Below are 90,601 nucleotides of genomic sequence, written 5' to 3'. Positions count from 1 at the left end.
GAAGTGGTCGGCATCCGCGACACGCAGAAGACCACCGTGACCGGCGTGGAAATGTTCCGCAAGCTGCTGGACCAGGGTCAGGCGGGCGACAACGCCGGTCTGCTGCTGCGCGGCCTGAAGCGTGACGACGTCGAGCGCGGCCAGGTGCTGGCCAAGCCGGGCACGATCACGCCGCACACCGANTTCGAGGCCGAGGTCTATGTGCTGAGCAAGGACGAGGGTGGCCGTCATACGCCGTTCTTCAAGGGCTACCGTCCGCAGTTCTACTTCCGCACGACCGACGTGACCGGCGCGGTGACGCTGCCGGAAGGCGTGGAAATGGTGATGCCGGGCGACAACGTGAAGATGGTGGTGAGCCTGATCCACCCGATCGCGATGGACGAAGGCCTGCGTTTCGCCATCCGCGAAGGCGGCCGCACCGTCGGCGCCGGCGTGGTGGCCAAGGTCATCAAGTAATAGCTCTTGTGAGAAGTCCGGCATGGATGCCGGGTTGATCTTTGCCATCAGGGAGGATGGCTGAAGTAAAGGTCACGGGGCGAACGGAACCGCACGCTGCCGGGATAACTCCCGCTGTTGAACCGGACGTGGCTGCGCCGCGCCGGTTGACGCCGGCCAAGTCAAGGTTGATGTTGTTTCGCACCCCTTCACTAATGCCAGATTTGCCGGTATACTTGGCAGCTCACTTGTCGGACAGACGTGTTTCTGGACGACCAACCGCGAAATGAGGCGCAGGACGTGCTTCGAGTTCGCTGGCCGCGGATCGGCCTTCGCAAGTCGACGTGATCGCGGGGTGTGCCCTGTTGACACGTCGTTTTGTGCGAGATTCGGATGGTGCCAGGCGAGCGAACCGATGCTCGCCTGGTGTTTTTCAAAGGGGCCGACGAATCATTGAAGGCCTCGGGTTTGTGGCAATAGGCAGTGCGGGGCGGTGAGAAGCCGCTTCGTTTCACAGAACGTTCTTTCGACAACAGGACACGGTTATGGCGAACCAGAAGATTCGGATTCGGCTGAAAGCGTACGATCATCGCCTGATCGACCGCTCGGCCAGCGAGATCGTCGAGACGGCAAAGCGCACGGGTGCCACGGTACTCGGCCCGATCCCGCTCCCGACCAAGATCGAGCGTTACACCATTCTGACGTCGCCGCACGTCGACAAGGATGCACGCGACCAGTACGAGACCCGTACCCACAAGCGTGTGCTCGACATCGTCGACCCGAACGACAAGACCGTGGACGCGCTCATGAAGCTTGATCTCGCCGCAGGCGTCGATGTTCAGATCAAGCTCGGTTGAGCGACAGACAGGATACGAAGATGAGTATCGGATTGGTTGGCCGCAAATGCGGCATGAGCCGACTCTTCACTGAAGATGGTCGTTCGATTCCGGTGACGCTGATTGAAGCGACGCCGAACCGGGTGACCCAGCTGAAGACGGATGACAACGATGGCTACAGCGCCGTCCAGGTTTCTGCGGGCAGCAAGCGCGCGAACCTGCTGACGCAGCCGCTGAAGGGTCATTACGCGAAGGCCAAGGTTGAGCCGGGTCGTGGTCTGTGGGAGTTCCGCGTGGCGGCCGAGGACCTCGGCAAGTATGCCGTGGGTACCGAGATCAAGGCGGATGAGGTGTTTTCCGTCGGCCAGATCGTCGACGTTGCCGGCGTGTCGAAGGGCAAGGGCTTCCAGGGCACGATCAAGCGCTGGAACTTCAAGATGGGCGACGCCACCCACGGCAACTCGCTCTCGCATCGCGCGCCGGGCTCCATCGGCCAGCGCCAGACGCCGGGTCGCGTGTTCCCCGGCAAGAAGATGGCCGGTCACATGGGTGCCGTGCGCCGCTCGGCGCAGGGGCTGGAAGTGGTCAAGGTCGACGCCGAGCGCCACCTGATTGCGGTGAAGGGCGCGGTACCGGGTGCAACCGGTGGCGACGTCATCATTCGCCCGACGACCAAGGGTTGAGGAGAGTCGCCATGGAATTGAATGTCATTGGCGCCAAGCCGCTCAGCGTGTCGGACGAAGTGTTCGGCGGCGAGTACAAGAAAGCCCTGGTTCACCAGGTGGTGGTTGCCTACCAGGCGGCTGGTCGCGCCGGTACCAAGGCGCAGCTGTCGCGCGGCGAGATGTCCGGCACCACCAAGAAATTCAAGAAGCAGAAGGGCGGTGGTGCCCGTCACGGTGACTACCGTGCGCCGATCTTCATCGGCGGTGGCGTCACGTTTGCCGCCAAGCCGCGCAGCTACGAGCAGAAAGTCAATCGCAAGGCCTACCGTGTCGCGATCCGCTCGATTTTCTCCGAGCTGGCCCGCCAAGGTCGCCTGAAGGTCGTCGAGAGCTTCGGTGTCGAGACGCCGAAGACCTCCGCGATGGTGGCCAAGCTGGCTGAGCTGGAGGTTTCCGGTCGCGTGCTGCTGGTGTCGGAGGATGCCTCCGAGGCGTTGTTCCTGGCCGCGCGCAATATCCCGTATATCCATGTGCTGGACGTGATGGCGCTGAACCCGGTCACCCTGGTCGGTTCCGACCATGTGGTGATGACGGTCGACGCCGTGAAGAAGGTCGAGGAGTGGCTGGCATGAACAACGAACGCATTCTCGATACGCTGCGCGCGCCGCACATTTCCGAGAAGTCGGCGCGCCTGGCCGAGCATAATCAGTACGTATTCGTGGTCGCCCCGACCGCAACCAAGGCTGATGTCCGCGTTGCCGTGGAGAAGATGTTCGACGTCAAGGTCGAGCAGGTGAACCTCGTCAACACCAAGGGCAAGGTCAAGTCCTTCCGTTTCCGCGCTGGCAGCCGCCAGGGCAAGCGCAAGGCCTATGTGCGTCTTGCCGATGGCCAGACCATCGACGTGTCCGCCAAGGCCTGAGCCAGGAGTTCTGTGAGATGGCACTAATCAACCACAAGCCGACCTCGCCGGGCCGCCGTGACGCGGTGAGCGTCCGCACGGAAGGCCTGTACAAGGGCGCGCCGTACGCGGCGTTGACCGAGTCGCAGTCCAAGACCGGCGGTCGCAACCACCACGGTCGCATCACCACGCGTCATCGTGGCGGCGGCCACAAGCAGCATTACCGCCTCATCGATTTCAAGCGCGACAAGGAGGGCATTGCTGCCCGCGTCGAGCGCATCGAGTACGATCCGAACCGCACCGCGCACATCGCGTTGCTGTGCTATGCCGACGGCGAGCGTCGTTACATCATTGCGCCGAAGGGCGTGCAGGTGGACGACCGCCTGGTGTCTGGCCGCGATGCGCCGATCAAGGCCGGCAACTGCCTGCAGCTGCGCAATATCCCGATGGGCAGCACCATCCATTGCATCGAGCTGCGTCCCGGCAAGGGCGCGCAGATCGCCCGCAGCGCAGGCGCTTCGGTGCAGCTGGTCGCTCGCGAGTCCGGGTACGCCACGTTGCGACTGCGCTCCGGCGAGATGCGTCGCGTCTCGGTCGACTGCCGCGCCACCATCGGCGAAGTGGGCAACGGCGAGCACAGCCTGAAGAAGCTGGGCAAGGCCGGCGCCAAGCGCTGGGTGGGTATTCGCCCGACCGTCCGCGGCGTGGTGATGAACCCGGTCGACCACCCGCACGGAGGTGGTGAAGGCAAGACTTCTGGCGGTCGTCATCCGGTCAGCCCGTGGGGCACGCCGGCCAAGGGTTACAAGACCCGCAACAACAAGCGCACGCAGCAGTTCATCGTGCGTCGTCGTACCAAGTAACAGGAAGCCGACATGCCGCGTTCTCTGAAGAAAGGTCCGTTCGTCGACCTTCACCTCGCGAAGAAGGTGGAAGCTGCGGTTTCCGCCCACAACAAGCGCCCGATCAAGACCTGGTCGCGCCGCTCGATGATCCTGCCGGAAATGGTCGGCTTGACCATCGCCATCCACAACGGCCGTCAGCACGTGCCTGTCCTGATCAACGAGAACATGGTCGGGCACAAGCTCGGCGAGTTCGCGGTGACCCGTACGTTCAAAGGCCATGTCGGCGACAAGAAGGGCAAGTGATGAGCACTGAAGCCAAAGCGATCCTGCGCGGCGCCCGCATCTCGGCGCAAAAGGCACGCCTGGTGGCTGATCTGGTCCGCGGTCTTCCCGTGGGCCGGGCCAGCGACGTGCTCACCTACACCAACAAGAAGGCCGCGCACCTGGTTCGCAAGGTGCTGCTGTCGGCCGTCGCCAACGCCGAGAACAATCTCGGCGCGGATGTCGACGAGCTGAAGGTGGCCAGCATCTTCGTCGACGAAGGTCCGGCGATGAAGCGCATGTATGCCCGCGCCAAAGGCCGCGGTTCGCGCATTCTCAAGCGCACCAGCCACATTACTGTGGTTGTTGGTAACTGACCGGGGACATAGACGATGGGTCACAAAGTTCATCCCACCGGTATCCGCCTCGGCATTGCCAAGGACTGGAACTCGAAGTGGTTCGCCAACAAGGGCGATTATGCCAAGTATCTCGTGGCCGACATCAAGGTCCGCGACATGCTGAAGAAGAAGCTGGCTGCCGCCGGTATCTCGAAGATCCAGATCGAGCGCCCGGCCAAGACGGCGCGCGTGACGATCCACACCGCCCGCCCGGGCGTGGTGATCGGCAAGAAGGGCGAGGATATCGAGAAGCTGCGCAAGGAAGTCAGCGACATGATGGGCGTCCCGACGCACATCAACGTCAACGAAGTGCGCAAGCCCGAGCTTGACGCGCAGCTGGTGGCCGAGTCGATCGCGCAGCAGCTGGAGCGTCGCATCATGTTTCGCCGCGCGATGAAGCGTTCGGTCGGCAATGCGATGCGCCTGGGCGCGCTGGGCATCAAGATCAACGTGTCCGGCCGCCTGAACGGTGCCGAGATCGCCCGTTCCGAGTGGGCCCGTGAAGGCCGCGTGCCGCTGCACACGCTGCGTGCCGACATCGATTACGGCTTCGCCGAGGCGAGCACCACCTACGGCATCATCGGCATCAAGGTGTGGGTCAACAAGGGCGAGATCTTCGACCTGACCCAGATCGGCCAGGAGTCGAAGGACGAGTCGCCCGCGCAGCCGCGCCGCGAAGGTGGCGAAGGTCGTCGTAACGATTCGCGTCGCGAGGCCGGTGACGGCCGCCGCGAGCGGTCTGCGAAGTAAGGAGAGTTGCCATGTTGCAACCCAAGCGAACCAAATACCGCAAACAGTTCAAGGGCCGTAACAACGGTCTGGCGCAGTGCTCCAACCTCGTCAGCTTTGGCGAGTACGGCCTGAAGGCTACGACCCACGGCGCGCTCACTGCACGTCAGATCGAAGCCGCCCGTCGTTGCATCACCCGCTTCGTCAAGCGTGGCGGCAAGCTGTGGATCCGCGTGTTCCCGGACAAGCCGATCACCAAGAAGCCGATCGAAGTCCGCATGGGCTCGGGCAAGGGCAGTGTCGAGTTCTGGGTCGCGCCGATCCAGCCCGGTCGCATGCTCTATGAAATCGAGGGTGTCGACGAGTTGACGGCGCGCGAGGCGTTCCGCCTGGCCGCCGCCAAGCTGTCGGTGCAGACCCAGTTTGTGACCCGGGCGGTGATGTGATGGCCAGCAAAGATATCAACAACCAGTCGGCCGAAGAGCTGCAGCAGCATCTGCTGGACCTGCGCAAGGAGCAGTTCAACCTGCGCATGCAGAAGGGTTCCGGCCAGCTCACTCAGCCGCACCAGCTCCGCCGCGTTCGGCGTGACATCGCCCGCACGAAATTCGTGCTCGGCGGCAAGAAGTAAGGGACGGCCGACATGAGCGACAACAACAAGCAGACGCGCACCCTTGAGGGCCGCGTCACCAGCAACAAGATGGACAAGACGGTCACCGTCCTGGTCGAGCGCCAGGAGCAGCACTGGCTGCTCGGCAAGATCATCCGCCGGTCGACCAAACTGCATGCGCAGGACGACCTGGGTGCGAACGAGGGCGACCTCGTGCGCATCGCGGAGTGCCGTCCGCTGTCCAAGACCAAACATCACCGCGTGGTCGAAATCATCACGCGCGCCAACGTCTAAGGGAGGGTGCAGACATGATCCAGATGCAAAGCACGCTTTCCGCAGCAGACAACAGCGGCGCGAAAGAACTGATGTGCATCAAGGTACTCGGCGGCTCCAAGCGCCGTTACGCCGCGATCGGTGACGTGATCAAGGTCACCGTGAAGGATGCGATCCCTCGCGGCAAGGTGAAGAAGGGCGAGGTTTACAACGCCGTGGTGGTGCGTACTGCCAAGGGTGTGCGTCGTCCCGATGGCTCGCTGATCCGTTTCGACGGCAATGCAGCGGTCCTCCTCAACAACAAGCTCGAGCCGATCGGTACCCGTATTTTCGGGCCGGTTACCCGCGAGCTGCGCAGCGAGAAGTTCATGAAGATCGTCTCGCTTGCGCCCGAAGTGCTCTGAGCGGAGTCAAGACAATGAACCGTATCCGCAAGGGTGATCAGGTCCTGGTGATCACCGGCAAGAACAAGGGTCAGCGCGGCGATGTGCTGCGTGTTGCAGGCGATCGCGTGTTCGTCTCCAACGTGAATCTGGTCAAGCGCCACACCAAGCCGAACCCCCAGGCCAACCAGGCTGGCGGCATCGTCGAGCGTGAAGCCTCGATCCATCTCTCCAATGTGCAGCTGTTCAACCCCGCCACGAACAAGGGTGAACGCGTCGGTACCAAAACGCTCGCTGATGGGCGCAAGGTTCGCGTGTTCCGCTCGTCTGGCGAGGTGGTGGACGCGTAAGGAATCACGATCATGACCCGCCTTGAAAATTTCTACAAAGAGCAGGTAGTGCCGAAGCTCACCGAGCAGTTCGGCTACCAGAACGTGATGCAGGTTCCCCGCATCACCAAGATCACGCTGAACATGGGCGTGGGCGAAGCCGCGGGCAACAAGAAGGTGCTCGAGAATGCCGTGGCCGACATGGCCAAAATCTCCGGCCAGAAGCCGATCACGACCAAGGCGCGCGTGTCCGTGGCCTCGTTCAAGATCCGCGACGGCTGGCCGATCGGCTGCAAGGTCACCCTGCGCCGCGCCCAGATGTTCGAGTTCCTCGATCGCCTGATCAACATTTCGCTGCCGCGTGTGCGCGACTTCCGCGGTGTTTCGGGCAAGGCCTTCGACGGCCGCGGCAATTACAACTTCGGCATCAAGGAACAGATCATCTTTCCTGAGATCGACTTCGACCAGGTCGATGCGCTGCGTGGCATGGATATCTCCATCACCACCACCGCCAAGACCGACGAAGAAGCGAAGGCCTTGCTGGCAGCGTTCAGCTTCCCGTTCCGCAACTGATAGACGCGAGAGATACCCATGGCAAAGACCTCGATGGTCAACCGCGACATCAAGCGGACCAAGCTCGTCCAGAAATTCGCCACCAAGCGTGCCGAGCTGAAGGCGATCGTGCTGAGCCCCAGCGCTTCCTACGACGAGAAGATGGCGGCCCAGTCCAAGCTGCAGAAGCTGCCGCGCGATGCCAGCCCGGTGCGCCAGCGCACCCGTTGCGCGTTGACCGGTCGTCCGCGTGCCGTCTACGCCAAGTTCGGCCTGGGCCGCAACAAGCTGCGCGAAGCGACCATGCGTGGCGACGTGCCCGGCCTGCGCAAGGCCAGCTGGTAACCACCTTTCCGGGCCGGTCGACGGGATATTCCGTCGCCGGCTCACCCGGCGGGCTCAGCGTGCCGCCGGTAGATGCGACTACCGCATCGCTATTCGCTAAAACCTGAAAATGCTGTTATAGTCGGCGGTCTGCGCAAGGCAGGCCGGCGTCCGTGCCGGCTCACAATCTGATTGATTTCCGGTTTTATCGGATATCGGTGCACTCTGAAGGATGTTTTCATGAGCATGACTGATCCCATCGCCGATCTGTTCACGCGTGTCCGCAATGCCCAGGCCATGGGCAAGCCGACCGTGCGTATGCCGTCGTCGAAACTGAAGGTGGCGATCGCCGACCTTCTCAAGAACGAGGGCTACATCCTCGACGCCAAGACTTCCACCGAGGAAGGCAAGCCGGTGCTCGAGCTCAAGCTCAAGTATTTCGAGGGCCAGCCGGCCATCGAGCGCATTTCCCGTGTCAGCCGCTCCGGCCTGCGCGTCTATCGCGGCAAGGACGAGTTGCCGAAGGTCCTGGGTGGCCTGGGCATCTCGATCATCTCGACTTCCGCCGGTCTGCTGACCGATGCGCAGGCCCGCGCCAAGGGTCTGGGCGGCGAAGTCATCGGCCAAGTGGCATAAGGAGTCCATCAATGTCACGTGTTGCCAAACAACCAATTTCCCTGCCCAAGGGCGTCGAGATGACGGTCGGTAACGACGGAATCTCCGTGAAGGGCCCCAAGGGTACGCTGTCCGTGCATCACCTGCCGGGCGTCAGCATCGCCGTGGACAACGGCGTGGCGAACATCAGCCTGGTGGAAGGCGCCGACGACAAGTTCGGCGGCACCGCGCGCGCACTGCTGTCCAACATGGTCACCGGTGTCTCCACCGGCTACGAGCGCAAGCTTGAGCTGGTCGGCGTCGGCTACCGTGTTTCCATGCAGGGCAAGTCGCTGAACCTGAGCCTGGGCTTTTCCCACCCGGTGGTGTTCGATGCGCCGGAAGGCATCAGCATCGAAACCCCGACGCAGACCGAAGTCCTGATCAAGGGCGCGGACAAGCAGGCGGTGGGCCAGGTGGCGGCCAAGATTCGCGGCTTCCGTCCGCCGGAGCCCTACAAGGGCAAGGGCGTGCGTTATGCCGGCGAGAAGATCACCTTGAAGGAAGCAAAGAAGGCTTGATGCGGGTCCCTCCGCGAAGACCGGCCATCCATGGCCGGACTCTTCGAAAGAGCCGCTCATACTAGCCAATCCGCTTTCTGGAGACATGACGATGAACAAGAACGAAAACCGCCTGCGCCGTGCCAAGTCCACGCGGGCCCATATCCGCAAGCTGGCGGTCGCCCGCCTGTCGGTGCACCGTACGGGCCAGCACATCTATGCGCAGGTGTTCGACGCCTCCGGCAAGAACGTGGTGGCGGCTGCCTCCACCGTACAGAAGTCGGTGGCCGAGGGCCTGAAGGGGACCAAGAACCTGGCTGCCGCCGCTGCGGTGGGCAAGGCCGTCGCCGAGCGTGCGAAGGCCGCGGGTATCGAAGCGGTGGCGTTCGATCGCTCCGGTTTCCGCTATCACGGCCGCATCAAGGCACTGGCCGACGCGGCCCGCGAGGCCGGTCTGCAGTTCTGAGCGACACCCGGGTCAGGGCACGTCCCTGATTTCCATTGCATCACCTACAACTCCAAGCGGCCCAGCCGCAAACGAAGTCCCGGTCCGCCGGGCACATGGAAAAGAACATGTCTTCTACCGATCGCGAAAATTCCGACGGCCTGCTGGAAAAGCTGATTGCCGTCAACCGTGTGGCCAAAACCGTCAAGGGTGGCCGCCAGATGAGCTTCACCGCGCTGACCGTGGTCGGCGACGGCGAGGGCAAGGTCGGCTTCGGCTATGGCAAGGCGCGTGAAGTGCCGGTGGCCATTTCCAAGGCGATGGAGCGCGCCCGCCGCCAGATGGTGAACATCGAGCTGAACAACGGCACCCTGTGGTATGCCGTGAAGGCGAACCATGGCGCGGCCCGCGTCTACATGCAGCCGGCCTCCGAGGGTACCGGCGTGATCGCCGGCGGCGCCATGCGTGCCGTGCTGGAAGTGGTCGGCGTGAAGAACGTGCTGGCCAAGGCAGTCGGTTCGCGCAACCCGATCAACCTGGTGCGCGCCACCATCAAGGGCCTGCAGGCAGTCGCCTCGCCCAAGAAGATCGCCGCCAAGCGTGGCAAGAGCCTGGAAGAGGTGCTCGGCAATGGCTAAGAAGAACGAAACCGCCGCCACCGTGCGCGTGCGCCTGGTCAAGGGTCTGCGCGGCGTGCAGGCCCGGCACCGCCTGAGCGTCAAGGCGCTGGGCCTGGGCAAGATCGATGACGTCCGTGAATTGAAGGACAGTCCGCAGGTCCGTGGCCTGATCAATACGGTCTACTACCTGGTTCGGGTCGAGGAGTAAGCATCATGCGTCTGAATGACATCAAGCCGGCCGCCGGTTCCCACAAGACGCGCCTGCGCGTCGGCCGCGGCATCGGTTCGGGCCTGGGCAAGACCGCCGGTCGCGGCCACAAGGGTCAGCACGCTCGCGCAGGCGGCACCCACAAGTATGGCTTCGAGGGCGGCCAGATGCCGCTGAATCGCCGGATGCCGAAGATCGGCTTCCGTTCGAAGAAGCAGGCCGAGAGCCAGGAAGTGTTCCTGTACCAGCTGGCCAGCCTCAAGGGTGACGTGATCGACGTCGTCGCGCTGCATCAGGCTGGCCTGATCAACAGCCGCGCGAAGAAGGTCAAGGTGGTCCTCAAGGGCGAGATCGGTCGCGCGGTGAAGTTGTCCGGTCTGCTGGCTACCGCCGGCGCCAAGGCAGCCATCGAGGCTGCCGGCGGCAGCGTGGAGTAATCAGGTGGCAGCAGCCAAGGGCAATGCACTCGGCAAGCTCGGCAAGCTGACGGAGCTTCGCCAGCGTATCTTCTTCGTGATCGGTGCGCTGGTGGTGTTCCGGCTCGGTTCGTTCATTCCGGTTCCGGGCGTCAACCCGGAGGCGATGACCAACCTGGTCAACGGCAATGGCCTGATGGACATGTTCAACATGTTCTCGGGTGGCGCGCTGGAGCGCTTCTCGGTATTCGCGCTGGGCGTGATTCCGTACATCTCGGCGTCGATCGTGTTCCAGATGATGGGCGCGGTGGTACCGAGCCTGCAGAGCCTGCGCAAGGAAGGCGAGGCCGGTAAGCGCAAGATGACGATGTACACGCGCTATGCCACGGTGGCCCTGGCGGCGTTCCAGTCGTTCGGTATCGCAGTGGCGTTGCAGGGACAGGTTGCCGCGGGTGGCGCGCCGGTGGTCTATACCCCGGGCTTCGGCTTCATCTTCTCGTCCGTGGTCGGGCTTACCGCCGGCACCATGTTCCTGATGTGGCTGGGCGAGCAGATGACCGAGCGCGGCATCGGCAACGGCATTTCCCTGCTGATCTTCGCCGGCATCGTGGCCGGCCTGCCGGGGGCGGTGGTGCACACCCTGGGCATGGCCAGCAACGGCGAGCTGTCGCTGATCAAGTTGTTGATGGTGTTCGCCCTGGCGCTGGGCGTGACGGCGTTCGTGGTGTTCATGGAGCGCGCCCAGCGGCGCATCACGGTGAACTACGCGCGGCGTTCCGGCGGGCAGAAGGCCTACATGAACCAGAGCTCGAACCTGCCGCTGAAGATCAACATGTCGGGCGTGATTCCGCCGATCTTCGCCTCGAGCCTGCTGATGTTCCCGGCGACCGCGGTGAGCTGGTTCAGCACGGGGCAGCAATCGCGCTGGCTGCAGGACCTGACCCAGGCGCTGAGCCCGGGCAATCCGCTGTACGAGACCGTCTTTTCGGTACTGGTGATCGGTTTTGCGTTCTTCTACACGGCGATCGTGTTCAACGCCGACGAGACTGCCGACAACCTCAAGCGTTCCGGAGCGTTGATCCCGGGTATCCGTCCGGGCAAGGCCACGGCCGGCTACATCGATGCGGTGATGACGCGCCTGACCGGTGTCGGCGCGCTGTATCTGGTGCTGGTCTGCCTGGTGCCGTCGTTCATGCAGAGCGCCTGGCACGTACCGTTCTATTTCGGTGGCACGTCGCTGCTGATCGTGGTGGTGGTGGTGATGGATTTCACGGCACAGGTGCAGGCGCACCTGGTCAGTCACCAGTACGAAAGTCTGCTCAAGAAGGCCAATCTCCGTCGCAGCTAGTGGCTGCTGGGGCGAACGGGTCTGGTCGAAGTCGGAGGCTGGCGGCGCCTTGGTGCCGCAGGGCTTTCCAGTCAGGGTAATTCAGGTTAGAATTGCGCGTTTACCGCGCAAGAAACGCATCGGAGAAAGTACATCATGGCGCGCATCGCGGGTGTCAATTTGCCGGTCCAGAAGCATGTCTGGGTCGGTCTGCAGAGCATTTACGGTATCGGCCGCAGCCGGGCCAGGAAAGTCTGCGTGGATGCTGGCGTGGTTCCCACCACCCAGATCAAGTCCCTCAGTGAAGGCGAGGTGGAGAAGATCCGCCACGAGATCGCCAAGTACACCGTCGAGGGCGATCTTCGCCGCGAGGTGGGCATGGCCATCAAGCGCCTGATGGACCTGGGTTGCTACCGCGGCCTGCGTCATCGTCGCGGCCTGCCGGTGCGCGGCCAGCGCACGCGTACCAACGCACGCACCCGCAAGGGCCCGCGTCGCGCCATCAAGAAGTAAGTAACGGATTCCGAACATGGCCAAGCCTGTCAAGACCAAGAAGAAGATCAAGCGCGTTGTCACGGATGCCGTGGCCCACGTGCAGGCCTCCTTCAACAACACCATCGTCACCATTACCGATCGCCAGGGCAATGCCCTGTCGTGGGCGACCGCCGGCGGCGCGGGTTTCCGCGGTTCGCGCAAGTCGACCCCGTTCGCCGCCCAGGTGGCCGCCGAGAAGGCCGGTCGTGCCGCCGGCGACTACGGCGTGAAGACGGTGGAAGTGCGCATCAAGGGTCCGGGCCCGGGCCGCGAGTCGGCGGTGCGCTCGCTGAACGCGTTGGGCTACAAGGTGCTCAACATCATCGATGTCACGCCGATTCCGCACAACGGCTGCCGTCCCCCCAAGAAGCGTCGAGTCTAAGAGGTTGTTTTTTGCGATCATCCCTGATCGCGAAAATCAAAAACCGGCCTTCCTTGGCCGGACTATCGAAAGAGAAAAAACATGGCCCGTTATCGTGGAGCTACCTGCAAACTCGCCCGTCGTGAGGGTGCAGATCTCAGCCTGAAGAGCCCGGCGCGCGCGCTGGATTCCAAGTGCAAGCTGGAAAACAAGCCCGGTCAGCATGGCGCGAACAAGCGCATGCGCATGTCCGACTATGCCGTGCAGTTGCGCGAGAAGCAGAAGGTCAAGCGCATCTATGGCGTGCTTGAGCGCCAGTTCAGCAACTACTACACCAAGGCATCGACCCTCAAGGGCAACACCGGCGAGAACCTGCTGCGCCTGCTCGAGAGCCGCCTGGACAACGTCGTCTACCGCATGGGCTTCGCGGTCACCCGCGCCCAGGCCCGCCAGCTGGTCGCGCACAAGGCCATCCTGGTGAACGGCAAGAAGGTGAACATTCCTTCGTACCAGGTGCGCCCGGGCGATGCGATCGCGCTGACCGAGCGCGCCCGCAGCCAGCTACGCGTGCAGGAGGCGGCGACTGTGTTCGACACCATGGACTTGCGTCCGGGTTGGGTCGAAGTCGACAGCAAGAAGTTTGAAGGTATGTTCAAGTCGGTGCCGGATCGCGGCGATCTGCCGACCGACATCAATGAAGCCCTGATCGTCGAGCTTTACTCGAAGTAATTTTACCGGAGCTCTGCATGGCAGTTTCGTCAACTAGCGTGCTGCGGCCGCGTGGTCTCAGCGTCGAACAGCTCGGGGCCAACCGCGCCAAGGTGGTGGTCGAGCCGCTCGAGCGTGGCTTTGGCCACACCCTGGGCAACGCGCTGCGTCGCGTGCTGCTCTCCTCGATCCCCGGCAGCGCCATCGTCGAGGTGGAAATCGATGGCGTGCTGCACGAATACACCACCCTGGAAGGCCTGCAGGAGGATGTGATCGAAGTCCTGCTGAACCTCAAGGACGTGGCGATCCGTCAGCACAGCGGCGACGAGGTCACCCTGACCCTGTCCAAGAAGGGCAAGGGCGTGGTCACGGCCGGCGACATCGTCGTCGACCACTCGGTGGAGATCATCAACCCCGAGCACGTGATCTGCCACCTGACCAAGGACATCGCGCTCAACATGCGCCTGAAGGTGCGTCGCGGCGTCGGCTACCAGCCGGCCAGCGCGCGGCAGCATCCGGATGACGAGGCGCGTCCGATCGGCCGCCTGCAACTGGACGCGTCGTTCGCGCCGGTGCTGCGCGTGGCCTACGAAGTGGACGCGGCTCGTGTCGAGCAGCGTACCAACCTCGACAAGCTGGTGCTGGACATCGAGACCAACGGCACCATCGGCGCCGAGGATGCGGTGCGCAAGGCGGCCGAGATCATCAACGACCAGCTGTCGGTGTTCGGCGATTTCTCGCGTCGCGAGAGCGCCACCGACAAGGCGGAGAAGAGCGGTTTCGATCCGCTGCTGCTGCGCCCGATCGACGATCTGGAGCTCACCGTGCGTTCGGCGAACTGCCTGAAGGCCGAGAGCATCTATTACATCGGCGACCTGGTGCAGAAGACCGAGGTCGAGCTGCTGAAGACGCCGAACCTGGGCAAGAAGTCGCTGACCGAGATCAAGGACGTGCTGGGCGGTCGTGGCCTCGCGCTGGGCATGAAGCTCGAGAACTGGCCGCCGCCGGGCTTGTCGCACGGCATGCAGCTGGGTTGATGGAAAGCCGGGATCCCGTATCCCGAAAAACATAAGCGGATAGCCGCGGAAGGCCGGACGCAGGTGCCGGTCTTTCATAACAACAGACCAAAGAGAGTTCCGTCATGCGCCACATGAAATCCGGACGCAAGTTCAACCGGACCAGCAGCCATCGCGAAGCCATGTTCAAGAACATGGCTTCGTCGCTGTTCAAGCACGAGCTGATCCGTACCACCCTGCCGAAGGCGAAGGAACTTCGCCGCGTGGCCGAGCCGCTGATCACCCTGGCCAAGGCCGACGGCGTGGCCAATCGTCGCCTCGCCTTCTCGCGCCTGCGTGACAAGGAAGCGGTCGGCAAGCTGTTCGTCGAGCTGGGCCCGCGCTACAAGGAGCGCCCCGGCGGCTACCTGCGCATCCTGAAGTGCGGCTTCCGCGATGGCGACAACGCGCCGATGGCGTACGTCGAGCTGGTCGGCCGCCCGCAGGTCGAGGCCGTCGACGCCGAATAAGGCGGTCGATCGGGCGGGCCCACCGCACCTTCAGACAAGAGACCCGGCCGGGTGACCTGCCGGGTTTTCGCGTATGGGGGCTTCGCCGGGCCGGGTATTTCTGTCCGATGCCGCTTGCCTGCTGACAGCGTCCAGGCGAACGGGTAATGTCATTGGTTCCGCAACGCAGCAATCCACCATGAATCCATTCCGCTGGTCGTACCGTGTCAGTTTCCTCGTCGGCTTCCTGGTCTGCGTGGGCCTGCTCGGCTTTGCGCTGTACGCCGAATACGGACTGGGCATGACGCCGTGCCCGCTGTGCGTCTTCCAGCGCATCGCGTTCCTGTTCATGGCGCTGTTCTTCCTGGTGGGCGGCCTGCATGCGCCGCGTGGCAACGGCCGCTGGGCCTATGCAGGGCTGGTACTGGTCGGTGCGGTGGGTGGCATCGTCACCGCCGGCCGCCATCTCTGGCTGCAGACCCTGCCGGCCGACCAGGTGCCTTCCTGCGGTCCCGGCCTCGGCTACATGCTGGATGCGTTCCCGTTCTCCCGCATGCTGAAGCTGGTCTTCACCGGTTCGGGCGAGTGCGCCAAGGTCGAGCCGATCCTCGGCCTGCCGATGCCGGCCTGGACCCTGCTGTGGTACGTCGCGCTGGCCGTGCTGGCGATCGCGGCGGCGCGGCGCCGGTCTGCCGTGAAGTGAGCGTTCCCGTTGCCATCCAGGGTCGTGTGATGAATCCCGCCGTGTCCAACTTCCGTCTCCCCGCCGACTGGGCGCCCGACTCGTGGCAGCAGCGCGTGGCGCTGCAGCAGCCGCATTACGACGATGCGGGGGAACTGGCCGCCGCCGGCGCCCAGCTCGCCCGGTTGCCGCCGCTGGTGACCTCGTGGGAAGTGCTGGCGCTGAAGCAGGCGCTGGCCGAGGCGCAGGAGGGCGGGCGCTTCCTGCTGCAGGGCGGCGATTGCGCGGAGAGCTTCGCCGACTGCACCAGCCCGGTGATCTCGAACCGGCTGAAGGTGCTGCTGCAGATGAGCCTGGTGCTGGTGCACGGGCTGAAGAAGCCGGTGCTGCGGGTGGGCCGTTTCGCCGGGCAGTACGCGAAACCGCGTTCGACCGATAGCGAGACCCGCGACGGCGTGAGCCTGCCGAGCTTTCGCGGCGACCTCGTCAACGGCCCGGAGTTCACCGCCGCCGCGCGCCGGCCCGATCCGCAGCGGCTGATCCAGGCGCATGCGCATTCCGCCCTGACCATGAACTTCGTGCGCGCGCTGATCGACGGCGGCTTCGCCGACCTGCATCACCCGGAGTACTGGGATCTGGCCTGGGTCGAGCACTCGCCGCTGGCTGCCGAGTACCGCCAGATGGTCGCGGCCATCGGCGACTCGTTGCGCTTCATGGAGACCCTGGCCGGTCCGATCGCCGGTTTCTCCAAGGTGGACTTCTTCACCTCGCACGAGGCGCTGCTGCTGCACTACGAGCAGGCACTGACCCGCCAGGTGCCGCGCCATCCCGGCTGGTTCAACCTGTCCACCCACTTCCCGTGGATCGGCATGCGCACCGCCGCGCTGGATGGCGCGCACGTGGAATATTTCCGCGGCATCCGCAACCCGGTGGCGGTGAAGGTGGGGCCGTCGGTGACTGCCGCGCAATTGCTGCCGCTGATCGACGCGCTGAGCCCGGACGACGAGCCGGGCCGGCTGACCCTGATCCACCGCATGGGCAACGCGAAGATCGCCGCGGCGCTGCCGCCGCTGCTGGACGCGGTGAAGCGGTCCGGCCGCCGCGTGCTGTGGGTCGCCGACCCGATGCACGGCAACACCGAGAGTACCTCGAACGGTTACAAGACCCGCCGTTTCGACAACATCCGCGGCGAGCTCGACCAGGCGTTCGACATCCATGCCGCCGCCGGCACCCGGCTGGGCGGCGTGCATCTGGAGCTGACCGGCGAGGACGTCACCGAATGCATGGGCGGCGCCCGCGACCTGTCGGAGAGTGACCTCGACCGCGCCTACAAGTCGATGGTCGATCCGCGCCTGAACTACGAGCAGTCGCTGGAGCTGGCGATGCTGATCGTGCGCAAGTCGGCCGGGGCAATGCCGGCGCCCGAGTGATCGGCCATGACAGATGTCATGGCCGCGGACTGGCACTGTGCACTGGAGTGCGTGTGCCGGAAGCGTGACCATGGGTTCCTCTGACGGGGAGCACCGAACGGTGACCGATAAGAATCCGGCGTCGCCGCGCGTCGACCTCTGGACGCTGCTGGGGCTGGTGCTGCTGCTGTTGCCTTTGCTGACCATGGCGCATGAGCTGATGGGACACGCGCTTGCCTGCGTCGCCAGTGGCCATCGGCCCAGCGAGCTGGGCGCGTATTACGTCGAGTGCCCCGGGACGGGTAGCTGGAGCAGACGCATCGTGGCGATGGCCGGTACGGGCGTGGACGCGATACTGGCAACGTTGGCCTGTCTCGCCTGGAGCCGGGTGAAACGGCCGCTGCCGCGGCTGGTGCTGTGGATCGTGTTCGCCGTGAAGGGCATGGTCGCCGCGGGTTACTGGATGTTTTCCGGGGCGACCAACCTCGGCGACTGGGGGCCGGACACGGGTGGCGGCATCGGCCCGCTGCCGTGGCCGTGGCTGTGGCGCGGTGTGATGTTCGCCGTAGGCCTGTACGTCTACATCGCGGTGGTCCGTCGGGCCATACGCATGATGTGGGCAATGCTGGGCGGCGGCGGGCAGGCCCGGCATGAGCAGCGGAAGATTGCCATGACCGTGTACGCGATCGGCGGCATGGTCGCCGCGCTCGTCAGCCTGCTGAATCCGCTGGGTATCGCGATCACCCTGACGTCGGCAGTCGCTTCAACGTTCGGCGGCACGGCAGGGTTGTTCAACGTGGCCTATGCCCGTGCCTGCAACGAACCGCCGCGCGATTTCGCGATCGGCCGCCATGGCGCCATCGTGGTCGCCGGCGTGCTGGTGACGCTGGTGTTCGCGGTGGTGCTGGGGCCGACGGTCTACCTGCGCTAGCGACGCGCTACGGCCGTTTTCCAGTTGCCACGGACTTGCCGCCCACCGTCTCCAGGAACTGCGGCGGCTGCCACGCGCCGGCATGTTGCTCGAAGCCGTAGGCGATCGAGATCAGCGTGGGCTCGCTCCATTTCGCGCCGAACAGCACGATGCCGACCGGCAGGCCGTGGGCGAAGCCGGCGGGTACGGTGATCGAGGGGTAGCCGGCCACGGCCGCCGGCTGCGAGGCGCCGCCCACGGTGGGGTCGCCGCTGACGATGTGGTCGCCGAGCACCGGGTCGGTCATGAAGGCCGGACCCCACGACGGCGCCAGCAGGGCGTCCAGGTGCTGCGCCTGCAAGGCGGCGTCGATGCCCTCCGGTCCGGACAGCCGCTTCGCCTTGGCCAGCGCATCCGTGTACGCCTTGTCGCTGAGCGGTCCCTTCTTCTCCGCCTGTTCGAACAGCTCCTGGCCGAACCAGGGCATCTCCTCGCCGGCGTGTGCCTGGTTGAATGCGATCAGGTCGGCCAGCGTCCTTGCCTTGAGGTCGCGGCGGTTGGCGAGGTAGGCGTTGATGTCGTGCTTGAAGTCGTACAGCAGCACGGTCATCTCCGGCTCGCCCAGCTCGGCCAGGTGCGGCAGCGTGACCGGGTCGACGATGATCGCGCCCTGCGCCTTCATCAGCGCGATGGACGCGTCGAGCACGTGGTCGGCATTCGGCTCGGCGCCGGCGAGCTGGCGCACCACGCCGATGCGCTTGCCGCGCAGGCCGTTCGGGTCGAGGAACTTGGTGTAGTCGGTGGCGTGCCGGTCCGCTTCGGCGGTGGCCGGATCGCGCGGGTCGCTGCCGGCGATCACCGTGAGCAGGGCGGCGGCGTCGGCCACGCTGCGCGCCATCGGGCCGGCGGTGTCCTGGCTGTGGCTGATCGGCACGATGCCGCTGCGGCTGACCAGGCCCAGGGTGGGCTTGATGCCGACGATGCCGTTCATCGCCGCCGGGCAGATGATCGAGCCGTCGGTCTCGCTGCCGATCGCCAGCGTAGCCAGCCCGGCCGCCACTGCGGCGGCCGAGCCGGCACTGGAGCCGCAGGGGTTGCGGTCGAGCACGTAGGGGTTCTTGGTCTGCCCGCCGCGTCCGCTCCAGCCGCTGCTGGCGTGGTTGGAGCGGAAGTTGGCCCACTCGCTCAGGTTGGTCTTGCCCAGCACCAGCGCGCCGGCCTTGCGCAGCCGTTCGACCAGGCCGGCGTCGCGCGGCGCCGGCGCGTCGATGAGCGCCAGTGAGCCGGCGGTGGTGAGCATGCGGTCGCCGGTGTCGATGTTGTCCTTCAGCAGCACCGGAATGCCGTACAGCGGGCCGTGAGCCTTCGTGCGATTCGTGTCGAGTGCGCCGGCCAGCGCCAGCGCCTCGGGGTTCGTCTCGATCACCGCGCGCAGGGTCGGGCCGGAGCGATCGATGCGCTGGATGCGGTCGAGCAACGCCTGGGTCAGCTGGCGGCTGTCCAGCGTGCCGGCGTCCATACGCTGCTGCAGCTGCGCGATCGATGCGTAGGCGGTCTCCGGCGTAGCGGCCTCGGCGGCCAGTGCGGAGCCGGCAAGCAAGGTGGCGACGAAGGCGGCGAGATGGACCGCTGAATGCTTCACGATGACCCCCGATATGACGAGCGCGGCACGCAGCCGTGTCGGCCAAGCTTAGCGCCAGCGTGACCGGCGTGCGGTGGTGGCCGCAGTACAATCCCCGGATGATGACGAACGCCCGCGCCTGTCCAGTCCGTTTCCGCTCAGTCCGTTCCTTCGGTGTCGCGATCCTGCTGGTGACCACGCTGTTGTCTGGCGCTCCTGCCCGTGCCGCCGATACGGACGCTACGCCGCCGGTTCCCGACACCCTGCAGCAGCGTATCGCCGCCTGCACCGCCTGCCATGGCGTGCATGGCGAAGGCACGCCCGGCAGCGGCTACTTCCCGCGCCTTGCCGGCAAGCCGGCGGTGTATCTCGCGCGCCAGCTGCAGGATTTCCAGAACGGCCTGCGCAAGTACGCGCCGATGGAATACACCGTGCGCCAGCTGCCGCCCGCGTACATGCGCGAGATCGCCGAGTACTTCGCGGCGCAGCAGGTGCCGTACGGCCGTTCGCCGCTGCCGCCGGTATCCGCCGCGACGCTTGCGCGCGGCGAGGAACTGATCGGCAAGGGCGATCCGGCCCGCAGGATTCCTGCCTGCAGCAGCTGCCACGGCAGCCAGCTGACCGGGGTGGAGCCGTCCACGCCGGGGCTGGTCGGCCTGCCGTACGACTACATCAGTGCGCAGCTGGGCTCATGGCGCACGCACACCCGCGCCACGGTGGCGCCGGACTGCATGGCCGAGGTGGCGAGCCGGCTCGGCGCGTCGGACATCACTGCGGTGGCCGCCGCGCTGGCCAGCCGCGAGCTGCCGGCCGACACGCACCCGCAGCCGGCCGGTTCGGTGAAACCGCCGCTGGCCTGCGGCGTGCTGGGCGCGCCGGGAGACCCGTCGTGAAGTGGCTGCGCTGGCTGTTGCCGTCGGTGGCGCTGCTGGTCGTGCTGGCGCTGGGCTGGGTGCTGTTCGGCGGCCGCAGCCAGCCGACGCCGCCGGCCGCGAGCAAGGTCGCGGCGGCCAGCCTGCGCGATCCGGCGCTGCTCGCGAAGGGCGAGTATCTGGCTACGGTCGGCGACTGCGCCGGCTGCCATACCGCGCAGGGCGGCGCGCGCTACGCCGGCGGGCGGGCGCTGGCCACGCCGTTCGGCAACATTCCGGTGCCGAACATCACGCCCGACCGCGAAACCGGCCTGGGCGACTGGAGCTTCGAGGATTTCTGGCAGGCGCTGCACAGCGGCAAGGGCCGCCACGGCGAGCTGCTGTATCCGGCGTTCTCCTATACTTCGTACACCAAGGTCAGCCACGACGATGCGCTGGCGATCTTCGCCTGGCTGCAGTCGTTGGCGCCGGTGCGGCAGAAGAACATGACGCCGGCGCTGGCGTTCCCGTACAGCGTGCGCAACAGTCTGAAGGCCTGGCGCGTGCTGTACTTCCGCGAAGGCGAGTTCAAGCCCGACCCGGCGCAGTCGGCCGAGTGGAACCGCGGCGCCTACCTGGTGCAGGGACTGGGCCACTGCAACGAATGCCATGCGGCGCGCGACACGCTTGGCGGCACGCCGCAGGACGTGCACCTCAGCGGCGGCCAGATCCCGATGCAGAACTGGTACGCGCCTGACCTCAGCACTGGCAGGAACGGCGGCCTGGAAGGCTGGAGCGCGCAGGACATCGTCGACCTGCTGAAGACTGGCCAGTCGGCCCGGGGCGCGGCATTCGGTCCGATGGCCGCGGTGGTGTCGGGCAGCACCCAGCACCTGAGCGACGCCGACCTGCGCGCGATCGCCAGCTACCTGCAGTCGTTGCCGTCGCGGGAACAGCCGGCGCCACCGACCACGCCGTTCGACGCCAGGACGCTGGCCGAGCAGGGCACGAAGGTTTATGCGAAGCACTGCGCTGCATGCCATGGCAAGCACGGCGAGGGCGTGGCCGGGGTTTATCCGCCGCTGGACGGCAACTCCTCGGTGACCGAGCCGACCGGCATCAACGCGACCCGCATGGTGCTGCTCGGCGGCTTCGCGCCGGTTACTGCGGCGAACCAGCGGCCGTACTCGATGCCGCCGTTCGCGCAGCAGCTGAGCGACGCCGAAGTGGCGGCGGTGGTCACCTACATCCGCCGCACGTGGACCAACCAGGCTTCGATCGTGCGCGCCGAAGCGGTCAGCACGTACCGGCACACGCCGATCGACTGACTCCGGCTTCGCGTGTAGCAGCGCGCTCTGTGCGCGATGCTCTTGCGCTTACTGCATTCAGAGCCGAGAGCTTCAGAGACAAGAGCAAGAGCATCGCGCGCAAGCGCACTCCTACACGTCCGCCCGGGTAGCGTGATACAGCTTGCCCAGTGCCAGCCACGGCGCCAGGTCCCAGTGCCCGCGCGCCTGGCCGGATGGCGAGGGCAGCACGAACAGCCGCGTGCCGCCGACGGTGTCGCCCTGCAAGCCATAGCCGACTGCATGGCCGAGTGCGGCGCGCGCCGCGTTCTTGCTGGTGAAGGCGAGCAGGCGCGGAGCGTGGCGTTCGATCCGGGCGAACAGGGCAGGCGCATCGAACGCATCGGGCGGCAGCTCGTCGTCGTTGCCGCTGTGGCGCTTGGCCAGGTCGGTGAGGCCGATGCCGAACTGCGGCAGCAGCGGAAACTCCGCCGGCGCCAGCAGGCGCGGCGTGAGGCCGGACGCATGCAGCGCGCGCCAGAACAGGTTGCCGGGGTGGGCGTAGTAGGCGCGCTCGGCGGCCGAGCGCCTGCCTGCAGCGGTGCCGCAGAACACCAGCGCCAGCCCGGGTTGCAGCAGGTCGGGCAGGATCGGGCGCTCAGTCCGCCGCGGCATGGCCATCGGGCCGGCTGTCGTCCAGCAGGAAATCGGTGAACTGGAAGCGACCGTCGCGCAGTACCGATTCGCCTTGGCGCAGCTTGAGCGGCCGGCGGAACAGCGGCCCGGCGTAGCTCAGCGTGTGGAACTCGCCGCGCTCGCCGCAGGGGTCGACGCCGGCCGGCAGCGCGTCGAGCAGGGCGGCGTCGTAGGGGCGGCCGCAGAAGTCCGCGTCGAGCTGCTGGGTATCCACGCAGCACAGCACCGCACGGTGGCCTTCGCCGACGAAGCGGCGCGCCAGCGCGGCGGTGTCTTCGCCCCACAGCGGGAACACCGCGCGCCAGTTCTCGCGGCCGAGCTGGCGCACGCGGTAGTCGCGCACGTCCTCCAGGAACAGGTCGCCGAACGCGCAGTGGCGGATTCCCGGCCAGCGCATGCGCGCCTCGACCAGCGCCTGCGCGTGGGCCGCCTCGTAGGCTTCGTTGCTGCCGGGCCAGTCCAGCATCACCTCCAGCAACGGCAGGCCGAGCGCGGCGGCCTGCGCCTGCAGCACCTCGCGCGGCGTGCCGTGCATGGCCACGCGCTGGTAGTTGCGGTTGACCGTGGTGAGCAGGCCGGCCACCTGCCATTGCGGATCGGCCAGCAGCCGCTGCAGGGCCAGCAGGCAGTCCTTGCCGCCGCTCCAGGCCAGCAGGGTAGGCGTAGGCGTGGGGGTCGTCATGCGTTCGCTTCCGGGGTGGTCGGGTGGCAGAGCTTGTCGCGCGCCAGCGCCCATTTTGCGTCATCCGGCGCCGGTCTGCGGATTCCATGCCGTGGTTCATCGACAGTCCGTGGCTGCACCGCTATAAAGATCACCTGTCCGGGGGAGTATGCGGTGAGCGAAGAAATCCTGATCAACGTGACCCCGCGCGAGACGCGGGTCGGGGTGGTCGAGAACGGCATGCTGCAGGAGGTACACGTCGAGCGGGCGTCGCGGCGCGGCTATGTCGGCAACATCTACAAGGGTCGCGTGCAGCGGGTGATGCCGGGCATGCAGGCGGTGTTCGTGGAGATCGGGCTGGAGCGCGCGGCGTTCCTGCACGCCTCGGACATCGTGCGCCCGGCACCGGCCGAGGGCGCCGAGTCGAACGGCAACGGCCACCTGCCCTCGATCAGCGAACTGGTGCACGAAGGCCAGGAGATCGTGGTGCAGGTGGTCAAGGACCCGATCAGCACCAAGGGCGCGCGGCTGTCGGCGCACCTGTCGATCCCTTCGCGCTACCTGGTGCTGCTGCCGTACGCGCGCACGCTGGGCATTTCCGCGCGGATCGAGGACGAGGCCGAGCGCCAGCGCCTGCGCGAGGTACTGACCCCGCTGCTCGGCGACACTCCGCTGGGCTACATCGTGCGCACCAATGCGGAGGGGCAGAGCGCCGAGTCGCTGGCGTTCGACGTGACCTACCTCGGCAAGGTGTGGCGGGTGGTGCAGGAGAACATCGCCAGGGCGAAGGTCGGCGAGCGCGTGTACGAGGAATTGTCGCTGCCGCTGCGCAGCCTGCGCGACATGCTCAACGAGGACATCGAGAAGGTGCGGGTGGATTCGCGCGCGACGTTCGAGAACGTGGTCAAGTTCGTGCACAAGTTCATGCCGAACCTGGACGACCGCGTCGAGCACTACGACGGCGAACGGCCGATCTTCGACTTGTACGGCGTCGAGGACGAGATGCAGCGCGCGCTGAAGAAGGAAGTGCCGCTGAAGTCAGGCGGCTACCTGATCGTCGACCAGACCGAGGCGATGACCACCATCGACGTCAACACCGGCGCCTACCTGGGCACGCGCAACCTGGAGGAGACCGTCTACCGCACCAACCTTGAGGCGGCGCAGGCGGCGGCGCGCCAGCTGCGCCTGCGCAACCTCGGCGGCATCATCATCATCGACTTCATCGACATGAGCGACGAGGAGCACAAGCGGCAGGTGCTGCGCATGCTCGGCAAGGGGCTGGCGCGCGACCACGCCAAGACCACGGTGTACCCGATGTCGGCGCTGGGCCTGGTCGAGATGACCCGCAAGCGCACCACCGAAAGCCTGGCCCGCCAGCTGTGCGAGCCGTGCCCGGCCTGCAACGGCCGCGGCGTGCTGAAGACCGCCGAAACGGTGACCTACGAGATCTTCCGCGAGATCACCCGCGCGGTGCGCCAGTTCAACGCGCGGAAGCTGCTGGTGATGGCCAGCCCGGCGGTGGTCAACCGGATCCTGGAAGAGGAATCCGGCGCGGTGGCCGAACTGGAAGAGTTCATCTCCAAGAGCATACGCTTCCAGGCCGAAGAGCATTATTCGCAGGAACAGTTTGATGTCGTGTTGCTGTAATTCCGGCGGCTGCCCATCCATGCGGAACCGCCGCGCGTGAACGCGCTGTGGCGGCGCCGGCTGCATCGTTGCGCGCGCGCGTCGGGCTGGGTCGCCGGGGTGGCGCTGATCCTGCTTGCCGTGGTCGCGGCGCTGGCCCAGTTGCTGCTGCCGCTGCTGGCGCGGCATCCGGACTGGGTGGCCGCGCAGCTCAGCGCGCGGCTGCAGCGGCCGGTCAGCTTCGCCTCGATGGAGGGGCGCTGGACTGGCTCCGGCCCGGTGTTCGTGATGCATGGGGTAAGCGTCGGCGCGGCCGCCGGCGAGAGCGGTGCCGTGCTGCAGCTGCCCGAATCGGAGCTGAAACTCGACTTCGGCGGCTGGCTGCTGCCGTCGCGGCACCTGCTCAACCTGCACGTGCGCGGCCTGCAGCTGGACCTGCTGCGCGACGCCGGCGGCTGGCATGTCAACGGCATCGGCGTGGCCGGCGACAGCGCACGGCAACCGTTGTCGCCGGGCCGGCTGTCGGCCGACCTGTGGCTGGAAGACCTGCGCGTGGTGGTCACCGACGCCACCCTGGGCAAGCACTACACGCTGCTGTCGAAGCAGCTGCGGCTGAGCCACCAGGGCAACCGGATCCGCTTCGGCGGCGTGCTGCGGCGCGACGGCGTGAGCGCCGCGCTGCGCACCGCCGGCCGTTTCCGCGACGACGGCAGTGCGGGCCAGGTCTGGGTCGAGGTGGGTGGCGCCGAGCTGAAACCGCTGCTGGACGGCATCGACCTGGGTGGCTACACCATCGACCACGGTCGCGGCCAGCTGAATGCCTGGCTCGATTGGCGCAACGGCCAGCTGAGCCGCAGCCTGATCCGTTTCGACCTCGACACGCTGGCGGTGACCGCGCCGGCTGGCGGCAAGGCCAGCGTGGCCTCGCTGCACGGCTTGGCCGGCGTGCGCCATGCGGACGACGGTTACGACCTGCGCTGGGCTGGTGACGACGGCAGCGCCCTGGCGCTGAACCTGCGCCAGGGCAGCGGCAACGCCAGCGTGGACGTGGCCGCGCGCCAGCTGCAGCTGGCGCCGCTGCTGCCGTGGCTGGCGCTGAAGCCGGCGCTGTCGCCGGCGCTGTCGCAGTGGCTGGGCAGCGGCCATCCGCGCGGCGTGCTGGATCGGCTCGTGCTGCACTGGAGCCGCGCACAGGGCCTGCGTTCGGTCGAGCTGGCGTTCAGCGGCCTGGGCATCGACCCGGTCGGCAAGCTGCCGGGCGTGAGCAGCCTGCACGGCGAGCTGCGCGGCGACGCCGAGGCGCTGTCGCTGGAACTGCCCGCCCAGGCCACCACGCTGGCCTTCCCACACACCTTCCGCCAGCCGTTCGTGCTGTCGCGTTTGGCCGGCACGCTGGCGTTCTGGCCGCAGGACGGCGACTGGCACATTGGCGTTGACGCACTGGACTTCAACGGCGCCGGCTACGCCGGCCAGGCCCGCGGCGAGCTGATGTTGCCGGCGCAGGGCGGCGCCCCGTTCATGGAGATGTACGCGAAGCTGACGCAGGCCGACGTGGTCGCCGCCAAGCTGTTCTGGCCGATCGACTCGATGTCGCCCGGCACCGTTGCCTGGCTCGACCGCGCCCTGGTCGCCGGCCGCCTCGACCACGCCGACGTGCTGCTGCGCGGCGACCTGCGCGACTGGCCGTTCCGGCACAACGAAGGCCGCTTCGAGGCGCGCGCGGTGATCGGCGACCTCACCCTCGACTACGGCAAGGGCTGGCCGCGCGCCGAAGGCGTCAGCGCCGTGGCCAACTTCATCGACAACGGCATGCTGGTCGAGGCCGACGGCGGGCACGCGCTGGGCGTGAAGGCGGACCGGGCGGTCGCGCTGATCCCGGATTTCCACGACGCGCTGCTCGACCTCAACGTGCAGGGCAGCGGCAACGGCGCCAGCCTGATGGAGTTCGTGCGCAAGAGCCCGATCGCCAGCCGCGAGGCCGACACCCTGGCCAAGCTGAAGCTGGGCGGCAGCGGCACGTTCGGCTTCCACCTGGCGCTGCCGTTGAAGGAGGGTCTCGGCGAGCCGCGGTTGGACGGCCTGGCCGAGCTGAAGGACGCCGACCTCAGCGCGCCGGCGTGGAAACTCCAGCTGGACAAGCTCAACGGCCCGCTCAGCTTCGACCTGCACGGCATGCGCGCCGGCCCGCTGGACGCCGGCTTCCGCGGCCAGCCGTCGACCCTGCAACTGGCGATCGCTGGGGCCAACAGCGACCCGGCCACCGTGCTGTCGGCGCAGTTGCACGGCAACTACCGCCTGGCCGAGCTGGTGCAGGATTATCCGACCCTGGACTGGATCGGCAAGCTGGGCGACGGGCGTGGCGCGTTCGACATCGGCTTCACCATCGCCCGCGTGCCGGGTCGCGACGCGCTGGCGCAGACGCTCAGCGTCGACTCGCCGCTGGACGGCATCGCGCTGGAGCTGCCCGCGCCGCTGCACAAGCCGGCGGCGGCCAGCCTGCCGCTGCACCTGACGATGAGTCTGCCAATCGAGGGCAGCGAGCTGCGGCTCGGCCTGGGTGATGCGATGCGCGGCTACCTGCGCCTGGCCGACGCGCAGCGCCCGCTGGCCGGCACCCTTGCGTTCGGCAGCCGGGTGCCCGCGGAACTGCCATCGCGCGACCTGCGCATCCGCGGCCATGCCGGCCGGCTCGACGTCACCGGCTGGGTGCAGCACGTGGCGGCCGGCAGCGGCAGCGATGGGCCGGGGCTGGAGAGCCTGGAGGTCAGCGCCGACCAGACCGAGTGGTTCGGTCGCGAGCTGGGCGCGCTGAAACTGCATGCCACGCCGCAGGCGGATCTGCTCAGCGTGGACGTGGACGGCCCGGCGATGCTCGGCAACTACAGCATCCCGAGGCAGGAACTGGACAAGCGCGGCATCACCGCGCGGCTGAAGCGGCTGTACTGGCCGAAGGACCCCGGCGCCGAAGCCGCCAGCCATCCACCCAAGCCCGATGCCGGCGCCGCGCTGCCGGCCGCCGCGACACCGGCGGCGCCGGCGCCCGACCCGGCCAACACCGGGATCAACCCGGCGGCATTGCCGCCGTTCCACGTGTGGATTGGTGACCTGCGCATGGGCGACGCCAAGCTCGGCGAAGCGCGCCTGGAGACCTGGCCCACCGCCGAAGGCCTGCACATCGAGCAGTTGCGCGCGCTGTCCAGCCGCGTGCAGATCACCGGCAGCGGCGACTGGAACGGCAATGCCAGCAACAGCCACACGCACATGAAGATCAACTTCGCCGCCGAGGATCTCGGCGCGATGCTGGGCGCACTCGGTTTCGACGGGCTGGTCAACGGCGGCAAGACGCGCGACCAGCTCGACGCCAGCTGGCCGGGCGCGCCCAGCGGGCTGGCGCTGGCCACCATGGACGGCACCCTCAGCATCCGCGTCGACGACGGCCGCATCCCCGAGGCAACCTCGCCCGGCGTGGGGCGGCTGCTCGGGCTGGTCTCGCTGACCGAGCTGCCGCGCCGGCTCACCCTGGATTTCGGCGACGTATTCGGCAAGGGGCTGGCGTTCGACTCGATCAGCGGCGACTTCAAGCTGGCCAACGGCAATGCCATCACCGACAACCTGTCGATCGTCGGCCCGGCCGCCAACATCAGCGTCAACGGCCGCACCGGCCTGCGCGCGCGCGACTACGACCAGCAGATGGTGGTGGTGCCGCACGTCGGCAACAGCCTGCCGCTGGTGGGCGCGATGGTCGGCGGCCCGGTCGGCGCCGCGGCAGGCTTCGCCGTGCAGGGCATTCTTGGCCGCGGCCTCAACCAGGCCGCCAGCGCGCGCTACCGCATCACCGGCAGCTGGGATGAGCCGGTGATCACCCTGGTCGAGAAGCGCGGCAGCATGCCCCCGCCGGCAGCGCCCTTGCTCAACCCCGCCGGCAGCCGGCCGGCTGCCGGCGGGGGCGCGACGCAGCTGCCTGCGCTCGGCCTGCCGGCAGCGGCCGGCAGCGCCGTGTTGCCGGCCGCGCCAAGCTCGGTTCCGCCGCCCGCCTCCAGGCTTTAAAGCCGCCGGCGCGAGCCCCATGTGGGATAGTCCAGGTTCGACCATAGGCAAGCTGACCCCCATGGATTCATTGATCGCCCTTGCCGAAAGCAAGTTGTTGTTCCCCGGAGGCATCGCCACCGGCGACCTCGACCGCGTGTTCACCCAGCTGATGGGTCCATCGATCGATGCTGCCGACCTGTACTTCCAGCATTCGCGCAGCGAGTCGTGGACGCTGGAGGAGGGCATCGTCAAGGACGGCAGCCACTCGATCGAGCAGGGCGTGGGCGTGCGCGCGATCAGCGGCGAGAAGACCGGCTTCGCCTATTCCGACGAGATCGTACTGCCGCAGCTGCTGGAGGCATCCAGGGCCGCCCGCGCGATCGCCCGCGACGGCCAGGGCGCCGGCAAGCCGCTGGCGCTGAACGGCGTACGCGCGCTGTACCCGGCGCTCGACCCGGTCGAGAGCCTGCCCAACCCCGACAAGATTGCACTGCTGCGCGAGGTCGACGCGTACGCGCGCTCGCGCGATCCGCGCATCCGGCAGGTCATCGTCAGCCTGGCCGCCACCATCGACACCGTGCTGATCGCCGCCTCCGACGGTACTCTGGCCGCCGACGTGCGCCCGCTGGTACGCATCAACGTGCAGGTGATCGCCGAGCAGAACGGCCGGCGCGAGCAGGGTTATGCCGGTGGCGGTGGCCGCTACGGCTACCGCGAGCTGATCGAGAACGGCCGTGCGCTGCGCTTCGCCGACGAGGCGGTGCGCCAGGCGCTGGTGAACCTGGAGTCGGTCGACGCCCCAGCCGGCCAGATGACCGTGGTGCTCGGCCCCGGCTGGCCCGGCGTGCTGCTGCATGAGGCGATCGGCCACGGCCTCGAAGGTGACTTCAACCGCAAGGGCAGCTCCGCCTTCGCCGGCCGCCTCGGCCAGCGCGTGGCGGCGAAGGGCGTCACCATCGTCGACAACGGTACCTTGCCCGGTCGACGCGGTTCGCTCAGCATCGACGACGAAGGCACCCCGAGCGAGTGCACCACGCTGATCGAGGATGGCATCCTCAAGGGTTATATGCAGGACAAGCTCAACGCGCGCCTGATGGGCATGGCACCCACCGGCAACGGTCGCCGCGAATCGTTCACCCAGCTGCCGATGCCGCGCATGACCAACACCTACATGCTCGCCGGATCGCACGACCCGGCCGAGATCATCCGCTCGGTGAAGAAGGGCCTGTACGCGCCGAACTTCGGCGGCGGCCAGGTCGACATCACCAACGGCAAGTTCACCTTCTCCGCCAGCGAGGCCTACCTGATCGAGGGCGGGAAAATCACTCGCCCGGTGAAGGGCGCCACGCTGATCGGCTCCGGCCCCGAGGTGCTCAACCGCGTCTCGATGATCGGCAACGACCTGGCGCTGGACGAGGGCGTCGGCGTGTGCGGCAAGGACGGGCAGAGCGTGCCGGTGGGCGTGGGGCAACCTACGTTGAAGATTGATGCGATGACGGTGGGTGGTACGGCGGCGTAGGGCCGAGTCACCTTCTCTTTGCGTACTCACGCATGCGCAGCTCATGTCCGCCATCGGCCGGAAGCGATCGCTCGAACGTGCACTCCGAGCGAGTTTTGCGCAGATGTCCCAGCGCGGCGATTCGCAATTTCCTGCATGCTTTCCTTGCGCCGGTGGCCGCCGATCGGGTGCGCCCGTGATGGCCCGGCGATATTCCGTGTGCTGCTGCAGCGCCTGCGACATTGCGCGCGAGAGACGTATCGCCGGCGTTTGATGGACGTCAATATCGGGGTCATCCGATCGGCAAAGACTGCGCCTGCATCCAGCCATCACACTGGAATCGTGGGGAGCATGTCATGAACACTTGCCAGAATAGCCTCATTTCGAGCTGGTTCACCGCCCTCGCTCGACCACCGCGCTGGGTCGCGCTGATCGCGCTCGCATGGCTGGGGATACCCACCCTGGCATCGGCGGTGCCCTCGTACGCGCGACAGACCCAGCAGCCCTGCGTGGCTTGCCATGTGGGCGGCTTCGGGCCGGAGCTCACCCAGTTCGGACGCCAGTTCAAGCTGATGGGCTACACCATGAAGGTCGGCGAGCAGACCGACGTGCCGCTTTCGGCAATGCTGGTCGAGTCGTTCACCCACACGCAGAAAGCCCAGCCGGAGGCCCCGGCCAACGGCTTCGGCACCAACAACAACACCGAGTTGCAGCAGGCGTCGGCGTTCCTGGCCGGCCGATTGAGCGAGCACATCGGCGTCTTCGCGCAGGCGACCTACTCCGAGAACGGCGGCCTGCTCGGCTGGGACAACATGGACTGGCGCTACGCGCGCATGTTCAGCCATGGCAGCCACAGCGGCATCTGGGGCATCTCGCTCAACAACAACCCCACCGTCAGCGACGTGCTCAACACCGCACCGGCGTGGAAGTACCCCTACATGTCGGCCGACCTGGCCCCCGGGGCACCCGCCCAGCCGATGCTGCTCGGCGGCCTCGCCGCCCAGGTGGTCGGTGTCAGCGCCTACATGCAGCTGGACGGCGCCTGGTACATGGAGCTGGGCGGCTATCGCTCGCTGTCGCCGGCCTTCCTGCGCAGCGTCAATGGCCATTTCGACGGCCGCCTGAGCGGGGTCACGCCCTATGCGCGCCTGGCCTATACGTGGAACCTGCCCACCGGCAGCGTCTCCCTCGGCGGCTTCATGCTGAACATGCGCCGCGGACAGGTCGGCACCAACGCGGCCGGTGACGCGGTGGCGTTGCCCGGGCCGACCGACCGGTTCCGCGACTTCGGCATCGATGCCAGCTACATGTACATCAAGGACGATCACGCGATCACCGTCGACGGACTGTACGTCCACGAGAACCAGCGCCTGGATGCCACCTACGGCGGTGGCGGATCGGACCATCTGCGCAACAGCCTGCAGTCGCTCAACCTCAAGGCCAGCTACTGGTACCGCCATACCTACGGCGTGACCCTGGCAGCCTTCGTCGACAACGGCAGCAAGGACGCCACGCTCTACGGCAACGACGGCTCGCCGAACACCCAGGGCGAAAGCATCGAGCTCGGCTACAGCCCGTTTGGCCAGTCCAACTCGTGGGCGCAGCCGTGGGCCAACGTGCGGCTGGGCCTGGAGTACACGTACTTCAACCGTTTCAGCGGACGCGTGCACAACATCGACGGAGCAGGACGCAACGCCAGCGACAACAACACACTCTACTTCTACGTGTGGCTGGCGATCTGAGCGTGCGTCGATGAAAATGGGCGGTTCTGGTGCAAGCGGTCACGGATGCCCATTGGGATCAGATGGACGTCCATATGGCAACAGAGTTCGTTGGCCATGAGTCCTTCGACGAGCCCAGGGCAGGCACAGTGAAGTCGAAGGGCGATTGCCGCGAAGTCATGTCGATGCTTGACTGGTGGAGCTAAAGCGAAGGGCTTTCGGCTACCGCAAGTGGCCGAAGGCCCTTTGCTCTGAATGCCACGGAGAGCCAAGGGCATCGCGCACGACCGAAGGAAGTCCCTTGTGGACAGGAGCGCTCCTGCGGGCTGATGCGTCAGCCTTCGGCCGAATCGCCCGCCTGCAGATCCTTCAGCAACTGGAAGATCTCCCGGTACGCCCGCGGCGGCTTGTTCGGCGTGTCCTTCTCGATGCGCACCTGGCGCACCAGCGAGCGCAGGTGCTGGCGATCGACCTGCGGATGCTCGGCGATCAGTTCGGAGAGCGCGCTTTCGTCCTCGGCAACCAGCCGGTCGCGCATCGCCTCCAGGCGGTGCATCGCGGCGGTTTCCTGGCGCTGCTTCTCGCGGTTCTCGCCGAGTTCGGCGCGCACGGCGGCGAAGTCCTCGTCGCCGTAGCGGCGCATCACCTTGGCGAGGAAGGCGAGCTGGCGCTTCTTCGCGCCGTGCGAAGTGATGCGGCGGGTGACGTCGACCTCGCGGCGCACGTCTTCGGGGAGGGCCAGCTTGGCCAGCTTGCTCGGCGGCAACTCGATCAGCTGGCCGGCCAGGGTCAGGATGGCCAGCGCCTCGCGGCGCTGCTGGGTACGGCTGGGGCCGTAGTCCGCGTCGTCGAGTTCGGTCTGGTTGCGGCTGCGGCTCGGGCTCACGGGTTCATTCCAGAGGAAAAACGGGTGGATCAGGCGTGCGGGTCGTTGCTGGCTAGCCCGGTCGGGCCTGGTCCGGCCGGGTCCAGCTCGGCCTGTTCCAGCGCGAAGCGGGCGATCGGCTCGCCGTCCAGCTCGATGGTCTCGCTGAACATCGCGGCAGGGCGCACCCACAGGCCGTGATCGCCGTAGAGCGCCTGGTAGACCACCAGCGGTTCCATCGTTTCGCTATGGCGGGCGGTGCCCAGCACGCGGTAGCGCTGACCCTTGTAGTGACGATAGATGCCGGCGGTGGGTTGCATGGGCGTTCTCCGCAGCTCTTTTCATTTCGCCGCCGCGCCCCCACGTTACGGGGTCGGCGGTCGCGAACCGCTTATTCTACCCGCCTATCTCTCAGGAAAGCCCGAACGTGAGCGAAGTTGCCATCAGCCAGGACCGCAGTCTTCACGAGCTTGATCGCCTGGCGGAGCTGGCCGAGGACGTGATCCGCCGCGCCCGCGCCGCCGGCGCCAGCCAGGCCGAGGTGGCGGCGAGCATTGACACGGGCTTGAGCGTGAACGTGCGCCTGGGCGAGGTGGAAACGGTGGAACACACCCGCGACCGCGGTTTCGGGCTCACCGTGTATTTCGGCCAGCGCAAGGGCTCGGCCAGCACCGCCGATCTCCACCCCGATTCGATCCAGGCCACGCTGGAGCAGGCCTGCGCGATCGCCCGCTACACCGAGGCCGACCCGGCCGCCGGGCTGGCCGATGCGGCGCGCATGGCCACCGCGTTTCCCGATCTCGACCTGTGGCATCCGTGGGCCATCGACACCGCGCAGGCGATCGCGCTGGGCGTCGCCATCGAGGACGCCGGCCGCGCCCATGCCGGCATCAGCAATTCCGACGGCGCCAGCGTGCAGGCGGGCGAAGGGCTGTCGGTGTATGCGAATTCGCACGGCTTCGTCGGGCGCGAGCGCGGCACGCGGCATGCGCTGTCGCTGGCGCTGATCGCCGGCGAGGGCGACGGCATGCAGCGCGACTACTGGTACGACAGCGTGCGCGCGGCCAGCGATTTCATCAGCGCGCAGGCGCTCGGCGACAAGGCCGCCGAACGCACGCTGGCGCGCATGGGTGCGCGCAGCCTGTCGACGCGGCAGTGCCCGGTGCTGTTCGCGCCGGAGCTGGCGCGCGGGTTGGTCGGCCATCTGCTCGGCGCGGTCAGCGGCGGCGCGCTGTACCGCCAGGCCAGCTTCCTGCTCGACCACGCCGGCAAGCGGATCATGCCGGCGTGGCTGAACATCGACGAGCGGCCGCGTCTGCCGCGCGGCCAGGGCTCGGGCAACTTCGACGCCGAGGGCGTGGCCACCGTCGACGGCGCGCTGGTCGAGGGCGGCGTGCTGGCGCGCTACGTGCTGGGCAGCTATTCGGCGCGCAAGCTCGGACTGCCATCGACCGGCAATGCCGGTGGCGTACACAACCTGATCGTGGAGCCGGGGAGCGTCGACGGCGAGCGCAGCGACTTCGACGGCATGCTGCAACGCCTGGGCAACGGCCTGCTGGTGACCGAAGTGATGGGCCAGGGCGTGTCCACCGTCACCGGCGATTATTCGCGCGGCGCGGCGGGGTTCTGGGTGGAAAACGGCGCGATCGCCTACCCGGTCGAGGGCATCACCATCGCGGCGAACCTGCGCGACATGTTCGCCGGCATTGTCGCGGTGGGCGCCGACGTCGACCCGCGCTCGCACATCCTCACCGGCTCGATCCTGCTCGAGCGCATGACCGTGGCGGGCGAGTAGTAGCGATTGCCGTAAGAGTGCGGTTGCCCCCTTGCCGCCCTCAAAGCTCTTGCCTCTGAAGCTCTCTGCCCTGGATGCAGCAGGAGCAAAGAGACAAGAACATCGCGCACAGGGCGCGCCCCGGCGTTGACGGCTCGCAGATTCATGCGGCAAAGCGACGCGAGCCTTGCTAGCATCGGCGCAACCGGCCAGTCGCCGGCGAGCCGTCGACGCAAGTTCCCACTACAAGGAGATGCGCATGAGCGTTCCACCCGAGTCCGTCATTCCGCCCCCGCCGAGCGAGCCGCCGATGGCCGGGGGGCCTTCCGCCGAGGAGCGTCAATGGGCGATGTTCGCGCACCTGTCCGCGCTGGTCGGCGTGATCATCCCGTTGGGCAGCATCATCGGGCCGCTGGTGATCTGGCTGATCAAGAAGGACACCATGCCGTTCGTCAACGACCAGGGCAAGGAAGCGCTGAACTTCAACATCACCGTGGGGATCGCCGCCGTGGTGAGCTGGATCCTGTGCTTCATCCTGATCGGCTTCCTGCTGCTGGCGGTGTTGGCGGTCGGCTGGGTGGTGTTCGTGATCATCGCCACGATCAAGGCGAACGAAGGCACCACCTACCGCTACCCGTTCACGCTGCGGCTGGTCAGCTGAGCCAGTCGACGCTGCGGTGAAACGAGGGCGGCGCAAGCCGCCCTTTTTCGTGCGGGGGATCGGCTCAGTAGCGGCGATGGGCGGCGTACCGCGCCAGTTCTTCCAGCAGCCCGGCACGTTTGCCCAGCGGGACGATCGCGGCCAGCGCGGCGTCGGTCAGCTCGGCCAGTCGCGCGCGCGAGGCGTCGAGGCCGATGATCGAGGGGAAGGTGGGCTTGGCGGCGGCGGCGTCCTTGCCGGCAGTCTTGCCGATCACCGCCGATTCGCCTTCCACGTCGAGGATGTCGTCGCGCACCTGGAAGGCCAGGCCGACCGCGTGCGCGTAGCGGTCCAGCGCCTGCAGCGCGTTGGCGTCGGCGCCGGCGGCGAGCGCGCCCAGTTGCACCGAGGCGCGGATCAGCGCGCCGGTCTTGCAGGCGTGCATGTGTTCCAGTGCGTCCAGCGTCAGCGTCTGGCCGACTGCCGCCAGGTCCAGTGCCTGGCCACCGGCCATGCCCTCGGCGCCGCAGGCGCGGCCCAGCGCACGCAGCATGGCGACGCCGGTGGCCGCGTCGGCGCGGCGTGCGGCATCGTCGGCGAGGATCTCGAACGCCAGCGCCTGCAGCGCGTCGCCGGCGAGGATCGCCATCGCCTCGCCGAACACCACGTGGCAGGTCGGGCGGCCGCGGCGCAGCGCGTCGTCGTCCATCGCGGGCAGGTCGTCATGCACCAGCGAGTAGGCGTGGATCAGTTCCACCGCGCATGCGGCGGCATCCAGCGACGGACCGTCTTCGCCCAGTGCATGCGCGCCGGCGTAGACCAGCAGCGGGCGCAGCCGCTTGCCACCGCCGAGCACGGCGTAGCGCATCGCGCGATGCAGTTCGGCGGGGGAGTAGTCGGCCGGCGGCAGGCTGTGGTCCAGCGCCTGTTCGGCGCGGGCGATCAGCGACTGCAGGGCGGGGCCAAGCTCAGAGTTCGGGTTCAAACGGTTCGGCGCTGTCGGGGGCTTCGGGGTCGAGCAGCAGCCGCACGCGCAGTTCGGCCTGCTCCAGCGACTGCTGGCAATGGCGGAACAGGCCGATGCCGCGCTCGAACGAGGCCAGCGATTCATCCAGGCTCATCTCGCCGCTCTCCATCTTCGCGACCAGTTGCTCCAGCTCGTCGAGGGAGTGTTCGAAATCGGCGGCGGGCGGGGTCTTGCCGGGGGTGGGAGCGGTCTTGGCCATGGCCCGCAACGCTAGCGCAGCGGCTGTCCGGAATCAATCTGCGCGGGCTGCGGAGCGGCGTCGGCGTGACCTGGATCAGCGCCCCGCGCGCCAGCGCGGCGATGTGCCGGCTTGGCGGAAAATTGCCGCGCCACGGGCGCTGATCCAGCGGTCGGCCACCGCGACCAGCTCGTCGTCGGCGTACAGCAGCGGACAGGCGTGGCGCCGCCACGGCGGCAGCTGCGCCTGCTGGAACAGGTCGCGCAGCTCGCGCGTGTGCGCGTCGCCGTCGGGCTTGATGCGCTCGCCGCCGCGGCGCAGGCACACCAGCAGCGGCTCGTCGAGGCGGGTGTCCTCGATGGCCAGGGTCAGCTCGCCGCCATCGGGGAGTGCCAGCGGCTCGCCGCGCCAGCGCACCTGCCAGCCGGCGTCGACGGCGCGCCCGGGCGGCAGCGCCCACAGCCGGCCTTTCCAGATGTGCAGTTCGGTACCGGCCCAGCGGACGCATGGCAGCTGGCCGGCACGCGCGCCGCACTGGCGTTCGATCTGCCGGCGTTGCGCCTTGCCGGGGGCGCGCAGGCCGCGCGCGTGCAGCCAGTGGTCGAGCAAGGGCTCGCGCAGCGCCGGCGCCAGCGCCAGCCAGCCGAGGGCGTCGAGGCTGCCGCTGGCCGCGTCGTGCAGCGCGTCGAAGGCGGCCAGCCAGTGCGCTTGCAGTGCGTCCGCCGCGGCGCGGCACAGGGCGGCGCTGTGCAGGATCGAATCCACTGCTTGCGGCCAGTGCCGCGCCAGCCGCGGCAGGATCTCGTGGCGCAGCTGGTTGCGCGCGAGGCGGGTGTCGGCGTTGGAGGGGTCGTCGATCCATTCGAGCCGGTGTGCCGCCACGTAATCGCGCAACTGCCGCCGCGACAGCGCCAGCAGCGGGCGCCACAGCTGGCCGCGGCCGAACGGGCGCAGCGCGCGCATGCCGCCGAGTCCTTCCGGTCCGGCGCCGCGCAACAGTTTCAGCAGTACCGTCTCGGCCTGGTCATCGCGATGGTGGCCGAGCAGCAGGCAGTCGCCTTCGCGCAGTTGCATCGCCAGCGCGGCGTAGCGCGCGTCGCGTGCGGCGGCTTCCACGCCCAGCCCGGTGTCGCCGTCGACCCGCACGCGCAGCACCTCGCACGGCACGTCCAGGACGGCGCAGAAGCGCTCGCAGTGCGCCGCCCATGCCGCGCTGTCCGGGTGCAGCGCGTGGTCGACATGCAGCGCGCGCAGTCCGTGCATGCGTGCGGCCGGCAACTGCGCCAGCGCATGCAGCAGGGCGCTGGAATCCGGGCCACCGCTGAACGCCACGCACAGCCCTGCCGGCAACGGCATGGACGCCAGCGCAGCCTGCAGGTGCTGGTGCAGCGGCTCGTTCACTTCCTGCTTTCGCGGGGCCGCACGTAGAGGTGCTTGCCGTTGCCGATCTGCCGTTCCTCGGTGTCGAACAGGCCGATCCCCTTGATCAGGCCGCTGAGCTTGGCGTAGCCGTAATTGCGCGAGTCAAAGTCGGGCGACTGCTTGCTGATGATGTTGCCGATGGTGCCCAGGCTGGCCCAGCCGGTGTCGTCCGAGGCGGCCTCCAGCGCGCCGCGCAGCAGGTTCATCAGGCGCGTGTCGCCGCGCAGCTCCTTCGCCGAGCGCTGCTTCGGCGCCGCCGCGGTCTCGGTCTCGGCGATGCCGGCCAGCACCTCGGTGTAGATGAACTTGTCGCAGGCGGTGCGGAACGGCTCGGGCGTCTTCTTCTCGCCGAAACCGTACACGGTCTGGCCGGATTCGCGGATGCGCGAGGCAAGCCGGGTGAAGTCGCTGTCGCTGGAGACGATGCAGAAGCCGTCGAAGCGCCCGGCGTAGAGCAGGTCCATCGCGTCGATGATCATCGCCGAGTCGGTGGCGTTCTTGCCGACCGTGTAGCGGAACTGCTGGATCGGCTGGATCGAATGGCGCAACAGCACTTCCTTCCAGCCGCTGAGATCGGGCTTGGTCCAGTCGCCGTAGATGCGCTTGACGTGCGCGGTGCCGTACTTGGCCACCTCGGCCAGCAGGCCCTCGACGATCGCCGGGCGGGCGTTGTCGGCGTCGATCAGTACGGCGAGCTTGTCATGGGCCATGGTCGGCTACCGGCGGCGGGAATGCCGCCGATGGTAGCGCGCGGCCGGGCCGGCTGCAGGCGGCTATTCCTGGTACGCGCCGTAGCCGCGCAACCGCTGGTAGCGTTGCTGCAGCAGATCGGTGGGCGGCATCGCCTGCAGTTCGTCGAGCTGGTTCAGCAGCACCGCCTTCAGGCGGATCGCCATCGAGCGCGGGTTGCGGTGTGCGCCGCCCAGCGGTTCGCGGATCAGCTTGTCGACCAGGCCCAGTTCGAACAGGCGCGGTGCGGTCATGCCCAGCGCCTCGGCGGCGTCCTTCACCTTGTCCGGGCTTTTCCACAGGATCGAGGCGCAGCCTTCCGGCGAGATCACCGAATAGGTCGAGTACTGCAGCATATTGGTGCGGTCGCCCACGCCGATCGCCAGCGCGCCGCCGGAGCCGCCCTCGCCGATCACGGTGCAGATGATCGGCACTTTCAGCTCGGCCATCTCCAGCAGGTTGCGCGCGATCGCCTCGCTCTGGCCGCGTTCCTCGGCGCCCACGCCGGGGTAGGCGCCGGGGGTGTCGATCAGGGTCAGCAGCGGCAGGCCGAAGCGCTCGGCCATCTTCATCAGGCGCAGTGCCTTGCGGTAGCCCTCGGGGCGCGGCATGCCGAAGTTGCGGCGCACCTTGTCCTTGGTGTTGCGGCCCTTCTGGTGGCCGATGATCACCACCGGTCGACCATTGATGCGGCCCAGCCCGCCCACGATGGCGGCGTCCTCGGCGTACATGCGGTCGCCGGCCAGCTCGTGGAACTCCTCGCAGATCACGCCGATGTAGTCCAGCGTGTACGGCCGCGCCGGATGGCGCGAGAGCTGGGTGGTCTGCCACGAGTTGAGGTTGCGGAAGATCTCGGCGGTCTTGATCTTCAGCTTCTCGCGCAGGCGGCCCACCTCGTCCTCGATGTTGAACGCCTGGCCGTCACTGGCGTGGCGAAGCTCTTCGATCTTCGCGTCCAGTTCGGCAATCGGTTGTTCGAAATCGAGGAAGTTGGGGTTCATTCGTTGCTATTCATGGCACAGAAGCGACTCAGTATACCGTCCCGCAGAAAAACGCGAGAACGCCGCCGTATGGCTGTGACGGGATCGACAGATGCCTGCCGCAGGCCGGGCGGTTGCGCTATCGTCCGCCCCATCGAACGCCGCCGCCGGATCCTCGCCATGCCCAGCAAGCCCATCGACAACGCGAAACTCGACCGCATCGTGGCCGAGGCCCGGCGCGCCGCCGAACAACGCGAACTGGGCTATCGCGAGCGCGCGCTGAAGATGTACCCGTGGGTGTGCGGTCGTTGTGCGCGCGAGTTCACCCGCGCCAACCTGCAGGAACTGACCGTGCACCACCGCAACCACGACCACGATTTCAACCCGCCGGACGGCAGCAACTGGGAACTGTTGTGCGTGTACTGCCACGACAACGAGCACGCGCGGTACATCGACCATGTGCGCGGTGGGGTGATGGCGGTGGAGGCGGCGGCGCCGGCCACCGGCAATCCGTTCGCGGATTTGAAGGCGATGATGGAACGAGGCAAGTCGTAGGAGCCCGCTCGCGGGCGATGCTTTTTGCTTTTGCGAATTCCGGCTCTCAACAGACGAATGTCTGGTCATCCGGGCTTTCAAAGCATCGCCGCGAGCGGGCTCCTGCGGGGGCGAAGCGGCTCAGTCCTGCTGCTTGACGATGCGCAGGCGCGCGGCCTGCACGCCGGGCAGGGCGCGCACGGTGCGCAGCAGCTCCGGGATGGCTTCCACGCGCCAGGCTTCGCCGAGTTCGAGATCGGCCTGCGCATGGCGGTTGCGGTAGCCGTGCAGGGTCACGCTGGTGCGGCCGCCGCGGTAGCCGGCCAGCGCCTGCTGCAGCTGGCCGACGAAACCCGGGCCGATGCCGTTCAACTTCAGCTGCAGCAATCGCGCGTGCCGGCGGCAGGCGTCGGCCAGTGAGCAGGCGCTGCGCGCGCGCAGCTGGAAGCCGCCGCCGGAGAAGTCGTCGATGCGCAGGCCGCCGTCGACCACCAGCATCTCGTCACGGGTCAGCAGCGGCGCCATCTGCTGGTACAGCTCGCCGAAGAAGCTCACCTCGATGATGCCGCTGCCGTCCTCCAGCCGCACGAACGCGTCGCTGTCGCCGCGCTTGCGCACGGCGGTGACCATGCCGGCGACGGTCCATGGCGTGTCGGGGCCGCGGCGGAAACGGTTGCCGTCGTCGTGGTCGTTCTTGCGCGGCTTCGGCGGCTGGTAGCGGTCGGCGATCTCGCCGAGCGGGCAGCTCGACAGCTGCGCCAGCTCGTCCTTCCACGGGTCGGTGGGATGGCCGGACAGGTAATGGCCGAGCGTGTCGCGCTCGCCCTGCAGCTTCTGCTCCAGCGGCCATTCGGGCACGGTCGGCAACTCGATCTTCAGCACCGGCGTGGCGTTGCCCATTGCTGCGCCGAACATGTCGTTCTGGCCGGACTGGCGGTCGCGCAGGTGCTGTTCGGCGGCCTTGATCGCGTCGGGCAGCTGCAGCATCAGGCTGGCGCGGTTGGCGGCGAGCGCATCCAGAGCGCCGGAGAGGATCAGCGCCTCCAGCACGCGGCGGTTGAGCCGGGTCGGATCGACGCGGCGGCAGAAGTCGGCCAGGTCGGCGTACCTGCCGTTGGCGCGCTCGGCGACGATGGCTTCGCAGGCGCCCTGGCCGACGCCCTTGATCGCGCCGAGGCCATACTGGATGACCTTCGGTTCCACTGCCACGAACATGTACTCGGACGCGTTGACGTCCGGCGGCTGCACGGCGATGCCGATGGCGCGCGACTCGTCGAGGAAGGTCACCACCTTGTCGGTGTTGTCCATGTCCGAGGAGATCGTCGCGGCCATGAACTCGGCCGGGTAGTGCGCCTTCAGCCAGGCGGTCTGGTAGGAAACCAGCGCGTAGGCGGCGGCATGCGACTTGTTGAAGCCGTAGCCGGCGAACTTCTCCATCAGGTCGAAGATGGAATCGGCCTTCTCGCCGCTGAGGCCGTCCTTCGCCGCGCCTTCGCGGAACTTGGCGCGCTCCTTGGCCATCTCCTCGAGTTTCTTCTTGCCCATCGCGCGGCGCAGCAGGTCGGCGCCGCCGAGCGAGTAGCCGCCGACGATCTGCGCCATCTGCATCACCTGTTCCTGGTAGACCATGATGCCGTAGGTCTCTTTCAGGATCGGCTCGACGCGCGGGTCGGGGTATTCCACGTCCTCGCGGCCGTGCTTGCGCGCCACGAAGCTGGGGATCAGGTCCATCGGGCCGGGGCGGTACAGCGCCACCAGCGCGATGATGTCCTCGAAGCGGTCGGGTTTCGCGTCCTTCAGCATGCGCTGCATGCCGGAGGATTCCAGCTGGAACACCGCGACGGTCTGCGCCTTCTTCAGCAGCTCGTACGACGCCGGGTCGTCCAGCGGCAGCGCCGAGATGTCGAGCAGGGCCTCGCCGGCTTTCGCGCGGCGCGCGTTGATCGCCTTCACCGCCCAGTCGATGATGGTCAGCGTGCGCAGGCCGAGGAAGTCGAACTTGACCAGGCCGACCGCCTCGACATCGTCCTTGTCGTACTGGGTCACCACGCCGCCGCCGCCGGCTTCGCAGTACAGCGGCGCGAAGTCGGTGAGCGGGCTGGGCGCGATCACCACGCCGCCGGCGTGCTTGCCGGCGTTGCGGGTGAGGTTTTCGAGCTTCAGCGCCAGGTCGATCAGCGCACGCGCTTCCTCGTCCTGCTCGTACAGCTCGCAGAATTCCTTGACGACGCGCTCGGGCTCCTTCTTCGCCTTCTCGCTGCGGCCCAGCGCGCACGACAGCGTGAGGTCGAGCGGCCGCGCCGGGATCAGCTTGGCGATGCGGTCGACTTGGGTGTAGCCGAAGCCGAGCACGCGGCCGGAGTCGCGCAGCACGGCCTTGGCGGCCATCGAGCCGTAGGTGATGATCTGGCTGACGCGGTCGCGGCCGTACTTGCGCGCCACGTAGTCGATCACCTCGTCGCGGCGGTCCATGCAGAAGTCGATGTCGAAGTCGGGCATCGACACGCGTTCGGGGTTGAGGAAGCGCTCGAACAGCAGGTTGAACTGCAACGGGTCCAGGTCGGTGATCTTCAGCGCCCAGGCCACCAGCGAGCCGGCACCGGAACCGCGGCCGGGGCCAACCGGGATGCCGTTCTGTTTGCCCCAGTTGATGAAGTCCGCCACGATCAGGAAGTAGCCGGGGAAGCCCATCTTGACGATGACGTCTAGCTCGCGCTCCAGCCGCGCCTGGTAGTCGGCGAGCGTGTGGTCGGCGGCCAGCGGCGCGTTGGCCAGGCGTTCCTTGAGACCTTGCCGTGCCAGCTCGCGGATGTGGCTGTCGAGGTCGTGGCCTGCGGGCACCGGGAAGTCGGGCAGGTAGTAGGTGCCGAACTTCAGTTCCAGGGTGCAGCGTTTCGCCAGTTCGACGGTGTTTTCCAGCGCCTCGGGCAGGTCCGCGAACAGCGCGGCCATTTCCTCCGGCGTCTTCAGGTATTGCTGGTCGCTGTAGTCGCGCGGGCGCTTGGGGTCGGCCAGCACGCGGCCCTGCTGGATGCACACGCGCGCCTCGTGCGCGCCGAAATCGTTCTGGGTGAGGAAGCGCACGTCGTTGCTGGCCAGCACCGGCAGGCCCAGTTCGGCGGCCAGCGCCAGCGCGGCGGTGTTCCAGGCTTCTTCGCCCTCGCGGCCGCAGCGGGTCAGCTCCAGGTACAGCCGCTCGGGGAACAGCCGCGCCAGCGGACGCAGCTTCGCCAGTGCGGCCTCGTTGCCCTGGTTCAGCGCGAGGCGGCCGACTTCGCTCTCGCGGCCGAGCAGGGCGATCAGCCCGTCGCTGGCGTCGGCGGTGAGCCAGCCGGCCTCGACCAGCGCGCGGCCGCCGTGCTGACCCTCCTGCCAGGCGCGCGAGACCAGCCGCGACAAATTGAGATAGCCCGCGCGGTGCTGGCACAGCAGGGTGAGCCGCCACGGGCGCGGGTCGTCCGGCGCGGCCATCCACAGGTCGCAGCCGCCGATCGGCTTGATGCCGGCGGCGCTGCAGGCCTTGTAGAACTTCACCAGCGCGAACATGTTGCTGTCGTCGGTCAGCGCCAGCGCCGGGATGCCGTCGCGCACGCAGGCGGCGACCAGCGCCTTGATGCGGATGGTCGAATCGACCAGCGAGTATTCGCTGTGCAGGTGCAGGTGGGTATAGCGGACGGTCATGCGTTCTTGCGCGGTGAGTCCCCGCAGGCTACCCGGCACCTTGCCCAGCGGCAAGATTGACTTCCGTGCGGTTTGCGCGAAGCGCGGCGGCGCCTCGCCGGAGCTTGCCGCTCAGCCCGGCGCGACGGCCACCGCCGGCGGTGCCGGCTCGGCCAGCAGTGCGTTGATCTCGGCGACCAGGCTGTCCAGCATGTCTTCGCCATAGCCCACGTGCACATGGGCTACGGTGCCGTCGCGATGCAGCATCACCATGACCGGGATGCCCTTGTCGGTGCCGTACGGTTTGCCGAGGGTGCCGTCGCGGTCCCAGGTCATCAGCAGGCCGGGCAGGCGCGGGCGCAGGGCACGAACGGTCCGCACGTAGGTCTGCCGGTCTTCTTCGTGATTGATGGTGACTACCTGCAGGGGCAGGCCACGCTCGGTGGCCAGCGTCTGCAGGCCCGCCAGTATCGGCAGTTCCTTCATGCAGTAGCCGCACCAGGTGGCCCAGAAGCTGACCACTACCACTTTGCCGTGCAGCGACGAGACGCTCACCGTCTTGCCGTCCTGGGTCGTGCCCAGCGCGTCTGGCGGCGCATCTCCCGGTTGCACGCCGGCATGGGCGGCCAGGCAGAACAGCAGTCCGAGCAGTGCGATGCCGAGGCGGCGCATGTCTTCCATCTCCATGTGGTATGCCGCCAGCGTAGCGGGATGCCCGGGGCAGGGGAAGCGGCGCGCCTCAGCGGACGCGGAAGCGTTCGCCATCCTCCCCGGCGGGCAACACGTAATGCTCCAGGCTGTTCACCGCCAGCGGGCGGAGGTTGTAGTCGGCATGCAGCGGCAGCGCCTCGTCGACGCCGTCGGGTGCGAGATGGACCGACTCGGGCACGGCCATGCTGGCCGGCATCGGTGGAACGGATGGGCGGATGGACGGAGGCATCATGGCACGACTCCTGCGGTCTGCGTGGTGCATCGAGGCACCTGTGGCAGCGGGTCGGCGGGTCGGCGCCGGCTGGACATCGCTGCTGCTGCGGATGCGTCCGTGCGGGTGGCGTTCCCTGATGTCAATGATGCTCCCGATCGGGAGAAAGTTGCATAGACCGATGGCCTATGCCGGTCAGTCTCATCCGGTGCGCGATCAGCGGCCGGCGCGGCAGTTAGAACAGCTGGCCCTGGTCCAGCAGCAGGCGCACCGGCGCGAAGCTGCGGCGGTGTTGCGCGCATGGCCCGAGCCGCTGCAGCGCGGCCAGGTGCGCCGGCGTCGAGTAGCCCTTGTGCGCGGCGAAACCGTAGCCGGGGTACTCGCCATCGAGCGCCACCATCACGCGGTCGCGGCTGACCTTGGCCAGGATCGAGGCCGCGCTGATCGCCGGCTCCAGCGCGTCGCCGCCGACGATCGCGCGGCCGGGACAGGGCAGGTCGCGCGGCAGTTGGTTGCCGTCGATCAGCGCCGCGTGGGCGGCCGGCGCAAGGCCGGCCAGCGCGCGGCACATGCCGGTCATGGTGGCCTGGAGGATGTTCAGGCGGTCGATCTCGTCGCGCTCGATCAGCACGATGCGGTACGCCAGCGCGCGCTCGATGATCAGCGGATACAGCGCCTCGCGCTTCGCCTCGCTGAGCTGTTTGGAGTCGTTCAGTCCGACGATCGGGCGGGCCGGATCGAGGATCACCGCGGCCACCGCCAGCGGGCCGGCCAGCGGGCCGCGGCCGGCTTCGTCGACGCCGGCGATGAAGATGCTGCCTGCGTTCGCCGGTTCCTCCCGCCGCGGGGAAGGTTCGCCCCGGCAGGGGTCGGCCGGGCGCTTATCCATCGCTGCGTTGCGCGTCGATCAGCTCGGCGATCGCCGCCGCCGCACGATCCCCCGCGTGGCCTTCCAGGCCGCCGCGCAGGGCTTGGTGCAGTTGCTCGAATGCGGCCACGATCGCGCCGCGCCGCTCGCTGTCCTTGAACAGCGCCAGGGTGGCGGCGGCCAGCTTGTCGGCGGTGCAGTCGTCCTGCATCAGCTCGGGCACCAGCAGGCCGTCGCCGAGGCCGCAGGCGCGGGCCAGGATGTTCGGCAGCGCGTAGATGTCGGTCTTCAGCATCTTCAGCGCGAGGGCGATGCGGTAGCTCAGCGGTGCGACGCGGTAGCCCACCACCATCGGCCGCTTGGCCAGCATCGCCTCCAGTGTGGCGGTGCCGGAGGCTAGCAGCACCACGTCGGCAGCCAGCATCGCCTCGTGCGCGTGGCCGTCCAGCAGCAGCGGCGTGGTTTCGTCGCGCGGTCCGCCGGCGAGCAGCGCCTCGAGCCGGGCGCGCACCTGCGGGTTGGCGGCGGGGATCACCACGCGCAGCCCGGGCACGGCGGCGGCCACGCGATTCGCCGCTTCGATGAAGGCCCGCCCCAGCCGGCTGACCTCGGACAGCCGGCTGCCGGGCAGCACGGCCAGCACCGGCGCCTGCTGCGGCAGCTGCAGGAGCTCGCGTGCACCGACGCGGTCGGAGACCAGCGCGAAACGGTCGGCCAGCGGGTGACCGACGAAGCGGGCGTCGACGCCGTGCTTCGCGTAGATCGCCGGCTCCATCGGGAACAGGCACAGCACGCGGCTGGCGCTTCGGCCGATCTTCTGCGCGCGCTGCTCGCGCCAGGCCCACACCGACGGGCTGACGTAGTGCACGGTGAGTACGCCGGCCTGCTTCAGGCGCTGCTCCACGCCGAGGTTGAAGTCGGGGGCGTCGATGCCGACCACCACCGCCGGCCGCTCCTCGAGCAGGCGCGCGAGCAGCACCTTGCGCAGGCGCAGCAGGCGCGGCAGGTGGCGGATCACCTCGCTGAAGCCGAACAGCGACAGCTCGCGGATGTCGTACCAGGATTCGAAGCCCTCGCGCTGCATGCGCGCGCCGCCGATGCCGACGAAACGCGCCTGCGGGTAGCGCTGGCGCAACGCCGCGATCAGGTCGGCGCCGAGCTGGTCGCCGGAGTCTTCGCCGGCGAGGATGGCGATCAGGGGGGATTCGAGCGGCGGGTGGTCAGTCATGCCGGAAGCATAAGCCAGAGCGAGTGCCTGATTGCCCGACAAGCGAGACGCTTATCGGGCGAGCGCCCGCTCGCTGTGGTCGAGGAATTCCAGCATCGCGCGCACGTCATCGCTCTCACGCGCCAGCTCGACCAGCTTCTCGCGCGCCTCGGGCAGCGGCAGGCCGGCCATGTACAGCGTGCGGTAGGCGCGCTTGATCGCGGCGATACGCGTGGCGTCGAAGCCGCGGCGCTTCAGGCCTTCGCTGTTGATACCGCGCGGGCGGCCCTGCTGCTCGTTCGCCATCATCACGAACGGCGGCACGTCGTGGCCGACCAGGCAGCCCATGCCGATGAAGGCGTGCGCGCCGACCTTGCAGAACTGGTGCACGCCGGAATAGCCGGACAGGATCGTCCAGTCGCCGATGGTGACGTGGCCGGCCAGTGCGGAATAGTTGGAGAACACTACGTTGTTGCCGATCTGGCAGTCGTGCGCGATGTGCACGTAGGCGAGCACCCAGTTGTCGTTGCCGATGCGGGTGACGCCGCCGCCGTGGCCGGTGCCGCGGTTGAGCGTGGTGAATTCGCGGATCAGGTTGCGGTCGCCGATCACCAGCTCGGTGCGCTCGCCTTCCCACTTCTTGTCCTGCGGTGCGCCGCCCAGCGAGGCGAACTGGGCGATGCGGTTGTCACGGCCGATCTTCGTGGGGCCTTCGATCACCACATGCGGACCGATCACCGTGCCGTCGCCGATCTCGACTTCGGCGCCGATCACGCTGTAGGCGCCGATGCCGACGTTGGCGCCGATGACGGCGGAAGGATCGATCAGCGCAGTGGGATGGATCATTTCCCGGCCCTCGCGGCGCACATCAGTTCACAACTGGCCACTTCCTTGCCGTCGACCAGGCTGCGTGCCACGAACAGACCCATGCCGCGCACCAGGCGTTTCTGGCTGACCTCGAAGCGCAACTGGTCGCCGGGCACCACCGGCGCGCTGAAGCGCGCGTTGTCGACCTTGACCAGGTAGAACAGCGGGCTGCCCTTGTCGCCCTTCGCGTGGCGGCTCAGCTGGGTCAGCAGGCCGGCGGCCTGCGCCATCGCCTCGATGAGCAGTACGCCGGGCATCACCGGGTGGCCGGGGAAGTGGCCCTGGAAGAACGGCTCGTTGATGGTTACGTTCTTCAGCGCGACCACGCTGACGTCGGGCACGATCTCGACCACGCGGTCCACCAGCAGGAACGGGTAGCGGTGCGGCAGCAGTTCCTGGATCTGTTCCACGTTGATCGGCAGTGCCGTGAAGTCGCCTTGCTCACTCATTGTCGCTGTCCTTCTCCAGCGCCGACACGCGACGCGCGTACTCGTCCAGATGCTTGAAGCGCGCCGCGTTCTTCCGCCACTGGCGGTTGTCCTGCAGCGGCACGCCGGATGAATATTCGCCGGGCTCGCGGATCGAGTGCGTGACCAGGCTCTTGGCGGTAATGGTAACCCGGTCGGCCAGTTCGAGATGGCCGAGCACGCCGGCGTTGCCGCCGATCATGCACCAGCGGCCGATCTTCGCACTGCCGGCCACCGCGGCGCAGCCGGCCATCGCGGTGTGCGCGCCGACGTGCACGTTGTGCGCGATCTGGATCTGGTTGTCCAGCCGCACGTCCTCTTCCAGCACGGTGTCGTCCAGCGCGCCGCGGTCGATGGTGGTGTTCGCGCCGATCTCGCAGTCGTCGCCGATGCGCACGCCGCCGAGCTGCGGCAGCTTGATCCAGTGGTCGGTGTCGAAAGCGAGGCCGAAGCCATCCGAGCCGATCACCGCGCCCGGGTGCACCAGTACGCGCCGGCCCAGCGTGACCCGCGTCACCAGGGTGACGCGCGCGACCAGCCGCGACTGCGCGCCGACGGTGCAGTCCTCGCCGATGAGGCAGTGCGGGCCGAGCACGGCACCGTCGCCGATCACCGCGCCGTCCGCGATCACGCAGCCCGGCCCGATGCTGGCGCTGGCGCTGACCTGCGCCCCAGTGGCGACCACGGCAGTGGGGTGGATGCCCGCCGGTGCGGCCGGCAGCCGTTCGAACAGTGCGGCGATCTTTGCGTAGGCGACGTACGGGTCGCGCGCGATCAGCGCCGCGGTGGGGCAGTCGGCAAGGTTCTCCTCGCGCAGCACCACCACCCCGGCGCGCGTGGCGGCCAGCTGGGCGGTGTACTTGCTGTTGGCGAGGAAGCTCAGCTGGCCGGGGTCGGCGCCGGTCAGCGTGCCGACGCCGCCGATGACTCGTGCGCCATCGCCGCTGAAGCCGAGGCCGAAGCGTTCGGCCAGCTCGGTCACCGTGTAGTTGATTGCGCTCATGCGTGGCTCCGGAACCTGCCGGCCATTGTAGGGGGTGGCACCATGGCCTGCAGTGCGCCAGGCGACGGCAGGCCGGCAAAAGAAAGCGCGGCCCGGCCGCGCTTTCCTTCGATCCCCGACTTGGGGTCAGCTCAGAACTGGCTGCCGAAGGTGAACTGGATGCGCTCCTCGTAGTGGCGATCGGCGGCCTTGGAACGCAGCGGTACGGCGAAGCTGATGATCAGCGGGCCGATCGGCGCCTGCCACTGCAGCGACAGGCCGGTGGAGGCGCGCAGCTCGCTGGCGTCGAAGCTCTTGTAGTCCTTGTAGACGTTGCCGACGTCCATGAACCAGGACACGCGCGCGGTGTTGACGTCCTTCAGGAACGGCAGCGGCAGGAACACCTGTGCGGTGCCGAGCACCTTGAACGCGCCGCCGATCGGCTGTGCGTAATAGGCGCCGTTGTTGCACATGCCGTTGGCGTCGGGCGCGCTGCCGTCGATGCAGACCCGCGGTCCCAACGTATTGTCCTGGTAGCCGCGCACGTCGCGCACGCCGCCGGCGTAGTAGTTCTGCCAGAACGGCAGGTCCTGGCGCATGTCGGTGATGACGTGACCGGGGCTCTGCGCCAGGCTGGCGTCCTTCAATGCCGTGAAGGCGTCGTCGCTGATGCCGTTCCCGCCGTAGGTCTTGCCGTAGCCGACCTGGCCGTCGAGGTACAGCACGAAGCCCTTGCCGATCGGCCAGTAGTGGTTGAGCTCGGTGCTGAGCTTCCAGTACTGCACGGTCGAGCCGGGCAGGGCGATGTCGGTCGAGGCGGAGATCAGGCCGCCGCGGGTCGGCGCCCAGTAGCCATTGCGGGTGTCGTGGTTCCAGCCCAGCGTGCCGGTCCAGGTGTGGATGGTCTTGTTGCCGATCTCGTTCTGGTAGTCGAGCAGCACCTGCGGGCTGTAGCCCTGGAACAGGTTGACCTTGTTGCTGCTGATGCCCAGGCCCACGCGCAAGCCGTCGGTTTCGCTGATCGGGATGCCGAGGTAGGTGGAGAAGCTTTTCGCGCTGGTGGCGTAGTTGGCGAAATCGGTGTTGCCGTAGTCGGTCTTCGAGTACGAGGCGCTGTAGCCGATGCCGATGCCGCTGTCGGTCAGGTACGGGTTGTAGTAGTTGAGGCCGAGGCGGGTGTAATAGGTGCTGCGCTCGCCGCTGATCGAGAAGCTGTCGCCGGTGCCGAACAGGTTGTTCTGCGACACCGAGGCATTCAGGATGATGCCGGAGTACTGCGAATAGCCGATGCCGAACTGCATGCTGCCGGCGGACTGCTCCTCGACCTTGACGGTGACGTCCACCTTGTCCTGGGTACCGGGCACCATCTTCTGGTCGATGTCGACCTTCTTGAAATAGCCCAGCCGCTGCAGGCGGACCTTGGAGCGGTCGATCGCCGCCTGCGAGTACCAGGAGCCCTCGAGCTGGCGCATCTCGCGGCGCAGCACGTCGTCCTCGGTGCGCGTGTTGCCCTGGAACACCACCCGCCGCACGTACACGCGCTGGCCGGGTTCGACGTACAGGGTCAGGTCGACCGTGCGCTTTTCCTTGTCCAGCTTCGGGATCGGGGTGACCTTGGCGTAGGCGTAGCCGATGTTGGCCAGGATCGCCTTGATCGCCTTGGTGCTGGCTTCGACGGCGGCGCGGTTGAAGGTCTCGCCTGCCTTGATGAAGACCAGCTGGCGCATGGTCGCCTCCGGCAGGATCAGCTCGCCGAGCAGCTTGACGTCGGCGACCTTGTAGATCTCGCCTTCCTTGATGCTGGCGTCGATGTACATCGCGCGCTTGTCCGGCGCGATCGCCACCTGGGTGGAGTCGACGCCGAAATCGGCATAGCCGCGGTCCATGTAGTAGGACTGCAGCTTCTCCAGGTCGCCGGAGAGCTTCTCGCGCGAGTACTGGTCGTCCTTCGAGTACCACGACATCCAGTTGGTGGTATCCGATTCGAAACCTTCGCGGATCTGCTTGTCGGTGAACGCATGGTTGCCGAGGATGTTCAGTTCCTTGATCTTGGCGGCCTTGCCTTCGCGGATCTCGATCTCGACGGCGACGCGGTTGCGGTCCAGCCGGGTCACGTGCGGATCGACCGAGACGTTGTACTTGCCGCGGTTGTAGTACTGCCGGATCAGTTCCTGCTGCACGTTGTCCAGCGCCAGGCGGTCGAACGTCTCGCCCTCGGACAGCCCGATTTCCTTCAGGCCCTTCTTCAGGTCGTCGGTCTTGATGTCCTTGTTGCCGCGCAGGGTCAGCTTGGCGATCGACGGCCGCTCGACCACCTTGATCACCAGGATGCTGCCTTCGCGCTCGAACTCCACGTCGCTGAAGAACTTGGTGCGGTACAGCGCGCGGATGGCGCGCTGGGCGCCGTCGTTGGTCAACTGGTCGCCCTTGTTGATCGGCAGGTAGTTGTACACGGTACCGGCCGAGATCCGGCTGAGGCCGTCGATGCGGATGTCCGACACCACGAATGGGTCGAACGCGAACGCATTGGCGGAGAGGGAGGCAAGCAGGATCAGCGCGGCGATACGCTTCATCGTCGATTCCGTTGGGTTATTTCGATGGAGCGGCCGGCGCGGCCGCCCCGATCAACGCATGAGGCAGGGACAGGCCCCGCCTCGAAAATGAATCTGCACTCCACCGCGGGAGTGCGTCGGCGGACACATCGCCGCGCCGTGCCGCCGCGGACTGGCGTGTCGCCGACATGCTGCGTTCGCCGACCATCGGCATCACGACAGCAGCATGCGGTGGATATCGTTGTAGAACGCCAGCCCCATCAGGGTGAACAGCAACGCCAGGCCGATGTACTGGCCCACCACCATCGCCTGTTCGCTGACCGGGCTGCCCTTGATCAATTCGACGAGATAATACAGCAGGTGCCCACCATCGAGGACCGGGATCGGCAGCAGGTTGAGGATGGCCAGGCTCAGCGAGACCAGTGCGAGGAACTGCAGGAACCACGGCAGGCCCATGCCGGCCGAGGCATTGGCCACCTCGGCAATGCCGATCACGCCGGACAGGTTGCGGGTCGAGGCCTCGCCGGTGAGCATCTTGCCGAGCATGCCGAAAGTCTGCGTGGTGTTGCGCCAGGTGGTGTCGAGCGAGGCGGTCATTGCTTTCAGCGGGCCGTAGCTCACGGTAGCCGCTTCGATCGGCGGCGCGCCGACGCCAAGCACCCACTTCGGCGGCTGGCCTTCCAGCGATTCCCACTTGGCGGTGACGTTCAGCCGCAGCGGCTGCCCCTCGCGCTCGATGCCGATCGCCAGCGTCAGCGACTTGGCTGCCGCAGTCTGCACCAGCTTGCCGAATGCGACGAAGTCCTCCACCGGCTGGCCGTTGACGCTGACGATGCGGTCGCCCCCGCGCATGCCGGCCAGCGCGGCCGGCTGGCCGGGCATCACGGTGGCGGCGACCGCCGGCGGCGGCGCCAGCTTCAGGCCGAGCTTGCCCAGGTACTGGCCCACGTCCTGCCCCGGCGGCAGTTCGTCCAGCGGCAACACCAGCTCGCGCGTGCGCCCGTCCTGGCCGCGCACGGTGAGCGGCAGCGGTGCGCGCCCGAGCAGGGCGTTGGCTACCGCGTCCATCGTGTCGGTCCAGGTGGTGACGGTGCGGTCGTCGATGCGAAGGATGCGGTCGCCCGACTGGATGCCGGCGCTGGCGGCGAGGCTTTGCGGCGCCGCGGTCACCACCGGGGCCACGTCCGGGCGGCCCAGCATGAACATCAGCCAGAACGCGACGATGGTGAAGATCAGGTTGAAGCCCGGTCCGGCGGCGACGATGGCGATGCGCTGCCACACCGGCTTGCCGGTAAATTCCTGCTCGCGCAGGGCTGGGTCGACCTCGCCTTCGCGCGCGTCGAGCATCTTCACGTAGCCGCCGAGCGGGATCGCGGCGATCTGGTACTCGGTGCCGTCGCGGCCGATGCGCTTCCAGATCGCGTTGCCGAAGCCGACCGAGAAGCGCAGCACCTTGACCCCACAACGGCGCGCGACCCAGTAGTGGCCGAATTCGTGGAAGGTCACCAGCACGCCAAGCGTGACCAGCAGCCAGAACACCGAGCCGAAGAAGGAAGTCATCAAGTACCGTGGCGAAAAGTCATCGAAGCAAGAATATCAGCAAGCATTGCGCAGAATGCGGCGGGCCGCCTCCCGGGCCGTGCGGTCGCGTTCACAAAGGGTTTCAACATCGACCACGGCTTGTGCCGGCAGTTCCGCAAGCACGGCCTCGACCACGTCGGCGATCGACAGGAACGGCAGCGCGCCGGCCAGGAAGGCTTCCACGGCGATCTCGTTGGCAGCGTTCAGCACGGCCGGGGCATCGCCACCGGCACGCAGCGCCTGGAATGCCAGCGCCAGGCAACGGAAGGTGTTGAGGTCCGGCGATTCGAACTGCAGCGGCACGCAGGCGGCCAGGTCCAGCGACGCCACGCCGGATTCGACCCGCTCCGGCCACGCCAGCGCGTGCGCGATCGCGGTGCGCATGTCCGGGTTGCCGAGCTGGGCCAGCACCGAGCCGTCGACGTACTCCACCATCGAATGCACCAGGCTCTGCGGGTGCACCACCACGTCGATCGCTTCGGCCGGCGCGCCGAACAGGTGGTGCGCCTCGATCACCTCCAGGCCCTTGTTCATCAGCGTGGCCGAATCGACCGAGATCTTGCGCCCCATCACCCAGTTCGGGTGCTTGCAGGCCTGGTCCGGCGTGATGTCGGCCAGCTCGGCGCGCGTGCGGCCGCGGAACGGGCCGCCGGAAGCGGTCAGGATCAGCCGGCGCACGCCGCTCCCGCGCAGCTCGGGGCGCCCGCCCGGCAGGCACTGGAAGATCGCGTTGTGCTCGGAATCGACCGGGATCAGCGCACCGCCACCGGTGGCGACTGCCTCCAGCAGCAGCGGGCCGGCCATCACGATGGATTCCTTGTTCGCCAGCAGCAGGTGCTTGCCGGCGCGCGCGGCGGCCAGGGTGGACTCCAGCCCGGCGGCACCGACGATCGCGGCGACTACGGTGTCGCACAGTCCGCCGGCGGCGGCGGCGGTCAGCGCGGCGTGGCCGCTGGCCACTTCGCAGCGCACGCCGGCGGCGACCAGCCGGCGCGACAGCTCGGCTTCCAGCGAGGGATCGGCGATCACCGCCAGGGCCGGCCGATGCTGCACGCACAGCGCCACCAGCGCCTCGACCTGGCGATGCGCCGTCAGCACGCTGGCGCGGAAACGCTGGGGATGGCGCGCGATGACGTCGAGCGTGTTGCCGCCGATCGAGCCGGTGGCGCCGAGGACGGCGACGTTTTTCACTGGTCGAGCCCGAGCAGCGCCAGGCCGGCGGCGAACACCGGCAGTGCGGCGAACACGCTGTCCAGCCGGTCCAGCAGGCCGCCGTGGCCGGGGAACAGGGTGCCCGAATCCTTCACCTGGGCGTGCCGCTTCATCAGGCTCTCGATCAGATCGCCGACGATCGACGCCGCCACCGTCAGCGCCGTCAGCAGCGCCAGCATCAGCAGCGCGGCGCCGCGCACGCCGAGCAGCCAGCCGCCGGCCTCGGCGACCAGCACCCCGGCCACCATCGCGCCGTAGGCGCCGGCCCAGGTCTTGCCGGGGCTGATCTGCGGCGCCAGCTTGCGCCTGCCGAAGGTGCGGCCGCTGAAATACGCACCGATGTCGGACGCCCACACGATCACCAGCGCCAGCAGGGTCCACCAGTGGCCGTGCGGCACGCGCGCATGGATGCTGACCAGGGCGACCCAGGTCGGGAAGATCACGAACGCGCCGGCCAGCAACTTCAGCGTACGGTTTTCGCGAGTGGGTGCCGCGGCGAACGCGAAGTGGCGCAGCCACAGGCAGGCCAGCAGCCACCAAGCCGCGCCGGCGGCCAGCAGCAGCGGGGTCAGCGCGGTGGCGTGGCTTCGCCACAGCAGGGCGAACGCGCCGGCCGCCACGAGCAGCAGGGCGACACGCCATGGGCGGCTGTGCAGGCCGCTCAGCTGCGCCCATTCCCACCCCGCGGCCAGGAACGCCAGCGCGACGATGCCCGCGAAGATGCCGGTCGGTGGCAGCAGGATGATCAGGATCGCCAGCGGCGCGAGCACCAGGGCGGTGAGAATGCGCTGAAGCAGCATGGAAATCCTCTACGAAGCGGTGGCGACCTGCTCGCCGGTACGGCCGTAACGGCGCTCCCGGCGGGCATAGTCTTCGATGGCCCGACGCAGGCAGGCCTGGTCGAAATCGGGCCATAAGGTGTCGGTAAAGTACAGTTCGGCGTACGCCACCTGCCACAACAGGAAGTTGCTGATGCGGCATTCGCCGCCGGTGCGGATGAACAGGTCCAGTGGCGGCAGCTCGGCCAGGCTCATCCACTGGCCCAGCCGGGCCTCGTCGATCTCGTCCGCGCGCAGCTCGCCGCGCGCCACCGCTGCGGCGGCCTGGCGGCTGGCCTGCACGATGTCCCAGCGACCGCCGTAGCTCACCGCAATGTTCACCTGCAGCCGGTCGTTGCCGGCGGTGCGGGCCATCGCCGCCTGCATGCGCTCGCGCAGCGCCTCGTCGAAGGCGGCCAGGTCGCCGATGAAGCGCAGCCGCACGCCGTGGCCATGCAGCTCGTCCACTTCCTTGTCCAGCGCGCGCACGAACAGGCCCATCAGGGCGCCGACTTCATCCTGCGGGCGTTGCCAGTTCTCGCTGGAGAACGCGAACAGGGTCAATGCCTGCACGCCCTCGCGCAGGCACGCCTCGATCGCCTCGCGCACGGCCTTGCGTCCGGCGTTGTGGCCGAAGCTGCGCGGGCGGTGTCGGGCTTTCGCCCAGCGGCCGTTGCCGTCCATCACGATGGCGATGTGGCGCGGAACCTGGGCGGCCTCGACGCCGGGCATGGTGGATGCGATGACGCTCAGAGCGCCATCAGCTCCTCTTCCTTCGCCTTGACCACGGCGTCGACATCCTTCACCGCGCGATCGGTGAGCTTCTGGATCTCGTCGTCGATGCGGCGGTCGTCGTCCTCGGTAATGAGCTTTTCCTTGAGCAGGTCCTTGACCTGCTGCAGGGCGTCGCGACGCACGTTGCGGATCGCGATCTTGGCGTTTTCGCCCTCGTGGCCGACGTGCCTGGCCAGCTCCCTGCGGCGCTCCTCGGTGAGCGCGGGCATGTTCAGGCGGATCACGGTGCCGGCGGTGGTCGGCGTGATGCCCAGGTCGGAGGCCATCAGCGCCTTCTCGATCGGCGCCACCATGGTTTTTTCCCACGGCGTGATGATGATCGTGCGCGCGTCGGACAGCGAGACCGAGGCGACCTGGGGCAACGGCATGTCCGAGCCGTAGTAGGACACCTTGATGCCGTCCACCAGCGCGGTGCTGGCGCGGCCGGTACGGATGCGGGTGAGGTCGTGCTTGAGTGATTCGATGCTCTTGCCCATGCGGGTCTGGGCGTCGTTCTTGATGTCGTTGAGCATGGGCGCTTCCCGGTGGATCTGGCAACGTTCGATTATAGCAGTGGCGCGGCGTGAGGCTTGCTGCGGCGCGGTCAGCCGCCGTCGACCAGGGTGCCGATCGACTCGCCCCGCATGATCCGCATCAGGCTGCCCGGCACGGTCATGTCGTAAATGCGCAGCGGCATGCCATGGTCGCGGCACAGCGCGATGGCGGCGGTGTCCATCACCTGCAGGTTGCGCTGGATCACGTCGCCGTAGGTGAGCTGCTCGTAGCGGGTGGCGTCGGCGTGGCGGGCCGGGTCGGCGGTGTACACGCCATCCACCTTGGTCGCCTTCAGCAGCAGGTCGGCGCCGATTTCCACCGCGCGCAGCGCGGCGGCGGAATCGGTGGTGAAGAACGGATTGCCGGTGCCGGCGGCGAACAGCACGATGCGGCCTTTCTCGATGTGGCGGATCGCACGGCGGCGGATATAGTCCTCGGCCACGTCGTGGATCTGGATCGCGCTCATCACCCGCGCGTAGCCGCCGCGTTTTTCGATCGCATCGGCCATCGCCAGCGCGTTCATCACCGTGGCCAGCATGCCCATGTGGTCGCCGGTGACCCGGTCCATGCCGGCCGCGGCGAGGCCGGCGCCACGGAAGATGTTGCCGCCGCCGATCACCACGCCCACCTCCACGCCGGCGCGGCGCACCTCGATGATCTCGTCGGCGAGCCGGCCGATCACCTTCGGGTCGATGCCGTAGTCGGCATCGCCCATCAGCGCTTCACCGGAGAGCTTGAGCAGGATGCGGCGGTACTTGGGCTGGTCGCTCATGGGGTCTCCGGATTGTGTGGGGCAAACCGGCGCATTGTAGCTGAGAGCCGGGGGCGGGACGAGGAGCGGAAGGCAGGAAGCGGCCGGTCCGCGTCCGGAAACGAAAAGGGCCGCGGTTTCCCGCGACCCTGTTCGAAGCGCTGCCCTTTCTGAAAGTCCGGCCACGGACGGCCGGTTTTCACCGTCAGGGATGACGGGTCACATTACCTCAAGCCGGCCTGCTTCATCACTTCGGCGGCGAAGTCCTCTTCCACCTTCTCGATGCCTTCGCCGACGGCCAGGCGAGCCACCGAGACCACGTCGGCGCCTTCCTTCTTCAGCGCCTCGGCCACGCTCACGTTGGTGTCCAGCACGTAGGGCTGGCCGAGCAGGGTAATCTCGGAGACGATCTTGTGGACCTTGCCGGAGACGATCTTCTCCAGGATGTCGGCGGGCTTGTTCTTTTCCTTGTCCGACATGGCGGCCAGCGCGATTTCCTTTTCCTTGGCGAGGAAGTCGGCCGGCACGTCCTCGGCACGGACATAGGCCGGGTTCATCGCGGCGACGTGCATCGCGATGCCCTTGGCCAGTTCGCCGGAACCGCCCTTGAGCGCCACCAGCACGCCGATGCGGCCGCCGTGGATGTAGCTGCCGATGATGCCGTCGGTGGCGACGCGGGCCAGGCGGCGCACGTCGATCTTCTCGCCGATGGTGGCGATCAGCGCCTTGGCGGCTTCTTCCACGTTGGTGGCGCCCGGGTAGGCGGCCGCTTTCAGCGCGTCGATGTCGGCGGCGCCGGAGTTCAGCGCGACGTCGGCGACGGTGTCGCTGAATTTCAGGAAGCTGGCGTCCTTGGCGACGAAGTCGGTCTCGCAGTTGATCTCGACCAGCACGGCCTTGCCCGGGGCCTGGGCGGCCACGATGCGGCCTTCGGCGGCGACGCGGCTGGCCTTCTTGTCGGCCTTGGCCAGGCCGGACTTGCGCAGCCATTCCATCGCGACTTCGATGTCGCCGTTGTTCTCGACCAGCGCCTTCTTGCATTCCATCATGCCGGCGCCGGACCGCTCGCGCAGCTCCTTGACCAGTTGTGCGGAAATATTGCTCATCGTCAATCCTCTGATGCGTCAGTTGCGCGGCGGCGGTGGAGTGCCACCGCGCGGTTATCGCGTGCGGATGCGACGGCGGCGCGGGGCCGCCGTCGCCGCGCTTACTTGGCGGCAGGCGCGCCGTCGTTGCGCGGGCCGCGGCCGCCGTCACGGCCGCCATCGCGGCGCGGGGCGCTCTTGCGCGGGGCGGCGTCGCGGCGCGGAGCCGGCTTGCGATCGACCTTGGCGACCGGGTTGCCTTCCTCGTCCAGCTCGACGAAGTCGTTGGCGTCGCCCTGGGCGGCGGCCGGCGCGGCGGCCTTGCCTTCGAGGATCGAGTCGGCGGCGGCGCGGGCGTACAGCTGGATCGCGCGGATCGCGTCGTCATTGCCCGGGATGGCGTAGTCGACCAGCTCCGGGTTGTAGTTGGTGTCGACCACCGCGATCACCGGGATGCCGAGCTTCTTGGCTTCCTGCACGGCGATGTCTTCGTGGCCGATGTCGATCACGAACAGCGCGTCGGGCAGGCGGTTCATGTCCTTGATGCCGCCCAGCGAGGCCTGCAGCTTGTCGCGCTCGCGGCGACGGGCCAGCACTTCGTGCTTGACCAGCTTCTCGAAGCTGCCGTCGGTCTCGGCCGCTTCCAGCTCCTTCAGGCGCGAAACGGACTGCTTCACGGTGCGGAAGTTGGTCAGCATGCCGCCGAGCCAGCGCGAGGTGACGAACGGCATGCCGGCGCGGGCGGCCTCTTCGGCCAGCGGCTCGCGCGCCGAGCGTTTGGTGCCGACGAACAGGACGGTGCCGCGCTTTTGCGCCAGACCCGACAGGAAGTTCATCGCGTCGGTGAACAGCGGCAGGGTCTTTTCGAGGTTGATGATGTGGATCTTGCCGCGGGCACCGAAGATGTACGGGGCCATCTTCGGGTTCCAGTAACGGGTCTGGTGACCGAAATGGACGCCGGCTTCGAGCATCTGGCGCATGGTGACTTGGGCCATGGGTGTAACTCCGATTGTTGAGCCTGATGACAGGCTCGGGGGTTGGGACCTCCACGCATCCCCGGCTTCGACCGCGACTGGCCCGATGAACGTCGATGGGCAAGGCGCGGCACCCCGAAGGCGGTGCCGATGCGTGTGTGGCGTTGGTTGGGTGTTGTACCGCTGGGGGTTACAATCCCGGTTCGCTTTGCGCTGGCCGGGCCGTCAAGACGGGCCGGTCAGGTCTGCAAAACTCCGAAATTGTAGCCGGTCCGCCGGCAGCGCGGCAAGTTGCTGGATTTCCTGGGCTTCTGTCGCCATATGAAGTGGAATCCATGGCCATTACCCTGAAATCCCCCGCCGACCTCGAAGGCATGCGCGTCGCCGGCAAGCTGGCGGCCGAAGTGCTGGCGATGCTCAAAGAGTACGTCAAGCCCGGCGTCACCACCGAGGAGCTGGACCGGCGCGCCTACGAGCACATCGTCAAGGTGCAGAAGGCGATCCCCGCCAACGTCGGCTACCACGGCTTTCCCAAGACCCTGTGCACCTCGGTCAACCACGTGATCTGCCATGGCATCCCGAACGAGGGCAAGGTGCTCAAGGACGGCGACATCGTCAACCTCGACGTCACCGTGATCAAGGACGGCTGGCACGGCGACACCAGCCGCATGTACATCGCCGGCGCCCCTTCGGTGCTGGCCAAACGGCTGGTCGACACCACCTTCGAGGCGATGATGCGCGGTATCCAGGCGGTGCGCCCGGGCGCCACGCTGGGCGACATCGGCCACGCTATCCAGCAGCATGCCGAGGCGGCCGGCTTTTCGGTGGTGCGCGAGTATTGCGGCCACGGCATCGGCAAGGTCTACCACGACGAGCCGCAGGTGCTGCACTACGGCAAGCCCGGCATCGGCGTCGAGCTGAAGAAGGGCATGACCTTCACCATCGAGCCGATGATCAACGCCGGCAAGCCGCATACCCGCCAGCTGCCGGACGGCTGGACGGTGGTGACCAAGGACCACTCGCTGTCGGCGCAGTGGGAACACACCATCGCCGTCACCGACGACGGCTTCGAGATCCTCACGCCCTGGCCGGATGCCTGATGGAGGTAATGGAGAGTAGGGAATAGGGAATGGGAAGATCCGGATGTCGCCGCGGCGTGGCAGACTGGCTTTTCCCATTCCCTATTTCCCATTTCCTGTTCCTTTCGCAATGAGCGTCGTGCTGCCGCCACTCCCCCGTCTGCCGACAGCCGTGCCGCGCTCGGGCGTGTCGGCGGAGGCGCGGCAGGCGTTGCGGCAGCTGCTGGGCGATGTCGACCGCATGCTGGCCACCGCGTTTCGCGATGGCGCCGACGCCAGCGTGCTGGCGCGACGCCGCGGCGAGTCGGTGGCGCGCATCGTGGCGCACGTGTGGACCGCCTGCCTTGGCGATGTGACCGGGGCGGCGCTGTTCGCGGTCGGCGGCTTCGGCCGTGGCCTGCTGTTTCCGTATTCGGACGTGGACCTGCTGGCGCTGGTGCAGTCGCCGGAACCGGCGCGCCTGCGCGCGCTGGAACAGTTTTTCGCCACGCTGTGGGACATCGGCCTGAAGGTTGGCCACGCGGTGCGTGATCCTGTGCAGTGCCGCGCGCTGGCCGCGCAGGACGCCAGCGTGTTCACCAGCCTGCTGGATGCGCGCCGGCTGGCCGGCGATGCGGCGTTCGACGCGCAACTCAAGACCATCGTGGAGGACCCGGCGCTGTGGCCGCCGCAGGAATACCTGGCCGCCCGGCTGGCCGAACGCAATGCGCGGCACGCACGCTACGACGATACCGCCTACAACCTGGAGCCGAACCTCAAGGACGGCCCGGGCGGCCTGCGTACGCTCGACTCGCTGCGCTGGATAGGGCAGCGGCTGGCGCATGCGGACGACCTGGCCGACATGGTGGCCGAAGGCCTGCTCGACCCGGCCGAACAGGCCTTGCTGGAACAGTCCGAAGCGGTCTTGCGCCGCTACCGCTATGCGCTGCACCTGGAGGCCGGGCGCCCCGAGGAACGATTGCTGTTCGACTACCAGCGCGCGCTGGCCGCGCGGCTGGGCTTCGAGGACGAGCACGCGAAGAATCTCGGCGTCGAGCAGTTCATGCAAGGTTATTACCGCGCCGCCAGCCAGGTCGAGCGGCTCGGCATGCAGGTGGCCGAGCGCTTCGAGGAGATGCTGGAGCCGCCGGGCGAAGCGGTTCCGGTGGGCAGGGATTTCGTGCGCTACGGCAAGCGCCTGGCGGCGGTCGACCCGCATTTGTTCATGCGCCGGCCGGCCGCCCTGGTGGAAATCTTCATCGCGCGGATGGACCAGTCCGGCGTGGCCGGCTTCAGCGCTGACACCATGCGCCGCATCCACCAGGCCACCGCCGCGCATGGCGATGCGCTGGCCGACGACGGCGAGGTGCTGGCCGCCTTCCTGCGGCTGCTGCGCCGTGGCGCGCCGGCGGTGGAGGCGCTGTGGCGGATGAACCGGCACGGCCTGCTGGCGGCGATCCTGCCCGCGTTCGGCAAGGTGTTCGGGCGCATGCAGTACGACCTGTTCCACGTCTACACGGTCGACGAACACACCCTGCGCGTGCTGCGCAACCTGGCACGCTTTGCCGACCCGGCGGCGCAGCGCGAATTCCCGCTGGGCTGCGAGATCTGGGCCGGCCTGCCGGTACCGGAAGTGCTGCTGCTGGCGGGGCTGTTCCATGACATCGCCAAGGGTCGCGGCGGCGACCATTCGGTGCTGGGTGAGCAGGATGCACGCGTCTTCTGCAGCCGGCTGGGCCTGCCGCCCGGCGACGTCGAACAGGTCGCCTGGCTGGTGCGCTGGCACCTGCTGATGAGCACCACCGCGCAGCGCCAGGACATCACCGATCCCGACGTGGTGCACCGGTTTGCGCAAGTCGTCGGCAATCGCGAGCGGCTCGGCCAGTTGTACCTGCTGACCATCGCCGACATCATCGGCACCAGTCCGCGGCTGTGGAACGGCTGGAAGGACCGGCTGCTGGCCGACCTTTACACCAGTACCCGCTACGCCTTGCGCAGCGACGTGGAGCCGCCGCGCGACATCGGGGCGCGCGTGCGCGAATGTTCCGAGTATGCACTCGCGCTGCTGCTGGACGAGGGGCACGCTGAAGCCGATGTGGTGCGGGTCTGGGCCGACTTCCCGCAGCTCAGCTTCCTGCGCCATCGGCCCGAGCAGATCGCCTGGCAGACCGCGGCGATCCTGCGCGCGCACGGTGCGCTGCCGCTGGTGGCGGTGCACCCGCTGTCGGTGCGCGGCAGCACCGAGCTGTTTGTCTACACGCCCGATCGCGACGGCCTGTTCGCCACCGTCACCGCGGTGCTGGACCGCTTGCGCTTCTCGGTGATGGAGTCGCGCATCCTCAGCTCGCCGACCGGGATGGCGCTGGACACCTTCCTGCTGCTCGATGCGGACAGCCAGCAGCCGGTCAGCGCGGCGCGCGCGGAGGAACTGCAGCAGCGGCTGCAGCGCGCACTGGTGCAATCGGCCGGCGTGCAGCCGAGCAAGCGCGGCCTGTCGCGCCACCAGAAACATTTCCAGATGACGCCGCAGATCAGCTTCCACGCCGCCGGCGACCGCACCCAGCTGGCCCTGGTCGGCACCGACCGCCCCGGCCTGCTGGCCGCGGTGGCGCAGGTGATGCTGGCCACCGGGGTGCGCGTGCACGACGCGCGCATCGCCACTTTCGGCGAACGCGTGGAGGATTTCTTCCAGCTCACCGACCGGCACAACGCGCCGCTCGATGCGGCCCAGCAGGATCGCCTGCTGCATGCGCTGCTGGAGCGCATCGGGCCGGCACGGGATTGACCGGTGATCCTCGCGCTATCATCGCGACCGCTGCGCGTCGCAGCGGCCACGTGTCTTTGCCATGACCTATCTGCTGATCAAGTCGCTGCATCTGCTGTTCGTCATTGCCTGGATGGCCACGGTGTTCTACCTGCCGCGGATCCTGGTGAACCTGGCCGAGGCGGCGAACGAGCCGGCGGTGCTGGCGCGGCTGCAACTGATGGGGCGGCGGCTGTACAAGTTCGGCCACAACATGTTCGGCATCGCGTTCCTGTTCGGGCTGACCCTGTGGCAGGGCTGGCGGGTGTTTCCGCAGACGTTGCCGAACGTCACCGCCGGCACGCACTGGATCGACGCCAAGCTGACCCTGGTCGCCGTGCTGCTGGCCTACTTCGTCTGGGCCGGGCGCATGCTCAAACGCAGCGAGAAGGGCGACGCGCTGCCGTCCTCGCGCGCGCTGCGCTGGCTCAACGAACCGCCGGTGCTGCTGCTGCTGGCCGTGATCTGGCTGGTGCTCGCCAAGCCTTTCTGAGGCCGCGTTGTCGTAGGAGCCCGCTTGCGGGCGGTGTTCTTGCGAATTCCGAATCCCGCGAAAAGTATCGCCCGCAAGGGGGCTCCTGCGCGCGCATGTGCATCAGTCGAGGCGGTGGTATTCGCGGTACCACGCGACGAAGCGTGTCACGCCATCCTCGATCGAGGTATTCGGCGCGTAGCCCACGTCGCGGCGCAGCGCCGTCACGTCGGCCCAGGTGTCGGGCACGTCGCCTGGCTGCATCGGCAGCAGGCGTTTTTCCACGCGGCGGCCGAAGTTCTGCTCCAGCAGTTCGATGAAGCGCAGCAGCTGCACCGGCTGGTCGTTGCCGAGGTTGTAGACGCGGTACGGCGCGTTCGAGCTGCCGGGGTTCGGCCGCTCCGCGTCGTAGGCCGGGTCCGGTTCGGCCGGATGGTCGAGCGTGCGGATCACGCCCTCGACGATGTCGTCGATATAGGTGAAGTCGCGGCTGTGGTGGCCGAAGTTGAATACGTCGATCGGTTCGCCGCGGCTGATGCGGTCGGCGAACAGCATCGGCGACATGTCCGGCCGGCCCCACGGCCCGTACACGGTGAAGAAGCGCAGGCCGGTGGTGGGCAGGCCATACAGGTGGCTGTAGGTATGCGCCATCAGCTCGTTCGCCTTCTTGCTGGCGGCGTACAGGCTGACCGGATGGTCGACCGCGTCCTCCACCGCGAACGGCAGCTTGCGGTTGGCGCCGTAGACCGAGCTGGACGAGGCGTACACCAGATGCTCCACGCTGCCGTGGCGGCAGGCCTCGAGCATGTTGACGAAGCCGACCAGGTTGCTCGCCACGTAGGCCTGCGGGTTCTGCAGCGAATAGCGCACGCCGGCCTGCGCGGCGAGGTTCACCACCCGCTGCGGTGCGCATGCGGCAAACGCGTGATTCAGCGCCTCCGCGTCGGCCAGGTCGGCACGCTGGTGCGTGTAGTTCGGATGGTCGATGAAGCGCGCCAGCCGTGCTTCCTTCAGCGCCGGGTCGTAGTAGGCGTTGTGGTTGTCGACGCCGTACACCACGTCGCCGCGCGCCAGCAGGCGCTGCGCCAGCGCGGCGCCGATGAAGCCGGCGGTGCCGGTGACCAGGATGCGCATGGAGTGTCCTCGGAAGATCGCGGCATTCTACCGTCGGGCGCGGCCGGCAAGGCTGCGCCAAGTGTGGATTGACAGGCAATCCGGGCTAAACTAGCGTCTCGGCATCATCCACGAGACCCAAGGTGGCCCGCGCCTGCGCCGGCCGAGTGTGCGACATGGCAACTACCCGCTTCCACGACTGACCGCCGCCACGCCTTCGTTTTTTCGTTTACCAAAGAAAAGGGCGTCATGCCCTTTTTTGCTTTTCCAGAGAAGCTTCCATGATTGAAATCACGCTACCCGACGGCAGCAAGAGGCCGTTCGATCACCCCGTCACCGTGCAGGACGTGGCCGCCTCGATCGGCGCTGGCCTGGCCAAGGCGACCCTGGCCGGCAAGGTCGACGGACGGCTGGTCGACGCCAGCTTCGCGATCGGGCACGACGCCAGCGTGCAGATCGTCACCGAGAAGAGTCCCGAGGCGCTGGAAATCCTGCGCCACTCCACCGCGCACCTGATGGGTCAGGCCGTGCAGCGGCTGTTCCCCGGCGCGCAGGTCACCATCGGCCCGGTGATCGACAACGGCTTCTACTACGACTTCGCCTACGAGCGCCCGTTCACGCCCGAGGACTTGCCGAAGATCGAGGCGGAGATGTACAAGCTCGTCGCCGAGCAACTGCCGGTGACGCGCAGCGTGAAGTCGCGCGACGAGGCGGTGGCGTTCTTCCGCGGCCTGGGCGAGAGCTACAAGGCCGAGATCATCCAGGGCATTCCCGCCGCCGAGGATCTGTCGCTGTACTCGCAGGGCGAGTTCACCGACCTGTGTCGCGGCCCGCACGTGCCGAACACCGGCAAGCTGCATTCGTTCAAGCTGATGAAGGTGGCCGGCGCGTACTGGCGTGGCGATTCCAGCAACGCAATGCTCAGCCGCATCTACGGCACCGCCTGGCTCAACGACAAGGATCTGAAGGCGTATCTGTACCAGCTGGAGGAGGCCGAGAAACGCGATCACCGCAAGCTTGGCAAGCAGCTCGACCTGTTCCACCAGCAGGAAGAAAGCCCCGGCATGGTGTTCTGGCACCCGAACGGCTGGGCGATCTGGCAGCAGGTCGAGCAGTACATGCGCGGCGTCTACAGGAAGAGCGGCTACCAGGAAGTGCGCTGCCCGATGGTGCTGGACGTGTCGTTGTGGAAGAAGTCTGGCCACTGGGACAACTACAAGGAGAACATGTTCTTCACCGAGTCGGAGAAGCACACGTTCGCGCTCAAGCCGATGAACTGCCCCGGCCACGTGCAGATCTTCAACGAGGGCTTGCGCAGCTACCGCGACCTGCCGCTGCGCTACGGCGAGTTCGGCGGCTGCCACCGCAACGAACCGTCCGGCGCGCTGCACGGCATCATGCGCGTGCGCGCGTTCACCCAGGATGATGGCCACATCTTCTGCACGCCCGGGCAGATCGAATCGGAAGTCACCGAGTTCCACCGCCAGGCCATGCAGGTGTATGCCGACTTCGGTTTCAACGATATCGATGTGGCGCTGGCCCTGCGGCCGGACAAGCGCATCGGCGACGATGATGTGTGGGATCGTGCCGAGGCGGCGCTGCGCGGCGCGTTGTCCGCTGCCGGGGTGAAGTGGACCGAACTGCCGGGCGAGGGCGCGTTCTACGGCCCCAAGATCGAGTACCACATGAAGGACTCGATCGGCCGCGACTGGCAGGTCGGCACCATGCAGGTCGATTTCATGATGCCCGAGCGCCTGGGCGCCGAATATGTGGACGAACACTCGCAAAAACGGCATCCGGTGATGCTGCACCGGGCCATTGTCGGCTCGATGGAGCGTTTCATCGGCATCCTGATCGAGCACCACGCCGGCCTGCTGCCGGCCTGGCTGGCCCCGCTGCAGGCGGTGGTGCTCAGCATCACCGACGCGCAGGCCGATTACGTTCGCGAGGTAACGCAAGCCCTTGTCGACAAAGGTTTCCGGGTACAATCGGATTTGCGCAACGAGAAAGTCGGCTATAAAATCCGCGAGCATACGCTGCAGAAAGTGCCTTATCTTCTCGTGGTCGGTGATCGCGAGAGGGAAACGGGTGCCGTTTCCGTGCGTACCCGTTCCGGCGAGGACCTGGGCAGCATGCCGCTGGCCGGCTTCGTCGAACGACTGGAGACCGAAATCCGGCGCTGAGCGCCGGGCGGTCTGTTTCATCACTTCTTCTGGAGGATCGTGGTATCGCTACCACCGACAACAAGGGCAATCGTCGCAACCTGGAAATCCGCGTGCCGCGAGTGCGCGTGATTGGCGCCGACTCGGAACAGCTGGGCATCCTCAGCCGTGACGAGGCGCTGAGCTTGGCGCAGGAAGCAGGCATGGATCTGGTCGAGATCCAGCCGAACGGCGACCCCCCGGTCTGCCGCATCATGGATTACGGCAAGTTCAAGTTCGAAGCCCAGAAGAAGGCGCAGGCCGCCAAGAAGAAGCAGAAGCAGGTCGAGATCAAGGAAGTGAAGTTCCGTCCGGTGACGGACGTGGGCGACTACCAGATCAAGCTGCGCAACATGCTCCGCTTCCTGGAAGAGGGCGACAAGGTCAAGGTCACCATCCGTTTCCGCGGCCGCGAGATGTCGCACCAGGACCTGGGCCAGAACCTGGCCAAGAAGATCCAGGAAGACGTCGGCGACAACGGCCAGGTCGAGTCCTTCCCGCGGCTGGAGGGGCGCCAGATGGTCATGATGATCGGCCCGAAGAAGAAGTAAGCTGAGCGTCTTTGGTAGGAGCCCGCTTGCGGGCGATGCTCTTCGCGTCGCAGGGCCTGAAGCATCGTTTCCATGAGCTGCGGGCAAGCCGCACCCTCACTTCAATCCTCTCCCGAAGGGAGAGGATGCCATCGTCAGCACTTCGTGCTGGTGTTTGGCTTTTTGAGCCCGTATAATCACCGGTTCGACCCGCCTGGATGGGTCGTGTACCGATCGTGGCAGGACGGAAAGCGTGGCTGGACCCTCGGGTCGCGGTCGCCGCCAGATCAGTCAGAAACCGGGGCTGCCCGCGCAAGGCCGTCCCACTCAAGGAGCATCCCATGCCCAAGATCAAGACCAACCGAGCGGCTGCGAAGCGTTTTCGCAAGACCGCGTCGGGCAAGATCAAGTGCGGCCACGCATTCAAGTCGCACATCCTGACCAAGAAGTCGACCAAGCAGAAGCGTGGTCTCCGTGCCCCGAACCACCTCAAGGCGTGTGATGCGCCCGGCGTGGCTCGCATGCTGCCGTACTTGTGAGGAGATAGACCATGGCTCGTGTAAAGCGTGGTGTCACCGCACGTCGTCGTCACAAGAAAATCATCGGCCGCGCCAAGGGCTATTACAATGCCCGCCGCAAGGTCTTCCGCGTTGCCAACCAGGCCGTGGTCAAGGCCGGCCAGTACGCGTACATCGGCCGCAAGCAGCGCAAGCGCCAGTTCCGTGCACTGTGGATCGTGCGCATCAACGCTGCTGCGCGCATGTTCGGCCTGTCCTACAGCCGCCTGATCAATGGCCTCTCCAAGGCCGGCATCACGGTCGACCGCAAGGTTCTCGCTGATATCGCCGTGCACGACATCAAGGCGTTTGGGGCCATTGCTGACAAGGCGAAGGCTGCCCTGGCTGCTTGATCGTCGCTTGCGACGATAGAATGCGAATCAAGCGGGGAGGAGGCCACACGCCTCCTCCCCGTTTTCGTTTTTGGACGTCCGAACCGGGATTGCACCGATGGATGATTTGGAACGCCAGGCCGCGCAGGCGCTGGCCGATATCGACAAGGCCGACACGCTGGAGGCGCTCGACGCGCTGCGCGTCGCACTGCTGGGCAAGAGCGGCGTCGTCACCGCTGCACTGAAGACGCTGGGTGCACTGGCGCCGGAGGAGCGCAAGGCGCGCGGCGCCGAGGTGAACAAGGTGAAGGACTGCCTTGCCGACGCGCTGGCGGTGCGCAAGCAGTTGCTGGAGCAGGCCGAGCTGGATCGCCGGCTCGCGTCCGAATCCATCGACATCTCGCTGCCCGGCCGCGACGGCGAGCGCGGCGGCATCCACCCGGTCACCCGTGCGCTGGAACGCATCGCATCGATCTTCGCGCGGCTCGGCTACCAGCGTGCCGATGGCCCGGAGATCGAGGACGACTGGCACAACTTCGAGGCGCTGAACTTCCCGCCGCACCATCCGGCGCGCGCCATGCACGACACCTTCTACTTCGGTGACGGTCGCCTGCTGCGCACGCATACGTCACCGGTGCAGATCCGCAGCATGGCCGGGCGCCAGCCGCCGATCCGCATCATCGCGCCGGGCAAGGTCTACCGCAGCGATTCGGACCAGACCCACTCGCCGATGTTCCACCAGATCGAAGGCCTGCTGGTCGACGAGACCTCCAGCTTCGCCGACCTGAAAGGCACGCTGGCCGAGTTCATCCGCGCGTTCTTCGAGCGCGACTTCGAGATGCGCTTCCGCCCCAGCTACTTCCCGTTCACCGAACCTTCGGCCGAAGTGGACATCCGCTGGGATGCCGAAGATGGTTCGACGCGCTGGCTCGAAGTACTGGGCTGCGGCATGGTCCATCCGAACGTGCTGAAGAACTGCGGCATCGACCCGGAACGCTACACCGGTTTCGCCTTCGGCCTCGGTGTCGAACGCTTCGCGATGCTGCGCTACGGCGTGTCCGACCTGCGCGCGTTCTTCGAGAACGACCTGCGTTTCCTCAGGCAGTTTGCCTGATCGCATCCGGGAATCCACGAGCATGAAATTTTCCGAGAACTGGCTGCGCGAGCTGGTCGAGATCCAGGCCGACCGCGCCGAGCTGGCCCATGCGTTGACCATGGCCGGGCTGGAAGTGGAAGAACTCACCCCGCTGGGTGACGGCCTGGCTGGCGTGGTGGTGGCCAGGATCGTCGCCGCCGAGAAGCATCCCGAAGCCGACCGCCTGCAGGTATGCAAGGTTGACGCGGGGCAGGGCGAGCCGCTGCAGATCGTCTGCGGCGCGCCGAATGCGCGAGTCGGCATCAACGTGCCGCTGGCCACCATCGGCGCCACCTTGCCTGGCGGCATCCGCATCAAGGCGGCCAGGCTGCGCGGCGTGGAGTCGTTCGGCATGCTGTGCTCGGCGAAGGAGCTGGGCATCGACACCGACGCCTCCGGCTTGCTGGAGTTGCCGACGGATGCGCCAGTCGGCCAGCCGCTGGCCGGCTACCTCGGCCTGCCCGACGCCAGCTTCGAATTGAAGCTGACGCCGAACCGCCCCGATTGCCTGGGCCTGGTCGGCCTGGCCCACGACGTGGCCGCGCTGTTCGGCAGCACGGTGAGGCTGCCGGCATCGGCGATGGTGCCCGTGACCAGCAACGCGCGTCGCGGCATCCGCCTGGAGGCAGGCAAGGACGCGCCGCGCTACCTCGGTCGCATCATCGAAGGCGTGGACCCGGCGGCGCGCTCGCCGCTGTGGCTGGCCGAGCGCCTGCGTCGCGCCGGTCTGCGCCCGATCAGCGCGGTGGTCGACGTCACCAACTACGTGATGCTGGAGCTGGGTCAGCCGCTGCACGCGTTCGACAACGACACGCTGGAAGGCGACATCATCGTGCGCCACGCGCACGCTGGCGAAACGCTGAAGCTGCTCGACGGCAACGAGGCGAAGCTGGACGAGAGCTTCGTGCTGATCGCCGACGAGAAGAAGGCGCTGGCCGTGGCTGGCGTGATGGGCGGCCACGACTCGCGCGTCAGCGACGCCACGCGCAACGTTTTCCTGGAATCCGCGCACTTCGCGCCGGCCGCGATCATGGGCCGCGCACGCAAGCTGGGCCTGCACACCGATGCCTCGCACCGCTTCGAGCGCGGCGTCGACCCCGAGCTGCCGCGCCGCGCCCTGGAGCGCGCCAGTGAGCTGCTGCTGGCGATCGCCGGCGGCCAAGCCGGCCCGGTGCTGGCGGCAGAGAACCCGGCCGATCTGCCGATGCCGGCTCCGGTCGCCTTGCGCCGCGTGCGCCTGCAGCGGGTGCTGGGCGTGGACGTGGCCGAGGCCGAGGTGGCGCGCATCTTCACCGCGCTGGGCATGCAGGTGGCAACGACCGCCGACGGCTGGCGGGTTACCGCGCCGAGCAGCCGTTTCGACATCGAGCGCGAGGAGGACCTGATCGAGGAGGTCGCGCGCATCTTCGGCTATGACAACATCCCCACCGCGACGCCGGCCGGCGCGCTGACCCTGGCGATCGAGCCGGAGGCGCGCATCGGCGAGCTGGCGCTGCGCGAACAGCTGGCTGCGCGCGGCTACTACGAGGCAGTGAATCTGTCGTTCGTGGCAGCCGAGTTGCTGGCAGGCTGGGGTTTCACCGAGCACCTGGTGCCGCTGGCCAATCCGTTGTCGGCCGACCTGGCGGTGATGCGACCCTCGCTGTTGCCGGGGCTGGTCGAGGCGCTGCGCCACAATCGCGCGCGCCAGCAAGAGCGGGTGCGGCTGTTCGAGGTTGCGCGGGTATTTGCTGAGGGCAACCCGCCGGTGGAAACCCCGAGCCTGGCCATCGTGGCCTGTGGCGCTGCCCGTGCCGAGCAGTGGGGCGAGCCGTCGCGGGTGCCGGATTTCTTCGATCTCAAGGGCGACCTGGACGCACTGATCGCCTGGGGCGGCGAGCCCCGGCGCTGGTCGGTGCATGCCGATGACCTGCCGGGCTGGCTGCACCCGGGGCGCGGCGCCCGGGTGGCGCGGGATGGCCTCACCGTGGGCTACCTGGGCGCATTGCACCCGCAATTGGCCAAGGCGCTCGATCTGGGCCCGGACGTGCACGTGCTGGAGCTGGCGCTGGAGCCGCTGCTGACCCGTCGCCTGCCCCGGGCGCAGGCGGTACCCCGGTTCCCGGCCGTGCGCCGCGACATCGCGGTGGACCTGCCCGAAGCGGTCCGTTGGTCACAAATCGAGCAGGTGGTTCGCGGCACGCTGGGCGAACGGCTGAGGGAATTGCGCCTGTTTGACCGTTACCGCGGCAAGGGAGTCGAAGCAGGCCGAAAAAGTCTCGCTATGGGCTTGATTTTGCAGGACGCTTCACGCACGCTTACCGACGACGACGCGGACCGTTGCGTACGTGATGCGATAGCTGCGTTGGAGCAATCATGCAAGGCAAAGCTGCGAGGGTGAGATGGCGCTGACCAAGGCGGAAATGGCCGAGCGGCTTTTCCTCGACGTGGGCCTCAACAAGCGTGAGGCGAAGGAGTTCGTGGACGCCTACTTCGAGGTGGTTCGCGGAGCCCTGGAAAACGGCGAACAGGTGAAGCTGTCCGGCTTCGGCAATTTCGACCTGCGACTGAAGAACCAGCGGCCCGGACGCAATCCGAAGACCGGCGAGGAGATTCCGATCTCCGCCCGGCGCGTGGTGACGTTTCGGCCTGGACAGAAACTCAAGGTAAGAGTCGAGGGCTATGCTGGACCAAGGGAATAACACCGAACTGCCTGCCATCCCGGCCAAGCGCTACTTCACCATTGGTGAGGTCAGCGAGTTGTGCGGTGTGAAGCCTCACGTACTGCGCTACTGGGAGCAGGAGTTCCCTGCGCTCAATCCGGTCAAGCGCCGCGGCAACCGCCGCTACTACCAGCGCCACGACGTGCTGATGATCCGCCAGATCCGCTCGCTGCTGTACGACGAGGGCTTCACCATCACCGGCGCGCGTGCGCGTCTGGAAGGTCCGCAGGCGCGAATGGAAGCGAGCATCTCGCACCAGATCGTGCGCCAGGTGCGGATGGAACTGGAAGAAGTGCTGACCCTGCTGCGTCGCTGAAGGCTTCCGGACGCGCCGCACAAGCTGTTAGACTTGCCAGCTTGCCGTAGTCGGGGCGTAGCGCAGCCTGGTAGCGCATCTGCCTGGGGGGCAGAGGGTCGTCGGTTCGAATCCGGCCGCCCCGACCAATTCGGCCTGGACATGAAAAAAGCGCCCGATGGGCGCTTTTTTCATGTCGCAAATGGGGGTGGGCAGGGGAACCGGAAAAGCAGGTGGAATCGCCGCTTCGGCTCTTCCGATTCCCGATGCCGGGCCTCAATACAACACGCGGCTGCGCAGCGTGCCCGGGATCGCCGCCAGCTTCGCCTTCAGCTCGCTGGCCTGGGCCTCGTCGGCGCTGACGTCGATCACCACGTAGCCCACCTCGCTGTCGGTCTGCAGGAACTGCGCGTCGATGTTGATGTTGCCGGCCGAGAACAGTTCGTTGATGCGCGACAGCGTGCCCGGCACGTTGCGGTGGATGTGCAGCAGGCGGCGGCTGTGCGGGTGTTCGGGCAGGGCCACTTCGGGAAAGTTCACCGCCGACAGGGTGGAGCCGTTGTCGCTGTAGCGGACCAGCTTGCTGGCCACCTCGATGCCGATGTTGTCCTGCGCCTCCAGCGTGCTGCCGCCGATGTGCGGGGTCAGGATCACGTTGTCCAGGCCGATCAGCGGCGAGACGAAGGGGTCGTCGTTGCCCTTGGGCTCGGTCGGGAACACGTCGACCGCGGCACCGGCCAGATGGCCTGCGCGCAGCACCGCGGCCAGCGCGTCGATGTCCACCACGCTGCCGCGCGAAGCGTTGATCAGCATCGCGCCGGCGCGCATCTTCGCCAGTTGCTCGCGGCGGATCATCAGCCGGGTGGCGGGGGTCTCCGGCACGTGCAGGGTGACCACGTCGGCGCGTTCCAGCAATTCGTCCAGACTGGACACGGCGCGCGCATTGCCGAGCGCCAGCTTGGTCTCGATGTCGTGGAAGATCACCCGCATGCCCAGGCTCTCGGCCAGCACGCCGACCTGGGTGCCGATGTGGCCGTAGCCGACGATGCCGAGCACCTTGTCGCGCGTCTCGTAGCTGCCGCTGGCCGACTTGGCCCAGCCGCCGCGATGGCACTGCGCGTTCTTCTGCGGGATGCCGCGCAGCAGCATGATCGCCTCGGCGATCACCAGCTCGGCCACGCTGCGGGTGTTGGAATAAGGCGCGTTGAACACCGGCACGCCGAGCCTGCGCGCGGCGGCCAGGTCCACCTGGTTGGTGCCGATGCAGAAGCAGCCCACCGCGATCAGCCGCTTGGCCTGCGCCAGCACCTCGGCGGTGAGCTGGGTGCGCGAGCGGATACCGACGATGTGCGCGTCGGCGATGCGCGCCTTCAGCTCGTTTTCCGGCAACGACTTCGCATGCAGCTCGACCTGGCTGTAGCCGGCGCGGCGAAAGTTGTCGACCGCACTGGCACTGACGCCCTCCAGCAGCAATACCTTGATGTCCTGGCGGGGGTAGGAGGTCTGCATGCGTCGTCCCGGGTCGAGTGGAGTTGTCGGCCACTATGCCAGATTTGCGGCACTGCAGCACTGGACGCGGAGCGAAGCGGCTGGCAGGCTGCGGAAATGCCCCTGGAGCCGAAGCATGTCCGACCCACGCCTCGCCGAACTGTCCCGCCGCTTGCCGGCACTGCGCCTGCTCGCGACGGCCGCCGAACTGGAGCATTACGGTCGCGACTGGACCCGTCGCTGGACACCGGCGCCACTGGCGATCGCGCTGCCGGCCGGCGCAGAGGAGGTGCAGGCGATCGTGCGCTGGGCGAACGAGCTGCGCGTGGCGATCGTGCCGTCAGGCGGGCGCACCGGCCTGTCCGGCGGCGCGGTGGCGGCCAACGGCGAGCTGGTGCTGAGCCTGCAGCGGATGAACCGGCTGCTGGATTTCAACGCGGTCGACCGCACGCTCACCGTGCAGCCGGGAATGGTCCTGCAGCACGTGCACGACGCCGCGCGCGAACACGGCCTGCTCTACCCGGTGGATTTCGCCGCGCGCGGCTCCTGCTCGATCGGCGGCAACATCGCCACCAACGCCGGCGGCATCCGGGTGATCCGCTACGGCAACACGCGCGAATGGATCGCCGGACTGAAAGTGGTGGCCGGCAACGGCGAATTGCTGGATCTCAACCGCGGCCTGGTGAAGAACTCCAGCGGCTACGACTTCCGCCAGTTGCTGATCGGCTCGGAGGGGACGCTGGGCATCGTGGTCGAAGCCACGCTGAAGCTGACCGATCCGCCGCCGCCGTCGCAGGTGATGCTGCTGGCGCTGCCGGACATGGATGCGCTGATGCAGGTGTTCGCACTGTTCCGTGCGCGGCTGGCGCTGCAGGCGTTCGAGTTCTTCACCGACCATGCTTTGCGGCACGTGCTGGCGCATGGCGCGCAACGCGCCATCGACGGCGACTACCCGTACTACGTGGTGGCCGAGTTCGATGCGGCCGACGAGCGACAGCAGGAGGCTGCGCTCGCTGCGTTCGAACAGGGCATGGCGGAAGGCTGGATCGGCGACGGCGTGATCGCACAGAGCGAGGCGCAGGCCGCCGCATTGTGGCGGCTGCGCGAAGGCATCACCGAGAGCCTGGCGCCGCGGCGGCCGTACAAGAACGATGTCTCGGTGCGGGTCAGCGCGGTGCCGGCGTTCCTGCACGAGATGCAGGCGCTGCTGGCGCGCGAGTATCCGCAGGCCGAAGTGGTCTGGTTCGGCCATATCGGCGATGGCAACCTGCACATCAACGTGTTGCGCCCGGACGGCCTGGCGGAGGATGCGTTCATCGCGCAGTGCGAGCACGTCACCACGCTGCTGGCGGCAACGCTGCAGCGCCATGGCGGCAGCATCTCGGCCGAACACGGCATCGGCCTGGTCAAGCGGGCCTATCTGGAAAGCACCCGCAGCGCGGCGGAAATCGCGCTGATGCGCGGCGTGCGCCAAGTGTTCGATCCCAACGGCATCCTCAATCCGGGCAAGCTGTTCGCAGCGGATTGAGGGCCGGGAAGCCGCGCCCATGCTAGGCTTGACGGCTTGTCGTTGACATTCAGGAGCCGTCATGCCGTCGTCGCCGCTGCGTTCGCTGTATCCCGACATCGAGCCGTTCGACAGCGGCTTCCTGCCGGTCTCGGCGCTGCACACGCTGTACTACGAGCAGAGCGGCAACCCGCACGGCAAGCCGGTGGTGTTCCTGCATGGCGGTCCGGGCGGTGGCACCAATGCGAAGTGTCGGCGCTTCTTCGATCCGGCGGTGTACCGCATCGTGCTGTTCGACCAGCGCGGCTGCGGCAAGTCCACCCCGAATGCGGAGCTGACCGACAACACCACCTGGGACCTGGTCGCCGATATCGAGCGCGTGCGCGAGCATCTGGGCATCGATCGCTGGCAGGTGTTCGGTGGCTCGTGGGGCTCCACGCTGGCACTGGCGTATGCGCAGACCCATCCGGACAAGGTCAGCGAACTGGTGTTGCGCGGCATCTTCATGCTGCGCCGGTCGGAGCTGGAGTGGTTCTACCAGAACGGCTGCGACGCACTGTATCCGGATGCCTGGGAGACTTATCTCGCGGCGATCCCCGAGGTCGAACGCGGTGACCTGATCAGCGCCTACCACCGCCGCCTGACCAGCACCGATGCGAAGACGCGTATCGACGCGGCGCGGGCCTGGTCGGTGTGGGAGGGCGCCACCAGCTTCCTGTGGCAGGACAAGTCGCACATCGAGTCCAGCGGCGAGGACGAGTTCGCGCTGGCGTTCGCGCGCATCGAGTGCCACTACTTCGTCAACGGCGGCTTCTTCGAACACGACGACCAGCTGCTGCGCAACGTCGAGCGCATCCGCCGCATCCCGGCGGTGATCGTGCAGGGCCGCTACGACGTGGTCTGCCCGTTGCGCAGCGCGTGGGACCTGCATCGCGCCTGGCCCGAGGCCGAGCTGCACATCGTGCAGGACGCCGGCCACTCGGCGTTCGAGCCGGGCAATGTGCACGCGCTGGTGGAGGCGACCGACCGTTTCGGCCGGTGAGGCGAGCCGCGACGGGCTCCTTCGCGGCTGGTATCGGTCAACTGTTCGCCGGTAGCTGCTTGGTGCCAAAGATCTTGTCGCCGGCGTCGCCGAGGCCGGGCAGGATGTAGCCGCGTTCGTTCAGTCGCTGGTCGATCGCGGCGGTGTAGATCTCGATGTCCGGATGCGCTGCCTGGACGCGCTTGAGGCCTTCCGGCGCGGCGACCAGGAACAGCCCCTTGATGCGCTTGCAGCCGGCCGCCTTGAGCATGTCGACGGTGGCGACCAGGGTACCGGCGGTGGCCAGCATCGGGTCGACGATCAGCGCGATGCGCTCGTCCATGCGGCCGGTGAGCTTCTCGTAATAGGTGGTCGGCTTCAGCGTCTGCTCGTCGCGCTGCAGGCCGACCACGCTGACCTTGGCCGCGGGAATCAGGTCGAGCACGCCGGGCAGCATGCCCAGGCCGGCGCGCAGGATCGGCACGATGGTGATCTTCCTGCCCTTGATCCGGTGCACCTGCAGCGGGCCGGCCCAACCCTGGATCTCTTCCTCGACGGTTTCCAGGTCCTTGGTGGCCTCGTAGGTAAGCAGCGCGGCAACCTCGGAAGCCAGCTCGCGGAACTCCTTGCTGCTGATGCCGGCACGCCGCATCAGGCCGAGCTTGTGCTGGATCAGCGGATGGCGGACTTCGACGATCTTCATGGGCGGCTGTCTTCCGGGCATCGGGGGCGTGACAGTCGGGGAGCTTAACGAAGCGGCCCCGCCGGCGCACGCATGGACATGCGAACGCCGGCGGGGCCGGAGGCGCGACAGGAGCCGGCGGTATTACGGAGTGCCGGCGGCGCCCTTGAGACAGCTGCTCATGAACGCCTTGCGCTCGGCGCCCTTGAGCGCCTTGGTCTTGGCGTCGGCATTGCAGGACTTCATTCTCTCCTGCTGGGTCTCATGGGCCGCAGGCGTCGCCGAGGGTGCGGCAGCGGCAGGAGCAGCGGCTGCGGCGGTGCTCTGGCCCTTCAGGCAGGAGCTCATGAAGGCCTTGCGTTCGGCACCTTTCTTGCCGGTCGCCTGCTTGTTGCAGTCGATCATTCGCTGCTGCTGGGCGGTATGCGGCTTGGCCGCCGGGGCGGTGGCGGGAGTGGTGGCCGGGGTGGCAGCGAAGGCGAGGCCGGCGAAGGCGAAGCAGGCGCTGAAGGCGAGCAGACGTAGTGACAGTGACATCGTGAGTCCTCCCTGGGTGACCGGCAGTTGCCGGCCGGGTCAGTCTAGGCAGGGGCCAGCCCTCACGGGAGTCGGCAAGATCTTACGTGCATGAAGTATTCAGCTGCGGCGGCATGTCGTGCGCCGCCGCCGCCGGTGTGGGCCAAACCGTCGGTCAGGCCGCTTCGGCCTTGGCCTTGCGCGGCCCTTCCAGTAGTGCCTTGCGCACATGGGACACGATCAGGTCGACCTCGGCGCTGGTGACGTTGAAGTGCGGGGTGAAGCGCAGCGAATTGGTGCCGCCATGGATCACCCCGACGCCGTGCTCGCGCAGGTATTCCTCGGTGGAACCGGCGCCGTAGCACTTGTACTCCGGGGCCAGTTCGCAGGAGAACAGCAGGCCGGTGCCCTGCACCTTGGTGATCAGGCCGCCCAGCTCGTTTTTCAGCGCGTTGAGCTTGTCGACGAACTCCTTGCCGCGCTCGCGGATGTTGCTGCGCACCTGGTCGCTGAGCTCGCCCAGCGTGGCCAGCGCCACATCCAGCGCGCGCGGGTTGGCGGTCATGGTGTTGCCGTAGATGCCCTTGCGGTACAGCCCGGCGGCGCGTTCGCCGACGGCCAGCACCGACAGCGGATACTGGCCGGCGTTGAGCGCCTTGGAGAAGGTTTCCATGTCCGGCGGCGGCAGGCCCTCGAAGCCGGGGTAGTCCACGAACGACAGCACGCCGTGCGCGCGCAGGCCGGCCTGGATCGAGTCGACCAGCAGCAGGGTACCGTGCGATTCGGTCAACGCGCGCGCGGCCTGGTAGAACTCCGGCGTCACCGCGCGGCCGGGGTCGCCTTCGCCCATCACCGGCTCCAGGAACATCGCCTCGATGAACCAGCCGTGCCGGTCGGCGTCGGCGAACGCCGCTTCCAGCTGCGCCACGTCGTAGGGGGCCACGGTGATCAGGGTGTCCTCGTGGCGGTAGCTGGCGAGGTTCTGCTGGTAGGTCTTGCGGCTGGAGTCGGAATATAGCGCCGGCGCCTCGGTGCGGCCGTGGAACGCCCCCTTGACCGCCAGGCGCTTGATCGCGCGGCCGGCGTAGCGCCCTCCGGCGTCGGTCATCGCCTTGGCGTTGACGTCGGCGATGCGGCAGGCCAGCGAGACCGACTCGGAGCCGGAGTTCAGGCACAGGTAGCGCTTGTACGGGCTGCCGCCGCGGCTGCGGCCCAGTTCCTTGTTCAGCGCCGCGGTGAAGCGCAGCTGCGCCACGCTGGGCGACATCACGTTCGCCATCACCTGCGGGCGGGCCAGCGCGGCCAGGATCGCCGGGTCGTTGTGGCCGAAGCCGAGCATGCCGTAGCCGCCGTTGTCGTGCACCACCGCGCCCTTCAGGGTGACGATCCACGGGCCGCGGGCGGCCGCCGGCAGGTACGGGTTGATCGCGTCGTCCGGGTAGAAGTTGACGAAGCCGGCCTGCGCCCGGGCAAGCTGCTCGGCCTCGTCGAGCTTGAGGAAATCCGCCAGCTCGGTACGCAGTTCGCGATGGCGCGCCACCGCCTCGGCGATGGCCTGGCCCAGCAGGGGGTCGTTCGCCGCCATGCGCTCGATGCTGGCGTCGTCCAGGCCGGTGGTCCGCGGCTTGCCGCCGAATTCGCGCAGTTCGCGCAGCTGGTCGATCACACCCATGATGAATCCTCCGTAGCTCCGCCGTAGCGGCAGGCCGTGCCGGATGGCGGGTGGTGAATACGTGGCGGGAAGCGCGAAATCCGGTGCTTCCCCAGTGTCTTCAGGCGTTCCGCGGCGCCGGGCGAGCGCATCCGGCGTGCCTTTATCCCTCACAGGATACCTTGCGGCGGCGGTGGCCGTAACCCCGTGCCCTGCCGCGGGTGACGGCTGTCATGGCGGATGGTTGACGCCGGCGACTGCCGGCCGCGGCTGGCCGCGCGCAGGATGCACCGCAACCGGAGGACTCCCATGCCGCATTTCCACGACCCCGTCGCCCGCCTCGACGGCGCCATCAAGCGCTACGGCCGGCTCACCGCGCTGGATGGCGCGGACCTGCAATTGCGCCGCGGCGAACTGCTGGCGCTGCTCGGTCCCAACGGCGCCGGCAAGACCACGGCGATCGCCTTGTTGCTGGGGCTGATCCGTGCCGATGCCGGTACGGCCGAGCTGTTCGGCCAGGAGCCGCAGCGGATCGAGGCGCGCCGGCGGATCGGCGTGATGCTGCAGAACGCCGAGCTGCCGCCGACCCTGCGGGTGGGCGAACTGCTGCGGTTGACCGCCAGCTACTACCCGGACCCGCGCAGCTTGCAGGAGTCGGCCGAGCTGGCCGGCGTCGCCGATCTGCTCAGGCGGCCCTACGCGAAACTCTCCGGCGGCCAGCAGCGGCGCGTCCAGTTCGCGCTGGCGCTGTGCGGCCGGCCCGAACTGCTGTTCCTGGACGAACCCACCGTGGGCATGGACATCGAGGCGCGGCAGCAGCTGTGGGCAGCGATCCGCCGACTGGTGGCCGAGGGTTGTTCGGTGCTGCTGACCACACATTACCTGGAAGAGGCCGAGGCGCTGGCCGACCGCGTCTGCGTGATGTCGCGCGGAAGGATGCTCCACGAGGGTACCGTCGAGGCCTTGCGTGCGCGGGTGGCGCTGAGGCGCGTGCGTTGCCTCAGTACGCTGTCGGTCGAGGCAGTGCGCGACTGGCCCGAGGTCAGCGAGGTGCGCCGGGACCGCGAACGCCTGCACATCGCCACCGCCGAGGCCGAGGCCGTGGTACGCCGCCTGCTCGACGCCGACCCGCTACTGCGCGAGCTGGAAGTGCAGCGCGCCGGCCTGGCCGAGGCTTTCACCGAACTCACCCGCGACGCCGACGAGTCCGCGGATACCGACCAGCGCGAGGCCGCCTGACATGCAAACCGCCATTTCCGTCACCGCATCAGCACCCGCCATCGACATGCCGCGCCGCCGGGTGCTCGGCGCCTATCTGGAAGAGGCGCGCAGCGAATGCCTGCGCTACCTGCGCGCGCCCGGCTTCATGCTGCCGATCATGCTGTTCCCGGGCATGTTCTACCTGCTGTTCGGCGTGCTGATGGCGAAATCGAACGGCGCCGATGCGGCGCGCTACCTGCTGGCCAGCTACGGCGTGTTCGGCGTGATGAGCCCGGGCCTGTTCGGTTTCGGCGTGTCGCTGGCGCTGGAGCGCGACGGCGGTCTGCTGACGTTCAAACGCGCACTGCCGATGCCGCCCGGTGCCTATCTGCTGGGCAAGATGCTGATGGCGATGGCCGCCGCGGGCGTGGTGATCCTGTTGCTGCTGACGATGGCGCTGACCCTGGGCCACGTGAGCTTGAGCCTGACCCAGGCCGGCGCCTTGCTGCTCACCGGCGTGTTCGGCGTGTTGCCGTTCTGCGCGCTGGGCATGTTCGTCGGCACGCTGATCAAGGGCCAGGGCGCGCCCGGCATGCTGCAGCTGGTCTACCTGCCGATGTCGTTCCTGTCCGGCCTGTGGATGCCGCTGCCGATGCTGCCAAAGTTCCTGCAGCAAATCGCGCCGGTATGGCCGAGCTATCAGCTGGACATGCTGGCGATGGCGGCAGTGGGTATGAACAAGGGCCCACGGCTGGGCCATGTGCTGGTGCTCGTCGGCTTTGTCGCGGTATTTCTTCTGATGGCGGCGCGGCGCCTGCGCCGGCACGGTTGAAGTAGCATGCTCCGCAGCCCCGGCCCCTCAGCGACGAGCCACGCCATGATCCCCGCCTTCATTGCCCGATGGTTCGTGCCGGCGCCCGATTCCGCGGTGGCCGACGACCTGCGTCGCGGCAAGTCGCCGTGGGCCGACAGCGTGCACCTGCTGTGGTCGCTGTGGATCTTCATCACGCCGCTGTTCGACCATGGCCTGCGCGGCTACACCTCGACCTGGCTGCTGTGCACGCTGGGCTCGTATCCGCTGTTCCTGCTGCTGTTCGCCAGGTTGCGGCTGGCTTCGCGGCGAACGGCGCATCGGTATGCGTGGGGCATGGCGGTGCTGTGTTTCGGCCTGCTGCGCTGGTACCCCAGCGGGCTCAGTTATTTCGTGTACGCCTGTGTGATGCTCAGCCATTGCGAGCTGCGACACTTCCGCAGTTACGTGATCCAGGTGGTGCTGCTCAACGTGGTCTATGTGGCGCTGGCCTGGTGGATCGGCTATCCGCAGGCGCTGCTGGTGATCATGCCGGTCACGGTGTTCGTCATCTGCACCATCGTCACGGTCGAGCAGATCCACCAGGAGAAGGACGCCGCGCTCAGCCTCTCCCACGACGAGGTGCGCCGGCTCGCCGCCACCGCGGAGCGCGAGCGGATCGGGCGCGACCTGCACGACCTGCTGGGGCACACGCTGTCGCTGATCACGCTGAAGCTGGAGCTGTCGCGCAAGCTGTTCGATCGCGATGTCGATGCCGCCAGGCGCGAGGTCGAAGAGGCGGAGAAGGTTGCCCGTCACGCCCTGGCCGAAGTGCGCTGCGCCGTCACCGGCATCCGCGCCACCGACCTCGCCGCCGAGCTGGCTTCGGCGCGGCTGCTGCTGGAGTCCTCGCGGGTGCACCTGGATTACGGCGAACTGCCCGCGGACCTGCCGGGCGAGATCGAGCGTGGCCTGTCGCTGGTGTTGCGCGAGGCGGTGACCAACATCGCGCGCCATGCCGATGCCAGTCAGGCGCGGATCGAGCTGGCGCGCGAGCGGAACAGCGTCTGCCTGCGGATCAGCGACAACGGCCGCGGCGGCATCGAGAGCGACGGCAACGGCCTGAGCGGCATGCGCGAGCGCGTGCGCGCGCTCGGCGGCACGCTCGCGTTCGAGTCGCCGCGTGGGCAGGGCTCGCGCCTGCGGGTGGTGGTGCCGCTGCCGATCGTGCGCCTGGTCGAGTCGTCGCGATCGGCGCCGGATCCGTCGATGGCCGGGCCGCTGACGCAGCCGGTTACGGATCGGCCCGTCGCATGAGTCCACCCGTGTTTCCATGCCCGCACAGACCATGACGCCCATCCTTTACCCCCGCGAACACCGGAGAGTCATCGCATGATCCGCGTGCTGCTGGCCGAGGACCAGGCGATGGTGCGCGGTGCACTGTCCGCACTGCTGAACCTGGAAAGCGACATCGAGGTGCTCGGCTCGGCCGCCGACGGCGAGGCCGCGTGGCGCGAGCTGCAGCGACTCAAGCCTGATGTGCTGGTCACCGACATCGAGATGCCCGGGCTGACCGGGCTGGAACTGGCCCAGCGCATCCAGCGCCATGAACTGCCGATCAAGGTGGTCATCGTCACCACCTTCGCGCGCCCCGGCTTCCTGCGTCGCGCGCTGGATGCCGGCGTGTCCGGCTACCTGCTGAAGGACGCCCCCGCCGAGAACCTCGCCGAGGCCTTGCGCACCGTGCATCGCGGCGGCCGCGCGATCGACCCGCAGCTGGCGCTGGAGGCATGGTCCGAAGCTGATCCGCTGAACGACCGCGAGCGCCAGGTGTTGCGCCTGGCCGGCGAAGGACAGTCGGCGGGCGACATCGCCGCGCAGCTGAACCTGTCGCACGGCACCGTGCGCAATTACCTGTCCGAGGCGATCGGCAAACTCGGCGTGGCCAACCGCATCGAGGCCTATCGGCTGGCGCGGCAGAAAGGCTGGCTATAGGCCGCCGCGCAAGAACCGGCGCGCTGCAGGATAATGTCCCGCTTACGTGTGCCGGTTCATACCCCTTGAAGAAGTCCGATTTCGATTTTGAACTGCCGCCGGAGCTGATCGCGCAGGCACCGTTGCCGGAGCGTTCGTCCAGCCGGATGCTGCTGCTGGATGTGCCGGCGCAGTCGCGGCAGGACCGCCTGTTCCGCGAGCTGCCCGACTTCCTGCGCCCCGGCGACCTGCTGGTGTTCAACGACACCCGCGTGCTGCCGGCGCGGCTGTACGGGCGCAAGGACACCGGCGGTGCGGTGGAGATCCTGATCGAGCGGGTCACCGGCGCGCACGAGGCGGTGGTGCAGCTCGGGGTCAGCAAGAAGCCGAAGGAAGGCGCGCGGATCGAGCTGGCCGACGGCAGCCACGCGCTGGTGCTGGGACGCGACGAGAGTTTCTTCCGGTTGCGTTTCGAGGCGCCCGAACCGCTGGAGAAACTGCTGCTGAAGCTGGGCGAGATGCCGTTGCCGCCGTACATCGAACGGCACGCCGACGCCAGCGACATGGAGCGCTACCAGACCGTGTTCGCACGCGAGCCCGGCGCGGTGGCGGCGCCTACCGCCGGCCTGCACTTCGACGAGGCGATCCTGGCCAGGCTGCGCGAGCGCGGCGTCGAGTTCGGCTACGTCACCCTGCATGTCGGCGCCGGCACGTTCCAGCCGGTGCGCGTGGATGACCTGAAGGACCACCACATGCACCGCGAGTGGCTCAACGTCGGCGCGCACCTGATCGGGCAGATCCGCCGCACCCGCGCGAACGGCGGGCGGGTGATCGCGGTCGGCACCACCGTGGTGCGCGCGCTGGAAAGCGCCAGCAGGGACGGCGAGCTGCACCCGTTCGCCGGCGAGACGCAGATCTTCATCTTTCCCGGCTACCGCTTCAGCAGCATCGACGGCCTGATCACCAATTTCCACCTGCCACAGTCGACGCTCTTGATGCTGGTGTCGGCGCTGGCCGGACGCGAGTTCATCCTGGACAGCTACCGCCACGCGGTCGAGCAGCGCTACCGCTTCTTCTCCTATGGCGACGCCATGCTGATCCTGCCGCACGGCGCCTGAGCGACACCTTCGCGTTGCCACAGGAGCCCGCAAGCGGGCTCCTGCACACACGATGTGGCGATGGGCGTGGCGGACCAAACCCGCGATAATGCCCGGATGACTTCCCTCCAGTTCGAACTCCACGCCACCGACGGCGCCGCCCGCCGCGGCCGCCTCGGCTTCGCCCGCGGCACGGTGGAGACGCCGGCGTTCATGCCGGTGGGCACCTACGGCTCGGTCAAGGCGATGACGCCGCGTGACCTCGTCGAGACCGGCGCCGAGATCATCCTCGGCAACACCTTCCACCTGTTCCTGCGGCCAGGGCTGGAGGTCATCGAACCGTTCGGCGGGCTGCACAAGTTCATCGGCTGGGACAAACCCATCCTCACCGACTCGGGCGGTTTCCAGGTGTTCTCGCTGGCGCACAAGCGCAAGATCACCGAGGAAGGCGTGACCTTCGCCTCGCCGGTGGACGGCTCGAAGGTGTTCCTGTCGCCGGAAGTGTCGATGCGGATCCAGAAGACACTGGATTCGGACATCGCGATGATCTTCGACGAGTGCACGCCGTATCCGGCGACGGAGAAGGTGGCGGCCGATTCGATGGAGCTCAGCCTGCGCTGGGCCGAGCGCTCGCGCCGCGCGTTCGACGATTTGAAGAATCCGAATTCGCTGTTCGGCATCGTGCAGGGCAGCGTCTACGAAACCCTGCGCCGACGCTCCGCGGAAGGGCTGGTGAAGCTTGGCTTCGACGGCTACGCGATCGGCGGCCTGGCGGTAGGCGAGCCGGAGGCCGAGCGCAACCACGCGCTGGATTTCACCGTGCCGTTGCTGCCGGCGGACAGGCCGCGCTACCTGATGGGCGTGGGCCGGCCGGAGGACATCGTGGAAGCGGTACGCCGCGGCATCGACATGTTCGACTGCGTGATGCCTACCCGCAACGCGCGCAACGGCTTCCTGTTCACCGCCGCGGGTACGCTGCGCATCCGCAACGCCAAGTACGCCAGCGACACCGCGGTGATCGAGGAAGGCTGCGACTGCTACGCCTGCAGCCACGGTTTCAGCCGCGCCTACCTGCGCCACCTCGACCGCTGCAACGAGATCCTCGGCAGCCAGCTCGCCACCATGCACAACCTGCGCTACTACCAGCGGCTGATGACCGGCCTGCGCCAGGCCATTGCCGACCACGCGCTGGAGGCGTTCGTGGCGGAGTTCTACGCCCGTCGCCAGGGCGCCGCGGTTTCGTAGGAAGGCTGCGCCGGGCGCGCCAGTCGGCGGTTTTCTGAGGGATCCGGACCGCCGGCAGCGCCGCCGTGCATGCTTGGGGGGTGCATGGCATAATCGGGAATCTTTTCTCAGGCGTTCTGTCGAAAACCTCGACGGCGCCATAACTTGCGAGACAAATCCATGAGTTTTCCGATCTCTCCGGTGATCGCCCAAGCCGCAGCGCCGCAGCCGCAGGGCGGCGGCATGTCCATGATCATCATGATGGTGGTGCTGTTCGGCCTGATGTATTTCATGATGATCCGCCCGCAGATGAAGCGGCAGAAGGAGCATCGCGCGCTGATCGCCGGCCTGGCCAAGGGCGACGAAGTGGTCACCAACGGCGGCATCGCCGGACGCGTGGACGAGGTGGGCGAAACCTTCGTCACGGTCGAGATCGCGGCCAACGTGAAGGTCAAGGTGCAGAAGGGCGCGGTCCAGCAGGTCCTGCCCAAGGGTTCGCTGAAGTCCGCCTGAGGACGGGTGCGAGGCACTGCCAGGCAGCTTGCGGCGGTGCCTTGTCTGCGGTCATTTCCCGATTGTTGCTACCGCTGCGGCCTGCTGCCGCGGCCTTGATGGATGCAGGGCATGAATGATTTTCCCCGCTGGAAGTACGCGCTGGTCGCGCTGGTGATGTTGTTCGGCATCATCTACGCATTGCCGAATGCATTCCCGCCGGTGCCGGCCGTGCAGGTCACCGCCAACCGCGATGCGCCGCCGATCAACCAGGCACTGCAGCAGAAGGTGCAGGCGGCGCTGGGCGCGAAGAAGATCGCAGTCACCAGCGTGTTCGTGGAAGGCGACCACCTGCTGGCCACCTTCGCCAACTCCGACGTGCAGAAGAGCGGCCTGGACGAGATCAAGGCGACGCTCGGCGACGGCTACACGGTCGCGTTCAAGCTGCAGTCCAACGTGCCGGGCTGGCTGGGCGCGATCGGCGCCCGTTCGATGCCGCTGGGCCTGGACCTGCAGGGTGGTGTGCACTTCCTGATGCAGGTCGACCAGAAGGACGCGATCGAGAAGCAGGAAAACAGCTACGCGGACGATATCCGCAGCCTGCTGCGGCAGAAGAACATCCGCTATGAATCGGTCACCCGCAGCGCGACCAGCGGCCAGGGCATCGCGGTGGTCCTGCGCTCGGCCGCCGATCGCTCCACCGCGGCCGACGCGATCGCCAACGAGTACACCGACCTCAACGTGGCGAACGGCGCCAGTACCGGCGATCGCTTCGTGCTGAACGTGGTCATCAAGCCGGAAAAACTGCGCGAGCTGTCGCGCAGCGCGATCACCCAGAACCTGGGCACGCTGCGCAACCGCATCAATGCGCTGGGCGTGTCCGAGCCGCTGATCCAGCAGCAAGGCGACAGCCGCATCGTGGTCGAGCTGGCCGGCGTGCAGGACCCGACCGAGGCGAAGAAGCTGATCGGCGCGGTCGCCACGCTGCAGTACCGCCCCGGCATCGGCCAGCCCGGCGATGCGCGCGCGGTGGAAGCGGCGCGCACCGGCAACATCCCGCCGGACGCGAACCTGTACTACATGCGCGGCGACAACCGCCCGGTGCTAGTGAGCAAGCAGATCATCGTGACCGGCAACCAGCTGGTGGACGCCTCGTCGGGCATCGACCAGCAGAGCGGCACGCCGAAGGTCGACGTCACCCTGAACGCGGCCGGCGCCAAGAAGATGGGCGACTTCACCAATGCCAACGTCGGCAAGCCGATGGCGGTGCTGTACGTGGAGCAGGTCTACGAGACCAAGGTGGTCGATGGCAAGGAAGTGCGCGTGCCGAAGATCACCGAGACGGTGATCAACGACGCCACCATCCAGAGCCCCTTCAGCAAGCAGTTCCAGACCACCGGCCTGGGCAGCGCGAAGGAAGCCTCCGACCTCGCCCTGCTGCTCAAGGGCGGTGCGCTGGCGGCGCCGATGGACATCGTCGAGGAAGGCGTGATCGGCGCCAGCCTCGGCCAGGACAACATCGACAAGGGCTTCAAGGCGGTGCTGCTCGGCCTGGCACTGGTGCTGCTGGCCGCGGCGATCTACTACAAGCTGTTCGGCCTGGTGGCGGACATCGCGCTGTTCTTCAACCTGGTGATCCTGCTGGCGGTGATGTCGCTGATCGGCGTCACCCTGACCATGCCGGGCGTGGCCGGCATCGTGCTGACCCTGGGCATGGCGATCGACGCGAACGTGCTGATCTGCGAACGCGTGCGTGAGGAATTGCGCAACGGCTCCAGCCCGCACGCGGCGATCCGTGCCGGTTACGAGAAGGCGTGGTCGACCATTCTGGACGCCAACGTCACCCACCTGATCGCCGCCCTGGCGCTGACCACGATGGGTACCGGCGCGATCAAGGGCTTCGGCGTGACGCTGATGATCGGCATCCTGACCTCGCTGTTCACCTCGGTCACGCTGACCCACGCGTTCACCGCGGCGATCCACGGCCACCGCAAGCTCAAGACGCTGTCGGTCTAGGGTTTATTGAATAGTGCGGCCATGGATGGCCGCTTTTGCCCGGAAATGGACTTCCATAGAGAGAATCCATCATGGAAATCTTCAATCACGACAGCAACATCCACTTCCTGGGGATGCGCAAGTACACCATTGCCATCGCCATCTTCCTGATGGTCGCCTCGATCGGGCTGATCGCGTTCAAGGGCCTCAACTACGGGCTGGACTTCACCGGCGGCGTGTCGATGGTGGTCGATTACGGCCAGTCGGTGGAAATCTCCGAGGTGCGTGGTGCGCTGGAGAAGGGCGGTATCCACAACGCGATGGTGCAGAGCCTGGGCGGCACCCGCGAGGTGTCGATCCGGCTGCAGCCGAAGGACGACCCCGGCGCCGTCGACACCAGCGGCAAGTTCAACCTCGACCGCATCGCCGCCGACGTGATCAAGGTGCTGCAAGTGGCCCGCCCGGACGCGAAGCTGAAGAGCCGCGACTACGTCAGCGCCCAGGTGGGCCAGGAATTGCGCAGCGACGGTACGGTGGCCGCGGTGTTCGTGATTCTCGGCATCATGTTCTACCTGTGGATCCGCTTCGAGCGCCGCTTCGCGATCGCCGCGGTGGCCACCGAGATTCACGACACGCTGGTGACGCTGGGTATCCTGGCGCTGGTGCAGCGCGAGTTCGACATGACCGTGCTGGCCTCGGTGCTGGCGGTGATCGGCTACTCGATCAACGACAAGGTGGTGGTGTTCGACCGCATCCGCGAGCTGTTCCGGCTGGCGCGCAAGGCCGAGCCGGAGGAGATCCTCAACCGCTCGATCAACAACACGCTGTCGCGCACCATCATCACCTCGCTGTTCACCGGCATCACCATGGGCGCGCTGTACTTCTACGGCGGCACCGCGGTGCACGGCTTCGCCGTCACCATGCTGATCGGCATCGTGGTCGGCACGCTGTCCTCGATCTTCGTGGCCAGCCCGATCCTGCTGTGGCTGGGCGTGTCGAAGAAGGACTTGATGCCGGTGACCAAGGAAAACCCGGAGCTGGCGCGGCGTCCCTGAGCGTCCATCGCCGGCAAGCTGGCGATGCTGATGTTCTCTCCCCTGCTCGCAGGTGAGAGGCCCGAAGGGCAGGGGGTAGCCCCACGAAACGAAACGGCCCGGTCTCCACCGGGCCGTTTTGCTGTTCCGGTCGTTTGCACATTACCCGCGCAAGGCGGATTCCAGCTCGGCCAGCCGCTGCGGCGTGCCGACGTCGGTCCACGCGCCGTGATGCGGCGAGCCATCGACCCTGCCGTTTGCCATTGCCGTTTCCAGCAGCGGGCGCAGCTTGAAGCGCGGCGGTTTCGCCTCGGCGCCCGGTGCAGCGCCGACGGCCTCGCGCCAGCCGTCCAGCAACTCGCGGCGGAACACGCCGATGCCGCTGTAGGTGAGCTGGGGTTCGCCGTCGTCGTGCAGGCGGCCTTCGGCGTCCAGCCGGAAATCGCCGCGGGGATGATGCGCGGGGTTGCCGGTCATCAGCAGATGCGCGAGACCCCGCGGTTCGGCAGGCAGGGCGGCGAAATCCGCGTCGCACCATACATCGCCGCTCACCACCAGGAATGGCTCCGGCCCCAATAGCGGCAGCGCGTTCAGCATGCCGCCGCCGGTTTCCAGTGGCGCGGGGCCTTCGTAGGCGTAGCGGATGCGCAGGCCCCAGCGCGAGCCGTCGCCCAGCGCGGCAGGGAACTGTTCGGCCAGGTGCGAGGTGTTGATCACCACGTAGTGCACGCCGGTCGCGGCCAGTTTTTCCAGGTGCCATGCGATCAACGGTTTGCCAGCCACCGGCAGCAGCGGCTTGGGCGTGTGCTCGGTCAACGGGCGCATGCGCTCGCCGAGCCCTGCGGCGAAGATCAGCGCATGCCTCATGCGGCCACCTGCGTGAGGTCGCGCCCCTGCACGTGGCGTTCCAGCAGCGCGGCGAAGTCGGCCAGCTCGGGGTAGCTGCCGGCCACCTCGATCACGTAGCGGTATACCTGCGGCACGTCCCTGAGATAGCCCGGCTTGCCGTCGCGGTACCACAGCCGGTAGAACTGGCCCAGCACGCGCACGTGGCGGTGCAGCCCGGTGAGGTCGAACCAGCGCAGGAAGTGCGCGGCATCCACGCTGGCGTCGATCACGCCGGCGCCCAGCAGGCGTCGCCGGTAGGACTCCACCCAGCCTTCGACGCGTTCGCGCGGCCACGCGATGTAGGCGTCGCGCAACAGCGAGGCGAGGTCGTAGGTGAGCGGGCCGTGCAGCGCACCCTGGAAGTCAATGATCCCCGGGTTGTTCTCATCGACCACCAGCAGGTTGCGGCTGTGGAAATCGCGATGCACGAAGCGGCGCGGCTGCGCCAGCGCGTTGCGCACGATCACGCCGAAGGCGGCTTCGAGCACGTCCCATTCGCCGCAGGCGGGCGCGTGGCCGAGGTGGCGCTGCAGGAACCATTCGGGCATCACTTCCAGCCCGCTGACCAGCACGGCGTGGTCGAACGGTGGCAGGTCGTCGCTGGGCATGCGG

At 67.5% G+C, this 90,601-nt stretch carries 96 protein-coding genes and 1 tRNA gene (1 of these 97 running past the window's edge); 63 read left to right on the top strand and 34 right to left on the bottom strand.

Going from position 1 to position 90,601, the window contains the following annotated elements:
- The 31 genes from RHOOR92_RS0107375 to RHOOR92_RS0107225 all read left to right on the top strand — a co-directional run.
- Positions 1-456, top strand: a 456-nt coding sequence (locus RHOOR92_RS0107375; RefSeq protein ID WP_027489950.1) for an EF-Tu/IF-2/RF-3 family GTPase, incomplete at its 5' end; no start/stop codon positions are given.
- 524 nt (positions 457-980) lie between these two features.
- Positions 981-1,292 (top strand): 30S ribosomal protein S10, encoded by a 312-nt coding sequence (gene rpsJ, locus RHOOR92_RS0107370; RefSeq protein WP_007082173.1) that lies wholly within the window; start codon positions 981-983, stop codon positions 1,290-1,292.
- Between the two features lie 20 nt (positions 1,293-1,312).
- Positions 1,313-1,954 carry a 50S ribosomal protein L3 gene (gene rplC / locus RHOOR92_RS0107365; RefSeq protein ID WP_007513338.1) on the top strand — a complete coding sequence of 214 codons (642 nt, stop codon included), beginning with the start codon at positions 1,313-1,315 and terminating at the stop codon, positions 1,952-1,954.
- 11 nt (positions 1,955-1,965) lie between these two features.
- On the top strand, positions 1,966-2,568 hold the full coding sequence (rplD, locus tag RHOOR92_RS0107360) for a 50S ribosomal protein L4 (RefSeq protein ID WP_007513340.1): 603 nt from the start codon (positions 1,966-1,968) through the stop codon (positions 2,566-2,568).
- Positions 2,565-2,858, top strand: coding sequence for a 50S ribosomal protein L23 (gene rplW / locus RHOOR92_RS0107355; protein WP_007513343.1), 294 nt, complete (start codon positions 2,565-2,567; stop codon positions 2,856-2,858). The genes rplD and rplW overlap by 4 nt, the downstream gene beginning before the upstream one ends.
- A 17-nt stretch (positions 2,859-2,875) precedes the next feature.
- Complete coding sequence (gene rplB, locus RHOOR92_RS0107350; RefSeq protein WP_007513344.1) at positions 2,876-3,700, top strand: 50S ribosomal protein L2; 825 nt, start codon at positions 2,876-2,878, stop codon at positions 3,698-3,700.
- 12 nt (positions 3,701-3,712) lie between these two features.
- Positions 3,713-3,985 carry a 30S ribosomal protein S19 gene (gene rpsS / locus RHOOR92_RS0107345; protein ID WP_007513347.1) on the top strand — a complete coding sequence of 91 codons (273 nt, stop codon included), beginning with the start codon at positions 3,713-3,715 and terminating at the stop codon, positions 3,983-3,985.
- Complete coding sequence (gene rplV / locus RHOOR92_RS0107340; RefSeq protein ID WP_007513348.1) at positions 3,985-4,320, top strand: 50S ribosomal protein L22; 336 nt, start codon at positions 3,985-3,987, stop codon at positions 4,318-4,320. The genes rpsS and rplV overlap by 1 nt, the downstream gene beginning before the upstream one ends.
- 15 nt (positions 4,321-4,335) lie before the next feature.
- Positions 4,336-5,091, top strand: a complete 756-nt coding sequence (gene rpsC / locus RHOOR92_RS0107335; protein WP_007513351.1) for a 30S ribosomal protein S3 — start codon at positions 4,336-4,338, stop codon at positions 5,089-5,091.
- Between the two features lie 11 nt (positions 5,092-5,102).
- Positions 5,103-5,516 carry a 50S ribosomal protein L16 gene (gene rplP, locus RHOOR92_RS0107330; protein WP_007513352.1) on the top strand — a complete coding sequence of 138 codons (414 nt, stop codon included), beginning with the start codon at positions 5,103-5,105 and terminating at the stop codon, positions 5,514-5,516.
- Entirely contained in the window at positions 5,516-5,701 is a 186-nt protein-coding gene (rpmC, locus tag RHOOR92_RS0107325) for a 50S ribosomal protein L29 (protein WP_007513354.1), read from the top strand. Before rplP ends, rpmC begins: the two co-directional genes overlap by 1 nt.
- Positions 5,702-5,713: 12 nt before the next feature.
- The gene (rpsQ, locus tag RHOOR92_RS0107320; protein ID WP_027485136.1) at positions 5,714-5,974 is read left to right on the top strand and encodes a 30S ribosomal protein S17; all 261 of its coding nucleotides are present in this window, start codon (positions 5,714-5,716) and stop codon (positions 5,972-5,974) included.
- A 14-nt stretch (positions 5,975-5,988) separates the two neighbouring features.
- Positions 5,989-6,357, top strand: coding sequence for a 50S ribosomal protein L14 (gene rplN / locus RHOOR92_RS0107315; RefSeq protein WP_007513359.1), 369 nt, complete (start codon positions 5,989-5,991; stop codon positions 6,355-6,357).
- 14 nt (positions 6,358-6,371) lie between these two features.
- Positions 6,372-6,686, top strand: coding sequence for a 50S ribosomal protein L24 (gene rplX, locus RHOOR92_RS0107310; protein WP_007513361.1), 315 nt, complete (start codon positions 6,372-6,374; stop codon positions 6,684-6,686).
- Between the two features lie 9 nt (positions 6,687-6,695).
- A complete protein-coding gene (gene rplE, locus RHOOR92_RS0107305; protein ID WP_174315863.1) occupies positions 6,696-7,238 on the top strand; it encodes a 50S ribosomal protein L5 in 543 nt (180 codons plus the stop codon).
- A gap of 18 nt (positions 7,239-7,256) precedes the next feature.
- A complete protein-coding gene (gene rpsN, locus RHOOR92_RS0107300) occupies positions 7,257-7,562 on the top strand; it encodes a 30S ribosomal protein S14 (protein WP_007513366.1) in 306 nt (101 codons plus the stop codon).
- Positions 7,563-7,781: 219 nt separating this feature from the next.
- Positions 7,782-8,177, top strand: coding sequence for a 30S ribosomal protein S8 (gene rpsH / locus RHOOR92_RS0107295; protein ID WP_007513367.1), 396 nt, complete (start codon positions 7,782-7,784; stop codon positions 8,175-8,177).
- Positions 8,178-8,188: 11 nt separating this feature from the next.
- Positions 8,189-8,716 (top strand): 50S ribosomal protein L6, encoded by a 528-nt coding sequence (gene rplF, locus RHOOR92_RS0107290; RefSeq protein WP_007513369.1) that lies wholly within the window; start codon positions 8,189-8,191, stop codon positions 8,714-8,716.
- Between the two features lie 85 nt (positions 8,717-8,801).
- Positions 8,802-9,161, top strand: a complete 360-nt coding sequence (rplR, locus tag RHOOR92_RS0107285; protein ID WP_174315851.1) for a 50S ribosomal protein L18 — start codon at positions 8,802-8,804, stop codon at positions 9,159-9,161.
- A gap of 107 nt (positions 9,162-9,268) precedes the next feature.
- Positions 9,269-9,778 (top strand): 30S ribosomal protein S5, encoded by a 510-nt coding sequence (gene rpsE / locus RHOOR92_RS0107280; protein ID WP_007513373.1) that lies wholly within the window; start codon positions 9,269-9,271, stop codon positions 9,776-9,778.
- Entirely contained in the window at positions 9,771-9,968 is a 198-nt protein-coding gene (gene rpmD / locus RHOOR92_RS0107275) for a 50S ribosomal protein L30 (RefSeq protein WP_007513375.1), read from the top strand. The genes rpsE and rpmD overlap by 8 nt, the downstream gene beginning before the upstream one ends.
- Positions 9,969-9,973: 5 nt before the next feature.
- A complete protein-coding gene (gene rplO, locus RHOOR92_RS0107270) occupies positions 9,974-10,405 on the top strand; it encodes a 50S ribosomal protein L15 (protein WP_027489949.1) in 432 nt (143 codons plus the stop codon).
- A gap of 4 nt (positions 10,406-10,409) precedes the next feature.
- Positions 10,410-11,732, top strand: a complete 1,323-nt coding sequence (gene secY / locus RHOOR92_RS0107265; protein ID WP_007513379.1) for a preprotein translocase subunit SecY — start codon at positions 10,410-10,412, stop codon at positions 11,730-11,732.
- Between the two features lie 135 nt (positions 11,733-11,867).
- A complete protein-coding gene (gene rpsM, locus RHOOR92_RS0107260) occupies positions 11,868-12,224 on the top strand; it encodes a 30S ribosomal protein S13 (protein WP_007513382.1) in 357 nt (118 codons plus the stop codon).
- Between the two features lie 16 nt (positions 12,225-12,240).
- The gene (gene rpsK, locus RHOOR92_RS0107255) at positions 12,241-12,627 is read left to right on the top strand and encodes a 30S ribosomal protein S11 (protein WP_007513384.1); all 387 of its coding nucleotides are present in this window, start codon (positions 12,241-12,243) and stop codon (positions 12,625-12,627) included.
- An 81-nt stretch (positions 12,628-12,708) separates the two neighbouring features.
- A complete protein-coding gene (rpsD, locus tag RHOOR92_RS0107250; protein ID WP_027485138.1) occupies positions 12,709-13,335 on the top strand; it encodes a 30S ribosomal protein S4 in 627 nt (208 codons plus the stop codon).
- A gap of 17 nt (positions 13,336-13,352) precedes the next feature.
- Complete coding sequence (gene rpoA, locus RHOOR92_RS0107245) at positions 13,353-14,351, top strand: DNA-directed RNA polymerase subunit alpha (RefSeq protein WP_007513388.1); 999 nt, start codon at positions 13,353-13,355, stop codon at positions 14,349-14,351.
- 104 nt (positions 14,352-14,455) lie between these two features.
- Positions 14,456-14,839, top strand: a complete 384-nt coding sequence (rplQ, locus tag RHOOR92_RS0107240; protein ID WP_007513389.1) for a 50S ribosomal protein L17 — start codon at positions 14,456-14,458, stop codon at positions 14,837-14,839.
- A gap of 178 nt (positions 14,840-15,017) precedes the next feature.
- The gene (locus RHOOR92_RS0107235) at positions 15,018-15,521 is read left to right on the top strand and encodes a disulfide bond formation protein B (RefSeq protein WP_027489948.1); all 504 of its coding nucleotides are present in this window, start codon (positions 15,018-15,020) and stop codon (positions 15,519-15,521) included.
- Between the two features lie 29 nt (positions 15,522-15,550).
- Positions 15,551-16,930 carry a 3-deoxy-7-phosphoheptulonate synthase class II gene (locus tag RHOOR92_RS0107230; RefSeq protein WP_027489947.1) on the top strand — a complete coding sequence of 460 codons (1,380 nt, stop codon included), beginning with the start codon at positions 15,551-15,553 and terminating at the stop codon, positions 16,928-16,930.
- A gap of 100 nt (positions 16,931-17,030) precedes the next feature.
- Positions 17,031-17,840 carry a hypothetical protein gene (locus RHOOR92_RS0107225; RefSeq protein ID WP_027489946.1) on the top strand — a complete coding sequence of 270 codons (810 nt, stop codon included), beginning with the start codon at positions 17,031-17,033 and terminating at the stop codon, positions 17,838-17,840.
- A gap of 7 nt (positions 17,841-17,847) precedes the next feature.
- Here the strand turns inward: RHOOR92_RS0107225 and RHOOR92_RS0107220 are convergent, their stop codons facing one another.
- On the bottom strand, positions 17,848-19,461 hold the full coding sequence (locus RHOOR92_RS0107220) for an amidase (RefSeq protein WP_027489945.1): 1,614 nt from the start codon (positions 19,459-19,461) through the stop codon (positions 17,848-17,850).
- A gap of 98 nt (positions 19,462-19,559) precedes the next feature.
- On the opposite strand from RHOOR92_RS0107220, the gene RHOOR92_RS0107215 reads away from it, so the two are divergent.
- Both RHOOR92_RS0107215 and RHOOR92_RS0107210 read left to right on the top strand, forming a co-directional pair.
- The gene (locus tag RHOOR92_RS0107215) at positions 19,560-20,333 is read left to right on the top strand and encodes a c-type cytochrome (protein ID WP_196802009.1); all 774 of its coding nucleotides are present in this window, start codon (positions 19,560-19,562) and stop codon (positions 20,331-20,333) included.
- Complete coding sequence (locus RHOOR92_RS0107210) at positions 20,330-21,619, top strand: cytochrome c (protein WP_007513402.1); 1,290 nt, start codon at positions 20,330-20,332, stop codon at positions 21,617-21,619. Before RHOOR92_RS0107215 ends, RHOOR92_RS0107210 begins: the two co-directional genes overlap by 4 nt.
- 111 nt (positions 21,620-21,730) lie before the next feature.
- Here the strand turns inward: RHOOR92_RS0107210 and RHOOR92_RS0107205 are convergent, their stop codons facing one another.
- Positions 21,731-22,258, bottom strand: coding sequence for a mismatch-specific DNA-glycosylase (locus RHOOR92_RS0107205; protein WP_007513404.1), 528 nt, complete (start codon positions 22,256-22,258; stop codon positions 21,731-21,733).
- Positions 22,236-22,955 carry an ATP-binding protein gene (locus RHOOR92_RS0107200; RefSeq protein WP_027489943.1) on the bottom strand — a complete coding sequence of 240 codons (720 nt, stop codon included), beginning with the start codon at positions 22,953-22,955 and terminating at the stop codon, positions 22,236-22,238. The genes RHOOR92_RS0107205 and RHOOR92_RS0107200 overlap by 23 nt, the downstream gene beginning before the upstream one ends.
- Before the next feature lie 153 nt (positions 22,956-23,108).
- On the opposite strand from RHOOR92_RS0107200, the gene rng reads away from it, so the two are divergent.
- From rng to RHOOR92_RS0107180, 4 genes are all read left to right on the top strand, one after another.
- On the top strand, positions 23,109-24,581 hold the full coding sequence (rng, locus tag RHOOR92_RS0107195; RefSeq protein WP_007513409.1) for a ribonuclease G: 1,473 nt from the start codon (positions 23,109-23,111) through the stop codon (positions 24,579-24,581).
- 36 nt (positions 24,582-24,617) lie between these two features.
- On the top strand, positions 24,618-28,607 hold the full coding sequence (locus tag RHOOR92_RS0107190; RefSeq protein WP_027489942.1) for a YhdP family protein: 3,990 nt from the start codon (positions 24,618-24,620) through the stop codon (positions 28,605-28,607).
- Between the two features lie 61 nt (positions 28,608-28,668).
- The gene (tldD, locus tag RHOOR92_RS0107185) at positions 28,669-30,108 is read left to right on the top strand and encodes a metalloprotease TldD (RefSeq protein WP_007511979.1); all 1,440 of its coding nucleotides are present in this window, start codon (positions 28,669-28,671) and stop codon (positions 30,106-30,108) included.
- Positions 30,109-30,443: 335 nt separating this feature from the next.
- Positions 30,444-31,829 (top strand): cytochrome C, encoded by a 1,386-nt coding sequence (locus tag RHOOR92_RS0107180; protein WP_100224901.1) that lies wholly within the window; start codon positions 30,444-30,446, stop codon positions 31,827-31,829.
- Between the two features lie 313 nt (positions 31,830-32,142).
- On the opposite strand, the gene yjgA is transcribed toward RHOOR92_RS0107180, so the two are convergent.
- Both yjgA and RHOOR92_RS0107165 read right to left on the bottom strand, forming a co-directional pair.
- On the bottom strand, positions 32,143-32,694 hold the full coding sequence (gene yjgA / locus RHOOR92_RS0107170) for a ribosome biogenesis factor YjgA (RefSeq protein WP_007511983.1): 552 nt from the start codon (positions 32,692-32,694) through the stop codon (positions 32,143-32,145).
- 29 nt (positions 32,695-32,723) lie between these two features.
- Complete coding sequence (locus RHOOR92_RS0107165) at positions 32,724-32,993, bottom strand: DUF1653 domain-containing protein (protein WP_007511986.1); 270 nt, start codon at positions 32,991-32,993, stop codon at positions 32,724-32,726.
- Between the two features lie 107 nt (positions 32,994-33,100).
- Here RHOOR92_RS0107165 and pmbA point away from each other — a divergent pair, with 107 nt between their 5' ends.
- Positions 33,101-34,468, top strand: a complete 1,368-nt coding sequence (gene pmbA, locus RHOOR92_RS0107160) for a metalloprotease PmbA (protein WP_007511988.1) — start codon at positions 33,101-33,103, stop codon at positions 34,466-34,468.
- 238 nt (positions 34,469-34,706) lie between these two features.
- The gene (locus tag RHOOR92_RS0107155) at positions 34,707-35,108 is read left to right on the top strand and encodes a DUF4870 domain-containing protein (RefSeq protein WP_015447095.1); all 402 of its coding nucleotides are present in this window, start codon (positions 34,707-34,709) and stop codon (positions 35,106-35,108) included.
- Between the two features lie 64 nt (positions 35,109-35,172).
- On the opposite strand, the gene RHOOR92_RS0107150 is transcribed toward RHOOR92_RS0107155, so the two are convergent.
- The 5 genes from RHOOR92_RS0107150 to accA all read right to left on the bottom strand — a co-directional run bounded on the left by RHOOR92_RS0107150 (position 35,173) and on the right by accA (position 39,444).
- Positions 35,173-36,072: a farnesyl diphosphate synthase gene (locus tag RHOOR92_RS0107150; RefSeq protein ID WP_007511992.1), complete on the bottom strand. Its 900-nt coding sequence runs from the start codon at positions 36,070-36,072 to the stop codon at positions 35,173-35,175.
- Positions 36,056-36,313 carry an exodeoxyribonuclease VII small subunit gene (locus RHOOR92_RS0107145; RefSeq protein ID WP_007511994.1) on the bottom strand — a complete coding sequence of 86 codons (258 nt, stop codon included), beginning with the start codon at positions 36,311-36,313 and terminating at the stop codon, positions 36,056-36,058. Before RHOOR92_RS0107145 ends, RHOOR92_RS0107150 begins: the two co-directional genes overlap by 17 nt.
- A gap of 75 nt (positions 36,314-36,388) precedes the next feature.
- Entirely contained in the window at positions 36,389-37,693 is a 1,305-nt protein-coding gene (gene tilS, locus RHOOR92_RS0107140) for a tRNA lysidine(34) synthetase TilS (RefSeq protein ID WP_027489941.1), read from the bottom strand.
- Entirely contained in the window at positions 37,690-38,424 is a 735-nt protein-coding gene (locus RHOOR92_RS0107135; RefSeq protein ID WP_007512021.1) for an NYN domain-containing protein, read from the bottom strand. Before RHOOR92_RS0107135 ends, tilS begins: the two co-directional genes overlap by 4 nt.
- A 63-nt stretch (positions 38,425-38,487) precedes the next feature.
- The gene (gene accA / locus RHOOR92_RS0107130; RefSeq protein ID WP_007512023.1) at positions 38,488-39,444 is read right to left on the bottom strand and encodes an acetyl-CoA carboxylase carboxyl transferase subunit alpha; all 957 of its coding nucleotides are present in this window, start codon (positions 39,442-39,444) and stop codon (positions 38,488-38,490) included.
- A gap of 159 nt (positions 39,445-39,603) precedes the next feature.
- On the opposite strand from accA, the gene RHOOR92_RS0107125 reads away from it, so the two are divergent.
- On the top strand, positions 39,604-39,978 hold the full coding sequence (locus RHOOR92_RS0107125; protein ID WP_007512025.1) for a YajD family HNH nuclease: 375 nt from the start codon (positions 39,604-39,606) through the stop codon (positions 39,976-39,978).
- Positions 39,979-40,098: 120 nt separating this feature from the next.
- On the opposite strand, the gene dnaE is transcribed toward RHOOR92_RS0107125, so the two are convergent.
- The 17 genes from dnaE to rpsB all read right to left on the bottom strand — a co-directional run bounded on the left by dnaE (position 40,099) and on the right by rpsB (position 59,253).
- Positions 40,099-43,638: a DNA polymerase III subunit alpha gene (gene dnaE, locus RHOOR92_RS0107120; RefSeq protein ID WP_027489940.1), complete on the bottom strand. Its 3,540-nt coding sequence runs from the start codon at positions 43,636-43,638 to the stop codon at positions 40,099-40,101.
- A 111-nt stretch (positions 43,639-43,749) separates the two neighbouring features.
- Complete coding sequence (locus tag RHOOR92_RS0107115; RefSeq protein ID WP_007512027.1) at positions 43,750-44,289, bottom strand: TlpA disulfide reductase family protein; 540 nt, start codon at positions 44,287-44,289, stop codon at positions 43,750-43,752.
- Positions 44,290-44,356: 67 nt separating this feature from the next.
- Positions 44,357-44,560, bottom strand: a complete 204-nt coding sequence (locus tag RHOOR92_RS0107110; protein ID WP_015447101.1) for a hypothetical protein — start codon at positions 44,558-44,560, stop codon at positions 44,357-44,359.
- 214 nt (positions 44,561-44,774) lie between these two features.
- Positions 44,775-45,428, bottom strand: a complete 654-nt coding sequence (gene rnhB, locus RHOOR92_RS0107105) for a ribonuclease HII (RefSeq protein WP_007512028.1) — start codon at positions 45,426-45,428, stop codon at positions 44,775-44,777.
- On the bottom strand, positions 45,421-46,635 hold the full coding sequence (gene lpxB, locus RHOOR92_RS0107100; protein WP_015447102.1) for a lipid-A-disaccharide synthase: 1,215 nt from the start codon (positions 46,633-46,635) through the stop codon (positions 45,421-45,423). Before lpxB ends, rnhB begins: the two co-directional genes overlap by 8 nt.
- 51 nt (positions 46,636-46,686) lie before the next feature.
- Entirely contained in the window at positions 46,687-47,460 is a 774-nt protein-coding gene (gene lpxA / locus RHOOR92_RS0107095; protein WP_015447103.1) for an acyl-ACP--UDP-N-acetylglucosamine O-acyltransferase, read from the bottom strand.
- Positions 47,457-47,930, bottom strand: a complete 474-nt coding sequence (fabZ, locus tag RHOOR92_RS0107090; RefSeq protein ID WP_007512031.1) for a 3-hydroxyacyl-ACP dehydratase FabZ — start codon at positions 47,928-47,930, stop codon at positions 47,457-47,459. Before fabZ ends, lpxA begins: the two co-directional genes overlap by 4 nt.
- Entirely contained in the window at positions 47,923-48,951 is a 1,029-nt protein-coding gene (gene lpxD / locus RHOOR92_RS0107085; protein ID WP_007512032.1) for a UDP-3-O-(3-hydroxymyristoyl)glucosamine N-acyltransferase, read from the bottom strand. Before lpxD ends, fabZ begins: the two co-directional genes overlap by 8 nt.
- Positions 48,952-49,082: 131 nt before the next feature.
- Positions 49,083-51,503 (bottom strand): outer membrane protein assembly factor BamA, encoded by a 2,421-nt coding sequence (bamA, locus tag RHOOR92_RS0107080; protein WP_007512033.1) that lies wholly within the window; start codon positions 51,501-51,503, stop codon positions 49,083-49,085.
- 192 nt (positions 51,504-51,695) lie between these two features.
- Positions 51,696-53,042 (bottom strand): RIP metalloprotease RseP, encoded by a 1,347-nt coding sequence (gene rseP / locus RHOOR92_RS0107075; RefSeq protein WP_027489939.1) that lies wholly within the window; start codon positions 53,040-53,042, stop codon positions 51,696-51,698.
- Between the two features lie 36 nt (positions 53,043-53,078).
- The gene (locus tag RHOOR92_RS0107070; protein ID WP_027489938.1) at positions 53,079-54,254 is read right to left on the bottom strand and encodes a 1-deoxy-D-xylulose-5-phosphate reductoisomerase; all 1,176 of its coding nucleotides are present in this window, start codon (positions 54,252-54,254) and stop codon (positions 53,079-53,081) included.
- Positions 54,251-55,075, bottom strand: a complete 825-nt coding sequence (locus RHOOR92_RS0107065; RefSeq protein ID WP_027489937.1) for a phosphatidate cytidylyltransferase — start codon at positions 55,073-55,075, stop codon at positions 54,251-54,253. Before RHOOR92_RS0107065 ends, RHOOR92_RS0107070 begins: the two co-directional genes overlap by 4 nt.
- A 9-nt stretch (positions 55,076-55,084) precedes the next feature.
- Positions 55,085-55,825, bottom strand: a complete 741-nt coding sequence (uppS, locus tag RHOOR92_RS0107060) for a polyprenyl diphosphate synthase (protein WP_015447106.1) — start codon at positions 55,823-55,825, stop codon at positions 55,085-55,087.
- 17 nt (positions 55,826-55,842) lie between these two features.
- Positions 55,843-56,400, bottom strand: a complete 558-nt coding sequence (gene frr / locus RHOOR92_RS0107055; protein ID WP_007512040.1) for a ribosome recycling factor — start codon at positions 56,398-56,400, stop codon at positions 55,843-55,845.
- Positions 56,401-56,471: 71 nt separating this feature from the next.
- Positions 56,472-57,194: a UMP kinase gene (pyrH, locus tag RHOOR92_RS0107050; RefSeq protein WP_007512042.1), complete on the bottom strand. Its 723-nt coding sequence runs from the start codon at positions 57,192-57,194 to the stop codon at positions 56,472-56,474.
- Positions 57,195-57,397: 203 nt separating this feature from the next.
- Complete coding sequence (gene tsf, locus RHOOR92_RS0107045) at positions 57,398-58,279, bottom strand: translation elongation factor Ts (RefSeq protein WP_027489936.1); 882 nt, start codon at positions 58,277-58,279, stop codon at positions 57,398-57,400.
- 101 nt (positions 58,280-58,380) lie between these two features.
- Entirely contained in the window at positions 58,381-59,253 is an 873-nt protein-coding gene (gene rpsB, locus RHOOR92_RS0107040; RefSeq protein ID WP_007512047.1) for a 30S ribosomal protein S2, read from the bottom strand.
- A 314-nt stretch (positions 59,254-59,567) separates the two neighbouring features.
- On the opposite strand from rpsB, the gene map reads away from it, so the two are divergent.
- The 3 genes from map to RHOOR92_RS0107025 all read left to right on the top strand — a co-directional run bounded on the left by map (position 59,568) and on the right by RHOOR92_RS0107025 (position 63,586).
- On the top strand, positions 59,568-60,332 hold the full coding sequence (map, locus tag RHOOR92_RS0107035) for a type I methionyl aminopeptidase (RefSeq protein WP_007512049.1): 765 nt from the start codon (positions 59,568-59,570) through the stop codon (positions 60,330-60,332).
- A 109-nt stretch (positions 60,333-60,441) separates the two neighbouring features.
- A complete protein-coding gene (gene glnD / locus RHOOR92_RS0107030) occupies positions 60,442-63,075 on the top strand; it encodes a [protein-PII] uridylyltransferase (RefSeq protein WP_027489935.1) in 2,634 nt (877 codons plus the stop codon).
- Positions 63,076-63,136: 61 nt separating this feature from the next.
- Positions 63,137-63,586, top strand: a complete 450-nt coding sequence (locus RHOOR92_RS0107025) for a CopD family protein (RefSeq protein WP_007512053.1) — start codon at positions 63,137-63,139, stop codon at positions 63,584-63,586.
- Positions 63,587-63,688: 102 nt separating this feature from the next.
- On the opposite strand, the gene RHOOR92_RS0107020 is transcribed toward RHOOR92_RS0107025, so the two are convergent.
- Positions 63,689-64,699: an NAD-dependent epimerase gene (locus RHOOR92_RS0107020; RefSeq protein WP_007512055.1), complete on the bottom strand. Its 1,011-nt coding sequence runs from the start codon at positions 64,697-64,699 to the stop codon at positions 63,689-63,691.
- Positions 64,700-64,959: 260 nt separating this feature from the next.
- Here RHOOR92_RS0107020 and thrS point away from each other — a divergent pair, with 260 nt between their 5' ends.
- From thrS to RHOOR92_RS0106975, 9 genes are all read left to right on the top strand, one after another.
- Positions 64,960-66,861, top strand: a complete 1,902-nt coding sequence (thrS, locus tag RHOOR92_RS0107015) for a threonine--tRNA ligase (RefSeq protein ID WP_027485157.1) — start codon at positions 64,960-64,962, stop codon at positions 66,859-66,861.
- 44 nt (positions 66,862-66,905) lie between these two features.
- Positions 66,906-67,430: a translation initiation factor IF-3 gene (gene infC, locus RHOOR92_RS0107010; RefSeq protein ID WP_304412458.1), complete on the top strand. Its 525-nt coding sequence runs from the start codon at positions 66,906-66,908 to the stop codon at positions 67,428-67,430.
- 320 nt (positions 67,431-67,750) lie between these two features.
- Positions 67,751-67,948 carry a 50S ribosomal protein L35 gene (gene rpmI, locus RHOOR92_RS0107005; RefSeq protein WP_007512063.1) on the top strand — a complete coding sequence of 66 codons (198 nt, stop codon included), beginning with the start codon at positions 67,751-67,753 and terminating at the stop codon, positions 67,946-67,948.
- Between the two features lie 11 nt (positions 67,949-67,959).
- Positions 67,960-68,319, top strand: a complete 360-nt coding sequence (gene rplT, locus RHOOR92_RS0107000; RefSeq protein WP_007512065.1) for a 50S ribosomal protein L20 — start codon at positions 67,960-67,962, stop codon at positions 68,317-68,319.
- Positions 68,320-68,416: 97 nt separating this feature from the next.
- On the top strand, positions 68,417-69,412 hold the full coding sequence (gene pheS, locus RHOOR92_RS0106995; RefSeq protein ID WP_007512067.1) for a phenylalanine--tRNA ligase subunit alpha: 996 nt from the start codon (positions 68,417-68,419) through the stop codon (positions 69,410-69,412).
- Between the two features lie 22 nt (positions 69,413-69,434).
- Positions 69,435-71,813 (top strand): phenylalanine--tRNA ligase subunit beta, encoded by a 2,379-nt coding sequence (pheT, locus tag RHOOR92_RS0106990; protein WP_027489934.1) that lies wholly within the window; start codon positions 69,435-69,437, stop codon positions 71,811-71,813.
- A 1-nt stretch (position 71,814) separates the two neighbouring features.
- Positions 71,815-72,114 carry an integration host factor subunit alpha gene (gene ihfA / locus RHOOR92_RS0106985; protein WP_007512071.1) on the top strand — a complete coding sequence of 100 codons (300 nt, stop codon included), beginning with the start codon at positions 71,815-71,817 and terminating at the stop codon, positions 72,112-72,114.
- The gene (locus RHOOR92_RS0106980) at positions 72,095-72,451 is read left to right on the top strand and encodes a MerR family transcriptional regulator (RefSeq protein WP_007512073.1); all 357 of its coding nucleotides are present in this window, start codon (positions 72,095-72,097) and stop codon (positions 72,449-72,451) included. Before ihfA ends, RHOOR92_RS0106980 begins: the two co-directional genes overlap by 20 nt.
- Positions 72,452-72,502: 51 nt before the next feature.
- Positions 72,503-72,579: transfer RNA gene (locus RHOOR92_RS0106975), tRNA-Pro, on the top strand.
- A 127-nt stretch (positions 72,580-72,706) separates the two neighbouring features.
- Here the strand turns inward: RHOOR92_RS0106975 and serA are convergent.
- Complete coding sequence (serA, locus tag RHOOR92_RS0106970) at positions 72,707-73,939, bottom strand: phosphoglycerate dehydrogenase (RefSeq protein WP_027489933.1); 1,233 nt, start codon at positions 73,937-73,939, stop codon at positions 72,707-72,709.
- Positions 73,940-74,054: 115 nt separating this feature from the next.
- Between serA and RHOOR92_RS0106965 the strand changes: the two genes are divergently transcribed.
- Positions 74,055-75,446 (top strand): FAD-binding oxidoreductase, encoded by a 1,392-nt coding sequence (locus RHOOR92_RS0106965; protein WP_027489932.1) that lies wholly within the window; start codon positions 74,055-74,057, stop codon positions 75,444-75,446.
- 61 nt (positions 75,447-75,507) lie between these two features.
- Positions 75,508-76,467 (top strand): prolyl aminopeptidase, encoded by a 960-nt coding sequence (pip, locus tag RHOOR92_RS0106960; RefSeq protein WP_027489931.1) that lies wholly within the window; start codon positions 75,508-75,510, stop codon positions 76,465-76,467.
- Positions 76,468-76,504: 37 nt separating this feature from the next.
- On the opposite strand, the gene upp is transcribed toward pip, so the two are convergent.
- The 3 genes from upp to RHOOR92_RS0106945 all read right to left on the bottom strand — a co-directional run bounded on the left by upp (position 76,505) and on the right by RHOOR92_RS0106945 (position 79,316).
- A complete protein-coding gene (gene upp, locus RHOOR92_RS0106955) occupies positions 76,505-77,149 on the bottom strand; it encodes a uracil phosphoribosyltransferase (protein WP_027489930.1) in 645 nt (214 codons plus the stop codon).
- Positions 77,150-77,272: 123 nt separating this feature from the next.
- Positions 77,273-77,665, bottom strand: coding sequence for a PsiF family protein (locus RHOOR92_RS0106950; RefSeq protein WP_007512083.1), 393 nt, complete (start codon positions 77,663-77,665; stop codon positions 77,273-77,275).
- Positions 77,666-77,819: 154 nt separating this feature from the next.
- Positions 77,820-79,316 (bottom strand): aminotransferase class III-fold pyridoxal phosphate-dependent enzyme, encoded by a 1,497-nt coding sequence (locus RHOOR92_RS0106945; protein WP_027489929.1) that lies wholly within the window; start codon positions 79,314-79,316, stop codon positions 77,820-77,822.
- A gap of 288 nt (positions 79,317-79,604) precedes the next feature.
- Here RHOOR92_RS0106945 and RHOOR92_RS0106940 point away from each other — a divergent pair, with 288 nt between their 5' ends.
- The 9 genes from RHOOR92_RS0106940 (at position 79,605) to secF (ending at position 89,122) form a co-directional block, all read left to right on the top strand.
- A complete protein-coding gene (locus RHOOR92_RS0106940; protein WP_027489928.1) occupies positions 79,605-80,534 on the top strand; it encodes an ABC transporter ATP-binding protein in 930 nt (309 codons plus the stop codon).
- Between the two features lies 1 nt (position 80,535).
- Positions 80,536-81,327: an ABC transporter permease gene (locus RHOOR92_RS0106935; protein ID WP_027485165.1), complete on the top strand. Its 792-nt coding sequence runs from the start codon at positions 80,536-80,538 to the stop codon at positions 81,325-81,327.
- A 45-nt stretch (positions 81,328-81,372) separates the two neighbouring features.
- A complete protein-coding gene (locus tag RHOOR92_RS0106930) occupies positions 81,373-82,602 on the top strand; it encodes a sensor histidine kinase (protein WP_007512091.1) in 1,230 nt (409 codons plus the stop codon).
- Positions 82,603-82,677: 75 nt separating this feature from the next.
- Positions 82,678-83,280, top strand: coding sequence for a response regulator transcription factor (locus RHOOR92_RS0106925; RefSeq protein WP_015447121.1), 603 nt, complete (start codon positions 82,678-82,680; stop codon positions 83,278-83,280).
- 65 nt (positions 83,281-83,345) lie between these two features.
- The gene (queA, locus tag RHOOR92_RS0106920; protein WP_027489927.1) at positions 83,346-84,377 is read left to right on the top strand and encodes a tRNA preQ1(34) S-adenosylmethionine ribosyltransferase-isomerase QueA; all 1,032 of its coding nucleotides are present in this window, start codon (positions 83,346-83,348) and stop codon (positions 84,375-84,377) included.
- Positions 84,378-84,473: 96 nt separating this feature from the next.
- Positions 84,474-85,601, top strand: coding sequence for a tRNA guanosine(34) transglycosylase Tgt (gene tgt, locus RHOOR92_RS0106915; RefSeq protein ID WP_007512098.1), 1,128 nt, complete (start codon positions 84,474-84,476; stop codon positions 85,599-85,601).
- Positions 85,602-85,760: 159 nt separating this feature from the next.
- On the top strand, positions 85,761-86,093 hold the full coding sequence (gene yajC, locus RHOOR92_RS0106910; protein ID WP_007512100.1) for a preprotein translocase subunit YajC: 333 nt from the start codon (positions 85,761-85,763) through the stop codon (positions 86,091-86,093).
- Positions 86,094-86,204: 111 nt separating this feature from the next.
- The gene (gene secD, locus RHOOR92_RS0106905; protein ID WP_007512102.1) at positions 86,205-88,088 is read left to right on the top strand and encodes a protein translocase subunit SecD; all 1,884 of its coding nucleotides are present in this window, start codon (positions 86,205-86,207) and stop codon (positions 88,086-88,088) included.
- A 71-nt stretch (positions 88,089-88,159) separates the two neighbouring features.
- A complete protein-coding gene (gene secF, locus RHOOR92_RS0106900; RefSeq protein WP_015447125.1) occupies positions 88,160-89,122 on the top strand; it encodes a protein translocase subunit SecF in 963 nt (320 codons plus the stop codon).
- Positions 89,123-89,263: 141 nt separating this feature from the next.
- On the opposite strand, the gene murU is transcribed toward secF, so the two are convergent.
- Positions 89,264-89,968 carry an N-acetylmuramate alpha-1-phosphate uridylyltransferase MurU gene (gene murU, locus RHOOR92_RS0106895; protein WP_027489926.1) on the bottom strand — a complete coding sequence of 235 codons (705 nt, stop codon included), beginning with the start codon at positions 89,966-89,968 and terminating at the stop codon, positions 89,264-89,266.
- A protein-coding gene (locus RHOOR92_RS0106890; protein WP_027489925.1) for a phosphotransferase crosses the window boundary here: on the bottom strand, positions 89,965-90,601 show its 3' portion. Its footprint extends 374 nt past the window's final position; 637 of the gene's 1,011 nt are visible here — the last part of the coding sequence; its start codon lies off the right edge, out of view; the stop codon is at positions 89,965-89,967. Before RHOOR92_RS0106890 ends, murU begins: the two co-directional genes overlap by 4 nt.

This window comes from Rhodanobacter sp. OR92, assembly GCF_000427545.1.
GTDB lineage: Bacteria > Pseudomonadota > Gammaproteobacteria > Xanthomonadales > Rhodanobacteraceae > Rhodanobacter > Rhodanobacter denitrificans.
This window is presented reverse-complemented; position numbering and strand designations above follow the sequence as displayed.

Bases quoted from the DNA above. Each gene is read 5' to 3' on its own strand.
- lpxA (WP_015447103.1), bottom strand. From the start codon at position 47,460: ATGATCCATCCCACTGCGCTGATCGATCCTTCCGCCGTCATCGGCGCC.
- rpsS (WP_007513347.1), top strand. From the start codon at position 3,713: ATGCCGCGTTCTCTGAAGAAAGGTCCGTTCGTCGACCTTCACCTCGCG.
- RHOOR92_RS0107155 (WP_015447095.1), top strand. From the start codon at position 34,707: ATGAGCGTTCCACCCGAGTCCGTCATTCCGCCCCCGCCGAGCGAGCCG.
- rpsK (WP_007513384.1), top strand. From the start codon at position 12,241: ATGGCCAAGCCTGTCAAGACCAAGAAGAAGATCAAGCGCGTTGTCACG.
- yajC (WP_007512100.1), top strand. From the start codon at position 85,761: ATGAGTTTTCCGATCTCTCCGGTGATCGCCCAAGCCGCAGCGCCGCAG.
- RHOOR92_RS0106945 (WP_027489929.1), bottom strand. From the start codon at position 79,316: ATGGGTGTGATCGACCAGCTGCGCGAACTGCGCGAATTCGGCGGCAAG.
- RHOOR92_RS0106930 (WP_007512091.1), top strand. From the start codon at position 81,373: ATGATCCCCGCCTTCATTGCCCGATGGTTCGTGCCGGCGCCCGATTCC.
- tldD (WP_007511979.1), top strand. From the start codon at position 28,669: ATGGATTCATTGATCGCCCTTGCCGAAAGCAAGTTGTTGTTCCCCGGA.
- accA (WP_007512023.1), bottom strand. From the start codon at position 39,444: ATGAACCCCAACTTCCTCGATTTCGAACAACCGATTGCCGAACTGGAC.
- tgt (WP_007512098.1), top strand. From the start codon at position 84,474: ATGACTTCCCTCCAGTTCGAACTCCACGCCACCGACGGCGCCGCCCGC.
- lpxD (WP_007512032.1), bottom strand. From the start codon at position 48,951: ATGAGCGCAATCAACTACACGGTGACCGAGCTGGCCGAACGCTTCGGC.
- RHOOR92_RS0107025 (WP_007512053.1), top strand. From the start codon at position 63,137: ATGACCTATCTGCTGATCAAGTCGCTGCATCTGCTGTTCGTCATTGCC.
- rplP (WP_007513352.1), top strand. From the start codon at position 5,103: ATGTTGCAACCCAAGCGAACCAAATACCGCAAACAGTTCAAGGGCCGT.
- pip (WP_027489931.1), top strand. From the start codon at position 75,508: ATGCCGTCGTCGCCGCTGCGTTCGCTGTATCCCGACATCGAGCCGTTC.
- thrS (WP_027485157.1), top strand. From the start codon at position 64,960: ATGATTGAAATCACGCTACCCGACGGCAGCAAGAGGCCGTTCGATCAC.
- glnD (WP_027489935.1), top strand. From the start codon at position 60,442: ATGAGCGTCGTGCTGCCGCCACTCCCCCGTCTGCCGACAGCCGTGCCG.
- rplX (WP_007513361.1), top strand. From the start codon at position 6,372: ATGAACCGTATCCGCAAGGGTGATCAGGTCCTGGTGATCACCGGCAAG.
- rplD (WP_007513340.1), top strand. From the start codon at position 1,966: ATGGAATTGAATGTCATTGGCGCCAAGCCGCTCAGCGTGTCGGACGAA.
- RHOOR92_RS0107230 (WP_027489947.1), top strand. From the start codon at position 15,551: ATGAATCCCGCCGTGTCCAACTTCCGTCTCCCCGCCGACTGGGCGCCC.
- RHOOR92_RS0107065 (WP_027489937.1), bottom strand. From the start codon at position 55,075: ATGCTGCTTCAGCGCATTCTCACCGCCCTGGTGCTCGCGCCGCTGGCG.
- RHOOR92_RS0107110 (WP_015447101.1), bottom strand. From the start codon at position 44,560: ATGATGCCTCCGTCCATCCGCCCATCCGTTCCACCGATGCCGGCCAGC.
- RHOOR92_RS0107115 (WP_007512027.1), bottom strand. From the start codon at position 44,289: ATGCGCCGCCTCGGCATCGCACTGCTCGGACTGCTGTTCTGCCTGGCC.
- RHOOR92_RS0106935 (WP_027485165.1), top strand. From the start codon at position 80,536: ATGCAAACCGCCATTTCCGTCACCGCATCAGCACCCGCCATCGACATG.
- RHOOR92_RS0107135 (WP_007512021.1), bottom strand. From the start codon at position 38,424: ATGGCCCATGACAAGCTCGCCGTACTGATCGACGCCGACAACGCCCGC.
- rnhB (WP_007512028.1), bottom strand. From the start codon at position 45,428: ATGGATAAGCGCCCGGCCGACCCCTGCCGGGGCGAACCTTCCCCGCGG.
- RHOOR92_RS0107020 (WP_007512055.1), bottom strand. From the start codon at position 64,699: ATGCGCATCCTGGTCACCGGCACCGCCGGCTTCATCGGCGCCGCGCTG.
- RHOOR92_RS0107235 (WP_027489948.1), top strand. From the start codon at position 15,018: ATGAATCCATTCCGCTGGTCGTACCGTGTCAGTTTCCTCGTCGGCTTC.
- rpsC (WP_007513351.1), top strand. From the start codon at position 4,336: ATGGGTCACAAAGTTCATCCCACCGGTATCCGCCTCGGCATTGCCAAG.
- rpsQ (WP_027485136.1), top strand. From the start codon at position 5,714: ATGAGCGACAACAACAAGCAGACGCGCACCCTTGAGGGCCGCGTCACC.
- RHOOR92_RS0107200 (WP_027489943.1), bottom strand. From the start codon at position 22,955: ATGACGACCCCCACGCCTACGCCTACCCTGCTGGCCTGGAGCGGCGGC.
- RHOOR92_RS0106950 (WP_007512083.1), bottom strand. From the start codon at position 77,665: ATGTCACTGTCACTACGTCTGCTCGCCTTCAGCGCCTGCTTCGCCTTC.
- rplW (WP_007513343.1), top strand. From the start codon at position 2,565: ATGAACAACGAACGCATTCTCGATACGCTGCGCGCGCCGCACATTTCC.
- RHOOR92_RS0106940 (WP_027489928.1), top strand. From the start codon at position 79,605: ATGCCGCATTTCCACGACCCCGTCGCCCGCCTCGACGGCGCCATCAAG.
- pheS (WP_007512067.1), top strand. From the start codon at position 68,417: ATGGATGATTTGGAACGCCAGGCCGCGCAGGCGCTGGCCGATATCGAC.
- pyrH (WP_007512042.1), bottom strand. From the start codon at position 57,194: ATGAGCGACCAGCCCAAGTACCGCCGCATCCTGCTCAAGCTCTCCGGT.
- rpoA (WP_007513388.1), top strand. From the start codon at position 13,353: ATGGCAGTTTCGTCAACTAGCGTGCTGCGGCCGCGTGGTCTCAGCGTC.
- rpsH (WP_007513367.1), top strand. From the start codon at position 7,782: ATGAGCATGACTGATCCCATCGCCGATCTGTTCACGCGTGTCCGCAAT.
- RHOOR92_RS0107125 (WP_007512025.1), top strand. From the start codon at position 39,604: ATGCCCAGCAAGCCCATCGACAACGCGAAACTCGACCGCATCGTGGCC.
- RHOOR92_RS0107180 (WP_100224901.1), top strand. From the start codon at position 30,444: ATGAACACTTGCCAGAATAGCCTCATTTCGAGCTGGTTCACCGCCCTC.
- rplF (WP_007513369.1), top strand. From the start codon at position 8,189: ATGTCACGTGTTGCCAAACAACCAATTTCCCTGCCCAAGGGCGTCGAG.
- bamA (WP_007512033.1), bottom strand. From the start codon at position 51,503: ATGAAGCGTATCGCCGCGCTGATCCTGCTTGCCTCCCTCTCCGCCAAT.
- upp (WP_027489930.1), bottom strand. From the start codon at position 77,149: ATGAAGATCGTCGAAGTCCGCCATCCGCTGATCCAGCACAAGCTCGGC.
- rplB (WP_007513344.1), top strand. From the start codon at position 2,876: ATGGCACTAATCAACCACAAGCCGACCTCGCCGGGCCGCCGTGACGCG.
- rpsJ (WP_007082173.1), top strand. From the start codon at position 981: ATGGCGAACCAGAAGATTCGGATTCGGCTGAAAGCGTACGATCATCGC.
- rpsD (WP_027485138.1), top strand. From the start codon at position 12,709: ATGGCCCGTTATCGTGGAGCTACCTGCAAACTCGCCCGTCGTGAGGGT.
- map (WP_007512049.1), top strand. From the start codon at position 59,568: ATGGCCATTACCCTGAAATCCCCCGCCGACCTCGAAGGCATGCGCGTC.
- RHOOR92_RS0107205 (WP_007513404.1), bottom strand. From the start codon at position 22,258: ATGGCCATGCCGCGGCGGACTGAGCGCCCGATCCTGCCCGACCTGCTG.
- rplR (WP_174315851.1), top strand. From the start codon at position 8,802: ATGACGATGAACAAGAACGAAAACCGCCTGCGCCGTGCCAAGTCCACG.
- rplQ (WP_007513389.1), top strand. From the start codon at position 14,456: ATGCGCCACATGAAATCCGGACGCAAGTTCAACCGGACCAGCAGCCAT.
- secF (WP_015447125.1), top strand. From the start codon at position 88,160: ATGGAAATCTTCAATCACGACAGCAACATCCACTTCCTGGGGATGCGC.
- pheT (WP_027489934.1), top strand. From the start codon at position 69,435: ATGAAATTTTCCGAGAACTGGCTGCGCGAGCTGGTCGAGATCCAGGCC.
- secD (WP_007512102.1), top strand. From the start codon at position 86,205: ATGAATGATTTTCCCCGCTGGAAGTACGCGCTGGTCGCGCTGGTGATG.
- tsf (WP_027489936.1), bottom strand. From the start codon at position 58,279: ATGAGCAATATTTCCGCACAACTGGTCAAGGAGCTGCGCGAGCGGTCC.
- rpmI (WP_007512063.1), top strand. From the start codon at position 67,751: ATGCCCAAGATCAAGACCAACCGAGCGGCTGCGAAGCGTTTTCGCAAG.
- frr (WP_007512040.1), bottom strand. From the start codon at position 56,400: ATGCTCAACGACATCAAGAACGACGCCCAGACCCGCATGGGCAAGAGC.
- RHOOR92_RS0106925 (WP_015447121.1), top strand. From the start codon at position 82,678: ATGATCCGCGTGCTGCTGGCCGAGGACCAGGCGATGGTGCGCGGTGCA.
- dnaE (WP_027489940.1), bottom strand. From the start codon at position 43,638: ATGACCGTCCGCTATACCCACCTGCACCTGCACAGCGAATACTCGCTG.
- rplO (WP_027489949.1), top strand. From the start codon at position 9,974: ATGCGTCTGAATGACATCAAGCCGGCCGCCGGTTCCCACAAGACGCGC.
- uppS (WP_015447106.1), bottom strand. From the start codon at position 55,825: ATGCCCGGCGTCGAGGCCGCCCAGGTTCCGCGCCACATCGCCATCGTG.
- rpsE (WP_007513373.1), top strand. From the start codon at position 9,269: ATGTCTTCTACCGATCGCGAAAATTCCGACGGCCTGCTGGAAAAGCTG.
- RHOOR92_RS0106965 (WP_027489932.1), top strand. From the start codon at position 74,055: ATGTCCGACCCACGCCTCGCCGAACTGTCCCGCCGCTTGCCGGCACTG.
- rpmC (WP_007513354.1), top strand. From the start codon at position 5,516: ATGGCCAGCAAAGATATCAACAACCAGTCGGCCGAAGAGCTGCAGCAG.
- fabZ (WP_007512031.1), bottom strand. From the start codon at position 47,930: ATGAGTGAGCAAGGCGACTTCACGGCACTGCCGATCAACGTGGAACAG.
- rplT (WP_007512065.1), top strand. From the start codon at position 67,960: ATGGCTCGTGTAAAGCGTGGTGTCACCGCACGTCGTCGTCACAAGAAA.
- RHOOR92_RS0107145 (WP_007511994.1), bottom strand. From the start codon at position 36,313: ATGGCCAAGACCGCTCCCACCCCCGGCAAGACCCCGCCCGCCGCCGAT.
- rpsB (WP_007512047.1), bottom strand. From the start codon at position 59,253: ATGGCCCAAGTCACCATGCGCCAGATGCTCGAAGCCGGCGTCCATTTC.
- murU (WP_027489926.1), bottom strand. From the start codon at position 89,968: ATGAGGCATGCGCTGATCTTCGCCGCAGGGCTCGGCGAGCGCATGCGC.
- lpxB (WP_015447102.1), bottom strand. From the start codon at position 46,635: ATGACTGACCACCCGCCGCTCGAATCCCCCCTGATCGCCATCCTCGCC.
- rpmD (WP_007513375.1), top strand. From the start codon at position 9,771: ATGGCTAAGAAGAACGAAACCGCCGCCACCGTGCGCGTGCGCCTGGTC.
- rseP (WP_027489939.1), bottom strand. From the start codon at position 53,042: ATGACTTCCTTCTTCGGCTCGGTGTTCTGGCTGCTGGTCACGCTTGGC.
- RHOOR92_RS0107165 (WP_007511986.1), bottom strand. From the start codon at position 32,993: ATGCAACCCACCGCCGGCATCTATCGTCACTACAAGGGTCAGCGCTAC.
- rplV (WP_007513348.1), top strand. From the start codon at position 3,985: ATGAGCACTGAAGCCAAAGCGATCCTGCGCGGCGCCCGCATCTCGGCG.
- rpsM (WP_007513382.1), top strand. From the start codon at position 11,868: ATGGCGCGCATCGCGGGTGTCAATTTGCCGGTCCAGAAGCATGTCTGG.
- rpsN (WP_007513366.1), top strand. From the start codon at position 7,257: ATGGCAAAGACCTCGATGGTCAACCGCGACATCAAGCGGACCAAGCTC.
- serA (WP_027489933.1), bottom strand. From the start codon at position 73,939: ATGCAGACCTCCTACCCCCGCCAGGACATCAAGGTATTGCTGCTGGAG.
- rplC (WP_007513338.1), top strand. From the start codon at position 1,313: ATGAGTATCGGATTGGTTGGCCGCAAATGCGGCATGAGCCGACTCTTC.
- ihfA (WP_007512071.1), top strand. From the start codon at position 71,815: ATGGCGCTGACCAAGGCGGAAATGGCCGAGCGGCTTTTCCTCGACGTG.
- RHOOR92_RS0107215 (WP_196802009.1), top strand. From the start codon at position 19,560: ATGATGACGAACGCCCGCGCCTGTCCAGTCCGTTTCCGCTCAGTCCGT.
- RHOOR92_RS0106980 (WP_007512073.1), top strand. From the start codon at position 72,095: ATGCTGGACCAAGGGAATAACACCGAACTGCCTGCCATCCCGGCCAAG.
- rplN (WP_007513359.1), top strand. From the start codon at position 5,989: ATGATCCAGATGCAAAGCACGCTTTCCGCAGCAGACAACAGCGGCGCG.